Consider the following 115343-nt stretch of genomic DNA (forward strand, 5'->3'; position numbering starts at 1 on the left):
CATCCACCAGTGACAGCCAAAAGGCCGCCTTTCAACTCTCCCACTTGTGTGGGAAAGGATTATCCGGTATTAGCCACGGTTTCCCGTGGTTATCCCGGTCTGATGGGCAGGTTGCCTACGTGTTACTCACCCGTCCGCCACTCGCGTCACAGGAGCAAGCTCCTGATCCGCGCGTTCGACTTGCATGTATTAGGCACGCCGCCAGCGTTCATCCTGAGCCAGGATCAAACTCTCCATAATTGGAAGTTCTCTGACTCCGTTGCGGTTTTACTTGTCGCCCAAGTTGAATGCCGAAGCATTCGTTTTTTTCGGAATTAACGTTGACATATTGTCATTCAGTTTTCAATGTTCTTAATTGATATAAAAGTTAATGGAGCGGGTGATCGGAATCGAACCGACAACATCAGCTTGGAAGGCTGAGGTTATGCCATTTAACTACACCCGCAGGTTATAATTGATTTATTAAAAATAAGTAATGATGCGGCTGAGAGGACTTGAACCTCCACGGGATTTAACTCCCACTAGGCCCTCAACCTAGCGCGTCTGCCGATTCCGCCACAACCGCATGTTATGTTTTTAGCGACAAAATTCATTATACATTTTGCTGTATTGATTGTCAATAACTTTTTTTCGCTCTTTCATGTCTCGTTTGAGCGACAAAGACTATTATATACTCTGTAGTATTTCAAGTCAATACTTTCGCTAAAATTTTTAAAAGTGACCCGTACGGGATTCGAACCCGTGTTACCGCCGTGAAAGGGCGGTGTCTTAACCACTTGACCAACGGGCCATTGGAATAATGCAACGATATTTATAATAAAGGGTTACAGCTTTAAAGTCAATACGTTTTTAATATATTCTTTACAAAAAATTAATGTGATCTGATTTCTCCTGATTCTGAACGAGTTTCTTCATATATAGGCAGATGCAATGCTCCTCCACTTTCCTGTTCCTTACATTAAGTCCAGGCATCCTCTTGTGCAGAACGCTTTGTATTTTGTAACCTCATACACCTTTTTTTCAAATTATTCTAGGGGTTTTCTATTGTTTTCTGAGTTTATTGTGTTAATATTTATTTATAATCATTCTAAACAAGGATTATAAATAACTTCTTGGAGGGAATTATCAATGGATTTCGAAAACAAGAACAATATGCCTGGAGACGCCCGTACTGGCGGCGGTACACATCCTAGGGAGCAAGGTGAAAATCAGCCGAGCGATCGTCTGACCACTCTATTTGGTGCACCAGTAGGTGACCGTGAAAATTCAATGACAGCTGGACCGCGTGGACCGATGGTCATGCAGGATCCCTACTTCCTTGAACAGATGGGGCATTTCGACCGTGAGGTCATCCCGGAAAGACGTATGCACGCAAAAGGTTCAGGTGCTTACGGTACATTCACTGTAACAAATGATATCACTAAATATACGAAAGCCAAAATCTTCAGCGAAGTTGGAAAACAGACTGAAATGTTCGCGCGCTTCTCTACTGTAGCTGGTGAGCGTGGGGCGGCGGATGCTGAACGTGATATCCGTGGTTTCGCCCTCAAGTTCTATACTGAAGAAGGCAACTGGGATCTCGTCGGTAATAATACGCCTGTATTCTTCTTCCGTGACCCTAAGCTCTTCGCAAGCTTGAACCACGTCGTCAAACGTGACCCTAGAACAAACATGCACAATGCTGAAAGCAACTGGGATTTCTGGACACTGCTTCCTGAAGCACTGCACCAGGTGACGATCCTCATGACTGACCGGGGTATTCCAAAAGGCTACAGGAACATGCACGGTTTCGGTTCACACACATACAGCATGGTCAATGCAGACAATGAACGTGTATGGGTCAAATTCCACTTCAGAACTCAGCAGGGCATCGAGAACCTGACAGCTGATGAAGCTGAAGAAGTGATTGCGAAAGACCGCGAGTCTTCCCAAAGGGACCTATACAACGCAATTGAAGAAGGCAACTTCCCTAAATGGAAGCTATACATCCAGGTGATGACTGAAGAACAGGCGAAGAACCACTACCACAACCCGTTCGATCTGACGAAAGTATGGTACAAAGACGAATTCCCACTCATTCCTGTTGGTGAGTTCGAACTCAACCGCAACCCTGAAAACTACTTCGCTGAAGTTGAACAGGCTGCATTTGCTCCGACAAACATCGTTCCAGGTATCGGCTTCTCACCTGACAAGATGCTTCAGGGTCGTCTGTTCTCCTATGGAGATACTCAACGCTACCGTCTGGGTGCAAACCACCATCAGATTCCGGTAAACTCTCCGAAAGCGGCATCCAACGTATGTCCATTCAGCCGTGACGGTGCAATGAGAGTCGACGGCAACCTTGGCGGCCATACGAACTACTATCCAAACAGCTTTGATCATTACAAAGATGATGCCAACGCTAAACAGCCGGCGCTGGAAATGGAGGGTCTCGTCTACGAGCACAACTTCCGTGATGATGACGACCAGTACTATGAGCAGCCAGGAAAACTCTTTAACCTCCAGTCAGACGAAATGAAACAGCGCATCTTCGAAAATACAGCAAATGAAATGCAAGGTGTTTCAGATCGCGTAAAACACCGTCATATCAGAAACTGCTACAAAGCAGATCCTGCATACGGCAGAGGTGTTGCCAATGCAATGGGCATCAACATCGACGATGTTGATATGGAATCAAACGAGTAATCAATAAATAAAATCCCTACCGGTTATGAACCGGTAGGGATTTTTCTATTTCATGCTCAATGATATCCTGCCTTTACTTTTGTCCACATCCAATACAGTCACATCTACAATATCGCCGACATTGACGACCTCCATCGGATGCTTGATGAACTTGTTGGTCATTTTTGAAATATGGACCAAGCCATCCTGCTTTACGCCGATATCGACAAATGCGCCGAAATCCGTCACGTTGCGGACAGTTCCGGAAAGCTTCATGCCTTCCTTCAGATCTTCGAGTTTAAGGACATCGGATTTCAGCATAGGCACTTCATAATCATCCCGGATATCCCGTGTCGGCGCCTTCAGGCTGTCTATGATGTCGGACAATGTCGGCACACCTATGCCAAGACTTTCCGCTGTCCGTTCCAGATCCAGTTTCCGCACCGCTTCCGCGAGCTCCGGTGTGCCGATATCGGTCTGATTCATTCCAATAAGACCGAGCAACCGGTATGTCTCTTCATACCGCTCCGGATGTATCGGTGTCCGGTCAAGCGGCTCCTTCCCTTCCGGAAGGCGCAGGAAGCCGACACATTGCTCATATGTCTTTTCACCAAGACGCGGTACCTTCTTTATTTCCTCACGTGTTTTGAACCCCTTGTTTTCCTCCCGGTATTTCACGATATTTCTGCTTATCGTTGATGACAGGCCTGCCACATGCTGAAGCAGGATATGGGAAGCAGTATTCACATTGACCCCCACCTGGTTCACCGATGTCTCAACAACGAAATCCAGGGATTCATTGAGAAACTTCTGATTCACGTCATGCTGGTACTGTCCGATGCCGATTGCTTTCGGATCGATTTTGACAAGTTCACTCAGGGGATCCTGAACCCTTCTCGCAATGGAGACCGCACTGCGTTCCTCCACATTGAAGTCAGGGAATTCCTCCCTTGCCACATCCGATGCGGAATAGACACTGGCGCCCGCTTCATTGACAATAATGAATTGGACATCAAGATTCTTGTCTTTGACAACCTCACTGATGAACAGTTCCGTCTCGCGTGAGGCGGTGCCATTTCCAATCGCAAGGAGTGTGACCCCATAGTTTTTTATGATGTCCATGATCTTTTTCTGTGCCTGATCCTTTTTGGCCTGCGGTGGGTGGGGATAGATGACCCCCTTGTCCAGGAACTGTCCCGCTTCATCGATTACGGCAAGTTTGCAGCCCGTTCTGAATGCCGGATCGACACCCAGGATAACGTGTCCTTTCAGGGGCGGCTGCAGAAGCAGTCTCTTCAGGTTCTCCTCGAATATATGCACCGCATGCTTCTCGCTTTCTTGCGTCAGGTTCTGGCGTACTTCCCTCTCTATGGACGGCACAATGAGCCTTTTCAGCCCATCTTCTATCGCCGCCTCAATATAGTTCCGGGTAGTTGAGCCTTTTTTGAGCACCTGGTTGATGATATACCTTTTGAACCTGTCGTTGTCGTAGTCGAATTTGACGGCGAGTACACCGAGGCTCTCCCCGCGATTGATTGCGAGGACCCTGTGCGGGACGATTCTATCGATAGGTTCACTGTAGGAATAGTACATCTCAAAGACACCGTTCGGGTCGTCCGCCCTCTTCTTTTTAGTTGTGGTAAGGTCTGCCGTCTCCCTGAACACCTTCAGTATATATATCCGGTATTTTGGGTTGTCTGAAACCTCTTCTGCAATGATATCCTGGGCACCGCTGAGGGCTTCTTCAACCGTCTTCACCTCATCGGTAATGTAGTTTTTCGCGAGAACTTCGATTTCATCCACTTGTTGTTCAAGGATTCTCTCTGCCAACCCTTCGAGCCCTTTCCTTTTCGCCTCGGTCGCCCGTGTCTTCTTCTTCTGCTTGAATGGCCTGTACAGGTCCTCCACCCTATTGAGCACCGTCTGCTTCTGGATGTCCCGCCGGAGTTCCTCAGTCATCAGCCCCTGTTCCTCGATCCGCCGGATCACTTCAATCTTCCTTTTTTCAAGGCTTTGCAGATAGGAAAATTGGTCGTATATGGACTTTATTTCCAACTCGTCCATTCCACCCGTCATCTCTTTTCTATAGCGTGCAATAAAAGGGACCGTATTTCCCTCTTCAAGGAGGCCCAATACACTCCTGATGTATTTTTCCGGCTTGGCTACCGTATTCCCAAGCTCTTTAATCAGCACTTCGTTCATCTAATCTCTCCTAGTTGCTTTGTTGTAAGATAAATTTGGCATATCCATTATAACATTAAAGACCCCACCCTTAGGGTGAGGTCCGGTTTGGCTATTCTTTTTCACTTACTGCCTGGCGCAGTTTGTTAATGGCGGTCCGTTGCAGCCTGGAGACATGCATCTGACTCAATCCGACACGTTCCCCCGTTTCTTTCTGGCTTAGGCCTTCCATGAAAGTGAACTGGATGATTTCCCTTTCCCTTTCGGAAAGGATTGGAAGGACCTTTTCAAGAATGAGGCGCTTTTCTGATAGATCATAGTTGTCATCCGACTGTCCCATCACATCAAGAAGAGTGACTGTGGACCCGTCTTTATCCGCTTCGATGGAATGGTCTACACTGAGCGCATTATAACTCTGTCCCATCTCCATCGCCTCGAGCACATCCTCTTCGGAAACATTGAGATGCTCGGCGATTTCACTGATCTGTGGCGAACGTTCCAGCCGGTTGGTCAATTCGTCATTGGCATTTTTGATCTTCGGGCCAATCTCCTTGATCCGTCTCGGCACATGGACGCTCCATGTCTTGTCCCTCAGATACCGCTTGATTTCACCTACAACAGTCGGTACGAGAAATGCCTCGAACCTTCTGTCAAAGGACGGATCGAAACGTTTGATTGCACCGAGCAGTCCGACCATGCCCACCTGCACAAGATCCTCATGGTGGCTCTGGCCTTTTGAATATCTGTATGCAAGTGATTCGATCAGCTTCTGATAATGTTCGACGAGCCGCGCCTGTGCGTTCGGGTCTTCCTCTTCCTGATGACTGCGGATCAGTGCATTGATATCTTCAGCTGTAAGTCCTCTATCGATTGACGATTGTCTCTCCATTCAAATGCACCTGACTTTCATTAATAAACTTCGTCATACTGATCGTGACACCAGGGTCTTTTTTAAGATAGACTTCATCCATTAATGTTTCAATCAAGAATAGGCCCAAACCTCCTTCTCTCAAGTAGTTCACATTATCATCTTCTGAATAGGGGCCGAGCTCTTCCTTGACTTCTTCATAGTTGAAACTTTGACCATGATCTGCCACGATGATTTCAACTTTATTGCTGTAGATTGCAAAGCCGATCAGCACTTCTCCTGTTTCGTCGTCCCCGTATGCGTGCTTGACGGCGTTTGTGACCGCTTCCGATACAGCAATCTTCGAGTCTTCTATCTGATCGTAACTCGCGCCCGCTCTCGATAGAACGCCAGAAAGGGTCAATCTTATCAATCCAACGTATTCTGCACTGGATGGAAACTTCATTTCAATATAATCATACTGCTGTGGCATTCTATTCAACCTCCGAAGCTTCATTGATATGCATCAGGTCTCTGAGTCCCGTGATTTCGAACAGTCTGAGAATCCTTTTGGACACTCCTGTCACATACATCTCCCTATCATGCTGATTGAGGTCTTTCAATGTACCGACAAAGATCCCCAAGCCCGTAGAATCCATATAGCTCACATCTGTCAGATCTATTCTTATGTCATGACTCCCTGATTGGCGGATCGGTTCCAGGACCTTCTGCAGTTCAGGCGCCGTATAGACATCAAGTTCTCCTTCAAGTACTACTACGAATTCCTGTTCCTTCTCCGTTGTATCGATATTAATGTTCATAACAGACTACACTCCCATTCAACTTGTATACATAAATCCTTTGGATTTTACCCGTTCATGTTTGGAATAAACATGATTTCTTCAATTTTTATTGTTTTTTAATATGAAAAGGGTCAAATCATCCTTCTTATGCGGGTTTTGAATGCGCATCAGTGATTCGTAAATGTACTGGACGATATCCTGTGGATGATAGTCCTTCACCTGACGGATCATATCTTTGACATCTTCGAAGTCAATGAACGTATCATCGTGTTTCCTGAGTTCGGTCACACCATCAGTGAAGACGATGATCATATCCTTCGGCCCCATTTTGGTTTCCTTCTGCTCATAGCGGGCATGTTCCTTTACACCCAGGACGACACCCTTGGCATCTATCTCTTCGAACTCATCCTCTTCGTAGCGATAGATGAGTGCCGGCTCGTGGCCAGCCGACGAATAGTAGAGAAGATCCGTATTATGGTCGTACAGGCCATAGAACATCGTGACGAACATATTCTGGTTCACGTTTTTCTCGACCACCCTGTTCAGCTTTCTCAAGCTGTCGCTCGGCAGCTGGGAATAGCCGTAGGAATCCATGCCGAACTTGATCATGCTCATCGCAATTGCTGCCGGTATCCCTTTGCCGATGACATCCGCCACAGCAAAACTGAGCATGCCGTCCTTATGGTCTATGATGTTGAAGTAGTCTCCGCTCACCTTTCTTGCCGGTACACTGATGGCGCCGAGTTCCATCGTTTCGAAGGTGGGGATTTCAGTTTTGAGCATCGTTTCCTGCAGACTGGATGCAACATCCATCTCCTTGTCATGGATTTCAAGCTTGTTCATCATGGATTTATAGTCCCTGTATGTAAAGCCGAAAGAAATGATCACTTCCTGCAGTATATCCAATGACTTCTTCATGAGTGCTGCATCATCGATGCCCATGTCATCGAGCAGTTCGATATGGAGTGACACGATCTCCTCCGGAGAAGCATCCATTTCGATGACTTCTTCACTGAAGGTCTGGCACTGGTCTATTGCGTCACCCTGTTCTTCTCCATACAGGTACAGTTCGATGATATCCCTGTAGTTGCTAACAATATTATCAATATATGTCATGTTCGTCACCTCATACTGAAAAAAGACTTTTGCGTACAAAAGTCCATCAGGATTTAGATTGCGATTTCTTGGATTTGGACGGCATGAGATCCAGGCTGATCATCAGTGCCTTATCCACTTCCTTCATCTTATCTTCGTTCAAATATGTAAGCTTTTCCCTTAGTCTTTTCTTGTCCACTGTGCGTATCTGCTCCAGAAGAATGACCGAGTCCTTGTCCAGATTGTATGTATCCTTCGAAATTTCCACGTGCGTCGGTATCTTCGCCTTATTGATCCTGCCGGTGATGGCGGCAACGATCACTGTTGGACTGTGATAGTTGCCGACATTGTTCTGTATAATGACTACCGGCCGCTTGCCTCCCTGCTCTGAACCTTGCACTGGTGATAGGTCCGCAAGATATACTTCTCCTCTTTTCATCTATTCACCATCTTTACTATAAACGAGGAAATCTTCGTTGCACTGCCACGCTTCACACTCTAGGTCGTGATTTTCGGACGCGATCGAAAGATTAATCTCACTCATTTCTGTATATCCGTGTTCAAGAGAAAGCTCCATGCTGCTAAATAATGTCATATTCGTCATTACCAGACCACTCCCCAGTCACATCGTTAAACTTATGATAATGATAACATTTATAAATTATCATTACTAGTTTATTTTAAAACTTCATTATTAACGGGCGCGGCATCTTCTCCTTCATATATGCGCGGAAGCCGCCTCGAGAGCATGCAGAGGGATTCATACGGAATGGTGTCGGCATAGCTGCTGTAGGCCTCCATCGATTGCTCCGATGACCTGTCGCGGATGATGACATGCACCTTCTCCCCCGCCTGTACCCCATCCGGCACTTTGGTCATGATGTAGTCCATGCACACCTTGCCGATCACCGGACAGGAAGTTCCGTCAGCGAGCGCCACCCTGTAGCCTGTGCGTGCACGCAGGAAACCATCCGCATAGCCGATGGGCAGTGTGGCGACCCTGTCGCCCGCTTCAGCATCGTACTCAAGCCCGTAGCTCACACCTTCCCCTGATTCCAGCACATGGACATCCACCACCTTGGTCGTGAGCGCGACCGATGGCCTGAGATCGACGGATGAGATCTCACGGATGTAATCCGAAGGATAATAGCCGTAGAGGGAGATGCCGACACGGATGGCGTTGCAGTAGCCGTCATCGAGACGGAGTGCGCCTGCAGAGTTCTGTATATGGACAAACCTCGGCTTCCGCACTTTTGAAGTGATCGCTTTGAACCTGTCATACTCCCTGGCGTTCTGCCCGGAATCGATGTCCGCAGAACTGAAGTGGCTGTAGATGCCTTCATATACGAGATGATCAGAACCTTCGATCACATCGATCATCTGAGCGATCTCTTCCGGATCGGAAGTCCCGAGCCTATTCATGCCGCTGTTCACCTTGATATGGATCCACACTTCCTTGTCGTCCATATCCATGACATTCGACTGGGCCTCCCTGAGCCAGGCGAGATTCGGCGCCGTGATGGCCACGCGGTGCTGGATGGCCTTGTTGATATCTTCGGGATTGATCGGCCCGAGTACCAGTATCTTCTCCTTGATGCCGTGCATCCTCAGTTCGATTGCCTCATCCAATGTTGCGACTGCAAAGAACTCGGCGCCACGCGCCGAAAGATATTCGGCTACTGCTGTACTGCCGAGCCCATAGGCATTCGCCTTTATTACTGCAATGAACATCTTATCGGGATGCAGTTCTCTGATGGCCTGATAATTATGGTGTACCGCCTCCAGGTCGACTTCTACTATGGAATCTCTATAATATTTTTCTGACATATCCGTGCTCCTTATCTCTCAATTATGACTGTGGCCACAACGTATGCTCTGGAATGCGAAATGGATACGTGGGCATGATGGTCATTCAATATATACGGCCTTCCATTCGTGTCATTGAGGCAGACGATATCCCTGAAGGCGGCTGCGCCCCCGATGCCTGTACCCATAGCCTTGCTGTAGGCCTCCTTGACTGCAAAGCGTCCTGCGAGGTATTCCATCCTTCTTCCTTCATTGGAGAACTGTTCGTACCGCTCCATCTCTTCGGGTGAAAGGATCCGCTTCGAAAGTCTGTTTCCATTGTCCTCCACACGCCTGATGCGCTCAATTTCAATTATATCCGTTCCCAGCCCTGTAATCATAATGTCCGCCTCGTATTCTCATTGATCAGTTTTCTTATCTCATTGCGTATCGCATCCGCTTCGTCCGACTCCAATTCCGGGATATGGATGCGCTCCGCCGAAGTCTTCAAAGTGACGCCCTTAAGCCCATACCGCTTCATCAGCGGACCGACCGTCGTATCGATGTTCTGCACCCGGAACAGGGGCACTGCATGCCTCTCCTTGAAGAAGATTCCCTGGTGGATCCTGATTTCATCTTCCGATACCCGGAAGCGGAAGTACTTATACTTCAGCATGGGCAGCAGCCACACATGGACCAGGACGATGTAGATGAAGATGATGAAAAGGGCGAGGGAAATCCACCATGGAAACCAGTCCCATACGTAGAGTGACAGGATAAGGGCCGCCACCGCAATCAGCAGATCGACTGCCGCTACAATGCCTTCGCGGATCCGCCATACTTTAATCGCCTTCGGTGATATCTTCTGCATCCGGATGCCCCCTTTCTGCCCATTGCCATATTTCCTCGATGTCCTTCCTGTCGATGAACTTGATGGTCGCACGTGAGCCGAGCATGCCGGCGGCGGTCACCAGTGTGATGATGCCAAGCTTCGCCCGGTGAAGGAAGGGATTGAACACCCACTCCGCTTCAATCAGCTTTTCATGCTTGATGACATAGTGCGAACGTTTGAAGAAACCGGCCGTCATCAGGTTGATTTCATCATCCCTTATCGCATAGCCGCTGTTGTATGCACTATATATACCTGAAGCCACAAACACGAGCATCAGCACCAGACCGGCAATCCATGCATAGTCGAACCAGAAATACTGGACCAGCGAAGTGATGACGAGCAGCAGGAATGTGACGATCTGGAAATACCTTCTGTATCCACGGAACGGCACCTTTTTCCCAGGAACCTCCACATGATAGTTCGGGAAGATGTGGTCGACAATTCCGTACAGGCGATCCTTTTTGATGAAGGGCAGCAGTTCCACTGTACCATCGATGTCCTCACTATCCAGCGAGTCGCTTGTAATAGTGACGGAAAGGGAGTAGTAGCCGATCATCCTCCTGATGATCGAATCCTTGATGATGATGTTCTGGACCCTGTTGATATTGACACTCTGATGCTTCTTTTCAAGCAGGCCGTATTCGACGACCAGATCGTCATGCTTCATCTTCAGGGTGTATCCATAGTATTTCACCGTCAGAATGAGTATGCCTATGGCATAGCCGACAATAATGAAGGATCCTATCGCCAGACCCATCGCCAGTGCCAGATTCCTGATGGCGCCTTCAAAGTATTCGAAATAGCGTTCGATCAGGAAATTCGCTCCGATCAGATTGAGGAAGCCGAAGATTAGGGCGAGAAAAGTCCCCAGGGCGCCGCTTGTCATGCTCATCAGCAGCAGCGACTTGCCGTCCATATGGTAGAGGGTGTCGAAGCCTGTATCCTCCCTGCTGTCCGTTTCCGCCTCTGCCCGCGGCCATTCGCTGTAGGCCCCGATTTCGACGGTATCCTCCAGGTAGGATTTTTCATCGTAGAGTATATCCTGCAGGGACTTCGCCTGGGACTTTTTCATCGTGTCGATCTTTATGCCCTCCCCGGGCGTGATGACTTCAAGCTTCACTGCCCCGAAAAGCCTATGGAAAATCGGCTCGCTGAAGTCGATTGACTGGATCCTCCCGATGTCGAGTTCCTTCTCGTGGTTCGTGATGACACCATCCTTGTAGATGAACTTGCCATCTTCAATCCAAAACCTTGTACGATATTTGTTCAAAAAGTCCATGCCGCCGAAAAGGACAATGGCAAGGATGAATATTCCACCTACGATTAGTATATACTTCATTGAAATGTCTCCGGAGAGCAGAGTCTCCCTTGAATTGAAGAGGACGATGATCAAGGGGATCCAAAGATTCTTGATGCCATTCACCACACTGCCGAGATATGCGATCGGATGGAGTTTCTGTGGACTATACATCTGTATGCTCCCCTTTCACAAGTTCAATGACTTCCTCTTTCAAGATGGCCGCTTCTTCGCTTTTGAGGGGCGGCATAGCGAGGCGTGAACTTGCAGTGCTGACTTCCAGCAGGGCGAGGTCATACTTCCTTGAAACAGGTCCTGTCGAAAGTTTGGCCCCCTGTATGCGCCTCACCGGCACCATTTTCGTCGACACCCTGAAAAACCCTTTTCTGACGATGATATGATCCTCCTTCAGCCTGTAGCGGGTCACCCGGCAGTAGACCAGCGGCCGGATGATTATACCAATGGTGAACAGTATGGCCAGCCACAGGGTGGCAATCCAATATATCCAATGGGAAAGCTCGAAATAGAAGGCGGCGGCACTTGCCAGGATAGCGGCAAATGCCCAGATGAGAAATGCCCAGAAGAACCGCACCCTCATATAGTGGACGACATCATCATGTACTCTTTTCATATTTGCCCCCTGTTTGATTTCATATGTATTACTTATACTTTAAATTATATATGCATAATGTTCAATTATACCAACGTAACATTTTAACAATAAAAAAGCACCCTCTGCCCCTGGGGGGTGAGGATGCTGGACAATTACTTGATATGATCTTTGAAGGTACGGCCGCCCTGGCTGCGTTTCTGGCCGCCCTGAGGCTGACGGTTGCCGCCACCCTGACGCTTGTTGTTGCGTCCACCTTGGCTGCCCTGGCTGCGTCCTTTGCGGAATGGCTTCTTGCCACCGCCGCCTTGACTTTTGCCGCGGCGTTGTCCGCCCTTGCGTGTCAGAGGTTTTTCGAATGACAGCTGGATGCTGTCTTCATTTCTGCTGAACAGGAATTCGTTGAGGATAGCCGCTACGACTTCCTTCGCTTCACCCTGTTCGAGCAGACGTTCTGCCGTCTCAAGTGTATGCGTATTTTTATTTTCGGATTTCCATTGCTCGATCTTGTTGAATATTTCCTTCTCGCGGGATTTCTGTACTTCTTTCTTGAGAGGTGGTCTGAGAGCAGAAATTGTCTTCTTCTTCTCATTCTCGATCATTCTCAAGTAGTCCATCTCTACAGGATTGACGAATGTGAGTGCCATGCCTTCTTTGCCTGCACGGCCTGTACGTCCGATTCTGTGTGTATAGCTTTCGGCATCCTGTGGAATGTCGAAGTTGTATACATGGGAAACGCCGGAGATGTCGAGACCCCTTGCTGCAACATCAGTTGCGACGAGGATATCCAGCGCATCGTTCCTGAACTTCTTCAGAACTTCCAGACGCTTCGATTGCGTAATATCACCATGGAGCCCTTCAGCCCGGTAGCCTTTGGCAACAAGTGCGCCCGTCAGTTCATCAACACGGCGCTTTGTGCGTCCGAAGACGATTGCGAGTTCCGGCTGGTGGACATCCAGGAAGTCGGTGAAGACTTCGAGCTTCTCAAGCTCTTTTACAATAGTATAGTGTTCTTCGATCTGAGGATCGCTTGCGCCACCCTGGTCCATCGTCTTGACGATGCTTGGGCTCTTCATGAAGCGTGTGACGAGCTCCTGGATTGCCTTCGGCATCGTTGCGGAGAACAGCAGCGTCTGTCTGTTTTCCTCAGGAATTTCCGACATGATGAATTTCACATCATCGATGAATCCCATGTTCATCATTTCATCAGCTTCGTCCAAAACAAGCGTATTGATGCTGTCGAGCTTCAATGTTCTGCGCTTGATATGGTCGATTACACGTCCTGGTGTACCGACGATGATTTCCGGTTTCTTTTTAAGATCCTTGATCTGGCGGTCGATGCTCATGCCGCCGAATATGACGGATACGCCGAGCTTTTTGTACTTGGCGAATTTTTTGAGCTGCTCACTCACCTGAACCGCCAATTCCCTTGTCGGTGTGAGGATCAATACTTGTGTTCCTGCCTGCTTCTCTGTGTTTTCTATAATAGGAATACCAAATGCACCCGTTTTACCAGTACCTGTTTTGGCCTGTCCAAGAATATCTTTTCTTTCCAGAGCAAGTGGAATGCTCTCTTCCTGGATCGGGGTTGGTGTTTCAAATCCTATATCTTCCAGTGATTTTAAGGTTTCATCACTGACACCTAATTGTTTAAAAAACTTCAAATTAGAGTCTCCTTTGACTATTCGTTCTCATTTTCGTTACGCATAACTTCTCAATATTAACATTTCCAGACTAAAAATACAAGCCTACTTCTCATCATTGAATAAAAAGCGTTCTGCAGTGATGTTCAGCTCCAGCTGGTTCCGGTCTGTAAAGGCGAACAGATGCGGGGCATCTTCGATGAGTTCGAGCGTGGCATTTGGTATTTTTTCCGCCAAGTCCACACTGGCTTCATAGGGAACGAGCAGGTCCAGTGTGCCGTGGATGATCAGCGTCTGCGACTGGATGTTCTCGACCCCATCCTTCTTCGTTTCCACAATGGTCTTGAATTCCTGATAGGCCCGGAACGGAATATCCTTGAGGCGTTTCTTGATCTTCTGATACAGCTTCATCTTCATGTGCTCACTGAAATGGCGCGGAGTAAGGTTCAGCCGGTTCAGTTGGGAAAGCTTTATATGCTCGAATGCCGGAGCGATGAGCACAAGCTTGTCGACCGGTTCATGCTGTGCGATGTGGCTGGCGAATACCCCTCCCATCGAAAAACCGATGATGTGGACCCGGTCGACGCGCTGCTTCAGTTGCCTATAGGCATTGAGGGCTTCTTCATACCATTCGTCCCCGGTCGCCGACTTCAAGTCCAGTATGGTCCCATGTCCCGGGTATACCGGAAACTCATACTCGAACTCGTAGCGTGATTTCAGGTAGTCGAATAATGGTTCCAGCTCGTATCTTCCTCCCGTATACCCATGCAGAAAAAGTATTCCGGTCGATTTAGATATAGTCGTTCACCCTCTCCAAAGCCATGCCTCTGGACCCCTTCAGCAGAACCACGCTGTCTTCGGACAAGACCTGCTGCAGGTGTTGTGCCAGATCCCCAATTTCCGCGTAATGATGTTTCCCTTCCACCTCTGCATTTTCATGGATGGTTTTCGCCGCTTCTCCATAGGTGAGCAGATAATCGAAGAAATATGGCGCATCATTGATGTGCTGCGCCACTGATCTGTGCAGTTCCTCGGAATATGAACCGAGCTCCAGAATATCCCCGAGCACGAGTATTCTTCTGCCCGCCTCCATCCGTCCTACTGTATCGATCGCACTCTTCATGCTGGACGGGCTGGCATTATAGGCATCGTTTATTATGGTCCCACCACCCGAATGGCGTGTCTGCTCCATCCGCATATCCGTTACAACCAGATCATCAAAATGGGCTTTCACTTCACTGATGTTGAGACCTGCCGCTTCTGCAGCGAGAAGTGCAAGCGTGGCGTTGGCCGCATTATGCAGCCCAAGCTGGGGAATGCGCACTTCGATATCGAGCGGATGGAGTCTGAAATGCGTACCCTGCTCCGTCTGACGAACATCTGCTATCTGCAGATCATTCTTTTTGCTCTCGCCTGCGGAGCGCACATTGTAGGATGCATTCCGGTCTACAATATTCTCAAGGAGCGGATAATCCCTGGAGTAGATGAAGGTGCCTGCTTCCTTCAATCCATCCACTATTTCATACTTGGCTTCGGCAATGTTCTCTCTCGACCCCAATTTTTCGATATGGGATTCGCCGACATTCGTGAGTATGGCGATATCCGGCTTTGTCATTCTGCTCAGGAATCGGATATCCCCTTTGGCATCCATACCCATTTCGAGGATCGAAATTTCAGTGTCCTTATCCAATTGAAGGATGGTGAGCGGCAGACCGATTTCATTGTTGTAGTTTCCAATCGTTTTCTTCACCCTGAAGTGTGGAGCGAGCAGGCACTCCACCATATCCTTGGTGGTTGTCTTCCCATTGGACCCTGTGATGGCGATCACCTTTGGTGACACTTCCTGAAGGTAGCCGCGTGCAATATCCTGCAGAGCCACCAGTCCGTCCTCAACATGGATGAGTGGCAGTTCTGGATCGGCAGCCTCCGGATTCTGTTCCGTCAGGCTCAGCGCCGCCCCGGCACGAAAAGCCTGCTCTATGAAACGGTGCCCATCGACATGTGCCCCCCGGAAGGGAACGAAAAGGTTTTTTTCCTCGAGTGTCCGTGTGTCGATCGATACACCTTTGATGCTTTCGCCCTTCATGGCTTCTGCACGCATGTTCATTCTGCCATCACACAGTTCAGCAATTTTCTCAATTGTCATTTCAATCATAAGACTCGTCCAACTCCATCAATTTTTGTATTGGAAATTATTTTTAATCCGGCTGTATTACTATTGGATAAACACACTGACTTTATTATAAAATAGTGTATACTAAATGTCATGATTTCTATATGGGTTAGGTGAATTTTTTGGACAACAACCAAAGCTACAAAAGACAAAACAGCAATATATTTTCAAGGATCGACTGGATCCTCATCCTGCTGGTCCTGCTTCTTGGGGCCATCAGCGTCCTCATGATCCGTTCAGCGATGACCAGTGGCCAATACAGCACTGATTTCAGCATACGCCAGATCATATTCTATGGGCTGGGCTTCATAATGGTCTTCATCCTGAACTTCATTCCAGTCAAGTGGATCAAGCAATACGTCTGGATCATCTATACGCTTGGCGTATTGTCGCTGGTCATACTGTTCGTTGCTCCGGTATCACCGGTCACACCGATCATCAATGGAGCGAAAAGCTGGTACCAGTTCGGATTCTTCAGCATACAGCCGTCAGAAATCGTCAAGATCATCTACATACTCACCCTGGCCTATCTGATCAGCCAGCACAATAAATATAAATTGACAAGTGACCTGAGTGTGGATATCAAACTGCTCTTCAAGATTCTGGCAGTATCCGTTCTGCCCATGCTGTTCATACTGCTGCAGAATGACCTTGGAACAACACTTGTCATGATGGCGATACTATTCGGTATGATCGTCGTTTCCGGCATCAGCTGGTGGCTGATCATCCCGGCATTGGCAGTCGCCCTCACTGTGGGCATCGCCCTGATTCTCGGCATCATCTATCGACCGGACATCCTGGAACGCTACCTCGGCATCCATCCCTATCAGTTCGAGCGGATATATTCCTGGCTGCGTCCGGAAGAATATGTCACAGAAGGCGGCTTCCAGCTCAGCAACTCATTGAAGGCAATCGGTTCAGGCGGAATAGACGGCAAGGGTTTCAAGGATGGCATCGTCTATATTCCTGAAAACCATACCGATTTCATATTCACCATTGTCGGAGAGGAATTCGGTTTCATCGGTGCAACCGCAATCATCGTCCTACTCTTCATGCTGATGCTTCACCTTTTCCGCATCGCAACCGTCGTACCGGACAGTTTTTCATCCTATTTCATCATCGGATACCTGTCCATGCTGATATTCCATGTGTTCCAGAACATTGGCATGACGATACAACTCGTGCCCATTACGGGACTTCCGCTTCCCTTCATCAGCTATGGAGGCAGCGGCCTGTGGGCGAATATGCTGGCCGTCGGCATCATAATGAGCATCTACTTCTACCAGTACCGCCAAAGGGCGTAAAAAAGCCGCAACCTGAGAGACTCGGGTTGCGGTTATTTTTAGATATTCTGTTCTTTCAGTCGCAATTTCTCTTTATGGGCAATGCGATTCATAATCTCGAATCTTGATCTCGACACCTTGACTTTGACCCCGAGCTCACTCAGCATCGTGACAACTTGCTTGACTTTGGAATGGTCGTTGCTATGCATAATGACACTCCTTCAATTACAGCTTATCTTCATTTTACCCTTATCTCAAGTAATTATCCATATTATTTGGAAAATAAATATTACAGAATTTCAAATATTCATGGTTTATAATAGAATGGAGATGAGGTGACTTCCATGGAATGGTTCATATTCGATTACTTGCTTAATACGGGGATACTTGGAATTGCAACATTGATCACCTTCGGCATCAATTTCCTGTTTGCCATCGGTCTGATATTCCTCGAAAGAAGGAGTGCCCAGAGTGTCTGGGCATGGCTTTTCGTCCTGTTCTTCCTTCCCATCATCGGCTTCATCATATATATATTCTTCGGTCGCAAGATTTACAACCAGCAAATATTCAAAGTGAGTGAAGAGGACAAGGTCGGGCTTGAGCACCTGGTGGACGACCAGCTCCACGAACTGCGCGATAACAGCATTTCATTCTCCAACAGGGTGATGGATAAACACAGAAAAATCATCCATATGCTGCTCTACAACAATCAGTCTTTCCTGACCATCAACAATTCAATCCGCACTTTTACCGACGGTAATGAAAAGTTCGAGCACCTTCTGGAAGATATACGCAATGCACGGGACCATATCCATTTCCAGTATTATATCTTCAAACTGGATGGTATTGGACAGAGGCTGTATGAAGCATTGCTCGAAAAACAGCAGGAAGGTGTATCCGTCAGGATTCTTTATGATGATATGGGATCCCGGGCTCTGAGTCTGCGTAATTTCAAGAAACTCAAGGATGCCGGCGGCCTGGTCGAAGCCTTCTTTCCGAGCAAACTGCCGTTGATCAACCCCAGGATAAACAACAGGAACCACCGCAAGATTGTGGTCATCGACGGCTCTGTTGGTTATGTCGGGGGGTTCAATGTTGGTGATGAGTATATCGGTTTAAACAAAAAGTTCGGCTATTGGCGGGACACGCACCTCAGATTGGAAGGTAATGCAGTAAAGTCACTGCAGCTGCGCTTCATGCTAGACTGGAATTCCCACAATAAGCGTAACAACATGGTGAGGGAAGACCGATATTTTCCTGAAATGGACTACTTGGGAGACACACCGATTCAAATAGCGTCCAGTGGGCCGGATGAGAAATGGGAGCAGATCAAATATGGATATCTGAAGATGATCTATAGCGCCAAAAAGAGCATCTATATACAGACACCCTACTTCATCCCCGACCAGTCCTTCCTGGAAGCACTGCGTATCGCCTTACTGAGCGGCATTGAAGTACACCTGATGATACCAAATAAGCCCGACCATCCTTTCGTCTATTGGGGAACCTATTCCAATGCCGGAGCACTGCTCGATATGGGCGCACAGGTCCATATATATGAAAAAGGGTTCCTTCATCAGAAGACCATCATGATTGATGATGAAGTCCTGAGTATAGGGACGACGAACATCGATGTGAGGAGCTTCCTCCTGAATTTTGAAGTGAATGCCTTCATCTATGACGAAAAGGAAGCCATACAATACCGGCGCATATTCGAAGAGGATATCAAGGACTGTTCTCTTCTGACGAAGGAGAAATATGCAGCACGCAGCAAATGGATCCGGATCAAGGAAAGCATTGCCAACCTGATTTCACCCATACTATAAATACAATATGAGCGCACACATAAGAGGCCCGATATCATGAAGATATCGGGCCTCTTTTTATATCAATGGATTAAGATTTGTTTTTCTTCTTGCGCTTCTTCTTCGGCATCACTTTAGCATTCTTGATGCGCTGTTCCTTTTCTGCTTTTTCCCGCTCATGTGCTTCAATGATCGGTGCCATTTCTTCAGCAACCTTATTTTTATAGAAGGTATTCCCTGCCCAAGTCTGGAAGATCAGGAATACACCACCGACTGCCCAGTATAATGGGAGTGCGGAAGGGGAAATCAATGAAATCCAGATGATCATTATTGGGGAAATGTACATGAACAGCTGCATCTGCTTGCGCTGTTCTGCAGGCACGAACTGCATGGATACATAGGCCTGTCCAGCATAGACGATACCAGCGATAGCCACCATGAAGAAGTCGACTTCCGTCAGATTCATCCATAGGAAGTGCGGGTATTCTGTAATACCGCCTTCGGAAGGGAACTTGAGTGCGAAGTAGAGTGCCATGACGACCGGCATCTGTATAAGGATTGGCAGACAGCCCATGTTGAGCGGATTGATGCCGTGCTTCTTGTACAGGGCCATCATTTCCTGCTGTGCTTCCATCTTCTCTTCTTGTGTAGTCGCAACTTTAGTCTTCTTCTGAATCTCTTCCATTTCAGGTTTGACTATCTTCATCTTTTCACGCATCATCATCTGATTCTTGTATGTACGCATCATGAACGGAAAGATTGCCAGACGGACGATAAGGGTAACTATGATGATTGCCAGCCCGTAGTTGTTGTTCAGATTGTCTCCGAGCCAATGCAGCAGTGAATCCATCGGTTGAACGAATGTATTAAAGAAAAATCCGTTTCTATTTTCTTCCTGAGAATAATCGCACCCGGAAAGTACCAGGACCAGGCCGATCATTATCGGAAAGAGCCATTTTTTACTCATTTCTTCACCTCAATAATTTGTCTCACATAAGAGAAATTGTAACATAAATGAATGTCTAAAAAAATCATTTTCTGTACCCAGTCAGATAATAATAAAAACATACCCGAAATCACTCACAGAATAGTCACTATTTCATCCCTGTTTTTCAGAATATGGAATGCTTACTTTCAAATAAAAAGACCCAGCTTTTGCTGGGTCTTTGAAATTAATGATTGAAATTTATAGTCTTGAACCACATACAGGCCAAGGCTGTGCTCCTCTTTGATCGAAAAGGATCTGGGCTCTCTTAGTCTGTTCAGCTGCAGATGCCTGGGAAGGCAGACCGCTTCCGCCTACAGACTGCCAAGTTTGAACATCAAACTGGTAGAGGCCATGGTAGAGGCCGTTGGAGCTTACAACACTTGCGTTTCCGCTGGATTCACACTGTGCAAGCGCGCCCCAGTTCTGACCGCTGGCATTGCTTGAAGTGGATGTAGATTGGTTCTGGGCTTGGGCCTGGTTGCGCTGCTCACGTTCCTGGGCAGCCTGCTCTGCTGCACGTTCTTCAGCTGCTCTTTGCTCTGCTGCACGTTCTTCAGCTGCTCTTTGCTCTGCTGCCGCCTGTTCTGCTGCTCTTTGTTCAGCCGCACGCTGTTCTGCAGCCTGATCCTGTGCAGATGGCTGTGCAGGAGCCTGATTCACTTGTTGAGTTCTTTCAACTTCCTGAGTTTCCTGCACTTCTGGTGTTTCTTCAACTTGTGGTGTTTCCACTACAGGGGCCTGTTCCACACTATTGCCTGATACCGCAAGTGTCTTGCCTGCAAAGATGAGATCTGAAGAAAGGTTATTCCATGCCTTAAGGTCGGAAACTGTTACATCAAACTTCTGAGCGATTTCAAATAGAGTATCGCCGGATTGGATTTTATATACACCCTCTTCTGTCGGAACTTCAGTATTCTCTTCATTATTCACTTGGAGAACCTGACCTGGCAGAATAAGGTTGGATGACAGATTGTTTTCTGATTTGATTGCTTCTACTGTTGTATTGTTTTCATGGGCGATTTCGGAAAGTGTGTCGCCTTTATCCACTGTGTGGCTTGCTGCTTCTGCGCTGTATGCCAAAGTTCCTGATACCGCAATTGCTGCACCGACTGATAGTACTTTTTTCATAGTTAAAATTTCCTCCCGTTAATCCCTTACAAATTGGATGTTTGTTTTATCAACTGTTTAGTACTATATCAGATATAAACATTTCACAGGTTACAGGAATATAAAAAGTGAACCGCTCTTTTACAGGCATGTTACAGGGATATTTCTCTCCTTAAAATAATATGTCAATAAAAGTGTAAACTTATATTTTCGGCGAAATGAATAGAGACCTGTTTTTTATCAGGCTTTAAAATGCCCATATGACGGGCTTCTTAATACCCTCCATAAATCCATCAAGAATCTTAATAGTCCGTATTATCTGACAGCCGTAATACTCCCTATATATTATGTAATAAAGAAATTTGAAGCCATATCTTCATAAAAGCTCTGTATCAGGCTTGACCGCAGCGTTCGGCCTGATACAGAGCTTGGTGAGTAGTGTGAGTGTAGAATATAAATTGAGTGGTGTGCATATGTTCAGGCGAGGGCTTTCGTTTTTCTATCATGATTATCCTTGTTCAGACCGGCATGTGATCTGTCGGCTTCCGGTCCTGACTTGTCACTATGTTCGTTCAGTATTTTCTCCAATGGTTCCAGATGGGTATCTTTCAATCCTGTCATTCGGCTGCTTTCAGTATTTTTTTCCAAAGTATGGACAGATCTTTCTCCAATGTAGTCCCATTGACCGTAATGCCTTACAGCATCACTTATCATCTTGGAAGGATTGGACATATCCTTCTGGTCCTTCATCTTGTCCGGCAGACCCTTCACATTCTCTGCCCATATTTCCATCCTGTACTCCTTTTCTCCTTCATTCGTAGTGTAGACGGTTGTAGCCACCTGACCACTCACGCAGAGTATGTCTCCCTCTTTTGATGCAGATAGTACTTCAGGTATCGCTTTACCAAAAGCCTTGCAGTAGATGAAATGTACTTCCTTTGGTTTTCTTTCATCTTTGGGAATCCTGACTGTTGCTATTATGAATGAATTGACGCTCCCGTTCGCCGTTTTCTCCAGAGTGACATTCCGTACAAGTTCTCCTACAAGCAGCACTTTATTCATCATGTCTCCACCCCCTTCCTGACTTAAAGATATAGGGGCCGTAAATTTTTTGCAAAACACGGAAATTTGATTTTATGACCATTTTCTTTACAATTGGAATATATACGATTCCGATTAACGTTATAATGGTAGTAACGAATTTACATTTATGCGTTTTTTGATGGTTTGCATGCATTTAGGAAGGGGGAATTCAGATGAAGTCTTTTAAAGTTGTGGAATTGAAACTTGAACACGAAAACAATTTCATTATACTGGATCTGATCGACGGCATCATCATTAATAAGGAAAAGCAGGAGGATCCATGGTTGATAGAGATTTCAACATCAACCGATTTTAAAGATATACTCGAAGAACTGGTCGGTACTGAGGTGGAACTGCTTGTGACCATTACACGGCATTCAAACGAACCAGCCAGATTCAAGGGCACCTTCAATGAAATGAATGAAATAGATAATGCATTATCCCTGATCTTTAATGGCAAGATTATCGTCCAGGGGCCCCATTATGCCGAAGACCTGTTGTCCCATCTTCTTGATGAAGGCTATGAGCAGGAAAAGCTGCTTAACGAGTTCAAAGCGATGATGGAATCTAAAGCTGAAATAAAAACATCCGATGACTAGTTAGTCATCGGATGTTTTATTATCCTGTATTGCAAAAGTAATTTCACATTTGCACGCGATTTCACCATCCACAGTTGCGATGGCATCACCCTTGCCGATCGGGCCCCTCAGTTTTGTGATTTCCACTGTGAGTTCCAATGTATCTCCCGGCGTCACCTGTCTTTTGAACTTGCATTTGTCGATGCCGGCAAAGAATGCAAGTTTACCTTTGAAACGCTCTTCCTGCAACAAAGCTACAGCCCCAGTCTGTGCAAGGGCTTCGACGATAAGTACTCCTGGCATTACAGCATATTCTGGGAAATGGCCCTGGAAAAATGGTTCATTGCCCGAGACCTGCTTGATGCCCGTACATCTAACACCCGGTTCTATCTCTGTTACCCTGTCAATCAGGAGAAACGGGGGGCGGTGCGGAATTACCGCCTTTATCTGGTCATACGTCAGCATATTATCATTCCTTGGTCATATTTATGATGTGTTCCCATGTTTCTATACGGAATACTTCCATAGGATTGTCCAGAATTCCATATCCTATCATCAGTCCCCCGAAGAAGACTATGATGGCGATATAGACGAAGAGAAGGATTCTGATGATCAGCGGGAATCTGCGGTGGACTAGCTTTTTTGATTGCTCGGCCATAAAACTACCTCTTTATTTCGAAGATGTCACACTATCCTGTGTGGAACGTTCACCTGTTCGTTCGATGTCAGCGCCAAGCTGTTTGAGCTTCTTATGAAAATCGACATATCCACGATCAAGGTGCTTTAATTCAGTAACTATAGTATACCCTTCTGCAACCAAACCTGCAAGAATCAGGGCAGCAGCGGCCCTCAAGTCCGTCGCCTTCACACGGCCTCCGGATAATTTCCTGCCGCCTTTGATGAACGCATGGTTCTCTTCCACTGAGATGTCAGCATCCATATTCCGGAACTCGTTGACATGCATGAACCTGTTTTCAAAAATGGTCTCTGTGATTACACTTGTGCCATTCACTGTAGCAAGCAGTGCCATCATCTGGCTCTGCATGTCAGTCGGGAATCCGGGATGCGGCAATGTTTTGACTCTGATGGGTTTAAGGTTTCTCTCCGGAATGACACGGACACTGTTGCCTTCTTCTTCGATGCGCACCCCCATCTCTTCAAGTTTGGAGATGAGTGCTGTAAGATGATCGGTGATGACGTTGTCAAGGACAATTTCACTTCTGGTGATGGCACCGGCTATCATGAATGTTCCCGCCTCAATCCTGTCAGGGATGACGGTATGATCCACACCCTTCAGAACCTCTACGCCTTCAATCGTGATATGGCCAGTACCTGCACCTGAAACACGGCCGCCCATGGCATTGATGTAATCGGCCAGGTCTTCGATTTCCGGTTCCCTTGCCGCATTCTCCAACTCTGTCACGCCCTCGGCCAGGCTTGCAGCCATTATAAGGTTTTGCGTCGCCCCTACGCTCGGAAAGTCGAGATAGATCTTCGCACCTTTCAGACGGCCGTCCACTCTTCCTTCGAAACTGCCGTCAACCGTGCGGAAGGCGGCTCCCATCTTCTCCAGTCCTTTGATGTGCTGTTCCACTGGTCTGGAACCTATGGCACAGCCTCCAGGCATGGCAACATTGCAATAACCATAGCGCCCGAGCAGAGGCCCCATGACAAGCATGCTTGCACGCATTTTGCTTACCAGATTGAATGGAGCATCACAACTGAGTTTCCCAGTCGCGTCGATGGTGACCATCTTGTCCTCCACTTCCACTGAAGCGCCCAGATGATTCAGCAATGCACTCAAAGTGCCTACATCTGAAAGATTGGGTACATTATGTAGCCTTGATACCCCTTCGCTTGCAAGCAGTGATGCAGTCAAGACCGGTAATACAGCATTTTTGGAACCTTCTATTTCAACAGAACCCGAGAGTTCATTCCCACCTTTAACAATTATAGAATCCATTTCACTCACTCCATACTTTTACTTACGATACACTATTCACTATTTTAAAGATGTATAAACATGTTTGTAAAGCAGAATTAAAATAGAAGGGATGCTTCCTGTACGAGTCGGAAGAAATCCATGATGAAATTGCTGAGCGCGCTTCCCAGAAGGACCGCAGCAAGTATAAGGAACATTCTGATCCTTCCTGTTTCACCTTTTTTGAACCAGCTGTCGATATTCAATGCGCCGAGCACCCAGAAGGTGAAAATGACACACATCATATGCAGCACGATGTGCATGAAGGCCAATTGGGAAAACAACATCTTATTCACCTACTAAAAAACCCGGGCAGAAGCCCGGGTAGATTTATTATGCGTGTTTCGATACATCCAGTCGATTGATTGCACGACGCAATGCCAATTCAGCACGATACCTGTCGACTTTTTCGTCGCGCTCCTGCTGAAGCAGAGCTTCAGCACGCGCTTTCGCTTCCTTGGCACGCTCTGTATCGATATCCTCTGCGAACTCGCCAGCCTGTACCAATACTGAAACCTTTTCAGGACGTATTTCTACAAAGCCATCTGTCACTGCAAAGTATTCGAACTGGCCGTCTACCTTTGCTCGCAGACTGCCAATCTTCAGTGCAGCAACCGTCGGGACGTGGCCGGCCATGACACCGATCTCACCCTGTTTGGTCTGGAGTATAATAATTTCACAGTCCTCTTCAGTGAATACGGAACCGTTTGGTGTAACTACATCCAGTGCAATTGTACTCATTTGCTAACCCTCCCGATTTTAGACTTCTACGCCCATCTCACGTGCTTTATCAAGCACATCGGAAATGCCGCCGACGAGACGGAATGCATCTTCCGGGATATGATCGTATTTGCCGTCAAGTATCTCCCTGAAGTCGCTGACAGTCTGTTCAACTGGAACATAGGAGCCTTTTTGGCCTGTGAACTGCTCAGCAACGTGGAAGTTCTGGGAAAGGAAGAACTGTATGCGGCGCGCACGTGATACTGTTCTCTTATCATCTTCGGACAGCTCATCCATACCGAGGATCGCAATGATATCCTGAAGTTCACGATACTTCTGGATTGTCGCTTGGACGCCACGTGCGACCTCATAGTGCTCTTCGCCGACAACTGCTGGTGTCAGGGCACGGGATGTGGAAGCCAGAGGGTCCACCGCCGGATAGATACCCATTTCGGAAAGCTTACGCTCAAGGTTTGTTGTTGCATCAAGGTGAGCGAAAGTCTGTGCCGGCGCCGGGTCAGTATAGTCATCCGCTGGTACGAATACTGCCTGGATGGATGTTACTGAACCAACACTCGTTGATGTAATACGCTCCTGAAGCTGCCCCATCTCTGTAGCGAGTGTCGGCTGGTAACCAACTGCCGAAGGCATGCGTCCCAGCAGGGCTGAAACTTCTGAACCCGCCTGGGTGAAGCGGAAGATGTTGTCGATGAAGAGCAGTACATCCTGTCCTTCTTCGTCACGGAAGTATTCTGCCATTGTAAGGCCTGACAGTGCAACACGCATACGTGCGCCTGGCGGCTCATTCATCTGGCCGAATACCATTGCTGTTTTGGCGATAACACCGGAATCGCTCATTTCATAATAGAGGTCGTTACCTTCACGTGTACGTTCCCCTACACCGGCGAATACGGATATACCACCGTGTTCCTGTGCAACGTTGTTGATCAGTTCCTGGATGAGAACCGTCTTGCCTACTCCGGCACCGCCGAAGAGGCCGATCTTACCACCTTTTGTATAAGGTGCCAGAAGATCTACTACTTTGATGCCTGTCTCAAGGATTTCAACATTTGTTGTCAGGTCTTCGAACTTCGGTGCCTGACGGTGAATCGGATCTCTTCTTTCAGATTCAGGGATCGCTTCTCCAAGATCGATATGCTCACCAAGTACGTTGAATACCCTGCCGAGTGTCGCCTGGCCGACAGGTACAGTAATTGGGCTGCCTGTATTTGTAACTTCAGTGCCACGTTTCAATCCGTCTGTCGAACTCATCGCAATTGTTCTCACGACGTTGTCTCCGAGGTGGAGCGCGACTTCAAGAGCGAGGGCTTCTTTTTCTTTTCCTTCATCAAAGTTGATATAGAGTGCATTGTTCAGTTCCGGCAATTTGCCTTCTTCGAAACGCACGTCAACTACAGGTCCCATGACTTGAACCACTTGACCTAAAGCCATTCGATTTCCTCCTAGTCATTCTTTATTCAAGTGCAGATGCACCGCCGACGATTTCAGTTATTTCTTGAGTAATCGCAGCCTGTCTTGCACGGTTATATTCTAATGATAGATCGTCTACCAATTCTTTCGCATTATCAGTCGCAGCCTTCATCGCTGTCATACGGGCAGCGTGCTCGCTTGCTTTCGCATCCAATAGCGAACCATACACCAGACTCTCCGCATACTGTGGAAGGATGGTTTCAAGGATTGATTCCTTGTCCGGTTCGAACTCGTATGTGGCCAGGTTAGATACCTGTGTCTGATTCGTCGTATCCTCTTCGGATAACGGCAACAGTTTTCTTGTGGACACCTTCTGCTCAAGGACCGATACGAACTCGTTATATACGATATACAGTTCATCGATATCCTCGTTCGAGAACTGTGCCACCGACTGCTGCGCGATTTCCTTGACGCTGCTGAAGCTTGGCTGATCTTCAAGCCCAATACGATGGTTCGTAATGTTATACCCGCGGTTCTCCAGGAATTCGTATCCCATCCTTCCAATGACGAAGAGGTCATAGGAATCCGGATTGTCATTATGGTGTTCTCTGATCCTGCCGGTTATTTCCTTAATGATGTTCGCATTATAGGGGCCAGCAAGACCACTATCCGATGTGATGATGACATACCCGGTCCGTTTTACTGGACGCTCTCTCAGCATGGGATGGGAACTCGTGTTATCCCCGGAAGCTATCGCTTGGACAGCTTCCTGGATTTTATCCATATAGGGTTGGAACTTCTTGGCATTCTCTTCCGCCCGCCTGAGCTTGGAGTTCGAAACCATGTGCATGGCGCTAGTGATCTGGCTCATCTTTTTGGTTGATCCGATGCGACCTTTAATTTCTCTTAATGAAGCCATGAATTCACCACCTTATTCTATATTCATCATCCCTGATCTGAAGGATTGAATAGCTTTTTGAAGCTGTTTACTGCATTTACATATGCTTCATCGTCCGGAAGCTGTTTTGTTTCACGAATACCTTTAAGGAGTTCAGGTTCGTTGGAATCAAGCCAGCTGAGGAATTCATCTTCGAATCGCGTAACATCTTCAACTGGAATGTCATCCAAATGACCATTTACAAGAGCGTAGAGGATTGCGACCTGCCGTTCCACCGCAAGCGGCTTGTTCTCACCTTGTTTAAGCACTTCAACAGTACGCTTACCACGCTCAAGCTTGGCAGCTGTCGCTTCATCAAGGTCGGAACCAAACTGTGCGAAAGCTTCCAGCTCACGATAAGCTGCAAGGTCAAGCCTCAGAGTACCGGCAACCTTCTTCATCGCCTTGATCTGTGCTGATCCACCGACACGGGACACTGAAAGTCCGGCGTTGATTGCAGGTCTTACGCCTGAGAAGAACAGGTCGGACTGCAGGAAGATCTGTCCATCGGTGATGGAGATTACGTTTGTCGGTACGAAGGCACTGATGTCCCCCGCCTGTGTTTCTATGAATGGCAGCGCGGTGATTGATCCGCCACCGAGTTCGTCGTTCAGTTTGGCTGCCCGTTCGAGCAGACGGCTGTGCAGATAGAATACGTCACCTGGGTAGGCTTCACGGCCTGGTGGACGCTTGAGAAGAAGTGACAGTTCACGATAGGCTGCTGCCTGTTTAGTCAGGTCATCATATACGATAAGTACATGCTTACCGTTGAACATGAACTCTTCTGCCATGGATACACCCGCATATGGTGCGATGTAGAGCAGTGGCGCAGGCATTGAAGCACCTGCGGAAACCACAATTGTATAATCCATTGCACCATTCTGACGCAATGTTTCAACTGTGGAACGCACTGTGGACTCCTTCTGTCCAATGGCAACATAAACACAGATCATATCCTGGTCCTTCTGATTAAGGATCGTATCGATCGCTACTGTCGTCTTACCTGTCTGACGGTCCCCAATGATGAGCTCACGCTGACCACGGCCGATTGGAACAAGTGCGTCGATCGCCTTGATGCCAGTCTGAAGTGGTTCATCGACTGATTTACGGGCCATTACGCCAGTTGCGGGACTTTCAATCGGTCTTGTCTTCGTCGCTCCCATCGGTCCCTTGCCATCGATCGGCTGTCCCAGTGGATTGACTACACGGCCGATGAGTTCTTCCCCTACAGGCACTTCCATGATACGGCCTGTACGTTTGACTTCATCGCCTTCTTTAATATCATCATATGGACCGAGGATTACGATACCAATATTGTTTTCTTCGAGGTTCTGGGCAAGACCCAGAACGCCGCTAGGAAATTCGAGCAGTTCTCCAGCCATAGCATCATTCAAACCATGAGCAAGTGCGATACCGTCACCAACCTGGATGACTGTTCCCACATCAGATACTTTCATATCAGCTTCATAGTTCTCGATCTGGCTTTTCAAGAGAGCGCTTATTTCGTCAGCTTTAATTGCCATCAAATGTCACTCCTTAATTAGCTATTAGTACTTTCTCTGAACCGATTTTTCAAATCAGACAACTGTGTATTCAATGAGCCATCATAGACTTTTGTGCCAATGAATACGCGGATGCCGCCGATCAGTTCCTCGTTGACCCTGTTCTCTATAAGCAGTTTTGAAAGTCCCGTCTTTTTGATGAAGACTTTGCCGATACCTTCAATCTCCTCTTCAGAGAGTGGATAAACCGATTCTATCACTACATTTTCCTGGTTATAGTGTGCATTGTAATTCTGTATGAAATAATCATGGATTGCTTCAATCTCAGAAAATCTATTGCGATCCGAAAGGATGAGGAGCATGTTTCGGAGCGGCTCGGAAGCATTGTCAAAAGTCTTTGCTACCGCCTCCCGACGACTGTCCCTAGGAACCCTCGGGTTATTCATGAAAGTCAGGAAATCAGGAGTGTCCTGAACTGCTTTGACCACTTCGTCAAAATCTGCCCTGACTTCATCAAGCTGTCCGGCTTCCTTCACGGTGCTGAACAAAGCCTGGGAATATTTTTGAGCTGAGTTAGCCATTATTTACCCCCTGCTTCCTGTAGGTATCTTGCAACCAGATCTTTTTGATCTTTCTGATTGATTTCTTTTGAAATCATCTTCTCTGCAATCAGGACGGAGATATCTGCCACCTGATCGTTGATATCACGGATTGCTTTTTCTTTTTCCCGTTCGATATCCGCCTTGGCAGTTTCCATCATCTGGTTTGCACGCGTGTTTGCATCATGAATGATTGCTTCCTGCTCTTTTTTCGCCTGCTGTTTTGCATTATCCATCATTTCGGATATTTCAGCCTGCGTTTCCCTGAGCACTGCTTCGTTTTCTTCCTTAAGCTTTACAGCTTCCATCCTGCGCTGCTCTGCATCATCTATTTCCGAGTGGATCAGCTGTTCACGCTCATCCATGACTTTCTTGAGCGGTTTCCATACGAAGTATGAAAGTGCTCCGAGAAGTATGAGGAAAGTGAGCAGCTGTATCAGACTGTTACCAATTGCCGCCGGAACTGTGTCCGTAGCTCCTAAAATAAGAAATTCCACCTATGTACACTCCTTTCGCGAGAGTTTCATTCTGATTTCATAGTCGACATAATAAGAGGGCGAAATCTTGATAGAAGACTTCGCCAGATGTAACGATTCTTAGAACATGAACATAAGCATGAATGAAATAACAATCGCGATGATCGGAACGGCCTCAACAACACCGATACCAATGAACATGATTGTCATGAGTGGACCACGAGCTTCCGGTTGACGGGAAACCCCTTCAACTGTTTTGGATACGATAAGACCGATACCGATACTTGCGCCGAGTGCTGCAAGACCAGCAGCGATACCTACTGCGAGTAGATTCATCATAAGATATAGTTCCTCCTAAATATTTTTGAAAGATTGATTTGAATTATATATTAATGGTCATCGCTCACCTTATGGGATAGATAGACCATTGATAACATAACGAATATGAACGCCTGGATTGCCCCAATATATATTGAGAACCCTTGCCAGATCATCATCGGAATGAATCCTCCGATAAAGCCGATTGCTCCGGATGCCATTACCATTATCAGCAGGGCAAGCAGAATCTCACCAGCGTAGATGTTACCGTAAAGACGCAAGCCGAGCGTAAGGTTGTATGTGAATTCTTCGATGAATTTGAACGGTGCCATGAACCACACCGGCTGTACGTACGATTTAAGATACGCTTTCGTGCCACGCATCTTGATGCCATAATAGTGGGTCAGCACAATCATCAGGCTGGCCAGCGTCAGAGTGACTGAAGGGTCGGCCGTTGGTGACTTCCACCAGAGATCATGGTCATCATTAGGTGCTACAAAAGCGAAAGGCAGCCCAAGCATATTTGAAACAAATATGTAAAGAATCAATGTCAGGGCCAGGAAGTGGAATCTTCCTCCTTGTTTCCAGGCCATGTTGCCTGAAATAATACCTTTAACGAAGTTCATCAGTACTTCCATGAGTACTTGACTTTTCCCTGTCGGCTTTACTGCCAGGTTTCTTGTCATAAAGAAAGCTATCAGGAATACAATCAGCGATGATACAACGATCATCAGTGCTGTAGACAGGTTGAATGTAATGGGAAGACCAAAAACATCTATTGTCCACATCGGATTTCCGTGCTCCATTTTCTCACCTCTTTCACTTCGTTAATTCTTTAATCGCACGAAACAGAATCATGACATAGCTGAGCATAAGCCCGAGCGCTATGCCGAAAATACTGAAAACCTCCGGGAATCTCACCCAGAACAAACATGTAACTATCACAATCACAAGCCTTGCAATGGTGCCGGTCTTAATTTTTCCTTCCTCTGAATCGTAAGCCTTCTCGAGATTATAATACCAGTTCGACAGCAACAGAATGGACGCAAAGGTGCCTAGAGCAAATCCTGCCGCAAAAGCTGATGAAGTAAATAGATAGATGAGTAGGCTGATGATTAGAGGGAAAAGTAAAAACTTCAGGAAATGATGGGAAAATCGTCTTAAGAATGGCACTTTAAACACTGTCTCCTAGTGTATTCTACGGCTTTGATTGTAAACCGTTACATTACTCTTGTAATGATATCTGTTTGTATTTTTTATGTCAATATTACGGATGGATTTATTTATTTCGATACCAGTCCCGACATATTATCGACATAATTTCATACACCAAAACTCTCGGGCTTATCTTTCCTGATTCCATAATAGTATTTTATATTTTCACATATCCTCAAGGAGGCTTTTCCATCGCCATATGGATTGGCAGCTTCAGCCATCTTCCTATAGAGGTCATCATTCGTCAGGAGCTCCTTGGTCAACCCATATATGTTCTCCTTCTGGATGCCGGCGAGTTTGAGCGTTCCCGCTTCTACACCTTCCGGTCTCTCTGTCGTATCACGAAGGACGAGCACGGGTTTTTGGAGGGAAGGCGCCTCTTCCTGGACACCGCCTGAATCGGTCAGGATGATATGACTTTTTGCCGCAAAATTATGGAAGTCGAATACATCAAGCGGCTCTATAATCTCTATACGTTCATGATCAGACAGATACTTGTCCGCAATTTCCCTGACTTTCGGGTTTTTATGGATTGGATAGACCACCGTGACATCTTCGAACTCTTCGACGATTTCCCGTACGGCACTGAAGATGTTCTCCATCGGCATGCCGATGTTTTCCCTTCTGTGGGCAGTCAGGAGAATCACCTTATTGTCCTTGTGCTTTTCGATGATTTCACTTTCATAGTCCGCATTCACCGTCGTTTTCAAAGCATCGATTGCAGTATTGCCGGTGATGGAGATGCCATCCTCCTTCTTATTTTCCTTGAGCAGATTCTCCTTGGAGTTTTCTGTCGGTGCAAAATGAAGGTCGGCAAGTACACCCGTCATCTGACGATTCATTTCTTCAGGGAACGGCGAGTACTTGTTGTTGGTCCGGAGACCCGCTTCCACATGGCCGATGTCCACTTCGTTATAGAACGCGGCAAGGCTGCCTGCAAATGTTGTCGTAGTGTCGCCATGGACAAGAATCATATCCGGCCCTGCCTCTTTGATGATGGATTCCAGTCCGGCAATCACCCTGCCAGTCACTTCAGACAGTGTCTGACCCTGCTGCATGATGTCAAGGTCGTAGTCCGGAGTGATTCCAAAAATATCAAGCACCTGATCGAGCATTTCACGGTGCTGTGCAGTGACCACTACAATCGGCTCGAGTTCCGGGTCATTTTTAAGTGCCAGCACAAGCGGTGCCATCTTGATCGCTTCAGGACGCGTTCCAAATATCGTCATGATTTTCTTCATTGCTTCTTCTCCTTGTTATATCTATTTCGTTCCGAAAAGCCTGTCTCCAGCATCGCCAAGACCTGGAACAATATAGCTTTTTTCATTCAGTTTCTCATCCAGTGCAGCAATATAGATATCTACATCCGGGTGTGCCTCTTTCAGTACCTCTACACCTTCCGGTGCAGCAATCAGACAAATGAACCTGATCTTTGTCGCCCCACGCTTCTTGACTGCAGAAATGGCTTCGACAGCAGACGCACCGGTCGCCAGCATAGGATCGATGACGAATATGTCCCTCTCCTCTATATCACCCGGGAATTTGGCATAGTATTCTATTGCCTGCAGTGTTTCGGGATCGCGGTAGAGGCCGATATGTCCCACTCTGGCGGAAGGAATCAGCTTGAGTATACCTTCCTGCATGCCAAGCCCAGCCCGCAGTATTGGAACGATTCCAAGCTTCTTGCCGCTCAGCCTCTTGGCTGTAGTCCGTGTCACCGGCGTATCCACCTCGACATCTTCCAGAGATAGATCCCGCGTCACTTCATATGCCATAAGCATGCCGACTTCATCGACGAGCTCCCTGAATTCTTTTGTTGATGTCTTTTCATCACGGATGTAACTCATTTTATGCTGGATCAATGGATGATCCATTACTTGTACTTTGGCCATGTTTTTTCCTCCAGTTCTCTCAATTGTGCCGAAATAGGGGTACCCCTATTCCGGCATGGTCAATTTTATCTATATAGTGGGAATTTGGATGTCAATGCAGTCACTCTGTCTTTCAAAGTTTCATACTTTGTGCCTTCTTTGACAGCAGAAAGCGTTTCGGCGATCAGATCCGCCACTTCCTGCATTTCTTCCTCTTTGAACCCACGGGTTGTCATCGCTGGAGTGCCGAGACGGATTCCGCTTGTTACGAATGGGGATTCCTCATCGAAAGGAATGGTGTTCTTGTTGCAGGTGATGCCAATCTGGTCCAATGCCTCTTCCGCCTGTTTGCCTGTCAGACCGAAACTTTTCACATCGACAAGGACGATATGGTTCTCGGTACCTCCGCCTACGATGCGCAGTCCCTTCTCTGAGAGCCTGTTTGCAAGCGTCTTCGCATTTTTGACGACCTGCTCCTGGTATTCCTTGAATTCCGGATTCAATGCTTCTCCAAAAGCTACCGCTTTGGCTGCCAGAATATGCATAAGTGGTCCGCCCTGGATTCCCGGGAAGATATTCTTATCCACTTTTTTGGCATGCTCCTCCTTCGTCAGGATGAGTCCGCCGCGCGGCCCCCTCAATGTCTTATGCGTTGTCGATGTGACAAAGTCGGCATAAGGAATCGGATCCGGATGCAGGCCTGCAGCAACGAGTCCCGCAATGTGTGCCATGTCCACCATCAGGTAGGCACCGATTTCATCTGCGATTTCACGGAATTTCTTGAAATCGATCTTCTGTGTATAGGCACTTCCGCCAGCGACGATCATTTTCGGCTTGTGTTCTTTGGCAATATTAAGGAGCTCATCATAATCGATCACTTCGTCTTCTTTTCTCACACCATAATCTACAAAGTTGAAAAGTTTACCACTGAAGTTGACTGGGCTGCCGTGCGTTAGATGTCCGCCATGGTTGAGGTTCATGCCGAGGACGGTATCCCCCGGTTCCAAAACTGAGAAATAGACGGCCATATTCGCCTGGGAGCCGGAGTGAGGCTGAACATTGGCATGCTCTGCGCCAAACAGGGATTTCACACGCTCACGTGCGAGATCTTCCACAACATCCACATTCTCACATCCGCCATAATAGCGTTTATGAGGATAGCCTTCAGCATATTTGTTGGTAAGTATTGAACCTTGGGCTTCCATGACCGCTTCCGACACAAAGTTCTCTGAGGCGATCAGTTCAATATTGTTGTTTTGACGATCAAGCTCTGCTTCAATTGTTTCAAAAATTTTCGGGTCTTGTGATTCGATAAATGACATGTCTTCTCTCCTTAAATGTGTGTTAGTAGTGTGCGCGAGGACCTCCGATGAGTTTTGGTCTGGAATATGCAATGGTGACATTCGCTTTGCCGACTGTTCTCTGTTCCACCCTGAACGGCACAGCCACATGATGGATGTGCATGCCGATCAGCGTCTGACCGATATCAATTCCCCGGTCTGCAGCAGCATGTTCGACCACCACCGGCCGGACCAGATGATGATAGGCGTATTCACTCAGGCTGCCTCCGGCGGACCGGTGCGGTACGACACTGACCAACGGATAGTTCCGTGACCGTGCCACATCGTATTCCATGGTGATTGCGCGATTGATATGCTCACAGCCCTGGAACATGACATTCAGCTTGTGGCGGTCTCCCGCCTGTTGGAAGGCTTCGAATATGATCTCTGCCACTTCCATGGAGCTTTCCTTGCCGATATGGTGTCCCATGACTTCCGACGTGGAACAGCCTATCAGAAGGTCCTCCCCTTCTCTGAAGAATTCCGCATCCTCCAGCTGCTCGATCAGAACGTCCAGATCATTCTTCAATTTTGCAAACTCTTCGTTCATGTCTACCCCCCTCATACTCCGTATCCAGCCAGATATCCACGATATCATTCGCAAGTCCCGGGCCGATGACCCGTTCTCCCATGGCCAGCATATTGGAGTCGTTATGTGCGCGTGTGGCTTTTGCGGAAAAAGTATCATGTACGAGGGCGCAACGGATGTTCCTGACTTTGTTTGCCGTTATGCTCATTCCAATACCGGTGCCGCAGATCAGGATGCCCCGGTCATATTCTCCGGAAGCGACCTTTTCCGCCACAGGACGGGCAAAATCAGGATAGTCCACAGATGCATCGGAATCCGGACCGAAATCCGTAATGTCCACTCCTGCATCCTGAAGATTTTGGACAATGGAATTCTTGAGGTTGAACCCTCCATGGTCGGAAGCGATAATCACTTTCATATTCTTCACCTCACCTTCATTATATATTAAAAGCTTACATAGAAAAGTGGTCATCGGCAAATTACAGTCTGAATTTATCAATAAATCGCTTCATCTGCCGAAAAGCCCGTTCATAGTCCCCCGCGTCTCCACCGTAGGGGTCGATGACATCTTCTACGGTTCCTTCGGAGAACTCGCTGAGCATGTGCACATCCGCTTCAGGGAACCGGTCCTTCACTGCCATCTTGTGCGATTCGGTCATGACCAGCAGCAGGGCATCTTCCGCATCCTCTTCGGCCAGCTGCTTCGGAGCGGAAGGCGCTTCAAGATTCTCCCGATCGATTATCCTCTTTGAGATGGAACTGATGCCATCCGAGAAAACCATCAGGCCCCTCGATTCGAATTCTGTGCCTGCCGTACCGAACTTTGTTTTGGCGTAGCTTTCAGCCAGAGGGCTTCGACAGGTATTCCCTGTACAGACGAAAATGATCTTCATTTCAGATCTTCCCTTATTATTTCATTCCCGGTGGCCTTATAGATGCGGTTCATCAATGCTTCCGTCTCTTCATTTTTGGGGAACCCATGGATATAGATCAGATCCACTTCAGATTTATCCATTCTTCTGAGGGCTGCATACAGATTGCGCCCCGCTTCGCGGTAGTCATTCTCCCCTGTACACAGACTGATGAAGTAGGCATGTTCCGGTACATGATCCCGTGCAGCTTCCGGCGCAATCACGCCAATCTTCTGTCCCTCTTCAACCTTCAGGTGCGTGTTGCTCTTCACGCCGCCCTCGATTACAACCAGTGGCTGGCGCGGCGCATAATGCTTATACTTCATTCCCGGGGCGATCGGCTTCTCTGCCGAGCCTTCGTGTTTGCTGACGGTCTCCTTCAGTACATTCTCAAGTGCCCCTTTGGTGATGCTGCCGGGCCTCGCAATACGGTAGGGGAATTGGGTGCAGTCGAGCACAGTGCTCTCCAGCCCATAGGTCGCCGGATCGCTCGCTACCACCCCGTACACCTTGCCGTTCAGATCGTCGATGACATGACTGTAATCTGTAGGCGAAGGCTTGCCGCTCAGATTCGCACTCGGGGCGGCAAGTGGGAAGCCGACATTCTCGAGTATCGCGTGTCCCACAGGATGACTCGGCATCCTGACCGCCACTGAATCAAGTTCGGCCACGGTGTTGCCGGCAAGCATATTCCCCTTCAGAGGCAGGATGAATGAAATCGGTCCGGGCCAGAAATGCTTCATCAGCGTCCGCACCTTCATGTCCAGCGGCTCGGTGAAGTCCTCAAGCTGGTCCATGCTGTGTATATGTACAATGAGCGGATTATCGCCCGGACGATTTTTGGCTGCGAATATTTTCTGTATCGCCTCCGGATTCCTGGCATCGCCGGCCAGGCCATAAACTGTTTCCGTCGGTATGCCGACGACTTCCCCGTATTCCAGAGCCGTTTTGATTTCCTTCAATTTCTCATCTGTAGTCCTATCCTTCAACTGTTCCGTCCTGATCTCCCAGATTTTTGTATCCATGCTAGACCTCCCACCTGAAGTAGAGTATTCTGTCATTCCCGTTCATATCCTTCTTCACCTGCGGCATTACTTTCGGCCATCGGGCAGTGGCATAGTCGGCCAGTGCCGCCCCCTGCTTCCAGCCAATTTCAAAATAGACCATTCCTCCTGGATGCAGCACATGCTCCAGTTGATCTATCATGCTTTTATACAGGCCGAGCCCCTCATCTTCCGCAAAAAGCGCCAGTGCGGGTTCATGGTTGATGACAGAGTCCCCCATGTCATCCATTTCATTATAGCCAATATAGGGTGGATTTGAAATCACACAGTCCACTTTCATACTTTTCGCCATCAATGGCTCAAACAGACTTCCCTGCATGATTTTGGGGACCACCCCCAGAGTACGTGCATTTTCCTTTGTGATTTCGAGTGCCGCCCCGGAGACATCGGTAAGTATGACTTCATTATCATGCCATGCAGCCGCGAGCGTCAATCCGATGACTCCGGTGCCACACCCGATGTCCACAACCTTCCTTCCGTCATCCTGTTCCAGCTCCAGCACAAGCTCTACGAGCTCCTCCGTCTCATTACGGGGAATCAGCGTTTCTTTTGACACTTTGAACTTCTCGCCATAGAACCATGCAGAACCCACGACATACTGGTATGGTTCCCCGTTTATGATGCGTGCCAGCGCCCGTTTGTAACGGTCTTGCTCTGATGGCGGCACCTCACGGTCGCCATCCAGCAGAAAATCCGCCGTCCCCATGCCGAAGAGGTCTTCCAGCAGCAGCATCGCCGGACGTGTTTCTCCTCCGGATACGTTCAAAGAGGCTTTCGCCTCTTTGACCATCTCCCTATAGCTATAGGGAGGCATTATTCAATTCTTCCAGCTTGCTCGTCTGTTCTTCGATCGTCAGGGAATCGATGATTTCATCCAATTTCCCCTCGATGATCTGGTCGAGCTTCTGGATCGTCAGGCCGATCCTGTGGTCTGTCACACGATTCTGCGGGTAATTGTATGTCCGGATCCTTTCAGAACGGTCACCCGTACCCACAGCACTTTTCCGCTTCTCGGCATATTCAGCCTCGGCTTCCTGCAGCATCATGTCGTAGACGCGTGCCTTCAGCACTTTCATTGCACGCTCACGGTTCTTGATCTGCGACTTTTCATCCTGCGAAGTCACCACTGTACCTGTCGGCAGATGGGTGATCCGCACTGCAGAATCCGTAGTATTGACGTGCTGTCCACCGGCACCGCTTGAACGGTAGGTGTCGATTTTGAGGTCTTCGTTGCGGATTTCCACTTCCACATCCTCCACTTCGGGCAGTACCGCCACTGTCGCAGTGGATGTATGGATCCTGCCCCCGGATTCCGTTTCCGGCACACGCTGTACGCGGTGCGCCCCATTTTCGAACTTGAGCTTGGAATAGGCCCCATTGCCCTGGATCAGGAAGCTGATTTCCTTATAGCCTCCATGGTCATTGGCGTTCGCTTCGACGATCTCCGTCTTCCATCCGTTCTCTTCAGCATAGCGTGAGTACATCCTGAACAGGTTACCTGCAAAAATCTGGGCTTCATCGCCTCCTGCAGCTCCGCGGATCTCCATTATGACGTTCTTGTCATCATTTGGGTCTTTCGGTATGAGGAGGAGCTTCAATTGGTTTTCAAGCTCCGGAATCGCCTTTTCGGATTCGGAAATCTCCTCTTTGAGCATCTCGAGCATTTCCTTATCATCCGTTTCACCCATCATCATGCGTGATTCTTCAATCGTTTCCTTCTTCTGCTTATATTCCCTGTAGACTTCCACTGTCTTCTGGAGGTCGCTTTGCTCCTTGGAGTATTCCCTCAGCCTGTCAGAATCACTGACTACATCGGGGTCACTCAGCAGCTCGTTCAGCTGTTCGTACCGGTTTTCAATTATTTCGAGTTGATCAAACATGTAATTTTCACCTTTTCGTCTCTTTAATCTCGTCAATTATATCATATTTGGACACAAAAAAACTGCACTGGAGTGTAACTCCAGTACAGTTGTATACTCTTATTCGTTTGCGCTTTTGAAACCGAATTTTTTGTTGAATTTCTCAATACGGCCATCTGCAGACGCGAATTTCTGACGTCCAGTGTAGAATGGATGACATTCAGAGCAGACCTCTACTTTGATGTCTTCATTGTTTACTGAACCTGTTTCGAATTCGTTGCCGCATGAGCACACAACGTTGACTTTGTTGTATTCCGGATGAATTGCCTGTTTCATTATTTCCAGCTCCTTTGCCCTGAACCATCTGGCACAGAGTTTATTAGTGGTTTCCCACTTCAATACTTATACATTATACATGTTTTCCTGCAAAAAATCAAGGGGTGCGACTCAATCAGATGACGGGCCGGCCCGTGGACTGGGAGGACAGCATCCGTTGCCTCAATACGTCAAAGAACTCCTCGTTCGTACTGGTCTGCTTGAGTATCTTCAGGAAGCGTTCTGTAAAGTCCGGTGCATCGGTGAAGAGGTTCCGGAGCTGCCAGAGCACATCCAGTTCCCTCTTTTCGAGAAGGAGCTCCTCTTTCCTTGTGCTCGACCTTCTGATGTCCATCGCCGGATAGATCCGGCGCTCGCTCAGGCTGCGGTCGAGGTGCAGTTCCATATTGCCGGTTCCCTTGAACTCCTCATAGATGACATCATCCATGCGGCTACCCGTCTCCACAAGTGCGGTGGAGAGGATCGTCAGGCTGCCGCCCGCCTCTATATTCCTCGCTGCACCAAAGAAGTGCTTCGGCCTGTGGAGGCTTGCCGGATCCAGACCACCTGAAAGTGTCCTGCCACTCGGCGGGATGACGAGGTTGTACGCCCGGGCCAGTCTGGTGATCGAATCCATCAGTACGATGACATCCTCGCCCATCTCGACGAGGCGCTTCGTCCGCTCAAGCAGCAGCTCGGCGACCTTGACATGGTGTTCCGGCGGTTCGTCGAAAGTCGAATGCACGACTTCCGCATCTTCCACGGAACGTTCGAGATCCGTCACCTCTTCCGGACGTTCGCCGATCAGAAGAATGAAGAGCTTTGTGCCCGGGTGGTTCTCGGTGATTGCATTTGCGATTTCCTTGAGCAGGGAGGTCTTGCCCGCCTTGGGTGGCGCGACGATCATCCCCCGCTGTCCGAAGCCTATCGGTGTAACAAGGTCCATGATGCGTGTGGAGAGGTCCGTCGGTTTGTTCTCCAGTCTGATGCGCTCCTCGGGGTAGAGGGGGGTCAATGCCTGGAAGTGGGGCCTCTTTTTGATGTGCTCGGCATTGTGGTCATTGATGAAGTCCACCTGCAGCAGGCCGTAGTACTTTTCATTCTCTTTGGGACGCCGCACTTTTCCGGTGACCTTGTCCCCTTTCTTCAATTCGAACCTTCTTATCTGGGAAGCAGAGATGTAGATGTCCTTCTCCCCTTTTGAAAAGTTGACGGTCCGGAGGAATCCGTAGCCATCAGGCTGGATGTCATCCAGGATCCCTTCCATATAATAGTTCCCGTCCTTTTCCATTTCGGCCTCCATTATGGCAAGGACGAGTTCCTTTTTATTCAGGCGGCTGTAGTTGGACAGACCCAGCTCTTTCGCCCGTACAGTCAATTCCTTGGTATTGTTCTTCTTATAGAGTGCATCAAAGGACTCATACTTCAATCCTGTGGATTCTCTTTCAGCCATATATTCACTTCACTTTCATGTATTGGGGTTTGTGCTCTTTCAGAAGAGGATTTGGAGGGGGGAGATTTTAACCATTCCATATTCTACACCATTGTTTTACAAAAGGAAAGATGGAGACGGGCCGGCAGCCCGTCTCCTGAAAACAGCAGGCTCGGACTGCCTGGGCAGTCCGAGCCGATGTTCGTTATCAGTCCTCTTCCACTTCCTCGCGCCAGATTTCTGCGCCCAGATGGTCGAGTTTTTTGACGATGTCCGTATAGCCGCGGTCGATATGATTGACATTATGGATGGTTGTCACACCTTCAGCCGTCAGGCCGGAGATCAGGAGGCAGGCCCCCGCCCTCAAATCGCTCGCATATACATGCGTGCCTTTGAGTTCGGAAGGGAAGATGAGGGCCGAGCCGCTATTCTGCTCGATTTTGGCATCCATCCTCACCAGCTCATCCACATGCCTGAACCGTGCAGGGTAGATCGTTTCGGTGATTTTGCTCACACCGTCGGCCATGAACAGCAGAGGGGTCAGCGGCTGCTGGAGATCCGTTGCAAACCCGGGATAAACCTGGGTTTTCACAGAAATCGGCTTATATTTCTCAGGCTTTGTGATCGTTGCAAAGTCATCGCCGATTTCTATTTCCACACCCAGTTCCTCAAGCTTGGCAGTCAGTGATTCCATATGGGTCGGGATGATGTTGCGGACCGTGAATTTGTCGCCCACGGCCGCCCCGGTAATCATGTAGGTACCCGCTTCAATGCGGTCGGGAATGATGTTGTGTGTAGTGCCATGCAGCTTTTCGACACCATTGATCTTTATGGTATCGGTGCCGGCACCACGGATGTCGGCACCCATATTGTTCAGCAGGGAGGCCACATCCACCACTTCAGGCTCTTTTGCCACATTCTCAAGTATGGTCTTCCCCTCGGCACAGCTCGCTGCAATCATCAGGTTGATGGTCGCTCCAACGGAAACGACATCAAAGAAGATCTTTGCACCTTTCAGTCTGTCTGCAACCAGGTACATGGCCCCGTGTTCATTGGTCACCTTCGCTCCCAGGGACTCGAAGCCTTTGATATGCTGGTCAATTGGACGGGGACCAAGCGGGCATCCTCCAGGCAGGCCGATGACACATTTTTTGAAGCGTGCCAGCATGGCGCCCATCATATAGTAGGATGCACGGAGTGACTGTACTTTGGTGTTGGGAAGCGGCATGTTCTCCGCATCTTCGGCATTGATTTCGAGCGTCGTCCCGTCGAGCGCCGTCCCTATATTCAAATCATTCAGAAGGCTCATCAATGTTTTGACATCGGAAATTTCCGGAAGGCCTTCCAATACGACCTTCCCCTCTGAAGCCATCAATGATGCCGGGATCAGTGCCACTGCACTGTTCTTGGCACCGCTGATCTCCACTTCACCAGAGAGCGTCCTGCCGCCCCTGACTTTAATTACTTCTTTACCCATAATTCTTCTCCTTATATGGCAGACCGACTATTGGTCCTTTATACTGTTCCAATCTTCCAGGAACTTGTCGATTCCTTTATCCGTCAAAGGATGCTGTGTCAGTTTCTTCAGAACTTTATACGGAACCGTCGCAATGTGCGCGCCCGCAATTGCCGAGCCATGGATATGGGACTCGTTTCTGATGGAAGCGGCAATGATTTCCGTATCGATGTCATGCACAGTGAAGATATGCTTGATGTCCGCTATCAGGTCCAAGCCTGTGAGTCCGATATCATCGAGCCTTCCGATGAATGGGGATACGTATGTGGCGCCGGCCCGCGCAGCAGTGAGCGCCTGGACAGTATTGAATACCAGGGTGACATTTGTTTTGATGCCTTCATCGGACAATACTTTGACAGCCTTCATGCCCTCTTCCGTCATGGGAATCTTGACGATGATATGCTCATGAAGCTTGGCAAGTTCCCGGCCTTCTTCAACCATGCCGTCGGCATCAAGGGAAATGACTTCCCCGCTTACCGGTCCGCCTACAAGTTCGCATATTTCCACAAGCCGGTCATGGAATGAAATGCCTTTTTCCTTCGCAACAAGGGAAGGGTTGGTCGTCACACCCGCCAGCACACCCCATTCATTTATTTCTCTTATTTCGTCCATGTTCGCTGTATCAATAAAATATTTCATAAATCGATCGCACCTCCGTCTAGGTTATTGTTTCATTATAGAATAACCACCGTATAATCGGCAATGGATAATATATATTACCAAACTGTATACATCTTTCCCTTATAAATCAAATAAAAGCCATCCCGATCGGGACGGCCTCATCGCCTTAGGCTTTGTTGGAAGTACCAAATTCCTTGATTTTTCCCTGCACCGTTTCTTTGATTGCTTCCCTCGCAGGTCCGAGGTATTTGCGTGGGTCATAAACATCGGCATCATTGGCAAGGACTTCCCTTACACGTTTCGCAGACGCGATCTGACTTTCGGTGTTTACATTGATTTTTGCTGTTCCGAGGGATATCGCCTTTTGGATGTCCTTCGTCGGGATGCCCGTACCCCCGTGCAGTACCAGCGGAATATCGGATTGGTTGCCGATCTCCTCCATTTCCTCAAAACCAAGGTTCGGCTCGCCCTTATATGGGCCGTGCACGGAACCAAGTGCCGGCGCCAGACAGTCGATGCCTGTCCGCTCAACCAGTTCACGGCACTCTTCAGGGTCGGCATAGATGACGCCATCTGCAATGACGTCGTCTTCCTGGCCACCGACTACACCGAGTTCCGCCTCGACAGAAACGCCTCTTTCATGTGCATATTCCACAACTCTCCTGGTTGTTGCAATGTTGTCTTCAAAAGGACCATGGGACGCGTCAATCATGACGGATGTGAAGCCTGCACCGATTGCTTCGATGCACTTTTCGTAGCTTGAACCATGATCGAGATGGATTGCCACAGGCACTGTAATGTTCATGTCGGACATGAGACCTTCAATCATCTTGACCACCGTCTTCATGCCGCTCATGTACCTCGCAGCACCTTCTGAAACACCCAGGATGACTGGTGCATTCTCTTCTTCTGATGCCATGAGGATTGCCTGGGCGAATTCCATGTTGTTCACATTGTATTGGCCGACCGCATATCCTTCTTTTCTTGCTTTATTGAGCATTTCTGTCATTGATACTAAAGGCATTATTAGTTTCCTCCTAAAAGTTCGTTCCATTACGTGATTATACCAAAAATATTTAATTCCAGGCAATGTTTTGGTAACATTGCATTACCATCAAGCCGAATGGAGAGATCACATGGATAAAATATTGCAGACGCAATTGACAAATATATACAATCATATCAACGCCCAGGAAGAGGAAATAGAAATGGCTGCACGCCTCCTGGCCCAGGCAGTGGGCAGCGAGGGGGAAATTCACCTGCAGACCTTCCATGACTTCAAGGGGATTGAGCCCTTCCTGCTGAGCGGCTCCCTGGCCCTCCCTAAAACAAGGCCTTTCGATTCCCGGGATGCCGTTGACGCGCCCGACCGTGTGCTTGTCATCGCCAATCAGTTCGATGATGATGTCAAGTCATTCATTACAGGACTTCAGGATGCCGGGAAGGAATTTGTACTTGTCTCCAACTACAACAAGCATGAAGCTGAAATGATGGATCAACTTCACCATTATATCGATTTGTCATCTCCGCGTCCCCTCATACCGACGCCAAATTTCGACAAAATTGTTAACCCTTATATTTCTGCATTCCTATACTTCTATGATCATCTGTACGTTCTTGTAGATGAAATGACGAATGAGGCATATTGAATTCCCTGTTGACGAGCAGCCTCAGTCCATTCAGTATGACAAGGATTGTACTGCCTTCATGTCCGATGACACCGAGCGGCAGGTTGATCGCCTGAAAGAAGTTTGAGGTTATCAGCAGTAGGATGACTGCGACTGAGAAGATCAGGTTCTGCTTGATGACGCCATCGAGCCGTGCAGAAAGGCTCATCATTTCCGGCAGCCTTGAGAGCTGCTCCTTCATCAGCACGATATCTGCCGTCTCCAGCGCTATCCCCGTACCTTTTCCCATAGCTACGCCAATGTCCGCCTGTTTGATGCCAGGGGCATCATTTACACCATCCCCCACCATCATGACGATCCCCTTCTCCTTATAGGCATTGATATGCCTCACCTTGTCTTCCGGACTCTGGTTGCCGATCGCTTTTTTGAGCCCGATCGACTTGGCGATTGATTCGGCCGCCTTCGGGTTGTCTCCGGATACCATGACAGTCTCCTTGCCCATCCTGTTGAGCCTCTCTATGACATCCGCGGCTTCCGGACGCTCGATATCCTTCAGGGCAATGAGCGCCTTTTTGACCCCATCTTCAATATAGATGGTGACCGTATGTCCCGTATCCAGCAGTTCGGACTTGAAAGGCTCCATGAAATCGTCTGCCTCTGCCTTGAATACTTGGACGGTATGCCCATCGACATGGGCCTCAACCCCCCGTCCGACGACATCATGGACGTTCTCGGCCTCAAACCCCTCCTGCTTTGAATCTTCAAAATGATCACTTATCCTGACAGCCAGCGGGTGGTTGCTCTCCCGTTCCAACGCATATACACTGGCAGCGATCCTGTCACGATCCTCACCTTCTGCCACCTCAAAATGTGTGATGACAGGCTCCCCTTTGGTCAATGTTCCCGTCTTATCGAACAGGACATAATCGACATCAGCCAGCTGCTCCATGAATTTGCCACCTTTGACCAGCACACCACTCTTGGCACTGGTGGAGATGGCGGACAGTGTCGCTGGAGTGATGGATGCCACCACTGCACATGGCGAAGCGACAACAAGCAGTACCATTGCCCGGTAGAATGTCTCATTCCAGCTCCATCCGAAGATATAGTGTGGGAGAAACATCATGAAGCCTGTCGTTATAAGGACAATCCATACATATTTGTTTTCGAAACGGTCGATGAACTGGGCACGCTTTGAAGGCACACTTTCACTCTCACGGACCATTTCAACCATCCTGTTGAAGATCGTCTCTTCATTATCCACCGTCATCCTGACCAGAACGACCCCACCTTCATTGATGGAACCCGTCAGTACAGTATCACCTGAGTTTTTGATGACAAGGGCAGATTCCCCGGTCAGGGATGCCTCATTCACCTCCGTCCCACCCTCGGTGATGACACCATCAATCGGAAATACATCTCCCCTGCGCACCATGATGATATCGCCGATATCGAGTTCTTCGACATCGACCACCTCGTACTCACCATCAGGCCGTTCCCTTCTGGCGACATTCGGCTTCATCTTGATGAGCGCCTGCACAGCATCGCGCGTCCTGCCTCCTGCATAAGCTTCAAGGGTCCCGCTCAGACTGAAGATGAAGATGAGTATGGCACCTTCGAACCAGTAGCCGATTATGGATGCTCCGATTGCTGCAATGATCATGAGCAGCTCAACATTCAGTTTCTTTTCCTCTACAGTCGTTGTGACGCCTTCCCTTGCCTGGAACCACCCGCCGATGAGAAAAGCCAGCATGAAGACGAGTGGATACCATGGAATGCCGGTAAACCGTTCCATGTAGAATCCGACCGCAATAAGAAGGCCGGAGATGACTGTAAAGTATAGCTGCAACCTCCTCATCTCCCATCCCCCCAAGTATTCATCTTTACTTATATTATACTTCATCCACCATTGGCTCAGAGGTAAAATTACATAATTATTATGAAACTTATATGTATGATGACAATGATTATCATTATTGCAGCTATAAATAAAAACCATCCCGACACTTATCGTCGGGACGGTTTTTGAAACTTTATTTTATACATGCATTGATCAGACCCTGGAATAACGGATGCGGCCGTGTCGGTCTGGATTGGAATTCAGGGTGGAACTGCACAGCAACGAAGTAGGGGTGGTCGCGGAGTTCAATCATCTCCACCAGTCGTCCATCCGGTGATGTGCCGGAGAATACCATGCCTTCTGCTTCCAGCTGCTCCTTATAACGGTTGTTGAATTCATAGCGGTGGCGGTGGCGTTCATCTATATGCGCCTTCCCATACATTTCCCTGGCAATCGTATCTTCTTGGATTTCACATGGGAAACTGCCCAGACGGAGTGTGCCTCCGAGATCGACTACATCTTTCTGGTCCGGCATCAGGTCGATGACCGGGTGCGGCGTATTTTCATCGAGCTCACTGGAATGGGCACCTTCAAGCCCAGCCACATTACGGGCAAACTCGACAGTGGCGAGCTGCATGCCAAGACAGATGCCGAGAAGTGGCACATTATTCTGGCGGGCATATTGAAGGGCATAGATTTTGCCTTCCACTCCACGCTCCCCGAATCCACCCGGTACAAGGATGCCGTCCACTTCAGCGAGTTCCGCTTCGTAGTTCTCCTCTGTGAGGTGTTCGGAGTTTATCCATTTGATGTCGATATCGGCCTGGCGCTCATATCCTGCGTGCCTCAGGGATTCTGCAACCGACAGATACGCATCCTGCAGGGTGACGTATTTGCCGACGAGACCGATCGTAATCTTTCTTTCTATGCTGTTCAGGTTCTGCAGCAGATGTTTCCAATCTTTGAGTTCCGCTTCCTTATCAGCCGTCATGTTGAGACGATCGATGACAAGGGAGTCCATCCGCTGTTCCTGCAGCCGGATGACAATGTTATAGATCGTCTCCTCATCTCTTGCCTCGATGACGCTTTTCTTGTCGATATCACAGAACAGTGCAATCTTGTCCCTCAGGTCTTCACCCATCGGATGCTCTGAACGCACGACGATCATATCCGGTTGGATACCCAAGCCCCGCAGTTCCTTTACGCTGTGCTGCGTCGGTTTTGTCTTCATTTCGCCTGCGGCTTTGATGTATGGCAGAAGTGTGCAGTGTATATACATGACATTTTCGCGACCGAGATCGCTTCGCAGCTGACGGATGGATTCCAGGAACGGCAGTGATTCTATATCGCCTGTCGTGCCACCGATTTCAGTGATCACAATATCTGCATTGGACTCTTCCCCCGCCTGGATCAGACGGGATTTGATTTCATTGGTGATGTGCGGGATTACCTGGACCGTACCACCCAGATAGTCGCCACGGCGTTCTTTCCGGATGACTTCGGAGTATACCTTTCCGGCTGTTACATTGGAATATTTGTGAAGATTGATATCGATGAAACGTTCATAGTGTCCAAGGTCAAGGTCCGTCTCTGCACCGTCTTCGGTGACGAATACCTCTCCATGCTGATATGGGCTCATCGTACCCGGGTCCACGTTCAAGTATGGATCGAATTTCTGTATTGTAATCGAGAACCCACGATCCTTCAGCAGTCTTCCGAGTGACGCAGCTGTAATGCCTTTGCCAAGAGAGGAAACAACCCCGCCAGTCACAAAAATATATTTAGTCATTGCACTTCCTCCTGTGATTATAGAACTTGGTCGCCACCAGGTCATTGGTGGCTGATTAGTGCGGTCATGCAGCAGGAAAGTCAGACCCTTTCCCGCCAGCAAATAAAAATGGCCCCCTTCCACACTTGGTGAAAAGGAGCCGTTCTTTACAATCCCTTTTTCAGGGAGCCCAATAAAAATAATATCACTTTTCTAATGAATGTCAACTGGAAGTTGCAGTCCTAGAGATCCGGTTTGTCCTCGTAGCTGTCCTCAAGTTCGTCTGTATCATCATACTCGATATCTTCCCCGATGGTTTCGTCCGGGGAGTCATTCAGGTCGTCCTCGGCTTCCACTTCAGTTCCGTTGATTGGGGAATCGAGATTCTCCACATCGGATTCCACAAGATCCTTGTCCTGATCGAAAGCATCGCTCACACTGTCATCTTCGTCCTCGGCAATCTGCGGCTCCTCATCTTCCACAGCCAGCTCGATCTTATGGATTGTCGGGGCGATCTTATCGGAAATGTCATCTATGGAATACCAGTCCCTGAGGCCCCACACGCCATCTCCGGTACTCAGGAACCTGCCATCTGTATTGAGGTCGGTATAAAACTGCAGTATGCGGTTTTCGATTTCCTCATCGGAGTACCCTCCGATTTCCTTGAATTTATCGATGATGTCATACAGGTTCGCCTCTTTGCCGGCATCCTGCAGATACATATATGACATATCGATGAAGGAATTCTCGTCCATCATCTCTTTGGAATAGTCGTCCAGTCTCATTTCATTCATCCTTTCCAGTCTGGAATATCAAGGGATATCATACAGGGAAACGCTGTATGAATCAAGCACTATTTCAATAGTTTATATACTTCATCAGTCTTTTCTTTCCACCCTCATCCTCAAGCCTGACAAACCCAACCCTTTCAAACAGCCGTACCCTGTCCCTGGCGTCGTCCGTATAGACGACCAGCTGCTTCACATCCGGAAGCACCCGCCTCAGAAACGTCCCGAGCTGTCTCAAAGCGCTGGATGCCACGCCGCGATTGCGCTCTGCCTCTGCGACATACAGATGGGAAATATGCAGTACCTCCCCGTTGATTACGCCATCGATGTGGCCGATCGACTTCCTCTGATTGAGGATGATGTCCACTTTGATGTCCGGGGATGCGACCGATTCATCCTTCTTCAGCTTGATGTTATGCACATACTTCTGGTCAAGATCAAGATAGTAGAGGCGCTCTTTGCCGATCGGCCCATCCTCCTTGGTTGCTGTATGTGCAAAACCTGCCCGTTCATACAGGTTCCATGCCCCCTGGTTTTCTGCATCGACAACCAGGTACAGATGATCGAAATTGGAGAAATGCTCCTGTACGAACAGGGGCAGCGACATTGCCACCTTCGTGCCGTAGCCCCGGCCCTGGAACGCTTCGTTGATCGAAAGGGAACGGATGTATACCACTTCATGGGGGGTAGCGTATCCTTCGTGCTGATAATGTTTGTGAAGTACAAAAAATCCGATGATTCCATCTTTTCCGTTCAGCACGACACAAGGTGTGCGGTCGGGGTCTTCAATCGCATCATCCAGCACATCCACAGGAAGGCTCGAATATATCTGCTGCTGCTCACTCAATTTGAAGGCGGCAAGACTGGGTCTATCTTTTTCCATAAATGGCCGGATATGTATTTCACTCATTTACCTGTACCCCCTTTTGACATGTATTGTCGTTTTGTTATGATACATACTATACCCTTTCAAGTATAAAATAGTCAGCGTGATATTCAACACCTTTGAAGTGTTTAATTTAATAAAGTTGGGGTAGATTAAATTACCAATTAATTCTAGGGGGAGAAAATTTGGACAACGACAATTTGGATAAGTCATCCAAGTACAAAGGGGAGGCCAGACAGAAGTCCAAACTTGGTCTTGTATTCTGGGTTTCAGCTACTGTCATCATCATTGCGGCACTCGTTGCCACCATCATTCCCGATCGGTTCCTGGTAGCTTCCGAATCGGTGTACGGATGGATTTCTAACTACTTCAGCTGGTTCTTCATGCTTGCTGTATTCGGTTTTGCTTTATTCCTGATCTTTCTTGCACTATCACCATACGGGCGAATCAAGCTCGGCGGAGACCAATCAAAACCCGAGTTCTCATTCCGGTCATGGATCGGCATGCTCTTTTCTGCAGGCCTTGGTGTAGGTCTCGTATTCTTCGGTGTGGCCGAACCGATGAGCCACTTCATGGTATCGCCATTCCCAGGCGGGGAGACGGAGACGGTCGAGGCAGCCCGCATGGCCATGGGATATTCATTCTTCCACTGGGGCATTTCCCAATGGTCGATATTCGGTGTCGCCGGACTGGCCATCGGATACAACCAATATCGGAGGCAGAAGGACGGCCTGGTTTCGACCTCGCTCGAGCCCCTGCTTGGTGCAGACTATAACCAGAAGGCGAGGAAATCCATCGATATTCTTGCGGTCATTGCAACCGTAACCGGTATGGCGACATCTGTAGGTCTTGGCATCATGCAGATGGACGGTGGCCTCAACATTGCTTTTGGCATCCCTTCCGGCGCACTTACGCAAATCATACTTACAGCACTGATGACCGGACTCTTCATACTTTCCACTACAACAGGACTGAAGCGCGGCATCAAATGGCTGAGCAACCTGAACATGCTGCTTGCTGCAGTCATCACCATCTTCGTCATGGCTGTGGGACCATTTACCTTCATCATGGAAAGCATCATCGTCGGTCTCGGGGATTATCTTTCAAACTATGTCGGCTATTCCCTGCGTATGCAGCCATATACCGGAGAAGTCTGGGTTCAGGAGTGGACAGTATTCTACTGGGCATGGGTCATCGCATGGAGTCCATTCATCGGCTCATTTGTAGCCCGTGTATCCAAAGGACGTTCCATCCGTGAATATGTCCTCGGCATACTGATCATTCCACCGATGCTCTCATTCCTATGGATCGGGGCTCTTGGGGGCACGGCAATCTATTCCGACCTCTTCAATGGCACCAACATCGGCGAACTCGTACTTGAGGATAATACAGCTGCCCTATTTGCCCTGTTCGACCAGCTGCCGATGACGCAGATCTTCTCAGCACTCTCTATTCTGCTCATCTTTACATTCCTGGTCACCTCAGCAGACTCGGCAACCTTCATCGTGGCCGGTATGACATCAGGCAACACGGACTCGCCAAGTACAAGGCTCAAAATCATCTGGGGCGTTCTTCTTGGAACCCTCACTGTTACGCTGATCATTGCCGGTGGACTGACGAGTCTCCAGGCTGCGTCACTGCTTGCCGGGCTGCCGTTCGGCGTCGTTCTCATAGCGATGATCATCTCCGTTTCAAAGTCATTGAGACGCGAACCGAATGAGTCCATGAAGCGCCGCCAGCGCAAAGATCGTAAAAAGGCTTAAAATAAAATATTACTAAGAAAGAATGTCATTGGTATAATAGACCCAATGACATTCTTTTTACGTGGAGGCAGTTTATGAAAATTGGAATTGACGCGGGCGGTACGCTCATAAAAGTGGCATATGTGGAAGGTGGCTCCAGAAGATTCGAAAAGTGGGCATCTTCGGAAATTGACCATCTGATTGAAATACTTAATGAAGGACACGCCGAGGATCAGATTTTCCTTACTGGCGGCAAAGCCGAGTATATGGCAGAGAAGCTGAACCGCAATGATGGCATCTCCATAGAGTTCGACGCCACATATCGGGGACTTAAGACATTGATGGCCGAACAGGGAATCGAACTCGACCACTTCGTCTACCTGAATGTCGGCACAGGGACGAGTTTCCATCACGCTTCTCCCCAGGGTCAGGAACGTGTCGGCGGCTCAGGCGTTGGAGGCGGCACACTGATTGGACTGTCCAAGCTCCTGGTCGATATAGACGACTATGAGGAGATTATACGACTGGCCGAAAAGGGCAACAGGGATGAAATCGACCTCAAAGTCCATCATATCTATGCCGGCAGGCCGACGCCGATCCCGGGCGACCTCACAGCAAGCAACTTCGGCAACGTCCTCTCAGGCAATGTCTCAGCCATGCATCCTGAAGATAAGCTGCAGGCTGTCATCGGCCTTGTTGCCGAAACGGTGACTGCGGTCGGCATCAGTCTGGCTGAAGGTTTTGAAACCAATGATATGGTGTTCATCGGTTCCACTCTTCTGGACAACACCGTCATGAAGGATATCATTAACCGTTATGCCGGCTTGAAAGGCGCGACAGCACATATCATCCATAACGGTGAGTATTCCGGGGCCCTGGGCGCCATTCTATAGACGATTGTGGTAGACGAGCACCACGCCTTCCTGCCGTCTTACTGTCAACGGCAGCCCATAGCACTCCGACAGCATGTCAGCTGTGACTGCTTCGGGCGGCAGGGGTCCTTCGGCCCTTCCGCCTTTTATTAGCGTGATCGTATCTGCATAAGTCATGGCAAGTGAAGCATCATGCATGCTTGCCATGACCACTTTGTCCTTCCCCTCGCTGCACAGCCACTTCATCATTCCGTGCTGGTAGTTCATGTCAAGTCCCTGCTCCATCTCATCGACCATGATGACCGGCTTTCCCTCCAGAGCAACCTGGGCACATTGGACCCTCTTGAATTCCCCACCGGATAAATTTTCAATCGACTGGCCAAGCATTGGCTCCAGATCAAAATATCGGACAGCTTCATCGAGCCTCTCCTCCGGCACGCTGCCGCTTGTCATGGTGAGATATTCCCTGACACGTATCCTGAACCTTGGGTTCTCCTGGGGCAGGTAGCTGATGATGCTTTCCACCTTTTCCAAATGGTGGCCTCCGAACTGTATCTCCCTCCTGTCGAGGTTTTCATGACCATACCCGATGATCCCTTTCATGAGCGAGCTCTTCCCTCCCCCATTCGGCCCCAGAATGACATTCATTCCTTGAGGGAAGCCGATCCCCTCAACCTTCAAACTGAAGTTTCCAAATGAGATTTGCAACTGTTCAATTTTTAACATAAAAGTACCTCTACTAGTATTTTCTAAATGAGTCACTTATAATTATATACATAAATGTTAAAGGAAAAGGAGGTTTTTGATGGATGTCCACATAGACTATCCTGTTCTATTAATTGCCATCCTCCTGGTTTTGGGTGTCGTCATGACCCGCTTCTCCTCGAGGCTTGGTGTACCATCCCTGGTGCTGTTCATCATCATCGGGATACTGCTCAACCAGATCATCTACTACGATAATGTGGAGCTGACCCAGCTCATTGGTATGATGGCACTCGTTGTCATATTGTTTGAAGGTGGACTTCAGACGAATATCATGGCAATCAGGAAAGTTGCCGGCTCGGCAGTCCTGCTTGCCACCGTAGGTGTATTACTTACCAGCTTTATACTGGGCATATTCGCCTACTTCGTAATTGGGATGGATTTGATGACTTCGATGCTGCTGGGTGCCATAGTCGGTTCGACCGATGCCGCTGCTGTATTTGCTGTATTCGGCAGCAAGAACATCAAGGAAAAACTGTCCTCGACAATCGAGGCCGAATCCGGCACCAACGACCCGATGGCCGTATTCCTGACCGTCACCATCATTTCCATCATAGAAATGCCGGGAGATAATAATGTATTCCTTATGATTCTTTCCTTCTTCTGGCAGATGGGCGTAGGTCTTCTTGCCGGCATCATCATCGGCCGCCTCGCTGTATTCGTTATCAACCGCATCGACTTGGAGGCTTCCGGTCTGTACCCGGTCCTCTCTTTAGGGTTTGCAATGCTTGCATTCGGTGTGACCGAAGTGATTGGAGCAAGCGGTCTGCTTGCAGTCTACATTATGGCTGTACTCATGGGCAACCGGCCGCTCACCTACAAGCATTCCATTCTGCGTTTCAACGAAGGGCTGGCATGGATGATGCAGATTGTCATGTTCATCATGCTCGGACTCCTCGCATTTCCGGAGGAGCTTCTCAACTATACATTCCAGGGCATATTGATGGCGCTCATACTCATGTTCATCGCCCGACCAATCGGTGTATTCCTTACACTCATTGCAAGCAATTATGACTTCAAGGAGAAAATCTTCATTTCATGGGCGGGATTGCGCGGTTCGGTCCCCATCGTACTTGCGACATACCCACTTGTCAGTGATATTGAACACGGATATCTCGTATTCAATGTCGTATTCTTCATTGTCCTGTTCTCCGCCCTGCTCCAGGGAAGTACAATCACCCCCGTGGCACGCTGGCTTGGGTTTGACGAAGGGGAAACAGATACTCCAGCCTATTCTGTAGAACTGCTCGCACTTGGTCAGACCCAGAACGATATTTATGGAATTGAACTGCCTTCACAGTCCGCCCATGAAAATGTGAAGATCAAGGACCTGGATCTTCCGACTGATGTGCTGGTGATCGCCATCATAAGGGATGATGAGCTCATCACACCGAATGGCGACACCGTCATGCATTCCGAAGATTTCATATATGTCATGATGCCGAGGAAATTGCGTGAACGGACAGAAGCCTACTTCAGTAAACCAAAGGAAATTCCCAAACCCAGAAAAGGACGTGCAAAACCCCCGGCTGCAAAAGAGGAAAAATAGGAGGTTTCGGACAATGAAACGATTCATCATTCTACTATTCATCCCTATGTTCATCACGGCATGCACGAATCCTGATGATGAAACAGCAGAAAGCGAACCTTCTGAAGAGGAGGCTGAAGAAGAGACGGAGGAAATCACCGAAGAGGAAACTGAAGAGGAGGCACCTCCAGAGGTCACACCGATCGATGTGACGAGGGATGCCTTCATCTCCAACTTCTTTTCCGGCAACTATGAATACCGGACGATCTCCGTCCATTCGAGCTATGACTATATGGTCGATAGACTCGGAGAGCCTGCAGGTTCCGGCAGCACCGTAGATGGTACCTACTACCATTATGACCATATCGGCTTCAACTTCCCGGAGGCTGTCGGCAGCGCTGAAGACACTGCCGAACTCAGGGTGGATGGCATCATCGTTTTTCCTGAGGAATTCTACAAACAGGATGCCGTAGAGCATTTTGGCTGGCCGAGCAGTGATGAAGTCTCCGACTTCAGAATGTTCTACGACAGCGATGATTCAAACGGCCAATATGTCATGCTGAAATACAATCAGGAAGACCGCATCACCGAAATCATCCTGCAATATAAAGACCTTTCCGACACGGAATTCTACGATTGACGACAGAACGGCGAATGCTCATTTGAGCATTCGCCGTTCTTTTTCCTCATGCACTTATTTCAGTTCGCCGTTCAGTTCAAGCCGCGTCGTTACGGTGGCATTCAGAGAGTTGATGGCCGAACAATACTTTTTGGCCGACAGGTCGACTGCACGCTGGGCCACCTTTTCAGCTACATCCCCTTTTATCTTGACGACGATGTCCACATTGGTGAAGCGCTTCGGTTCCGTTTCCGCACGTTCCCCATAAATTTCAATGTCGATCGACTCCACTTTGTCCATGCTGTGGCGCATGATGACATTCAGATCGATGCCCATGCAGCCTGCTACACCATGCAGGACCATTTCCATCGGCCGTGGACCGCTGTCATTGCCTCCGACAGCACTGCTCGCATCCATCGTCACTTCATAGCCTGAGCTGTCTCCTGTAGAACTGTAGGCCATGCCGCCGTTCCATTGTGCTTTAACTATCATTTTCTCATCCTTTCAATCGCGTTTGATTCCATTATAATCGACATATTCATCCACCGGTAAAAATCGGCTTAGAATAACGAAGAAATGGCATCCACCAGACTGTAGATTCCAAGGAATGACACGACTGCAGTCACCAGCCAGCCGACAATGTTCAGCCACAGCGGATTGACATGCTTTTCCATCAGGTTCTTCTTATTTATGATGATCATGATCAGTATGGCTATGATCGGCAGTATCAGTCCATTCAGCGCCTGGGCGAAAAGCAGTACTTCAAGCGGTTCGAATCCGATTGCCGAAGTGATGATGCCAAGGCCGATGACGATGCCAAAGACAGTTTTATACTTCTTGTTATCGAAGCCACCCTTCCAGCGCATGAAGCTGCTGACGGTTACAGCTGCCCCCATCGGGGAGGCGATTGCTGAAGAGAAGCCTGCCGAGAAGAGTCCGATGCTGATGAACAACGGTGCGAGATCTCCCATCAAAGGCTCGAGCGGAGCAGCAAGTTCCACAACACTCGTAACTTCCGTTCCATGGATCAGGGCCCCCGCGGTGATGAGGATGGCGGCAGTAATGATACCCCCGACTGTAATGGTGATGATCGTATCCATCCTGGACTCCCTCAAACCGTCCACACTGTCCCATTTCTCACTGACGGTGGATGCATGGATGAAGAAGTTGTACGGGACGACCGTCGTGCCGATCAGGGCAATGACCATCAGAATCGAACCATTCGGAATGCCCGGGATGAATGCCCCCTTCAATATTGCCCCCAAATCGGATGCTGATACAATCATCGTTGTAATAAAGGTGATGCTCATGATGACGATGAGGGCAATCATGACCTTTTCAATGATCTTGTACCCCCCACTCAGTCCTAAAATCAGAATGATGATACCGATGATCGGCGCCACAAAGTTTTCAGGTATGCCGAATAGATAGGACACACCGAGCGACGTGCCAAGGAGGTCCCCGCTTATGTATGCTGCACAGCCTACAACTACAGCAATCATCACCAGCCATATGGACGCGAATTTCAGTATGACATTATCGAACAGCTCACGGATATTCTCCCCCAGGCCTTCACCTGTGACCATGCCGATCCTCGCCACCATCTCCTGAAGGACGATGGTGGCAATAATTGCGAACACCACTGCCCACAGCAATGCAAAACCGAAACCTGCACCCGCCCTAGTTGCTGTAGTGACCGTTCCCGGTCCAATAAATGATGCGGTAACGATTGCTCCCGGTCCGATCACTTTCAATTTGTCTAAAAATTTGTTTCTTGTCATATTTTCCCACCCCAATTTTAAAAATAAGAGGGAGGTCCCCCTCCCCCCTATTCATTTATTTCGCATGACCACCATGGACATGTCCTGCGAGCACATAAAGTACTGCTGTAGAAACGAAGTGTGCCGAGTTCTGATTGGCATCCTGCTGCGGGTAGACTTCCACAAAGTCCATGCCGCATACGCCCCGCTTGCCGAATTCATAGATCATCGTCACCAGTTCATGGGAAGTGATACCGTTGCCGTCAACGGGACCGCCCGGATTGAACGCGAAATCGAGCACATCGCTGCATATCGTCAGATAGACCACATCGACATCTTTGGAAGCCATGTCGTATATTTCATTGGCAAAGGCCCTGAGGTCCTTGGCTTCCTTGATATCATTGATCGTCAGCGTCACAGCACCCGCTTCCTGTGCATACTTTCCTGTTTCCGGCTTGTTCCTCGGTCCTTTGATGCCGGTATGGATCAGGCTCTCATTTCTGACTCCTTCCGTTTCATACAGGCGCATGAATGGTGTGCTTCTTGCGAATTCATCCCCTTCATGGTGCGGCATGTTGTCATAGTGGGAATCCAAATGGATGATGCCGACCTTTTTGCCCGTATTCGTCAGTGCTTTGACGACCGGGTAGGTAATGCCATGATCGCCGCCCAGTCCGACAAGGAACTTTCCGGAATTCCACAAGTTTTCTGCAAAGGATTCAATTCTATCCATTGTTCCCGGTACATCATGCGGAATGACGCTTACATCCCCTACATCGCCAAGGCTCAGGTGGTCTTCAACATTGATATGGTCGAGCTCGGGAAGATACGTACTGTACCTGGCCGAAGACAGTCTGATCTGTTTCGGTCCGAGTTCGGATCCTGTATAGTCCCCCCAAGTGCATGCCCCTTCCCAAGGGACGCCGTACACCAGTACATCCGTGTCATAGTCGTCTGTTTTCGTCAGGTTTTTCGCACCCAGCATTGGGGGTGTATTGCCATAAATATTCGAAACCATTCCTATTCCTCCATTAAAGCTCATATTTTCCCTCCATTATATCAACATAAGTACATAATTGCATTTCAATTATTGAAATATTTACTATATTTGAAAAGTATCGCCGACCCGTTGACCATATAATCAAACTCTTATATAATTCATCGTGTTACATAATAGAATGCTTATAAGATTGAGGTGTATTATGGAAAAGACAAAAATGGATATCGGAGAAGCTGCCGATCTATTCAAAATTATGGGCGACCGCTCAAGGCTGTCGATGGTCGCCATGATGAACAGACGCGAATGCTGTGTCTGTGATTTTACAGAATGCTTCGAGATGAGCCAGCCGGCTGTGAGCCAGCATCTTAAAAAATTACGGGGCATGGGGCTCATCAAGGAGCGGCGGGAAGGCTACTGGACATATCTTTCCCTAAATGAAGAAAGTCCGTTCTATGACATGATTCCAGAACTCATTGCTGCGATACCCGGCATTGAGGACCATATCTCATCGATGACTGCATCCTGCAGCCGGGGAGACTGCTGCTGATGGAAAGTTCAACTGCCATCATTGCCGTCATCATTTTCCTCGTCACCCTGTTCCTCGTCATCCGCCAGCCGAAAGGACTCGGCATCGGATGGTCGGCAATCGCCGGCGCTCTGGTCGCACTGCTCTTCGGTGTCGTCAGCTTTGGGGATGTCGCCACTGTTTGGGGCATCGTATGGAATGCCACACTGACATTCGTTGCGGTCATCCTCATTTCCCTTGTGCTCGATGAAATTGGATTCTTCGAATGGTCGGCCCTACATATGGCACGATTCGCCAAAGGCAATGGATTGAGGCTTTTTGTCTATATCATCCTGCTCGGTGCCATCGTCGCTGCGCTCTTTGCCAATGATGGCGCGGCACTTATACTGACACCGATCGTCCTGGCGATGGTCAGGAACCTGAACTTCACGGAGAAGATGATCATGCCGTTCATCATGGCCAGCGGATTCATTGCGGACACCGCTTCCCTCCCGTTTATCGTCAGCAACCTCGTCAACATCGTCTCCGCCGATTTCTTCGGCATCGGATTCATCGAATATGCTTCGCGCATGATTGTGCCGAACCTGTTCTCGATACTGGCGAGCATCATCGTCCTTTATCTGTTCTTCAGGAAGATTCTGCCGACAGACTATGACCTGTCCGAACTGAAGACGCCCCATGAAGCGATCAGGGACCAGCGTATGTTCTCATGGTCCTGGGTCGTCCTTGCCCTGCTGCTCGTCGGATATTTCCTCAGCGAGCCGCTCGACATACCAGTATCCATCATTGCCGGCATCATCGCCCTGTTCTTTGTGATGATGGGCAGGAAAAGTGAAGCAGTACCCGTCACACAGGTCATCAAGGGGGCGCCATGGGATATCGTCTTCTTCTCCCTCGGGATGTATGTCGTCGTCTACGGATTGCAGAATGCCGGCCTGACGAACCTGCTCGGCCAGTTCATCGGTGCAGCCGCCGACCAGGGGCTGTTCGTCGGGACGATGGTGATGGGCTTTACCGCTGCCATACTGTCCTCCGTAATGAACAATATGCCAACGGTCATGATCGATGCCCTCGCAATTGCCGAATCCGGCGCCCAGGGACTTGTAAAAGAAGGGCTCGTCTACGCCAACGTCATCGGTTCGGACCTCGGACCCAAAATCACGCCAATCGGTTCACTGGCTACGCTGCTGTGGCTGCATGTGCTTAAGAAGAAAGGCATCCATATATCCTGGGGGTACTACTTCAAGATCGGGATCATCCTGACCATCCCCGTGCTGTTCATCACCCTGTGCGGCCTCTATATCTGGCTGCTCATCATTTCATAAATAAAGGAGCGTTTCAAATATGTCAAAACCAATCGTCTATTTCCTATGTACCGGCAACTCGTGCAGAAGCCAAATCGCCGAAGGCTTTGGGCACAAGTACCTGGATGACCAGTACGAGGTGCACTCTGCCGGCATCGAAGCCCACGGCATGAACCCGAAAGCGGTTCAAATCATGAAAGAGGCCGGTGTGGATATCACAGACCAGCAGTCCAATATCATCGACAGTGACCTGCTCAATCGTTCCGACTATGTCATCACCCTGTGCGGCGATGCCAACGACAACTGTCCGATGACCCCGCCGCACGTCACCCGCATGCACTGGGGATTTGAAGACCCGGCACGTGTCACCGGGACACAAGAGGAAGTCCATGCTGTCTTTGAACGTGTCCGGAACGCCATCGAAGAACGGATCATCCAATTCAAAAATGAAGGCAAGTAAAAAGGAGGCCCATTCGGGCCTCCTTTTTTGGTGGCTGCTACGCCACCTGTTCCGTCCGTTTCCATTTTACATAGTTCATCGCAAGTATCAGGATGGCAACCCCGATTCCGATGATGTCGGTATACGTTTCAGGCACAATGAGCAGCAGGGCCGTGATGATCAGCAGTACCCTGAAAATGACATTGATGTGTGTTTTAAAGAACCCTTCAAGTCCTGCCGACAACGCCAGCAGACCGATCAGTGTAGTGACGACGACAATCGCAACATCCATGAATCCGGCGAGTGGATACTCCCTCGCATTTGTCATCAGTCCTTCCGTATCCACAAGCAGCAATGCCGGCTCATAGATGAACAGGAAAGGAATGAGGAAGCCGGCAATCGAAAGCTTCAATGCTTGGAATCCCGTCGTCATCGGATCCCCACCGGAGACCCCGGCTCCCGCAAATGCAGCAAGTGCCACAGGAGGTGTCACATTGGCAAATATGCCGAAGTAGAATACGAACATGTGCGCAAGCAGGATTGGAATGCCGAATTCCGCAAGTGCCGGCGCTGCCATCGTCGCCGTGATGATATATGCAGGAATGGATGGCAGCCCCATGCCGAGCACCATTGAGGCAATCATTGTAAAGAAGAGCGTGAGGAACAATGAACCTGCTCCAAGGCCCGCAATGGCAGAAGTCATCACTGCACCGAAGCTTGTAAGGGAAACGACACCAATGATGATGCCGACCACCGCACAGGCGATCATGACGGACAGTGCCTGCTGGGCACCGACTGCCAGCGCTTCGAAGATTTCCTTCACTGACATGCGTGTCGTCTTCCTCAGCGTTGCGATGACGACTGTCAGCAGAAGTGTATATATTGCAGCTCTTGGAATCGGCAAGTTCATATACAGCATCACAATCAGTCCGACGATCGGAATGAGCAGGTGCCCCCGCTCAAGCATGACCGCCTTGATCTTCGGCAGGTCTGCACGGGGAATGCCCTGCAGGTTGCGTTTGCCCGCACGATAGTGCACCTGCATGATTACGGCAAAGTAGTACAGCACAGCAGGGATGAGTGCAGCAAGAGCGATTGTGCCGTAGTTGATGCCGGTCGTCTCCGCCATGATGAAGGCACTCGCCCCCATGATCGGCGGCAGGATCTGTCCGCCGACAGAAGCACTGGCTTCGACGGCCCCGGCAAAGTTCTTGTTGTAGCCGACTTTTTTCATCAAAGGAATGGTGAAAGCCCCTGTACTCACCACGTTCGCAACAGCCGCGCCATTGATGCTTCCCATGAAACCGCTGGAGACAACGGCCACTTTGGCCGGCCCGCCCTTGTTGGCGCCAGCCAGTGCCATCGCCAGATCATTGAAGAACTGGCCCATGCCGGATTTCTGGAGGAACGCACCGAACAGGATGAAGAGGAAGATGAAGTTGACGGACGCGCCGATCGCTGTCGAGTAGAGTCCCTCCGTCTTCAAGTACAGTTGACCGAAGATGTCCCCAAGGTCAAACGGCCGTGTCATCATCATATTCGGCATGAAGCCAAGGTGGCTGATGAATGGATACAGCAAAAAGACGAGTGACAGTATCGGCAGGATGATGCCGGTGACACGCCTTGCCGCCTCGAGTATCAGCAGGACGGTCAGTATCGCCATGATGATATCAAGTGTATTCGGTATGCCTCCGCGTTCGACTACGATCGCCTGGTATTCGATGATGATGTAGCCTGCCGTCGCCAGGCTCAGTGCAGCAAGAATCCAGTCATAGACCGGCAGTTTCCCCCGGTCCTGCTTCTTGAATACAGGATAGAGCATGTAGACGAGCGCCAGACCGACCGCTACGTGTACAGACCTCTGCTGCAGGGCGGGCATCGGATTGAACACCATATAAACATGGAACAGGGAGTAGAGTATGGATACGAGCGTAACGATCCATACGACCGACTTTTTATCAAACTTCCGCGTCGCGGAATCCTTGTCGTACTTCTCCAGAATTTCTTTTGTGTCGGGTGCAGCTTGTGGTTCCTTGGTCATATTAACCTCCTGTTATCCGCTGTATCAGCGTTGTATTCACAATCTTCATTTCAAGGGCGGTATTCGTTTCATAAAACTCATATAATGGATACTCCTTCTGGTTCTGGATGATTGTCGTCTCCACATTTTTTGAGACATTGAGATAGAGCGCATCATATGTATCGTTGACCGTAAACTTTACCAATCCCTCTTCCGTCAGCTCGGGGGCACCTTCCGAATCATGGGGTACCCCTGCCCCAAAGGTCTCAAAATATGTATTCGTCAGCAGGAAGGCATCCTCATTGACCTCATAGACCTCGTACCATTCCGAATTTTCGATGGAGTGGATCCAGTGCAGTTCAAATGTCTCATCGGGCAGATACCTCGCCTCGTACCCTTCCGCTTCAAGTTTTATCGTGCGCTCCGGAAAAAAGAATAGAAAGAGGAGCACCATTAGAATGCTCCCCGTCAGTATTGCCTTGATCCTATTGTTCATCGTAGTAGCGCTGGGCTCCCGGATGGATGTCGATGACTGCACGTTCCTGGGCAGTATCCAGGCTGATGTCCTCGGCTGCCTGATGGGAGTTTGCGAGGCTGTCCAGGTTTTCAAACATGTACTTCGTCAGTTCGTAGACGTCATCTTCACTCAGGTCCTCCCTGACTACAAGTGCATTCATTATTGCGGCCGTTGGTACGGCTTCTTCATTGCCATATGTGTCTGCCGGGATTTCGAGGGCCTCGAAGTACTCTGCATCTTCTGAGAGCGTGTCCACCGCTTCCCCTTCAATCGGTACGACCTTCAAGTCTACTGAATTCTGGAGCTCCATCACGGAGGCATTCGGCAGTCCGCTTGTCAGGAAGGCTGCATCAATCTGGCCGCCCCGCATCGCTTCTGCCGCTTCTGCATAACCCAGATAATCGACTTCCATATCATCGTATGTCATATCATGTGCATCAAGGATGGACCGTGTCGCAATTTCGACACCTGAGTTCTGGTCACCGACCGCCACACGCTTGCCTGCAAGATCATCAATGCTTTCGATGCCCGCACCTTCCGTAGTGATGACCTGAACAAAGTTCGGGTAGAGCGCTGCGACCTGCTGCACATTTTCAATCGGTTCGCTGAATGTCTCCTCGCCATTGACGGCCTGGGTGAGTGCATCACTCATTACAAATGCCATCTCGACTTTTTCCTCGGCCAGAAGGTTCAGGTTCTCGGCGGAAGCCCCCGTCGTCTGTGTACGGGAATTTACATCAAATTCACTGCTGTACCCCTCTGCCAGCGTTGTTGCAATAATATTATAAGGACCGGATGATCCGCCTGTCGCAATCGTTACGATGTTCGTATCCAGGCTTGCGGATCCACCTTCAGATGACTCCCCTTCCGAAGCTTCACCCTCTTCAGCTGTCTCCGTCTCACCTTCATCCTCTCCGCCGCCGTCTCCACAGGCGGAAAGTATGAGTCCGCAGCCCAGGATGGCTGCCAGATATTTCTTGAATTCCATTTCTCGACCCCTCCTTCTTCATTTAATAAAAGTATATCAGAACGCCATGTTGATGAAAACGGTTTATTTACAATTGCCTTAGTATTTGGCAATTGTTTCCGGCCTGTTTATTTTATCTTTCCCGGGGCTTTATCTTTGAATTTTCACTTTATTTGAATAACAATGGACTTAACTAGAAAGGGAGGATTCTGATGATATCACTATTTGAACCGTATGCATTAAAAGGATTGGAATTGCGCAACAAGGTTGTCATGGCACCGATGTGCCAGTACAGTGCGGTGGACGGCATTCCGGATGAATGGCATTTCACCCATTACACTTCCCGTGCCGTCGGAGGCACCGGATTGATCATGATGGAGATGACGAACGTAGAAGCGCGGGGCCGCATTACTGACCATTGTCTCGGCATATGGTCCGATGGGCACGTCCCCCACTACAAGCGCATCGTCGATGCCTGCCACCGCCACGGTGCCAAGGTCGGCATCCAGCTGGCCCATGCGGGAAGGAAGGCGAGGGATACGGAGACACCGGTTTCCAGCTCCCCGATTGCCTTCAATGATGACTTCAAGACACCCCATGAACTGTCCACCGAAGAAGTCGATGAAATCATCGATGCCTTCAGGTGGGGAGCCGCACGGGCGGTTGAAGCCGGTTTCGATACGATTGAACTGCATGCAGCACACGGCTACCTGATCCATCAGTTCCAGTCTCCCCTGACAAACAGACGGACGGATGAGTATGGAGAGGACCTGAGCCTATTCGGACGCAGGGTCATCGAAGCGGTGAAATCCGTCATGCCTGAAGAGATGCCGCTCATCCTGCGGATTTCCGCTGTGGAATTTGCAGACGGCGGATATGATCTGGACCATGGCCTCTGGCTGTCGGAACAGTATGGCTCAGCAGGTGTGGACATGATCGACGTCTCTGCCGGCGGTGAAGGTAAGCCATCGGAAGAACGGTTCCCGGGTGCTTATCCGGGATACCTGGTCCCGTACGCAAGAGCTGTACAGGAGTCTTCCGGCCTGCCGGTCATGGCAGTCGGCCTGCTGGAGGATGTGAACCTGGCGGAACATGTCATCGCTTCCGGCGAAGCGGACCTTATCGCAATCGGCCGCGGACTGCTCCGCGATCCCTATTGGGTGCTGAATGCTGCACGGGAAAGGAATCCTGAGGACAAGTCATTCATCCCCGAGCAGTACGGAAGAGCCTATTAGAATGATGGAGGAATATTAATGAAGCACTCATTGGATAAATCACATTTCTATTACGCAATGTCGAAGGATAATGAAGCCGCACTGGAGGTGGGACTGGGCGATACGGTTGAAATAGGAACACATGACTGCTTCCAGGGACAGATCACTTCTTCGGATGCTGTGCTCGATACAGTCGACTGGGACCGCATCAATCCTGCCACGGGACCAATTTACATTGAAGGCATCAGGAGAGGCGATGTACTCAAAGTGACGATCGAGGATATTTCCCTGGATGAACGGGGCGTCATGCTGACCGGGCCCGGGCTCGGCGTCATGGGAGAGCAGATGGAAGGGATGGAGGCGAAGCTGTTCGATGTCGATTCTGCAGGCGGCAATGTCTCCTTCAACGGCCTGGAACTGCCGCTGAACCCGATGATTGGTGTCATCGGCGTTGCACCGGAGGGCGACCCCGTCAACAATGGTACACCCGACCGGCATGGCGGCAATATGGACAGTAAAAAGATCACTGCAGGCGCCGAGCTCTACCTTCCCGTATTCCATGATGGGGCACTGTTTGGACTCGGTGATGTCCACGCCAAAATGGGGGATGGGGAAATCAGTGTCAGCGGGCTGGAAATCGGCGCAAATATAACGGTGACACTGGATAAGGCGCATAATATGGTCACCCGGCATCCGGTCGTCATCGATGCAGATGGCATCTATATGATGGTTTCCCATGAGAGTCTCGATGTGGCAGTTGAGGAATCCGTCAGGCAGATGATCGCACTGCTCCACCCCCACACTGACCTGAACCTTTCTGAAATCACCATGCTGATGAGCCTTGCCGGTGAAACACAGATCAACCAGGTTGTGGATCCGCTCAAGACCGCACGGTTCTTCGTACCAAAATCCATTCTGGATCACTATAAAATTTCTTTCGGATAGGGTGAATTTATGAAGATAGTGGTGGCACCAGATTCATATAAAGGCACACTTGACCAGTACGAAGCGGCAAGGATAATGACAGAAGGACTGGAGGAACAGGGACACGCCTGTGTCATGAAGCCCATGAGTGACGGTGGAGACGGTCTGCTCCACTGTTTCCGGAGTGAAGGATACGACAGGATCATCACCAATGTGACGGGGCCTGAAGGCAACACTGTCGAAGCTGTATATTACATGAAGAAAGGCACTGCCGTCATAGAAACAGCGGAAGCATGCGGCCTTCATCTCATCAACGGCTCCCACCCGATCGACAGGACGACATTCGGCGTGGGGGAATTGCTCATGCATGCTGTGGACCAGGGCGCGGATCATATCATATTGGGGCTCGGCGGTTCGGCTACAAGCGATGGTGGGTACGGAATGTTCATGGCACTCGGGGGCGCTGCCACCGATGAAGCGCACCTCCCTCTCGGGGTCTTCAACAGGGATATCCCAAAGATTACGGAGCTGAATGTCCAATCAATCCGCAGGTTTGACGGAATCCGTCTGACCATCGCCTCCGATGTCACCCACCCGCTTCTCGGTTCCAATGGAGCCGTCCGTACTTTCGGTCCTCAAAAAGGCATAGACGGATCGGACCTTGACCGCTTTGAAGGCATGCTTGATCATCTTTCAGAAAAAGCATCCGATGTGTTTCCGGCTAACCATGCAGACAGTCCAGGCGCCGGAGCCGCCGGTGGGCTTGGATGGATGCTGCTCAATATCGGTGCAGAAATGCAGGCCGGGGGTGAACTGGTCGCTGAGATGGTCCACCTTGAAGCGGAGATCAGACAGGCCGATGCCGTCATCACTGGAGAAGGAAAAAGCGACCGGCAGACCCTTGGAGGCAAAGCACCCTCCATCGTGGCAGATCTCTCTAAAAAGCACGGCAAACCATGCCATCTGATATCCGGCCAAGTCACGGAAGACCTTTCGGACTATTTTGACGGTATACATGCCCTCGTGGAGGGGGAGGATGATGTAAAAAAAGTGATGGCCGATACTCCTTTTTATTTGAAGAAGAAGATGCAGGAGATATTTCCAGCATGAAGTTGAAAACACTGCCCGGAAAACCGGGCAGTGTTTTATTCGTCAAAGCTGAAGTTGTCGGGATCCTTGCCCATCCGCTGATTGGAATCGAGACTGTCGATCTTCTTCATGTCCGCATCACTGAGTTCGAAATCGAAAATATCGATATTCTCCCGGATGCGTGAAGGCGTTATGGATTTCGGGATTGTCGATACACCATTCTGTATATCCCACCTTAGGATAATCTGTGCCGGTGTTTTGCCATGCTTCTCCACGAGCTCCTGGATGACCGGCTCTTCGAACAGTCCCCCGCGTTTCAGAGGCGCCCATGCTTCCAGCTGAATATCATGTGCCCTGCAGAAGGCGTGCATTTCCTTCTGGGCCAGATGCGGGTGGTATTCCAGCTGATTGAGCATCGGTTTGATACGGCACATTGCAAATATGTCCTCAAGGTGCTGCTGATGGAAATTACTCACCCCGATCGCCTTCACCCTGCCTTCGTCATAAAGTTTTTCTAGCGCCTTCCACGCCTCCGTATATCTTCCCTCAATCGGCCAGTGGATCAGATAAAGATCCAGATAGTCGAGGCCGAGATTATCCATGCTGACCTCAAACGCCCTCAGAGTCTCCTCATACCCCAGATCGTCATTCCATACTTTCGTCGTTATGAAAAGGGAATCCCTCGGCACCTCAGAAACTCTGACTGCTTCGCCTACGCCCTTTTCATTGCCATAGAAAGAAGCCGTGTCGATATGCCGGTAACCCGCTTCGATTGCAGTCAGCACGGCATCCCTCACCTGGCTGCCATTCTCTGCCTTATATACACCAAGGCCGATACGGGGCATCTCCACCCCGTTGTTTAAAATGTATGTACTGTTTCCGGAAACTGTCATCATTGCTCAATCCTTTCGTCATCTGTCATACTTTGCTTCCACCATCATATTACTTTTCCACTCAACATATCAAACAGATTACAAATACCATGTTTGCGTTCATAAGGCCCTTCATATCTGTTAAAATATATGATAAGTCAATCTAATCATATCTAAAAATTACGAGAACGTGCACTTAAGGAGATTTTTAATGAGTACAATAAATGTATTGGTGACCGGCATAGGCGGTCCCATAGCCCAGGGTCTGATCCAGGGTTTGAAGAAAAGACAGGATGTCACGGTGATTGGTGTCGACCGGCGTAGGGTGACAGCCGGCCACCAGTTCTGCGACCGCACATATCAGGTGCCGCGCTATTCCAATGTGGAAGCCTATCTGGGCAGGCTGAAGGAAATCATTGAAAAAGAGGGAATCGAAATCATCTTCCCTTCCCTGCATGAAGAGGTCAACATATTCCATAAGAACCGCGATGCGCTCAAACCGCTCATCGCCCTGCCTACAAGCAGCGACTTTGATGTACTGATGCACAAGGAACATGTATACCAGAAGCTCGAATTGATGGGGCATGGCAAGTACATACCGAAGTACAAAGGCTTCAACACGGAAGAAGAGCTGAGGGAGATAAACGCTTCCCTGTTCAGGGAGGACTCCCACTTAGTGGTCAAGACAGTAGACAGCTATGCCTCTTTGGGCTTCGCGATTCTGACCGACAAGGAAAATTATCTGGCGGCGCTGAAAAGCGGAAAAAAGCACACCGTCGACTTTGAGGACTACTGCAGGATCATCGATCCGTCCGAACGCAAGCTGGCGATGGAACTCATCAATGGCCAGGAGTACAGTGTCGACGTCTATCTCCATAAGGGGAAAGTCGTCGTTGCTGTCCCTCGGGAGCGCACGGGCGTCTCCAACAATATCGTCCTCGACGGCAAGGTCGTCAATCACGCGGATCTGATCCGTGCCTCCAAAGAGATTACAGAGAGCCTCGTGGAGGACGGTTTCATCAATATACAGTTCATGGAAAGCGACACGGGCTATAAACTTACCGATATCAACCCACGCTTCTGCGGCAGTCAGATCATGAGCCTCGGTGCCAACGTCAACTTCCCTTCTCTGTTCATCGAATATCTCCATCTTGGAAATGAGATTCCCGTAGAACCCATATGGAATACACGCATGCTCAGGTTCAGGGACCAGATATTCGTACATGAAGAATGAAATAGTGTGATGATATGAAAAAAGCAGTCATTCTACTGATGGTTCTGACCATCGTCTCCAAAATCTCGGGATTCCTGAGGGACCTGACACTGGCATACTTCTATGGCGCCTCGGAAATCAGTGACGTTTTCCTGCTCGCCATCAGCATCCCGACCATCGTCTTCGGGGTGATTGCCGCAGGCATCTCCACGGGATATATCCCGCTCTACTCCCGCATAGAAAATAAGCTCGGGGAACGGGCGGGGATAGAGTACACGAACAACCTGATCAATGTACTGATGGTCTTCACGACCGTCCTCGTTGCGCTTGCCCTGATCTTCACCGAATACCTGGTGAAGATATTCGCCATCGGATTCGAAGGGGAGACGCTTGCACTCGCAGTGATGTTCACCCGATTCAGCATTTTTGGCGTCTACTTTACAATCATCATCCGCATCCTGAGCGCATACCTGAACTATAAGAAGATATTTGCCGTCCCTTCGCTGATCGGCATTCCAATGAACCTGGTGCTGATCGCCGCCATCGCCATCAGCAGCAGGACGGAGTGGATCTATGTACTTGCCATGGCAAACGTCATCGCACTGTTCATACAGTTCCTCATCATCGTCATCGTCGCATACAGATATGCCTTCAGGTTCCAGGCTGTATTCCAGCCAAAAGACAGGCACATCAAGGAGATGGCCGCCCTCGCCTTCCCGGTCATACTGGGGTCGAGCGTTTCCCAGATCAACCGGCTGGTGGACCGTTCATTGGCTTCCTGGATATCAGTGGGGGGCATCTCCTCCCTCAACTACGCCAATACGATGAACACCGCCTTTCTCGGCATATTCGTCTCCTCGTTCGTGACGGTCTTCTATCCGGACATCTCCAGAAAAGCCGCGAAAGGCGATATGGACGGCCTGAAGTATACGATGAACCAGACGATCATCGGCGTATTGCTGCTGATCATCCCCGTGACGGCGGGTGCCCTGGCATTCGCCGAACCGATCGTCCGCTTCCTGTTCGGCCGGGGTGCATTTGATGAGACGGCAGTTGCACTCACGACTTCCGCCTTCTTCTTCTATTCTATCGGGCTGATCGGAACCGGGGTCAATCTGATTCTGACCCGCGTATTCTATGCCCTGCAGGACACGAAGTCCCCAATGATCAACAGTGCAATCGGCATGGGCATCAATGTCAGCCTGAACTTTGCGCTCGCCCCCCTGCTCGGCATCGGGGGGCTCGCCCTGGCCACAAGCATTTCCGCCCTGATTACTGTCGTCCTGCTCACACAGGGGCTCCGCAGGAAGCTCGGTCGTCTGAACCTGACGATGCTGGCGCCTTCGGTTCTGAAGATCATTATGGCAGCAGGTGGCTCAACGCTCATCGGCCTGGTGCTGTATAATGCATTTGAAGCACCACTCGGACTGAACATCAGCCTGATCCTTGCAGTGGCTGTGACGGTTCTGCTGTATTTCGCTGTAGTGTATCTATTGAAGATTGAGGGTGCCGACATATTCATCAAAGGCATCATAAACCGCTTCAGAAGAAAAAGGAATTAGGATCCTCCGGATCCCAATTCCTTTTTTTCTATACCAATATTCAATTCACCTACAGGAACAATGCACCATAGACCAGCCCGAAAATGATGACCAGTGCAGGATGGACATTGAACTTCGTCAGCATGAAGAAGCTTGCCACAATCAGTATGATGGTGTGGAGACTGCCTGAATCCGTGAAGGCATTGCTGAAGAAGTCGTATGCGATGATGCCGAGCAGGATCGCGATGACCGGACGGATCAGCGTCGTCAGCGTTTCGAACTTCTTCGTCCCCTTTAATCTGTACAGAAGCCCTGCAAGAAAGACCATGAGCATCAGGGAAGGCATCACCGTTGCAGTGACCGCCACCACCGAACCGAGGACGCCCCCGACTTCAAATCCAATGAAACCGGCCATCTTCGTCGCTATCGGTCCCGGCAGTGCATTGCCCAGTGCCAGCACTTCCGCAAACTCCTGGGAATCCATCCATTCGTAATTCTGCACCACTTCCTGCTCCACAAGCGGTATTGAAGCCGGCCCCCCGCCGTAACCGAGGATTCCAGGTATGAAGAAGGCGAGAAATATCTGCAGATAGATCATATGCGTCCCTCCTTCCTGAAGAGACTGAATACCACGATGATGAGGATGATGATGGCCGGGTGGACTTCAAGCACTGCCAGGAGGACGAAGGCAATGAGCGTGAACAGTATGATGAACTGCCACGTCGTCCGTGCCTTTGCCTTGGCGAGGAATTCATAGGTCAATATCGCCAGCATGACCCCGACCACCGGCATGACACCATGGCTCATCCCCTGAACCCATTCGAGATCCTTGAATTCGGTGAAGAGCTTCAGCAGGATGATCATCAGTATGATGGTCGGCAGAATCGTTGCGAACACCGCATTGGCAAGGCCAAGCCACCCTTTCTGAAGATATCCGATATAGCCGCCGAGCTTTGTCGCTATCGGACCCGGCAGTACGTTCCCTATTGCGAGTGCGTCCTGGAACGCTTCATCCGTCATCCACTTGTGCGTATCGACGACTTCCTTATGTACGAGGGGTATGGAGGACGGTCCCCCACCATACCCGAGCATGCCTACTTTGAAAAACACCCAAAAAATTTTAAAATGCATTGTTTTCTCCTAGTATATGGATATTGAGCCATCCGTCCGGGATTCGGTGCCGCCGATCAGGGCGCCATCCTCCCCCCGTATGATGACCTGCCCCCGCCCGAAACTATTCGGCTCGAGGTTCACGCTGATCTTATGCCCGCGCCGTGCGAGTGCCCGGGCGATATCCGGATCGAACCGGTCCTCGACCTCGACGTCCATGCCGGACTTGAACTGCCACCTCGGAGCATCGAGTGCACTCTGTGGATTCATATTGTAGTCGATCAGGTTCATTGCCACCTGCAGATGACCCTGCGGCTGCATGAACGCGCCCATCACGCCGAACGGGCCGACCGGCCTGCCACCTTTCGTAATGAATCCCGGGATGATCGTATGGAAGGGCTTCTTGCCGCCTCCGACAAAATTGGCGTGATTCTCGTCCATCGAAAAGTTGTGCCCCCGGTTGTGTAGGGCAAGACCGGTTTCCGGAATGACGACGCCGGAGCCGAATCCCATGTAGTTGCTCTGGATGTAGGAGACCATGTTCCCTTCTTTATCCGCCGTCGCCAGGTAGACGGTGCCGCCCTCGGGCAGGTCCCCATGATGCCTCAATTCTGCTTCTTCCTTGATCTCATCGCGGCGCGCCTTCAGATATGCTGCGTCAAGCAGTTGGGAGACGCCCACCTTCATATGTTCGGGGTCAGCAACGTATGTCGTCGTATCCGCAAATGCCTGCTTGATGGCCTCAATCTGATGATGGTATGTACGCGCATCGAGTGCACCGAACGCATCATCCTTCAGCATGCCGAGCGCCATCAGTGCAGTGATTCCCTGGCCGTTTGGTGGAATCTCATGGATTTCATGTCCCTTATAGCCAATGCTGATTGGCTCCACGTAATCCACTTCGAAACCTTCGAGATCCTCATGGGAGAGAAGTCCGCCCGTTTCATTGCTGTAACGGATGATCCGTTCTGCAAGCGCCCCTTCATATACACTTTTCCCGTCAGTTTCTGCAATGTCCCGAAGTGTTTCTGCATGATGCGGCAATGTCTTTATCTCACCCGCCGATACGGTGCCGAAGACATCGAGCCATGGTTTGATTTCCTCGAAATTATCTGCCTCCCTGCTGTAGTTGTCATATGCGGCCTGCCAATATTTCGCTGTAACGGGCGTAATTGCAAATCCTTCACTTGCTGCCCGGATGGCCGGTGCAAGCACTTCCTTCAGCGTCAGGTTGCCGAAGTCACTGATGAGTGTCGCCCATGCTTTCGGCACTCCCGGCACATTGACTGGCAGCCAGCCGAATTTCGGCATCTCGCTGAAGCCGCGTTTCTGGATTTCCTCCATGCTCAGCCTGCGTGGTGAACGTCCACTGGCATTCATTCCATGCAGCCTGCCGTTCATCCAGGCGATCATGAAGGCATCTCCGCCGATGCCGTTGCTCGTCGGTTCGACGACTGTCAGCATCGCGGCCGTGGCGATGGCTGCATCCATGGCATTTCCACCCTGCTTCATCACTTCGATGCCTGCTTCTGTAGCGAGTGGATGTGTCGTTGCGACCATGCCATTTTTGGCGTATGTACTGAAGCGTCGGTTCATATATGGATAACTGTAATGATTCATATCCGATCCCCTTTTTTCGAAATTTCAATCATTTTTGGATATAAACAAGTCCTGCTCTGTTCACAGGACTTGGTCTTATTCATCTGCCGCAGCATTTTTTATATTTCTTCCCGCTTCCGCATGGACATGGGTCGTTCCGGCCGACCTTGACCTCCTTCACTACGGTCTGGGTCTCCAGTTCCGACTCCTTGTGCCCCCGGTATTTGAAGTGCCGCGTATTTTCCACAATGCCGGCGATCATATCGAAGAAGCCGCGCTGTGCCTCCACGTTGCCGAACTCCACATTCAATGACATCAGATACTGGAGGATTTCATCGCGTTTCGACCCCTGCATGATGAGCTGGAGCAGGGAGATGTAGACGCTGTGGTGCTTATCTTTAGGCACGTCCACATACTTCTTCACCCATTCCTTCAGTTGTCTGTGGTGCTTAGACTCATCAATATAGTTCGGATCGCTGAATTTGATGAATTTGGCGAACTCAGGCTCATAGTATGGTCTGTCCCCCTGCAGTTTCCGGACCATTTCATACTGGGCATAGTTCATGTCGTCGATGACGATCTGCCTCTTGTCCTGGTCGATGGAGATGTCGTACGGAGAGGCCTCGAGGAATTCCACGATTTCTTCTGCTGTCATGGCCATGTTGTAGTATTTACTGAAGAGATGGATGAGCTGGTCGAAGCTGACGATGCCGTACAGGTGCAGGGCTGCCCGGACGAGATTGAGCTTTCGCTGGATCTCCAGGCGTGCTTCACGGTTTTCCTCGTTGTCCGCTTCCCCGAAAAGCTTGGGCACCCCTTCTGCAATAAAGAAATTGTCCTCATGTTCAGGGTCTTCAAATGCATACCCCATGATGTACAGGCCAAAGATGTCCTCCAAGTTGTAGTACGCCTCTGGGCGGTCGGTGGAATCCTGCCATGTCCTGAAGGAGCGTTCATCTATATATTTATAGGCATATGTCGCCGTCTCGGCAGTATGCTGCTGCTCAATGATCGCATCGATCAGCTCGTCCTTTTTATACTTGGAGAAATTTTTGACTGAAATTGTGCGGGCCAGACGCTTCAGGTCATTCATATTATAATCTTTCAAATAGGTTTTTGCATTTTCCATATTAGAAAAACTCCTCGCTCCTGATTCTTTATCCTATTTTACCATACCGTCCCCGTGATTGATAAATAATCAGAATATGGCCAGAGCGATATAGATGACGCTGGAAACCGTCACCGCACTCAGCAGGGTGCTCATCATGACGATTTCAGCCGCATATTCCGGATCATCACTGTATTCCTGGGCAATAATGGAACTGTTTACGGCAGCCGGCATGGCTGCAGTGATCAGGATGGCCTGCGCCACCACGCCTTCCACATTGAAGAGCAGCAGCAGCCCGAGCGCCAGTGCCGGACCGATAAGGAGCCGGCTCAATGCACCGACCAGGGCACTCCATCTGAGGCGCCTGAATTTTATGCCTGCAATCTGCGCCCCCAGGATGAAGAGGACAAGACCGATCATCGCACTTCTCATATAGTCCAGTGATGTTTCGACGGGCGCCGGCACTGAAACGCCGAAGTAGTTGAACGCGAGCCCCAGCACCAGCCCGTAGAATATCGGCATCCTGAAATAGCCGAGCAGGGCCTTCGCCCGGCCGACATTCTTCGCACTCAATGAGAATATGCCATAGGAGAAGGCGAACATGTTCTGGAAGACCACGATCATCACCTGGATGCTCATCGCGTAGGGGTCGCTCCTGAAAACGAGGTCATTCACCGGCACACCATAATTGCCGGCGTTATAGAACAGGTTGGAGTTTGTGAACAGTATGGTCCTGTCCCTGCTGAGGCCGAGCAGCTGCGCGATCAATTTCGCGATGATGAAGGAGGCGGCTGCATAGACGATCAGGAGAAGCATCACATTGATGAGCAGTGCAAAGTCGATGGAAGACTCGTACAGGCTCATGAAAATGAAGGCCGGCATCACATAATGGATGCTCAGCTTCGCCAGTGTAGATCGGTCGAGACTGAATTTGAGCTGTATGACATAGCCTGTTGCCACAATCAGTCCGATGGGCAATATGATGTTTATGAAGATAAAGATGAATTCATTCATTTTAACGGCGTCCTTCTATAGCATGATGATGTATACGAATATGATGCTCCCCAGCACGATGAAGAAGAGCGGCACCCGGAGCACCGCCAGTATGACTGCGAATATGCCCCCGAACACTCCGTATACCGGCTGCTCCACGGCTGTAAGGATTCCCGGAAAAATCAGTACCCCGAGGGCGGCATAGGGTATATAATTCAAATATGTAATAATCCATTCCGGCAGTGAGAACTTGCCCACGATAAATGCCGGAAGTATACGTGTTATGATGGTGACAGCACAAAGGGCGGCGATGAGCAGGATCAATTGAATACCTCCAGTCGTTCAAGAATGACACCAAGGAGTGCAGCGAGCAGAATGGCCGCGACGATGGCGATGCCTGAAGGCACAAAAGGGATGATGTTAAGGACATAGTGCATCAGCATCCCGAGAACTGCAACGATGCCGTACTTGTAATGGACCCTGACGGCCGGTATAAGCAGCGCGATGAATAACGCATAGAGGGCGATGCCGCTCGCCAGGATCACCCCTTCGCTCATCCATTCCCCAGCCAGATAGCCGACTGCGGAAAAGGCCACCCAGAAGGTGTAGGCAATGAAGAATGTGACAAAGTAGTTTGTGAATGTGTGCTGGTCTTCATCATTGTTCGCAGTGACCGCGAACGATTCGTCCGTCACGTAGGATGACAGGATCAGCCGTTTCAGGAACGACTCGTGCTTGAGATCGTAGTTGACCTTGAAGGCCATGACGAAGTGCCTTGAGTTGAGTATGAAGACTGCAATGATTATAGCCAATGCCCCGCTTGAGGTGAGCATCTGGAGTGCCAGGAACTGGCTGGCGCCCCCATACACCATGAAGCTCATCAGCACCGTTTCGAAAAATGAAAGCAGCGGTTTTGCAGTGATTCCAAATGCGACCGCAACGGGAAGATATCCCATGCCGATCGTCATCCCATCCATGATGGATCTCTTGAAAGCTGTTTGTGTCACAATATCACCACATTTATAATAATAAGACAATACGAATATTTTAACATATCTAAAAAACGAATAGCAGACCAATTAAAAATAATGGAGTGAAAGAAGATGAAAGCATTAGCGCTCGACATGGACGGCACCATACTGGATCACAGCGGACGGTTCTCCCTCAACCTGGTGGAGACACTGGCCGAAATCAAAAAAAGGGGCATGCATATCTTTTTTGCAACAGGCAGGACCAGCCATGAAATCATCAGCATCACACCCGAACAATGCCCGCTTGATGGCTATGTTGCCGCGAGCGGCATGGGCATCTATGTCGGCGGTGAGCTCGTCGATGCCGCTTCCTTTAAACCGGACTTCGTCCAGCAGATGATCGAAGCCGCACGGGAGCGGGAGATATACTATGAAGTGCATACGCTTGAAAACTCAAGCCGGACGCTCCTTCAGGACCAGGAATATTCATTTGCCGACATCAGCCGGGATCAGCCCGGGACGATGAAGGATTTCGAATACCGGTTTGCCCAGGATACGATGAACAGCGAAACACAGTGGGTTGAAGAGCTGCCGCTCGACCATGTCGTCAAACTGTTCTTCTTCAGTACCGATCTCGAAAAGATAAAGAAGTGGTACGACTACCTGGAAGCACGCCAGGATGATTCCGCCTACGCACTGTATACGACAAGTGTGCACAATGCCGAAATCATGCTGAAGGGCCGGGATAAGGCGACCGGGACGGCCACGCTGCTCGAACACTTCGGCATCGGCTTCGATGATGTCCACGTGATCGGCGACTCGATGAACGACCTGCCCCTGTTTGAGAAGGCCGGGCGCAGGACCGCCATGAAAAATGCGACTGAAGCCGTCAAGGCGGCGGCTGATGACATCACCGAATTCACATGTGATGAAGACGGGCTCAAGCACTATCTGGAGGAGACGTACTTGAAGTGAGGCCATCCTCACTTCACACCCAGATACCAGACATGCCCTTCCATCAGCTCTTCCGAAACGATTTCATGCCCGCCATCCGTGAGTTTCACATCCACCGATGCCCCCCTCAGTTCCAGACGCTGCTTCAGCTGATACGCTTCTCCGGCTGTAGCAACCATATCCCTGGCCCCGGCTGTCATCAGCACCTTTTTTCCGAGCAGGTCCACGTTGCCCATCTGTCCGCTTTTGTATGCCCCGTGCATCAGCATCGCCCCGGCAACCGGGATGGCATGGTTGAGCAGCATATGGGCCGCCATGTTCGCGCCATTCGAGTAGCCGATATAGACCGCCTTGGAGAGGTCCAGATCATATTCCCCGGCGAGTTCACGCAATGTCGCGGCCACCTTCTCCCCTTCGGCCTTCAGGCTTTCTTCATCATGCCCCTTTCCATCCCGTTTGAAGAAACGGACCTGCCCACTGTCCTCGACATCTCCGCGCAAAGACAGGATGTTTGCAGATCCGTCCACCATTGCAGCGACCTCGAGCAGATCCGTCTCCCGGCCGCCACTGCCATGAAAAAGTATCAGCGTATTTTCCTTGTTGTTCTTCGCTTTTATAAATAGATGCTTCACTTTGATGCCCTCCTTTATTAGAGTTTACCCTATTACTATTATATAATAATAACAAAAGACTCAGGAGGAGCGATATCCATGACAGTACTCGGCATCCATCATGTTTCATCCATCACAAGGGAGATCCTCGACAATCACGACTTCTATACAAATATCCTCGGTCTCCGCCTCGTCAAAAAGACGGTGAACCAGGATGATACGAGCATGTACCATCTATTCTATGCAGATCATGAGGGGACGCCCGGCTCCGACATCACGTTCTTTGAAATCGTGAACGCACCCAAATTCCAGGCGGGCACCAACAGCATTTCCAGAACCTATTTCCGTGTACCCTCAAAAGAGGCACTCGAGTTCTTCAGGGACCGCTTCGAGGCATACGGCGTCTATCATGAAGGCATCATCGAACAGTTCGGCAGGACCATCATGAAATTCGAAGACCATGAAAAGCAGCGCCTTGCACTGATGGTCGACCAGAGCGATGAACACGCCACACCGAATGTACATCCGGATATACCCCGGGCGCATGCCATCACATCCATCGGGGCCGTCGAGATGACCGTCCAGTACGTGAAGCCGATGGTGCAGTTCCTGGAGCTTCTCGGCGGGGCCGTGCATGGGGATTTCAATGATGATGCGACGGAAGCGGAACTCAAAGTCGGCGAAGACAGCATCTATGTCATCGAACAGCGCAGCAGCCAGCTCGAAAAGGAGGGGTACGGCAGCGTCCACCACTTTTCACTCCGTGTCGAGGATGAAGCCGAGCTGATGGAGATTGAAGAGCGCATCGATGAGGAGAACTGGAAGAATTCCGGTATCATCGACCGCTACTATTTCAAGGCGCTCTACATCACGACTGTCGGCGGCATTACGGTGGAAGTCTCCACAGACGGTCCCGGCTTCCATGTCGACGAACCGGTCGAATCACTCGGGGAGGCCCTCTCCCTGCCTCCCGAGCTGGAGGAGAACCGCGACCTGATCGAAGCCTATCTGACCCCGCTCAGATGAACCGTCCCCAGGTTTTCAGGACATCCATCCAAAAGGAAGGTGAATCCCATGAAATATGACGAAAAAGAGATTACAGCATTTTTCCATGCACTCGACCGGAGCAGGTTCATGGACCGGCATAAGGAGGAAGCCGAGATGGATGTGCCCTTCCCCATCGGGCACGGGCAGACGATATCCCAGCCCTCCCTCGTGCTGGAGATGACCCTCCGCCTTGATCTGGAATCCGGCAGCAAAGTGCTGGAGGTCGGCACCGGTTCCGGCTTCCAGACGGCACTTTTGGCGAAATTTGCTGAAAGCGTGTATACGGTCGAAAGAATCAGGGCACTTCATGAGAGTGCCCAGAAAAAACTGGCTGCAGAAGGGTTCTCCAATATCCACTTCCATTATGGCGACGGCAACCTCGGCTGGGAGGCACATGCGCCATATGACAGAATCATGGTGACTGCCGCCGCAGGGGATATCCCACCTGCCCTCGTCCGCCAACTGGCACCCGGCGGAAAAATGGTCATTCCCGTCGGTGACACGTTCAATCAGGAGCTCCGGCTCGTCGAAAAGGACGAGGATGGGGGCGTTCACACTTCCTTCATCGAACACGTGAGGTTCGTCAGGCTCAAAAAAGATAAAGAGTAGCCCGTCCTGCTTCCCTTGATGTATTTATTGCTATACTATATAGTGTATAACAATACATACTAGGAGGATATGAAATGACGACAGACGTACTTTACAAACAGTCCTACAAGAACCGCCTCGGTGAAATCAACAAGCTTGCCCCGGAAGCCGCGAAGGCATTCGGACAGTTCGACCAGAAAGCGATGGCGGAAGGTGTACTCCCCGGCAAACTGAAGGAGCTCATCGCCGTGGCAGTGGCCCATGTGACCGGCTGCCCGTACTGCATCGATATCCACGTGAAAAATTTGAAGAAGCTCGACGGCTCCAAAGCGGAGATGGCGGAATCCATCATGGTCGCCACTGCCCTCAAGGCAGGATCAGCATATGCCCACAGCATCAATGCGCTGAACGCCTATGATGGAAACGAAGACGACAACCTCTACGCCAAAGGGGATCTTAAGAATCTCGCACAGCTCAACAAGGTCACACCTGAAATCAACAAGGCATTCCAGCAGTTCGATGCCGCCGCCATGCAGGAAGGCGCACTCACAGCAAAGGAGAAAGAGATCATCGCTGTCGCCATCGCCCATGTGACCGGCTGCCCGTACTGCATCGAAATCCATACGGGAAATGCCAAAAAGATGAACGTCACGAAAGAGGAGATCGCGGAATCCATCTTCGTCGCAACAACATTGAAGGCCGGTTCGGCATACGCCCATGGCATCAATGCACTGAACGCCTATGATGAATAGATGAAAAGAGCCTCATCCATATAATATGGATGAGGCATTTTTATTGCCTGCCGATCATTTCGGTGCAGCAGCTGTTTCGTCCCTTTCAATGACGACACCATTTGATACCAGATTGACCGGGTTTTGAAGGGTGTCCCCTACCGGACAATTCGCTTCGACAAACTGTATGAACTTCTCAACTTCTGCTTCAGGCGCATCTGTTCTGATATGGAATTTATAGCGTATATCCGAAAAGCCAGGGCGGATGGCACCATTGCTCATGAAGCCATCACTATCTATGTCCCCTTCCAGTTCCACCTTCAACGATTCGATGTCGATGCCGAACTGTTTCGCCGACATCCGCGCTATGATCGCCTGGCAGGCGCCAAGGGATGATAGCAGGAGTTCGACAGGATTCTCGGCAGTATCTTCTCCGCCCAGACTTGCTGGTTCATCCACCATCACCTTGTGCTGTCGTGCCTGCGTTTCAACTTTGACATTTTCCTTCAGATCCGCTGTTGCCCTGTATGTTTTGATCGGCATAATGATTCTCCTCAATTTTTATTTTCCGGTCAGCCGTATCAGCTGCCCACTTCCTCTTTCCGGACCGTTTCGAGCTCACGGCCGAGGAACTTCGCCAGTTCAAGCATGCCGTACTGGCCGGCTTCGGCTTCTGCATCACTGTTGTAGTTTGTATTCGTATTGATGTCATAAGTGTAGAGGTTTCCATCTTCATCCTGGATGAATTCGATGCCTGCAACATTGATGCTGTTGTTTGCGAGCACCTTCTTATAATTTTCAAGGATTGGATGGTGGAAATCCTTGATGATCCTGAATTTCGGGGTCTCCGCTTCCTCCTGCTCCTCCGCCGGGCAGAACAGGTCCTCTATGGAACACGCGTCCGCCGGGCACAGTTCGAACCCTTCGGACGTATCGACACGGACGGCATAGACGAATTCACCGCCGACGAATTCGCAGCGTGTAATGGAGGCATCCGGTGATTTGATGTAGTCCTGGAGCAGGGTCACGCCATCCACCGGCTCCTCGAATGCCTCACTTCCGACATATGCTTCGAGTGCTTCGATGGAATCGAACAGCTGGACGCCGAGGCCTTTGCCGGCACGATTATGCTTCGTAATGAAGGATTTTCCCTCAAACCGTTTCGCTGCTTCCAGAATCTGGTCCTTGCCGACGGCGGCCACCGTATTCGGCGTCTTTACGCCGTGTTTTTCAAGCTCCAGGTATTGGGACACCTTGCTCACTTCCAGCTGCAGGGCCCGGCTGCCGTTGATTACCGTACGTCCATGGTACTCCAGCCACGCAAGGACAGCATTTGTAAGCTCCGGAGAATAACGGTTGCCCCGCGTATGTGAAGACGCACTGATCCTGTTGTAGAAGACGCCTTCCGGCGGTTCTGCAGTCAAGTCGACCGTACCCTCCGACAGAAGCCAGTCCTCATAGGGCAGCCCCAGTTCATCCAGCCGCTTGAAAAGATGGTCGGTCCATTCCGGGTTTTCGTGCAGTACATATATTTTGGCCATGCTGTATCACTCCTTCAGTATTTATAAGATACTTTTTGTCTGCGTTATGCTGCACCTATAAAAATATAAGCCCTTTCCGGGTGGGAAAAGAGCTTCAGACAATCCATATCTCTTCTCATCTTCCAGGCACAGACCTGATGGAATTGGCACAGTATTCATGAAGAACCCGCTGCCGAAGCGTCATCGGGCCATCTCCCTCTGCTTCTCTGGATAAGAATCAATTCATATTAAGTTGATAGGTTAATAGATATTCTATGCCATAATCCATGGATAGTCAATATGCAGAGCCTAAATTTCCAAACTGTTCCATTCTTTCTATTCATTCTGGACACCGACCTACAACAAACAGTGAGAGTAAACCACCTATCCTTTTATTAGTACAAGGGCTGGATTATACAACCTTCAATTAAATGCTTTCACTTTCTGAAAATTGACCAGACTAAAATGTACGTTATGTACATTATGTACGCATGGTGTTATAATAATATTTAGAGGAGTGAAAAATATGCAAAAGACTTTAAAAGCTACTGAAGTTAGAAAACAATGGAGCCGGTTTAATGATGAAGTCATACGTTCAGGCCCCCGCTTTGTCAGGAGGAATAGAGATGAGTGGGCCGCTCTCAACATCGGCCATTTGGAAACTATTCTAGAGAATTTCATATTGGAAGTTGAATTGTTCATTGAAGAGGATAATTCTGTAACAGCCTCATTTGCAGATTTTGACTTGGTGGAGAACGGCGGGACAGAAGAAGAAGCCCTGGATTTTTTGACTGATGAATTGATTGAGTATGCTGAAGAATACCAGAATAATTTCAATATGTACTTTAATTCTCCCAACAGACGTCCCCATTTTCCATATGTTTTGAAAGTCCTTTCACAAGATACTAAAGAAGAAGTAAAATCACTTATACGATGCCGAGCTGGAAAGAGATAGAACGATTCTGTCGTAGAGATGGCTGGGAAGAATTCAAAACTAAAGGACACCATATATACTTTAGAAAACATATGGATGATGGAACAATCAAAAGAACAAAAGTCTCCAGAGGCACCGGAGAAGTCAGAGGACATTTGTGGAAAGAGATCTTGAAAAAGCAACTACAAGTAACTGAGGAATACTTCAATAGGAACAAGTAACGGTTCTTTATTGAGGTATTCCTCTTAATTATGCAAATATGTCTAAAATTTTATGGCTTTGATATAGGTAATGTATGTGATGGCTATAATTTCTAAGGAGATCATTGCACATATTTCAAGTTAACTAAGTTTATTTTTGATAACTCTACATATATTTTATCAATTTCTCTTTTTCCGTTTAACTCGATAGATTCGTAAGATTGTGAACTTTTTTTAAAACCTTTTTTATTAACCTTTGTAATATGTGGGATGTCGGGAGAATCATAAATCTTGTCTAGTTCCTTTTTTAATTCTTTTAGCCTTTCGTTATTAGCTGACAAATATATCTCATTAGCACTTATATAGAGCTTTACTATTGAATCGTAAAACCCTTGTATTAAATTTTTTACATCTATATCTTCTGTAAGACTTTCCAACTCTTTCAATATATTTTTTTTCCACTTATAGCCCGAATTGATCATTGCGTTTATGTCAATATAAATGTCATAGGTTGCCTTTTTATTTGGATTGCCACCGTCTATATTAAGATCCATTTTTGTTATTGCAAACCCTTTGTGCTGAGTAAAGTTCCTTAAATGATAGCAGAATCTGTATGAAAAACTATTGTCGTATACTTCATGAGTTTTATTTTTCCAATCTCTAAAGTATTTTGATCCTTCACTCCATCTTTCTTTAAACTGATTTTCAATATAAGTAATAAATAGTTTTGCAGATGAAAGTAGATGGATAAAATAATAATTAACGAGATATTCCTCACCTTCTCTCCCGTCTTTTTCTATTTTTTGAGTATAATTGATAATATTTGCTACGTCTTCCAAGAAGATATCATACATTTGATTTATCTTTTTAAAATCTGAGTAATATCTAGAAGTTTCGTAAAACAATTCTTTTTCTTCTTCGGACAAATTATAATTCTGAATCTCCAATTGCTTTTCTCCATTTTTAAGTTTAAGCAAAGCAAATCTCTCTATAACATTGTCATTTTTTAAGTATCCATTTATTTCTTGATTTCTTCTTTCATTAGCCATACCTACGACCTCCATTACTTGTAATACATCTCCATCTTTAAAAATATACAAAAGATTTTATATCGTTGTTAGGTTACTTCAATTGTAAAAAGAGCCTCTACTCTTCCAATAGAGACCCTTCTCCTCCTAAGCTGTATTCGGCCAACCCTTGTACTGCTCTTCTGCCTGTTCCATAATCGCCTCTCTGATTTTTATCAGTTTCTCGCCTTTGATGCCATTCCTTATCAGGACGACTTTAACGGCATTGCTGACTTTGGCATGGATGTTCTTTCTATGGTCACTCAACCAGTCCTGGCTCAGGTTCTTTTTCAGCTCCTTGACGACTTCATGAACGAGGTCTGCAAGGAATTTATTATCGAAAGCATCTGATTCCATTGCGGTGATCGCTTTGTAGAATTCTGCTTCTTCATCTGAAAGACCAAGTGCTTTGCGGAATTTCACTTCTTCATCCGTCTCTTTTCTCATATCTATCATGATGCGGACGACATCAGCTGCCTGGATGATGCGATTGTGATAGTCCATCAAAGTTTTCTCGAGCAGTTGCCGCATCTTTTTTTCTTTTGGACTGTTCGGCTTGAAGTTCACTTTGATATGGTCCTCAAGCAACTTTTTCAACAGCTTCAGTCTCAGGTCTTCATGGACTTGCTTGTCTTCGACATCCTTCAGAAATGCATCGTCCAGTATGCTGATATCCGGTTTTTCTATACCAGCCACCTGATATATATCGATTGGTTCTTTCGACTCCAGATGCGCATCCAGCATCTCAGTGAGACGCTCTTCAATGGTACTGTTTTTCTTGTCCTGCCCACCTGCCGCCGTCAAATGCTTTTTGAGCTGAATCCGCACCATCTGATAGAGTGCTACTTCATCAGCATATGGCAGAATCGCTTCGAGATGCTGGATGAGCTTATAGGCCTTTTCCAGCTTTACACAGGTTTCGACATAATGCTCCGGATCGCCATTCAGCTGTCCATTCACAATATCGGCAATGTAATTTTCACGTTCCACCTTCGATAGTTTCCGCCAGTCTTCCGTATGCTCTCGATGGTCCACCATCTGCCGGACATTTTGAAGTTTTTCATGGAATATATCCACCGCCTTGGACAGGTCAATATCCATATCGTTGGTTGTGCCGTCTCCGGTATACTGGTTTGTCGCTTCCTTAAGGGAAGTGGCAATGCCGATGAAATCGATGATCAGACCACCTTCCTTTCCAGGGAAGACACGGTTGACGCGGGCAATCGCCTGTATCAGCGTATGCCCTCTCATCGGCTTGTCCACGTAGAGGAATGAAAGGTTGGGTGCATCAAAGCCGGTCAGCCACATGGAGACCACAATGACAAACTTCAGTGGATCTTTCGGATCTTTCAGACGCCTTTTCACTTCCTCCTGCTCATCCTTCGTCTTTATGTGTGCATATCTACTGCCTGGGTTCCGTCGCCGCCATGCTTCCGGATCTTTCGAGACATTGCCCGTCATCACAACCTCGATTTCCGGACAGTCCTCATGCCGCTTCATATCCTCATGAAGACGGACAGCGATGTTTCGGCTCATGCAGACGATCATGCCCTTTTGGAATGGATCGGCTGCTTCATGGAAATGGTCCAGGATGCTCCGAGACAGCTGGTTCAACCGCTTCTGTGTGCCGACCACTTTCTCCAGAGCGGCCCATTTCAATTTATAACTGTCCGACGCCTCATCCTCCAACCCGACTTCCTCTACAAGATCCGAGAATTCCTGGTCTATATCCGCGCCGTCATAATCCAGTGGAATCAGACGGGATTCATAATAGAGGGGGACGACCGCCTTGTCCCTCACTGCCTGGGCCATATCGTAGCGGTGGATCACATGGCCAAATATTTCTTCTGTGTTGTTGCCCAGCAATTTTACAGGTGTACCTGTAAAGCCGACAAAAGAGGCATTCGGCAAGGCATGACGCAATTGTGCCGCATAGCCGCCATCAAAACCGCTTTGCGTCCGATGCGCTTCATCGCTGATCACTATGATATTACTGCGTTCCGAGAGAACAGGATGCTTCGCCTCCTCTTCTTTGAGACGGAATTTCTCAATGGTGGAGAAGACGATCTGTCCCCCTTCTCCCCTTAAATTCTGCCTTAATTCATCTGCAGTCTTTGCATGATGGATATGGCCGATCAGACTGTATCCTTCAGAGAAAGTGTCATGCAGCTGCTCATCCAGATCATTGCGATCCACCTGAACGACGATAGTTGGGTTGTCCAGTGAGCCATGCCGGGCGAGAATGGCGGCATAGAACAACATGCTGATGGACTTGCCTGAGCCTGTCGTATGATACATCACACCGATTCTCCGGTCACCTTCCGGTCGCGTGGCACGCACCGTTTCCTCAATGGCAAAATTCACACCGAAGAACTGGTGATACTTCGCACCAATTTTTGCATGTTGGCCGCCTTTATCCATGAACACGATGAAGTTGCGGATATAGTTCAACAGACGCGCCTTGTCGAACAAGCCATTCACCAGTGTGCGCATCGTATTGGCGAGATTATCATCCACTCTCACCCCATCGATCGATTTCCACGAAGAGAAGAAGTCATAATCCGCGCCCGGCATGCCATGCTTCGTCTCCACCCCATCAGAAACTACAGTAAATGCGTTGTACTCGAAAAGCCGGGAAATATCGAACGTGTAGTTCCGAATCTGAGTGTATGCATCGAGTACTGTTGCATTTTCACTATTCGGATTCTTCAACTCAAAAACAATCAGCGGCAGACCATTGATAAAAACCACAAGATCAGGAATCCTCGTCATTCGGCCTTCTACCGAAAATTGGTTTACGACTAAAAAATCATTATTCTCGGGATGCGCCCAGTCAATCGCATAGACATGCTGGACCTTCTCCTCGTCATTCTCATCGTAAACAAACTCCGTCCCCTTCGTCAGCCTCTGATGAAAATCGAAATTCCGTTCCTGCCAGCCAAACCCGTCACTAAGCAAAAAAGAATCCGCCAGTCTGCCAATCTCATCAAAAGGGATCATTGGGTAGGTCCTTCCAAGAAAAGCTTCAAGCCGATTTTTCAGCACCACTTCCTGGAACCTTTCACGTTCACCCCTCTGGAACAATTCCTGGCTATGGAGATATTCGTAGCCCATCCGTCCCAGACGTTCAATCGTTGTTTCCTCAAAATCAGTTTCCGCCAGTTTCCCCATACATATCCCTCCTCTACTTCGTCGCTTCCTCCACCCGCTGCTCAGCATCCGATAAATCAATCTCTCCTGATAGGAGTTTAGGAAGGAGGTAATCTCTTGTTTCAGCAAGTTTATCGATTTCTCTTTGATTTGCTTCAATTAAAGCGAAAATATTTTCTATCCTTTTTAATAAATCTGAAAGACTATTTTTATTTATTGGAACAGCAACCTTTAAGCCCTTAACCATTTGCTGATTAATATTTTGTTGAGCTCCTCCATTGGCAAGGCTTTTAATCCATGTTCTGTTATATTTTAAATATAAATATGCTAGAGAATTCGTTAGTTCTCCTTTAGAATCTAACGCACAGCATGCTTGGTTCGTAGTGGAGTCTGAACCCAATATCCCTAGTTGACTTACTGTTGCGCCATACATGGCAAGGAGAACCGTTCCTTTGGGCAATAACTTTGCAGAAGAATTTTCTATCGCCTCTTCTGTAATCTTTTCCTCCGTTTTAAAAATGAAAGAATCCTTTAGTTCTTTTGTTTTCACCCAATTGAAAGAACCTTCTTTATAATACTCTTCTTTTTTTCTACTGGGAGTGCCACCTGATGAGAAATTATATAGTTCTTTTAACGACTTTATTTCCCAACCTTCAGGAATTAATCCAATTTCCGAATCAACAAATTCTTCATCTTGGAACGAGCCAAAATCAACAAACCAATGCTTATAAAGTAGCATTGCTGTTTCTTCCAACGTTTTGTTCATTTTATTATTAATTTCCAGTTTACTGTTAATGTTATCTAAAATTTTCACAACTAAACCTTGTATGTTAAGCGAAGGAAGAGAGACTTGCATTTCTTTTATAGAACTAATAGTCAAAGCCTTTTGGGTCGAGCCTATGATTTGTTGATTTATTTCTTTTTTTCCTTCAGGTGACTGTAACCAATAATATATATATTTGCTAGTAGTGGTTTCTTTAAAGTTTCTAAACCAAGTTAAATTCCCATCTTTGAAATAAAATTTCTCTCCTCTTTTTATAAAATAAGGGACCCCAATCGTTCCTACAGAAGTAAGAAGGATATCCTCAGGCTCTGGAGAACCAAATTTCTGTTCTATTTCACTAAATTTTTCTTCAGAAATATACAGCGGGCTAGTTACCGTTTTATGCTTAAATTTTTCAATGATTTCTTTGGAACGGTAAAACGGTATACCCTCTTTTACATAGTCTCTCATATAAATACGTTTGCTTGACGTAATTTCACAGAGTTCACCAAGCTTCACCTTCTTTATTTCGTTCGTCAAATCATCCCCTCCAAATCCTTCTTGATTTTCTTCTGGAGACGGTTGGATTCTTCGAACTGTTCCAACAGTATTGTTCTTAGTTCTTCCATCTTTTCTTCGAATGGGATGCCGTCGTCTTCCACTGCTTCTGTGCCTACATAGACACCGGGAGTGAGTTTATAGTCGTTTTCTTTCACCTCATCCAATGTTGCTACCTTGCAGAACCCTGGGGTTCCTTCCACTTCTTCTTCATTGAATTTGAAGTTATGGTACGCATCTGCGATTTCCTTTATCTCTTCTTCAGAGAGTGCTTTTTGTCGTCGGCTGACGAGGGATCCTTTCTGACGTGCGTCGATGAAAAGGATTTCTTCTTGTCGTTCTCTGTATTTTCCTTTGCCACTCCTATTTCTGCTCAAGAAGAACAGGCATACTGGAATGCCTGTGGATAGGAAGAGTTTTTCCGGTAGGGCGACGATGCAGTCGATATAGCCATTATCCACAAACCATTCTCGGACGGGCTTTTCTCCTTTTTGATTGGTTGTCATGGCACCATTGGCCATGACGAAACCGGCGGATCCTTCGTCATTCAGGTGGTGGAAGAAGTGCTGCATCCACATGTAGTTGGCGTTTGAATCGGTAATGGGCCCAACGAGTCGTGAATCGTCACTGGAGATCCGGTCGGCGCCCCATTCACTCTGATTAAATGGTGGATTGGCGATGACATAGTCCGCTTTGAGTGCCTTGAACTGATCGTCCAGCAGAGAATTGCCGAGCCTGATTTCAGCGTTCAATCCATGGAGAAGTACGTTCATCTTGCCAAGGCGTGCTGTGGTGGTGACGTTCTCCTGTCCATAGAAGGACAGTTCGTGACGATACGGTGAGTATTCTTCCGATTGGATGAACATCCCGCCGGATCCACTTGCGGGATCGAACACTGTGCCCTTGATGGGTTCAAGCATCCTGACAAGCAAGGAAACGACGGAGTAGGGGGTGTAGAATTCTCCGCCCCGCTGCCCTTCTGTAGAAGCGAATTCGGAAATGAAATATTCGTACACCCGACCAAGCACGTCTACACTTCGTTCATTGTCGGCACTGAAAATGTCCCGTGAAAATATTTCGATCAAGCTAGATACATTTTCCGATGGCAGATTGCTGCCCTGGAAAGTGCGCGGAAGCATGCCCTCGAGTCCCGGATTTTCTTCTTCCAGGTATTTCATCGCGTTATCCAGAATTTCTTTTATATTCGACTGTTTCGCATTTTTAAGTATATACGGCCAGCTTGCTTTCTCCGGCACGACGTACACATTCTCCGCCATGTACATCTCTCTATCTTCGAGAATGATTTCCCTTGTTTCCCTGTCTTCCATATACAAATCACTCTTTGGCTCTCTGACCAATTGACCGAGTTCCTGCCTGCGCAATTCATAGCGATTGGATAGATAGCGCAGGAATATGAGAGGCAGGACATAATGCTTATAATCCGCCGGTGCAACGGACCCTCTCATTTTTGTTGCTGCATCGAATAGGTCTTTCTGAAAATTTATATCTGCTTTTGCGGCCACTTGAATTCCTCCTGGATACTGCTTTATGTATATTCGTTATTTTTAATTGTTGCTTCAACTGGATTTTAACATATATTGAGTGAAAGGATACGGTGTCCATTGCTTACCTTCCGACTTCGACGGGTAGAGGCAATAGTAGAGACATATAATTTCCAATGGGGTGAAATGATGGATATCAAAGCATATGTTGCTGAAGACGAGAACGTTGAACTGAAGGATGTACAGCTGAAGGATGTCGGTCCGGATGAGCTGCTGATCCGCATTGTGGGAAGCGGGCTCTGCCATACGGACCTTGGTGTGCTGCACCAGGACACACCGACACCGACGCCGATCGTCCTTGGTCATGAAGGGGCCGGAATCGTGGAGCAGACAGGTTCTGCAGTCACTGATTTTGAGGAAGGCGATCATGTGGTCGTATCCTTCAACTACTGCGGCAAATGTGAGAATTGCCTGAACGGCATACCGAGTGCATGCGAGAATTTCTTTGCTGCGAATTTCGGCGTCTCAATGGAGGCATCCGACTCAAAAATAGCCGATGGAGATGAGAAGGTGGCACGCCTTTTCGGGCAATCGTCCCTTGCGACACACTGCATCTCCAATATCAGGAATACCGTAAAGATTGAAGACAAGGATGTCGACCTCGCACTTCTCGGTCCCCTGGCGTGCGGCATCCAGACCGGTGCAGGCACGGTATTAAACAAACTGAAGCCGGGGATTGGCGATGCCATCGTCATATTCGGCTGCGGTTCTGTAGGCCTGAGTGCAGTCATGGGTGCGAAACTTGCCAACTGCAGGACGATCATTGCAGCCGACGTCCATGAAAACCGCCTGGAGATGGCGAAGGCGTTCGGTGCCACGCACGTCATCAACAGCAGGGAAGAGGATCCGGTCGAATCCATCAAGTCCATCACCAATGGCGGTGCACACTACGCCATAGAGGCTTCCGGCGTCTCCCCTGTCGTCCTTCAGGCCATCCGTTCCGTCCGGCCGCTTGGTACGATCGCCCTCGTCGGTGTGGCAGGAAACCTGGATTTCCATATCCACGACGAACTGATTCCGACAAACAAGACAATGGTCGGGGTCGTCGAAGGACAGGCAGTACCGAAACTCTTCATACCCGAGCTCATCTCCCAGTACAAGGCAGGAAAGTTCCCATTCGACAAGCTCATCAAAAAGTATGAAATGCACGAACTCGACAAAGCCATCGAAGATATGGAGTCGGGTGAGACACTCAAACCCGTCATCGAGTTCTCCTGACAGAAAACATCCTCCGGGACCCGTGGTCCCGGAGGATGTTCTTCATTACTGTACCGCTTCCGGCAATTCGATTTCACCAACATCATTGAAGGACGTGAATTCCACATCGCCCGACAATTCATACTCGCCTTCGGCATCTTCACCTTCGGCATCGTAGTCGATGGACTGGATGAGCGCATCCTCCTTCCCCACAACAATTTCTACATCGTTGTGTATGGCAGAAGTATCAATAGCTCCGAAATCCACAGCAAAGAGCTCCTCGAACGTCCTGAACACTTCTTCACTCTCCCCATCAGCCGTATAGATGACCTGGTCGCCCTCCTCAACGGACTCCAGTTCATCCTTGATGTCTGCAAATGAATGGACTGCATTCTCATATGTCACATGATAGAGCTGCTCGGCACCGACGGAATCAGAAATGTCGATCCAATCCGTGCCGTTGTTGTAGTACGTCCTTCCATCCTTGGAAATCGTGCGGTCCTCGCCTTCAGACTTCAGATGAAGGGACGGCGGGTCACCGTCCTTGAACCGAACATCGGCTTCAAGCATCTCCGGCGCGCCGCCATCGACAACCGCCTCAAGATCAAGGACAGCCTGATAGCTCTCGATTTCCACGGCCTTCTCCACGACTGCGGAAAGTGATTCATCGTCCGTCTCTATATCGGACAGTGAACGCTCCGTCTCGCGCGATTCCTGTGTCGCCTCTTCTGACGTTTCATCTATATTATCCTCCGTCTCCTCCTGGCAGCCGGCCATAATGGCGGTTGCAGTAAGGGTCGCGAACAGATACTTTGAAACCTTCATATTCCTTACTCCTTAGAACACTGATTTTTCATAAATCATATCATGGATCATTTCAATTCACTAACAATATGCTAGTGGCTGACGCGCCGCCTCGCCTTCTTTTCCGATTGCCTGCGCATCTCCTGGAGGCGGCTGAAGGTATAGATGGCAAGACCGCTCCATATCAGGATATAGGCCACCGTATGGATGTCCGTGAATGCTTCATCATACATGAAGACACCGATCAGGAGCATAATCGTCGGCGCGAAGTACTGAAGGATGCCGATCAGGGACAGTCGGATGCGCTGGGCTCCGAGGGAGAACAGCAGAAGCGGAACCGCTGTAATCACACCTGTCCCCATCATGACCAGGCTGTCTGCATTGATTCCGAAGTTCCCCCCGCCGCTGCCTTCAAGGAACAGTATGTAGACGAGGGCGAATGGCGCCAGGACGAATGTTTCGACGGCCAGCGCGAATACCGCGTCCATATTGATGACCTTCTTGATCAGGCCATAGATGCTGAACGACAGCGCCAGGGAAAGGGAGATCCATGGCGCGGACCCGAGACCCACAGCCAGGTATGTAACACCGAGGAAGACGATGATGATTGCCACCCATTGCAATTTTGAGAACCGCTCCCCCAGGATGACGAAACCGATCAATATGCTGATCAATGGATTGATGTAGTAGCCGAGGCTCGCATCCAGGATATGTCCGTTATTCACAGCGACGATGTAAAGCAGCCAGTTGGTGGTTATGACGGCTGAAGCGGCAAACAGTGCAACAATCTTCTTCCCGTCCCGGAAGATGAATTTCAAGTCCTTGTAGAATAGATGCATCCTGTTGGTGACGAGGATGAATACAATCATGAATACGAAGGCCCACAGGACCCTGTGGGCGATCAGTTCATAGGAAGAGATGTGTTCAACCTGCTTCCAGTAGATGGGCAGGAAGCCCCATATCAGATATGCCCCGAGGGCAAAAATTATGCCTTTGCTGTTTTCACTCATGTCTTCACCTCTTTTTAAGCATTACAGCAATTTTACTCCTCTCAAATATAATTTCAAGACAAAAAATAAGATTGAAACAGCTGTTTCAATCTTCGTCCGGGATTCACGCTTGGTGTACCCGGCGGTATTCACGGTCGAGTGTATCACGGCCCTTGAAATAGTATGCGGTAATGCTGCCGATCATGAAGTACATCACCACGGCATATACTGCAACCATCAGGAGCGCCCCTGCCACCATGAGTATGGGGAAGGCGAATTCATTTACGAAAATGCCGAGCATTATCGCTGCCATGATGAATATGAGGTAGATGGCGAGCGGGATCAGCCAGAGCAGGACATTGCTGAAGAGCAGCTTCCAAATGCGCTCCCCACTGCGGAACATGACATCCCATGCCACTTTGAATTTATCGGTTGTGGGAATGAGCGGCTGGTCGACATAGGCCATATAGACAAGGAACATGTAGATGGCGATCAGTATATAAGGGATGTATGAAAGCATCACCACCAGGAAATTGAGCAGGACCACTCCGATGACCAGACCAATCTGGGTGCCCGACAATCCACTCCCCTGCTCCAATGTCTCCGCCAGCGTGATCAGCGGCGTGTTGATCGCCATCAGTATGATCTGCATGAGGAGGCCGAGTAGAAAGGAAATTACGAAATAGGCGACCAGTACGAGCAGCCCCAGCTTGATCACTTTGCTGTATCTGCCCTTTGTGAACACTTTGAATGCTTCCTTAAATCCGAAGTCGCGGCCCAGGTATGTACATGCATAATAGCGTATGATGCCCACCCCGAATGGATAGAACAGGAAGACGCCGGCAAGAAGGAACAGGAAGCCCACTGCAAATACCCACAGCACCACCACTCCACTGTCGATGAATGAAAATGGCGCTGCCATCACCAGAATGAACAGGCCGGCGGCCGCATACATCAGTATGAACGCCAGTACCGTCAGCCAGAACGTTTTCATATGAGCGCCTTCGCCGTTCCTCTTATATGCTGCCTGATAATCGAACATGAAATGCCCTCCTTTTTCTTCCAGTATAACACTTGGCTGCCTGTCTTTTAATCCATAACATGTGTTTTGTCACACATTGCGTGACAAACCCGCTTTTTGTTTATATTGTAAGCGCTCACTTTTAGGATTATTATTAAATTACACTAAATATTTACAAGGGGTGACAATTATGTCCGAAGAAAAGAAAGGATTCTCCCGCAAGGTCCAGGCATTCGGCTCTTTCCTGAGCAGCATGATCATGCCGAACATCGCCGCCTTCATCGCCTGGGGTCTGATTACCGCACTATTCATTGAAGCCGGATGGCTGCCGAATGAAGAGCTTGCCGGCATGGTCGGCCCGATGATCACGTACCTCCTGCCGCTGCTCATCGCCTACACCGGCGGTAAGCTCGTCCACGACGTCCGCGGCGGGGTCGTCGGCTCCACTGCGACGATGGGGATCATTACAGCATTCCCCGACTCCCCGATGCTCCTCGGCGCCATGATCATGGGGCCGCTCGGCGGCTACCTGATCAAACAGGTCGACCGTGTGCTTGTACCACGCATCCGCCAGGGGCTTGAGATGCTTGTCAATAACTTCTCTGCCGGCATCCTTGCCTTCCTGCTCGCGCTGTTTGGCTTCTACGGTCTCGGCCCCGTCGTATCCTGGCTGACGAACATGCTCGGAAAGCTCGTCGACATCGTCGTCGAAGCCGGCCTCCTGCCACTGGCGAGCATATTCATCGAGCCCGCAAAAGTCGTCTTCCTGAACAATGCCATCAACCATGGTGTTCTGACACCACTGGCCACAGAAGAAGTTCAGGAAGCGGGACGCTCCATACTATTCACGCTCGAATCCAACCCCGGTCCCGGTCTCGGCATCCTTGTCGCCTACATGGTGTTCGGCAAGGGGACTGCACGTGCAACTGCACCGGGTGCTGCCATCATCCAGTTCGTCGGTGGTATCCATGAGATCTACTTCCCGTACATTCTCATGAAACCGCTGCTCGTCGTCGCCGCAATACTCGGTGGTGCAACAGGCATCTTCACTTTCAGCCTGTTCGGTTTCGGACTTTCCGGTCCTCCGGCACCAGGCAGCATCATCGCGTACTTCGCCATGACGCCAAGGGGCGAGCATCTGATCATGTTCCTCGGCGTATTCGCAGCCGCACTCGTCTCCTTCATCGTAGCTTCACTCATACTGAAGTTCACCCGCCAGCCTGACGATGACATTGTCGGCGCGACGGAGAAGATGGAAGCGACCAAAGGCAGGAAATCTTCCGTTGCAGGCTCCCTGACACAGGCTGAGGCTGCCGAGACGGAAACTGCAGAAGCTGCGACCTTCGACTATGGCAAAGTGGACAAGATCGTCTTCGCCTGTGACGCCGGCATGGGTTCAAGTGCCATGGGCGCCGGCATGCTGAAGAATAAGTTCAAAAAAGAAGGACTCGACATCGAAGTCACGAATTCGGCCATCAACCAGCTGAAGGGTGATGAAGACATCATCATCACACAGAAGACGCTGACTGAAAGGGCCGAAAGCAAAGTGCCTACTGCCAAGCATATTTCGGTCGACAACTTCCTCAACAGTCCGAAATATGATGAACTGACGGAAGAACTGAAGCGGGAGCAGAAAGGCTCAACAACAGACGGCCAGGAAGCAGCGGACGCGCCATTCGACTACAGTCAAGTCGACAAAATCGTCTTCGCCTGCGATGCCGGCATGGGTTCAAGTGCCATGGGCGCGGGTATGTTGAAGAATAAGTTCAAAAAAGAAGGGCTCGACATCGATGTCACGAATTCGGCCATCAACCAGCTGAAGGGTGATGAAGACATCATCATCACACAGAAGACGCTGACTGAAAGGGCCGAAAGCAAAGTGCCTACTGCCAAGCATATTTCGGTCGACAACTTCCTCAACAGTCCGAAGTATGATGAACTGACGGAAGAACTCAAGAAACACCAGAAATAGAGATGAATACAAGGAGGTGCCATTATGATCAGTTCTCGGGAGAAAAAAATCATCAACGAGCTCATCTATCATAATGGCACCTTTCTGCTCATCAAGGAACTCGCAGACACCCTGGGGGTGTCCTCAAGGACCATCCACCGGGAACTGAAGAACGTCACCGATACGCTTGGTCAGCTCGGCATAGAGCTGATCAGGGAGTACAGAAAAGGCGTAAAGCTAGAACTTGGCCCGGGTGACATCGATAAACTCACCACCTTCATCAATACGCACGCGGGCAAGGATTTGAGCAACGAAGAGAAGAAGGTCGCACTCATCTATAATCTGATGCTGAATCCGGAAGGCCTCAAGAAGAGCGCCCTCGCCGTCGAACTCGGGGTCAGCGAGCACAAGGTCGATGAGCTGATCGAACAGATGGCTGCGCCCCTTGAGGCTTCGGGCCTTGAAATCAGAAAGACGCGCGCCATCGGTATACAGCTTGTCGGAGATGGACTGAATAAGCAGAATTTCCTGGCCGACATGATGGTCAATGAGCTCAATTCGAACAGCATCTACTCGGTCATCGAGAACAACTTCGTCTTCAGCTCCCTCGTCAACAGCAATATCATGGGGCTGCTTGAAGCCGACACCATCTTCAAAGTGGAACGGCTGCTCATGGATGAACTCGAGGTGCTGCCCTATCAGCTGACTGAAAATGCATACTTGAATCTGACACTGCATATCGTGCTCGCAATCGACCGCACCGAACATTCACAAAGCATCTCGGTCAAGCAGTCCCTCAAGGATGAACTGCGGAATACACAGGAATTCGAAGTGTCCTTGGCGCTCACCCTAAAGCTCGAAGATGAATTTTCCATCACATTCCCTGAAGAAGAGGTATATTTCATCTGCATGCACCTCCGGGGGAGTAGAAGAAAGTCGCGGGAGGCTGATGAAGCGGACTCCATCGAACTGCTTACCAGTGCATTCATTGATGCAGTGAGCCACAGGATGAACTATCCCTTCTATGCCTATCCGGAACTCAAGGAGGGGCTGATACTTCATATCGAACCGACGCTGCACCGGATGGCCTCCGGCATCATCACAGCCAATCCCCTGCTTGATTCGATAAAGGAAAGTTATCCGGCCCTGTTCGAAATCGTCGGTGAATGCTTCCGTCAGCACTTCAAGGTGGAGAAGCTCACCGAATCGGAGATCGGCTTCCTCACCATACACTTTGGCGGTATACTGCATGCCAACCCAAGGATTGAAGTGACGACGGTCTGCTCCAGCGGCATCGGCACAAGCCGAATTCTCGCGAATCAGCTAAAGAGCAGATTCAACAATATATTCATCCGGCAGGAACTCTCGATATCCGAAATTGCAGATAAGGAGATCCATGACGGGGAACTGGTGCTGAGCACAGTGCCGCTCGACCTTGAGAACTATATACTCGTCAGCCCCCTGCTTGATGCAAATGACGAAAAGAAGATCACAGAGGCGATGGCCCACATGGATGCCGCCCCGCTTCCAAAAGCGGCGGGGACCACCACAATGTCGGAAGTCAATCCAGACCGCGTAATCCAGGTTTCGGAACTCTATCTCAACCGCTCCTCCATCACCAGGGAGGAGCAAACCGATGCCCTCTCCTCAATCCGTGACGCACTGGACTCGGAAGCTGACATGCCGGAAGAAGACATCGACCGGGTCGTCCTGCAATTGAAGGACCGTTTCGAAGCAACTGGCTTCATCATCGGGGAGGATGGATTTTCCTATCCCCACATCAGGTCTCCGCTCATCAAGCACCACAGAATTGTTTTCATCCATAACTGTGGAGGTATAGAAGATAGGAACTACCTTGGGGAAGAAGTGACGGTCAACCACCAGATCATACTCCTTGTCCCGGAAGATACGCTTGCCGCTGAAGCGATCAGTGAGCTGAGTGTTCTGTTCGGGGAGCATCACATGAATATCCATGAACTTTATGAAAACCCGCAAAAAATAGAAGAAGCAATCAAGAACCACTTACGGACAATCTATAAATAGAAAGGAAATGATCACTATGTTGAAGAAGGAAAACATTCTAATGGACCAGACAGTGAGTTCGAAGGAGGAGGCAATTGAAATGGCGGGCAGGCTGCTCGTGCAGCAGGGCGCCGTCGAGGAGGCCTACATCGACTCCATGCTGGAGCGGGAAAAGGTCGTCTCCACCTTCATGGGGAATGGGCTGGCAATCCCCCACGGCACAGACGAAGGGAAAACCTCCGTCATAGAGAGCGGCCTCTCCCTGGTACAGGTGCCGGCCGGTGTTGATTTTGACGGGAATGAAGCCAAAGTCGTACTCGGTATTGCCGGCAAGGATAATGAGCACCTTGACATGCTTCAAAAAATAGCAGTGCTCTTCTCTGAAGAGGAAAATGCCGAGCAGGTCATCAATGCATCTTCTGCCGACGAAATCATCGCACTCTTTGAAAATGAGGAGATATGATATGAAAGCCGTTCATTTTGGTGCCGGAAACATCGGTCGTGGGTTCATCGGCAAAGTACTGCATGATAACGGATATGAAATCACATTCGCAGACGTCAATGATGAAATCATAGACGCGCTGAACAGGGACCAGAAATATACTGTGCATATCGCCGAAGAGAATGGCGACGCCTATGAAATCAGCGGAGTGAAAGGTGTCCATACCGCACAGGACAAAGAAGATTTGGCCCAGGCTATAGCGGAGGCCGATATCATCACGACAGCAGTCGGCGCCAATATTCTGCCGATCATCGCTAAAACCATTGCCCCCCACCTGGAACAGCGCGGGGAAGGCAGGCCGCTCAACATTATCGCCTGTGAAAATGCCGTCCTTGCTACAGATACGCTGAAGACGGCCATCGCTTCAGAAGTCGGTACGCATGCATTCACCAACATCGGCTTCCCGAACTCTGCAGTGGACCGCATCGTACCGATTCAGAAGAACGAAAATATCCTTGATGTGAAGGTCGAGCCTTTCTACGAATGGGTCATCGAAGCCGACAGCTGGATGGGTGATGACAAGCTCGATGGCGTGAACTATGTTCCCGACCTCATGCCCTATATCGAAAGGAAGCTGTTCACTGTAAACACAGGACACGCCGCCATCGCCTATTACGGAAAGACGCTCGGCTACAGAAGCGTTTCGGAAGCGATGCAGGACGATGAAGTCGTCGTCTTCCTGAAGAATGTGCTCAATGAGACGACCCTCTACCTCACAGAAAACTACGACTTTACGCAGGCAGAACAGTCCCAGTATATCGACAAGATCATCGGCAGGTTCAAAAACCCATATCTCTCCGATGACCTCAACCGTGTCGGCCGGGGCGTGCTCAGGAAACTCGGTCCGAATGACCGCATCATCAAACCGCTCGTGTACCTGCATGAAAACGGCCACGACCACGATGCATTGTCGGAACTGGTTGTGCATGCCCTGAAGTTCGACAACCAGGATGATCCTGAACAGGTCGAGATGAATCAGACCATCTCTGAGAAGGGCATCACGCATTTCCTCTCCACACACAGCGGTCTGGGTCAGGGATTGTTGGAAGAGATTGAAGCAAAAATCTGATATGAATGCCCCGGCTCAATGAGCCGGGGCATTTTCACGTTGGATATATATATATATATGATTCAAGCAAAAACACACTGAACTTTTCGACATCTATGTTAATTCTAGAAGAAAGCCGGGTAAAGTTCCTATAGAGTCTAAAATATTCAGGAGGTATTTTAATGTCCAGGAAAAAAGATGAACTGAATCAAAGGGACACGATTGACAATACGAAGGAAGCGCCACTGACCACGAACCAGGGACTGCCGATGAGCGAAGATGAATTCTCACTCAAGGCGGGTGAACGCGGACCCACCTTGATGGAGGACTTCCACTTCCGTGAAAAGATGACCCACTTCGACCATGAACGGATTCCGGAGCGTATCGTCCATGCCCGCGGATTCGCAGTACATGGTGAATTTGAAGTATATGAATCGCTGGAAAAATATACGCGGGCCAAATTCCTTACCGAGCCCGGCAAGAAGACGCCGGTATTCACCCGCTTCTCCACAGTGGCCGGCAACCGCGGATCGATGGACATCCCGCGTGACGTGCGCGGTTTTGCGACGAAGTTCTATACTGAAGAAGGTAACTTCGATCTTGTGGCCAACAACATGCCGGTATTCTTCATGCAGGATGCAATCAAATTCCCCGATTTCGTCCATGCCGTAAAACCTGAACCACACAATGAAATCCCACAGGCCGCTTCCGCCCACAATACATTCTGGGACTGGGTATCGGAAAACACCGAAAGCGCCCATATGGTCATGTGGCTGATGAGTGACCGTGCCATTCCGAGAAGCCTCACGATGATGGAAGGCTTCGGCGTCCATACGTTCAGGCTGGTCAATGCAGAGGGCAAAAGCCACTTCGTCAAATTCCACTGGAAACCGAAATTTGGTACCCATCAGGTACTCTGGGATGAGGCACAGATGATCAACGGCAAAAACATAGACTTCAACCGCATGGAACTGTGGCAGAACATCGAGAAAGGCATTCCTGCGGAATTCGAGTTGGGACTGCAGGTCATCCCTGAAGAAGACGAATTTGAAATGGAATTCGACATCCTGGACCCCACCAAGATATGGCCGGAAGAGGAAGTGCCTGTGCAGATCGTCGGGAAGCTGACATTGAACCAGAACGTGGACAACTACTTTGCAGAGACCGAGCAGGTTGCGTTCCACCCTGGACACGTCGTTCCCGGCATCGACTTCACCAATGATCCATTGCTTCAGGGCCGACTGTTCTCCTATACGGATACCCAGCTGATCCGTCTCGGCGGACCGAACTTCCATCAGATTCCAATCAACCGTCCAATCTGTCCATTCGCCAACAACCAGCGTGACGGCTACAACCAGATGTACATCCATAAGGGGAAAACCTCATATCACAAAAACGCCATGAACAATAATCAGCCTGAACCGTTGGCTGCTGAAAAAGGAGGATACGAGCATTACAGCGAGAAGGTCGAAGGCAGGAAAGTCCGTGCCAGGAGTGAAAGCTTCACGGACCACTTCAGTCAGGCCAAACTCTTCCTGAATTCCATGTCGGAAACAGAAAGGCAGCATATATATGATGCCTTGAGCTTTGAACTGGGCAAATGTGATATGGAAATTCGGGAGAATGCCATCTACAAGCTGTTGAACAAAATAGACCGTGACATGACTGAATATGTCGCTGACAGGGTCGGTGTGGAAGCTCCACCGGAAGTGGAGGAATCCACCTACTCCAAACGCTCCCCAGCCCTCAGCATGGAAAATACCAACTTCTCCCTCGAAACACGCACAGTCGGTGTCATGCTCACACCGGATGTCGCTGAACAGACGTTGAAGGAGACGAAGTCCAAGCTTGAAGAGAAAGGACTCCAGGTTACGTTCATAGCCGATAAGATATACAGGATTGGGGACATCACTGTCGATGAAACATTCGATACCGTCCACTGTGTCCTCTTCGATTCAATGATCCTATTGAAAGGTGAGGAACAACCGCCTGCACCGGTCATCGAAAACCTGGAAATTGCGTATAAGCATAAGAAGGCAATCGGATACGGCATCGATTCCGGTGATATATTCGATATGCTCTCCTTCACCAAGGAAGACAAAGGTGTCGCAGACATTGAACAGGACCTCGACGGCTTCCTCGAAGCGGTCAAAGGCCACAGGGTCTGGGACAGATAGTTTCCATTATTTTCTCCCTCCTATTCAGGAGGGAGTTTTTTATGTCCATGCGGATCGTCATCCTCTGCGCCTCTTCGAAAAGTGTCACATATTATCTTTTGACCACCCCTCCCCAGCGTGATAGAATATGAAATGTTTCAATTAGTTGAGCATACTCAACAATCAAGCGGGGTCTGGTATTATGAAAAGGAAAAATGACATCGTACATAACCTGAGAGACATATACGGATACGGCTACACGAAAGTTTTCAGCGATGTGACGGATTCCGTCGCGCGCATGCATATTTCGAAGACCCAGATGGACATCATCAAGTATATCTACCTCAAAGGCCATGCTACACCCTCTGCACTTGCTTCGGAGCTGAATGTGCAAAGGAGTGCGATTACGCATACCGTCAAAAAGCTCGAACGCAAGAACCTGGTGACGGTCAAGCAGAACGAGCTGACGAATGACAGGCGTTCCAAGCTCATCTACATGACCCATGATGCAGAGGAACTGCTGGAGGAATTCATGGACAATATCCTTGAAAAGATCAGGGAAGATGTCGGTGAACTGTCCCAGGAGGAAGAACGCACACTGCACGATGCCACACTGACAATATTGAAATACATACCTGGAGGTATACACGATGAAACACATTCTTAAGTTCAAATGGCCGATTACGGCACTGATGCTCATTTTTGCCGTAACAACCTATATCCTTGCTCCCAACCTCACCCAATTGGCCGCAGAGAAGGGAGATGTCCAGCTGTCCGACGATTCTCCAAGTGAACAGGCACGCCAGTTCCTTGAAGAATATGACCAGGATAAGGAAATGATGTCACTCGTCCTCGAATTCGATGGGGAAGTCATGCCAAATGAATCAGACATCCTTTCATACATTGAAGAAATTGAGTCGGTTGAAGGCGTGGAAAATGTCATCAATCCTTTTGAGTTTGAAGACGATGTGCAGGAAAACTTCATCAATGATGAAAATGGGGTCATCATGATACCGATGGATTATGTCGGCCCCGTCAATGACATCAGCAGTGTCGCCGATTCCATCGAAGAGATGAACCCAACCGAAGCCGACACATCGATGACTTCCAATGAACTGATCCAGAAGACGGTCGAGCAGGATGCCATGGAAGGCATCCAGTCCACTGAAATGTTTACCGTGATCATCGTCGTAGCAGTACTGCTGCTCATGTTCCGCTCCATCGTCACACCATTCATACCTGTAGCGGTGGTCGGTGTTGCCTACCTGATCGGGCAGTCATTCGTTGCCTGGTTCGTGGAATGGTTCGGGTTCCCGATCTCGCCACAGACCCAGAGTTTCCTGATCGTTATCCTGTTCGGTATCGGAACCGACTACTGTATCCTTCTGCTCAATCGCTTCAAGGAGGAGCTCGAGCACCATGACAAGTATGATGCCATCATCCGCACCTTCTCCACAGGGGGCAAGACGGTCTTCATCAGCGGACTTTCCGGTGCAATCGTGTTCGGTGTCCTATATTTTGCAAACTTTGAGATATACCGTTCTGCAGTCGGCGTGGCACTTGGTGTCGTCTTCCTGCTGCTGTCGATCTTCACCCTGCTTCCCGCCCTCATGCATCTGCTCGGCAAGTACATATTCTGGCCGAACATCAAGAAGACGGAGTTCAAAGAAAGCAGACTATGGACGCCACTCGGCATATTCTCGCTGAAGTATCCGACCCGCATCATCTTCTCCATCTTCGCCATACTGATTGCGGTGGCCCTCTTCTATGATGACGAAGTGAACTTCGACTCCATAGAGGAACTGGATAATGAATACTCTGCAGTACATGCGACAAATGTCGTCAGCGAGAATTTCGATGAGGGGCAGCTGTTCCCGGTTCAAGTCATCGTATCCAACGGGGACGACCTGTTGACCCAGGAGAGCCTTTCAAGGCTCGATGCCGTAGCCTCCACAGTCTCAAGCCTTGAAGGCGTCCAGGAAGTCCAGACCATCACACGGCCGGCCGGCGAAGAGATTGAGGACCTTGGTGTCCGCAATCAGCTTGAGCAGGCCAATGAAGGCATTGCCGATATGCAGGAAGGATTGACCGAGATATCGGAGGGACTGACCGAAGCCAGTGACAGCCTTGCCAACAATGATATGGGCGGCGGGGACCTTTCCGAGCTTGAATCCGGCATAGATGAAATCAACAGCAATATCGGCCAGATCACCGGGTACATGGCACAGACCGGTGATGTAGAAGGTGCGGCCCAGCAGCTGTCCCAGGTACAGGAAGGATTGACCACCCTCTCCGGGGAGGTCTCTGCTGCCAATACCCAGATGAATGAACAGCAGGCAGCCGCAAATGAGCAGCTGACGGAGCTCTCCAACGGATTGAGCGATTCCGCCGAAGGGATAGATGAGATTCAGGATGGACTCGAGGAAGCGTCCACCCTCCTTGGTGAAATCAGTGAAAATGAAGCCGTCGACCAGACGGGCATCCATGTTCCCCAGTCATTCATCGACAACGATGACATTCAGGACGCTGTAGACCAATATGCATTCGGAGATAATGAAGCGCTGATCATGAACGTCATTCTGGCCGATGATCCATACAGCCATGAAGCCATGGCGACACTGAATGAGGTCGAGGAGACCGTGGATGGTGAACTCCAGCGTCTCGACCGAGAATCCACAGAATCCTATTTCTCCGGTGTAACAAGCATGAACCGGGATTTGAATCAGATTTCGAATGACGACTACAATCGTGTCGTAACGATATTCATACTGACATTGTTTGTCATTCTGGCCATCATCTTCAGGTCCCTGATCCTGCCGATTTCAATGATCAGCTCCATATTCATCACCTATTTCGCATCTGTAACCATTACGCAATGGCTGCTCGGATTCTTCGGCTATGGTGAATTGAACTGGGCCGTGCCGTTCTTCAGTCTGATCATATTCGCAGCACTCGGCATCGACTACTCCATATTCATCATCGACCGGTTCAGGGAGGAACTGACGGGACGCAGCATACGTGATGCCATTGAACAGTCCATCAGACGCATGGGTGGCGTCGTCATAACGGCGGTCATCATCCTGTCCGGTACATTTGCCGCCCTGCTGCCATCCGGCATGATCATCCTGATCCAGGTTGCAAGCATCATCATATTCGCCCTGCTCTTCTATGCCTTCATCGTACTGCCGCTTCTCGTGCCGGCATTCGTGATCACATTCGGCCGCGGCAACTGGTGGCCGTTCAGAATGCCAGGCGGCAGAGAGCGTGAAAATAAGTTTAGGGACAAGGAATAACGGGTAAATATTAAAAGTTAAGAAGAATCGAGGAGTGAATATATGCCTTCACAAAAAAGTTCAGGTGTTGCAGCAGTCCTGAGTGCCCTGATCAACGGGCTGGGACAGATCTATAACGGTCAGATTCTGAAAGGAATCATCATCATTCTCCTGCAAGTCATCAATGGTGCCCTGACAATCGTACTGATCGGCTACATTTTCCTGCCAATCGTATGGCTGTATGCTGTCATTGACGCGTACCGCAGTGCAGAAAAGATAAATGCAAGAAACTTCCGCAGATATGGCAGATAAATAAAGCAGGCCCATGGCCTGCTTTTCTTTTATCACAATATATGGATATGGTATAATTTCACTGAAGGGTGTGATAACGTATGGAAATTTTTGGTCTTTTTGCAGGCCTTGCCATCATCGGCATATTGCTGGCCATCTTCTTTTTCCTTCTTGGAATCGTCAAGTGGCTGCTGCAGGGCTACTTCCTTTTCCGCGTCGCGGAGAAGAAGAACCTGGATATGCCATTGCTCGGCTTCGTGCCATTCGGCACGTTCTATCTGGGCGGCCAGATGTACGACGGCCATATAACAGAACGCGGCCAGTTCAATCCCAAGACCATCGGTCTCGTATTCGCGATCGTCGGCATCGTCATCTATATCATGGGGCTTTCCATCGGTGATATTGCGATCAGCTATGTGCTCATGGAATCCATTGTCTTCCTGGGCATCTTCAAGGCGTATACGAAGAATCTCGGCGTCGCTGCACTGCTTGCCCTCTTGAACTTTGTGACCGCCGGCATTGCAGCCATCGTCATCCTCTTCCTCTACAACCGTAAGCTGGAAGAAGATGCATTTGGTGTCGTGGATGAAACAGGCGAACAGTATAAGAGCATTTAAGCATAAAACGGTCCTGACGAATTCGTCAGGACTGTTTTTTCATATTCTCCATCATTCCATTTCCAGTTCAAGCAGCCGGTCATCACCTTCTGATGGATCTCCCCGGCCATCGGTATTATTCGTGATGGTATAGAGCCGGTTTTCTTCCACCCGCACGTCCCGCATCCTGCTGCCTTCGTCATAAAAAGTCGAAGGGGCATTCGATGACAGATCGAAAGCGACCACTTCATTGCCCCTCAACGCTGCGATATAGAGGGTGCCGTCATCATGGGCGATGCCTGAAGGGGCCCAGGTGTCCGAACCGGTGTGGTAGAACGGCGTCTCCATCCCCGCCTCTTCCTCATCTCCTTCGATCAGCGGCCATCCATAGTTGGCACCGGATACGATGACATTGACTTCATCATGGCCGCTCGCCCCATGTTCAGTGGCGTAAAGCGTACCCTCTTCATCCCATGCCAGACCCTGCGGGTTTCGATGTCCGTAGCTGTACACTTCCGTACCGAACGGATTATCTTCCGGGATGGAGCCATCGAGTGCGACCCTCAATATCTTGCCCGCCAAACTGTTCCTGTCCTGACTGTATTCTCCATTTCCGGCGTCTCCCGTTGTGATATAGAGGTGGCCGTCCGGCCCGATGTCCATCCTTCCGCCGTTATGGATATTCGCCCCGGGGATATCCTCAACAACGACATCGGACTCAAACCAGGACGAGCCGTCCCGTGTCATCTCAACGACCCGGTTCTTCTCCCCGCCATCCGAATACGTGTGATAGAGGAAGGCGGTGTCAGGGTCATCGGGGTGCAGGATGAATCCGAGCAGTCCCCCTTCTCCCGATGCATGGGTCTCCTGTTCGAGTTCAAGGGACTGGGCAGTGGTTTCACCGTCAGTCACCAGCTTCAGGACGCCTCCCCTTTCGGAAATATAGAAGCCCTCCTCCGCTTTCTCGATCATCCAGGGCGTCTCAAGGTCTTCCGCCAGGATTTCTGCCTCATCCGGACCATTGCTCGCCGCTTCATTGCTGCACGCTCCAATCATGAGAATCACCAACAGAACAATTCCCCTCTTCATTGCATCCCCCCTTCCCCGGATTATTTTACGTTCAGTATCGCCTGGTACAATATCTCCGCCCCATTTGCCAGTGCCGAGTGTTCGAACGTCATATTCGGATGATGGAGCCCCGGCTTCAGATCGCAGCCGAGCCCGAGCATGGCCCCCTTCAATTCAGGCATCTTGACCGTATAGTAGTGGAAATCATCGCCGCCGCTCGTCACGATCGGCTCGAGGCACTTTTCCTCTCCAAGCACATCCACAATCGATGTGCGCAGTACATCAATCGCATCCTGGTGGCTCTCGCTTGCCACAATGCCCGAGAACTCCATATCTTCAATCTTCACATCATAGATTTCCTCGATGTTCCTGAGGATATTGAAGACGCGCTCTTTCAGTTTCTCCATCTGTTCGTTGGTCTGGGCACGCATATCAATGCCGCACTCCGCACTTCCCGGTATGATGTTCAGCGACTTGCCGCCGGACAGGAACCGTGTCATCTTGACCGAGGAGGGTACAATCGGATTGATGTGTATTTTGGAGAGCATGTTGACGATGTCCGTACCGACTTCGATGGCATTATGGTTCAGGTGCGGCCTCGCACCATGTGCATCCTCACCGACGATCCTGAATTGGAGTGATCCGGCAGCACCATGCTCGATGCTCGGTGCGGCGTATCCATTGACCGCCTCCTCTATCGGCCTCAGGTGAATGCCGAAAAAGTAGTCCAGATTATCCACGACGCCTTCGTCCACAACGGACAGTGCGCCCGTCCCGACTTCTTCGGCAGGCTGGAAAATGAACCGCACGCCTCTCGATTCAAGCGCCGTGTCATCCTTTATTTTCAGCATCGTGCCAATGACCATTGAGGTATGTGCATCATGTCCGCAGGAGTGGTTCGCCCGCTTGACGCCATCCACCTCCTGAAACAGTGCGTCTATATCCGCCCGGATGCCGATGATCGGATTGCCGTCATCAAAATTCCCCACATCACAGTATAGTCCCGTCGTATTGCTGAACTTCACAGGACTGAACCCCGCTTCTTTGAGATAATTGTATATGTACTCCGTGGTCTCGACCTCCTCATAGCTCAGTTCAGGGTGTGCATGCATATGATCAAAAACTTCCTTCATCTTTTCATCTATCATATTTTAATCTCCTTCCATACAAATTATTGAATATTCATTCACTCTTCATTATAATACATTATTAATTACTTGAAAATTCAAACAAGGGGGCTTTGATCGTGAAAGGAAATGATTCAACCGAAGAAAACGACAGAAAGCGCGAAAAGAGGGGGTTCCGCCTGCCGGATGCCTACGCCATACTTTTTTTCTTCCTCGTCCTCGCAGCAGCAGCGACATACATAATTCCAGCGGGAACCTTTGAAACCGAGCAGTCGGCAGAAGGCATCGATGTCATCATACCCGGCACCTACAGCATCATCGATTCGAACCCGGCCGGATTCCTCGATATCTTCAGCGCAATCGTCGAGGGGCTCGTCAGTACAGCCAACCTGATCTTCCTCGTCCTGATCATCGGCGGTGTATTTGCCGTCATCGAGCGGACCGGCGCCATCGATGCACTGGTCACGAAGATCATCCGCATCACCCGGAATAAGGAATGGCTGCTCATCGCTCTCGTCATGATCGTATTCTCCATATTCGGCACACTCGGCATCATCGTCAATGCGGTCATCGCCTTCATTCCGCTCGGCATCATCCTTGCCCGATCGATGAAGATGGACGCCATCATCGGGGTCTCGATCATCTATCTCGGTGCCTATGTCGGTTTCGGGGTGGCGATTCTCGACCCGCTCACAATCGGGTTCGCCCAAGAGATTGCTGAAATTCCGCTCTTCTCCGGCGCACCTGAGCGCGTCGTCATGTACATCATCACGCTTGTCGCGACCATGGCCTACGTCATCTGGTATGCGAACCGCATCAAGAAGGATCCGGAACGCAGCATATTGAAGGGCAATCCATTCCCCAAAAGTCCAACGGAGGCGGAAGGTCTCGGCCAGCAGGACATGAAGCTGAAGCACATCCTCGTGCTGCTCGCGCTCGCGGGCGGCATCGGCGCCTATGTCACTGGGGTGTTCGTGGCTGAATGGAGCCTTGGTGAGATGTCCGCCGTATTCCTTGTCATCATGGTGGCCACAGCGATCATCGGCAGAATCCATGTGAATGAGATGATTTCCACTTTCATCGAAGGGGCAAATACAGTACTCTACGGTGCCCTAATCATCGGGATGGCCCGTTCCATTGTCGTGCTGCTCGAACAGGGCATGATCCTGGACAGCATCGTCAACTTCATGGCGATCATCATGGATCCCTTCTCAAGCACGATGGGGGCGATCATGATGTTCATCGCCAACGGCCTGTTCAACCTGATCGTCACTTCCGGCAGTGGCCAGGCGGCCATCGTCATGCCGATCATGGCACCGCTTGCCGACATCATGGACTTCCCGCGTCAGATCGCCGTGCAGGCATACACGATGGGTGACGGCTTCACCAACATCATCACCCCATTGTCCGGCGTGCTGATGGCAAACCTTGCCATCGCAGGCGTCCCGTACACCAAATGGTTCAGGTTCGCCCTGCCGCTTGTACTTATGTGGTATGTCCTCGGCATTATCTATATAATTGTACTTGTAGCAATAAACTGGGGTCCAGTATAGGAGGAAGAACAATGAATATTAAAGAAATCAAACTGCACCAGCTCCTGATGAAGATGAAGACGCCATTCACGACGAGCTTCGGTACACAGCAGGATCGACACATCACAATCGTTGAAGCGATAGATGACACCGGCCGTTCCGGCTTCGGGGAATGCGTCTCCGGGGAAGACCCGCTCTATTCCGAGGAGTTCATGGATGCATCCATCATCGCGATGAAGAAATATTTCGCACCGATCGTCATCCATGAGGAAATCAATCATCCGGATGACGTATGGGAAAAGTTCAAGCCGTTCAAAAGGAACAACATGGCCAAATCGGCAATTGAAGGGGCCGTCTGGGACCTCTACGCCAAGCAGAATGACATGACGCTTGCTGAAGCCATCGGAGGCAAAAAGGAGAAGGTCGACGTCGGTGTTTCCTTGGGTCTCGAGGATACGGATGAACTGCTCCTCGAGAAAGTGAAAGAGAAGGTCGATGAAGGGTACAAGCGGATCAAGGTGAAGATCAAACCCGGACGCGATGTGGAAATGATCCGCAGGATCAGGGACCGCTTCGGCGACATCCCGCTCATGGTGGATGCGAACTCCGCCTATACGCTCGATGATATGGAGACGCTGAAGGCACTTGATGAATTCAACCTGATGATGATCGAACAGCCACTCGCTGCCGGCGACCTCATCGACCACGCCAAACTGCAGAGGGAAATCAAGACGCCGGTATGCCTCGATGAAAGTATCGATTCCTATGAAGCCGCACGCGGCGCCATCGAACTCGGCAGCTGCCGGATCATCAACGTAAAGGTCGGCCGGGTCGGCGGCATCACCCAATCCAAAAAGATCCACGACCTGGCAGCCGAGCATGACATCCCGCTATGGTGTGGCGGCATGCTCGAAGCAGGCGTCGGTCGCCTGCACAACATCGCCATCACAACGCTCGGCAACTTCATCCTGCCGGGTGATACCGCTTCATCCAGCCGGTACTGGTATGAAGACATCATCACACCGGAAGTCGTCGCCGAAGACGGCATCGTCGAAGTGAGCAGGGAGCCGGGCATCGGTTCTACAGTCGACTTCCGCAAAATGGAGCAGTACCTGCAGAAGACGGAGTCCATTACAGAAGCAGACACCGTCGATATGATCTTCTATGATTGATTGGAACAGGAAAAGAACACGGACGGCGCATGCGCCGTCCGTGTTCTTTTTTTGTGGCGGGTGATTGGGGAGTGGAGATTCAACTTGCAGTCGTGCCCTGCTTCTGTGGCAGGTTGCCGGCTCTCCTACGCCTCAAGCGCTGTCCTGATTCCAAAGAGTATCAGGACCACGCCGGCGCCTTTAGCGAGCCAGTTCTGGAACGTTCTGCTCTTGAGCCATCTCTTCATTATGTTTACAAGTTCGACAACCACGAGGAACCACACTGTAGAAATCCCGATCAGTATGCCGGCGAGTATGATCAGCTGCTGGTTCTCTCCGATGCTGCCGCCGACTGTCATGAACTGCGGCATGATGGTGATGTAGAGCAGGAGGACTTTCGGATTGAAGATGTTGCTGATGAGCCCCTGCCTGAAGGATGCCTTCACATGTCCCCTCACCTTGCCGCTCCCCTCCTTCAGGTTGTCCATTGAGACAAGCTGTCCTGCTGTGAAGCTCTTGATTCCTATGTAGACGAGGTAGGCTGCACCGATGTACTTTATTGTACTGAATAAAAGGATTGAATTTGCGATGACGACCGCCAGGCCGATGACCGCGATGAATGTCCAGAACAGGTGGCCGAGAATGATGCCGAGAATCGTCACCCTTCCCGCGCTGCTGTTGTAGTTCAGCGTATTCTTCATGATGATCATCATGTCCGCACCCGGCAACATGGCCAGTATGAGCACGACTGTACTGTATGCGAGCAGGTTATCCATTGCATCGTCTCCTATTTTCTTTTCAGTTCCATCACGACAATTTCAGGATGGTTGAATACGCGGAATGGAAACCGGCTGTTTCCGAGCCCCCGGCTGACGACCATGCGCGTGCCGTTCCTCTCATGGATGCCCTCACTGTATTTCGGCAGGACGCCCTGATGCGGTGCATAAAGCCCTTTGACAACCGGCAGCCGTATCTGTCCGCCATGAGCGTGCCCGGTGAACACAAGGTCTACCGGATATCTGCCGTATACATGAAGCAGTTCGGGGCGGTGGGAGAGCACGATGGTGAAGCGGTCATCCCTTCCTTCGAGCCGATGTTCGAGATCCCGCTCAAAGTCTTCCACCACCTGATGATCCCCGTCCTCTCCATAGAACCACAGATCCTCCATGCCGATCAGACGGATATACTCATTGCCGATATAGAGCCGGTCGTTGCGCCTGCTGATATTTTTCATGCCTGAAACTTCAATCGCCCGCTCCAGCCTGCCGAACCTTTTGTAGTGGGCTTCATGGTTCCCCGTCACATAATAGGTCGGCAGGATTTCCACCAGCTGTCTGACCAGATTCATGGACCGCCTGAAGTTGGGTGTACGCCGGTCGATGATGTCCCCGGTGACGAATATCACATCCCCATCGATCTTTCTGATCTTCCTGATCAGCTTGGAAGAACGCCAGCCGAACCAGCCATTGTGGAAATCCGAGACTTGGATGATCTTATAGCCATCAAACGCATACGGTACATGCTCCGACTCGTGTGTGTAGTATGTAGTGACAATGTCCTTGTCCTCTTTATATAAAAAGCGTGCCAATGCTATAAAAAATCCTAACAGGATTTGGGAGATCCTCATATGATTACCTCGATTTTTTATTTCTATTATAGAGCATATTGGCACGCCTTGAAACATATATTCTATTTTTCGTCATCTACATATTTGCCGTGTGAAGGCAGCGCAATTTCATCGAAGTTTTCCACCAGTCTTTCGAGTCCTTCACGCAGTTCCTCATCCTGAAGTGACTTTCCGTGGCCGAAAACTGCCGTATTCGGCTTGATGGACTGAAGTTTTTCAACCGACGCGCGGGCCGCTTCCCAATCCGTCGTGAAATATACCGGCGGCCCCTGTATTTCCTTCTTCTGGGCCATCACCTTGTAGAGGGAGTCCTGCTGGACGGTCACAAATGCATCACCAACAATCAATGTGCCATCGGATGAACGGTAGAGGGAGACATGTCCGTCAGTATGCCCCGGCGTGTGGATCCATTCGAAACCGGGCATATGCGGCACAGTGCCATCTGCCGGCAATGCCTGCACATTATCGCCAAGGTCGATCGGCTCTTTCGGGAACATTGAGGCCGTCTTCGCCATCATACCCCCTTCAACGGTGGGATCCGGGTCCGGATAGGGCTCCTGCCCCATCAGATAAGGCAACTCTATCTTATGGGCATAGACGGGGGTGTCCCATTTCTCAATCAGTTCAATGATTGAACCGACATGGTCGAAGTGGCCATGCGTCAGGATGATCGCTTCCGGCCTTGCCCCTTCCCCAAAACGTGCTTCGACCGCTTTGATGATTTCATCCGCAGAATCCGGCAGTCCTGCATCCACCAGCACAAACCGGCTCTCGTCCGGATGTCCGACCATGTGTACATTCACTATCTTATTCGTGTAGGTGCAAAGGTCCGGGAGCACTTCCGTCGTTTTGCCACTTTCCATCGAATACGCGGGCACTTTCTTGTAGTCGCTGCCATACTGCATTCTACTCATAATCATCCTCCTTTTATTTTGAAGTATCCAGCATACATTTACCCGGTATCCGGCCATCTATTCCAAAAATGAAAGAATCTGAATTCAGACGGAGAAATATGCATATTTGACCATGCAGCGCATATGGTAGAATGTATTCGAGGTGATAGGAAATGGAAAAAATCAAACTCGGCGGCTCTTCGCTCGAAGCCTCCCGAATTATACTCGGCTGCATGCGCATCGCAGATATGGACGATCGGAAACTCGCCAGCCATGTCAACAGGGCAGTTGAACTCGGTATCAACCTGTTCGACCATGCAGACATTTATGGCGCCGGGGAATGCGAGCGCAAGTTCAGCAAAGTGCTCGCTACGGAAGTGGATCGCGAAAATATACTGATCCAGAGCAAGTGCGGCATCCGTTATGCCAACAGCACCAATAGAAAGGAAGACCAGTACTATGACCTGTCCAGGGACTATATTCTGGACTCAGTCGACGGCATTCTCGAACGGCTCGGTACAGATTACCTGGATCTCCTGATGCTGCATCGTCCGGATGCCCTGATGGAACCTGGAGAAATCGCGGAAGCCTTTGACCGGCTGCATGACAGCGGCAAAGTCAGGCATTTCGGACTGAGCAACTTCCATGCCGCACAGTTCGACTTCGTGCAAAAGCATACGGATCATCAGCTCATCACCAATCAGGTCCAGTTCGGGGTCGGCGCCCCGCATATGGTCAACAGCCGGATGCAGGCCAATACGCCATTCGATGGCGCTGGAGACCGGGATGGCGGCCTGCTCGACCATTCCCGCCTGAATGACATCACACTGCAGGCGTGGTCCCCCTTCCATTACGGCTACTTCGAAGGCATCATAATGGATGATCCGAAATACAGAACGCTCAATGATGTATTGGAAGACATCGGCCAGTCCCATGGACTGACAAAAAATGCGGTTGCGGTCGCCTGGATACTCAGACATCCGGCCAATATGCAGACCATCATCGGCACGACCGACACTACAAGGCTCGAGGACATCGCAAAAGCCGGGGATGTTGCATTGACCCGGGAAGAATGGTACCGCATCTATAAGGCCGCCGGCCATATATTGCCATAGGAAAAGAAATCTCCCGCCAGTTTTCTGGCGGGAGATTTTGTATGGGCTGGAGCAGTTATATGTTTTATTTGCTTTGTCCCACGTGCCGGGGACAGATGCATCATCGCTTCCACCGCGCTACTTCCGGTCGGCCGGATAGATGATGCCTGCACTTTCCCTTGCCTTTTCGAAGGTTTCCATCACTGCCACTGAGTGCGCAAGCCATTCGGATGCAGCCTTATGATC

General features: G+C 49.4%; 115 protein-coding genes, 3 tRNA genes, 1 rRNA gene and 1 riboswitch (1 of these 120 running past the window's edge). Of the genes, 35 read left to right on the forward strand and 84 right to left on the reverse strand.

Features of this window, described 5'->3' with window-relative positions:
* The 4 genes from BO53_RS0102700 to BO53_RS0102715 all read right to left on the reverse strand — a co-directional run.
* Positions 1-240: ribosomal RNA gene (locus BO53_RS0102700) — 16S ribosomal RNA — on the reverse strand; the annotation flags it as partial.
* Between the two features lie 131 nt (positions 241-371).
* Positions 372-445 (reverse strand) — tRNA-Gly (locus BO53_RS0102705).
* A gap of 34 nt (positions 446-479) precedes the next feature.
* Positions 480-565, reverse strand: a tRNA-Leu gene (locus BO53_RS0102710).
* A 153-nt stretch (positions 566-718) separates the two neighbouring features.
* Positions 719-790: transfer RNA gene (locus tag BO53_RS0102715), tRNA-Glu, on the reverse strand.
* Between the two features lie 338 nt (positions 791-1128).
* Here BO53_RS0102715 and BO53_RS0102720 point away from each other — a divergent pair.
* On the forward strand, positions 1129-2685 hold the full coding sequence (locus BO53_RS0102720; RefSeq protein WP_031545180.1) for a catalase: 1557 nt from the start codon (positions 1129-1131) through the stop codon (positions 2683-2685).
* 45 nt (positions 2686-2730) lie between these two features.
* Here BO53_RS0102720 and BO53_RS0102725 read toward each other — a convergent pair whose 3' ends face one another.
* The 14 genes from BO53_RS0102725 to BO53_RS0102795 all read right to left on the reverse strand — a co-directional run bounded on the left by BO53_RS0102725 (position 2731) and on the right by BO53_RS0102795 (position 15972).
* Positions 2731-4866, reverse strand: coding sequence for a Tex family protein (locus BO53_RS0102725; RefSeq protein WP_031545183.1), 2136 nt, complete (start codon positions 4864-4866; stop codon positions 2731-2733).
* Positions 4867-4957: 91 nt separating this feature from the next.
* Entirely contained in the window at positions 4958-5734 is a 777-nt protein-coding gene (sigB, locus tag BO53_RS0102730) for an RNA polymerase sigma factor SigB (RefSeq protein WP_031545185.1), read from the reverse strand.
* Complete coding sequence (gene rsbW / locus BO53_RS0102735; RefSeq protein ID WP_031545187.1) at positions 5709-6185, reverse strand: anti-sigma B factor RsbW; 477 nt, start codon at positions 6183-6185, stop codon at positions 5709-5711. Before rsbW ends, sigB begins: the two co-directional genes overlap by 26 nt.
* Before the next feature lies 1 nt (position 6186).
* Positions 6187-6513, reverse strand: coding sequence for an anti-sigma factor antagonist (locus BO53_RS0102740; RefSeq protein WP_031545189.1), 327 nt, complete (start codon positions 6511-6513; stop codon positions 6187-6189).
* Between the two features lie 81 nt (positions 6514-6594).
* The gene (locus BO53_RS0102745) at positions 6595-7602 is read right to left on the reverse strand and encodes a PP2C family protein-serine/threonine phosphatase (RefSeq protein WP_425414477.1); all 1008 of its coding nucleotides are present in this window, start codon (positions 7600-7602) and stop codon (positions 6595-6597) included.
* A 55-nt stretch (positions 7603-7657) separates the two neighbouring features.
* Positions 7658-8029, reverse strand: a complete 372-nt coding sequence (locus BO53_RS0102750) for a type II toxin-antitoxin system PemK/MazF family toxin (protein WP_031545193.1) — start codon at positions 8027-8029, stop codon at positions 7658-7660.
* A 236-nt stretch (positions 8030-8265) separates the two neighbouring features.
* Entirely contained in the window at positions 8266-9417 is a 1152-nt protein-coding gene (alr, locus tag BO53_RS0102760; protein ID WP_031545195.1) for an alanine racemase, read from the reverse strand.
* An 11-nt stretch (positions 9418-9428) separates the two neighbouring features.
* Positions 9429-9776, reverse strand: coding sequence for a holo-ACP synthase (acpS, locus tag BO53_RS0102765; protein WP_031545196.1), 348 nt, complete (start codon positions 9774-9776; stop codon positions 9429-9431).
* Positions 9773-10246, reverse strand: coding sequence for a PH domain-containing protein (locus tag BO53_RS0102770; RefSeq protein WP_051682981.1), 474 nt, complete (start codon positions 10244-10246; stop codon positions 9773-9775). Before BO53_RS0102770 ends, acpS begins: the two co-directional genes overlap by 4 nt.
* Complete coding sequence (locus BO53_RS0102775; RefSeq protein WP_031545201.1) at positions 10218-11738, reverse strand: PH domain-containing protein; 1521 nt, start codon at positions 11736-11738, stop codon at positions 10218-10220. The genes BO53_RS0102770 and BO53_RS0102775 overlap by 29 nt, the downstream gene beginning before the upstream one ends.
* On the reverse strand, positions 11731-12195 hold the full coding sequence (locus BO53_RS0102780) for a PH domain-containing protein (RefSeq protein ID WP_031545203.1): 465 nt from the start codon (positions 12193-12195) through the stop codon (positions 11731-11733). Before BO53_RS0102780 ends, BO53_RS0102775 begins: the two co-directional genes overlap by 8 nt.
* A 134-nt stretch (positions 12196-12329) precedes the next feature.
* The gene (locus BO53_RS0102785; protein WP_031545204.1) at positions 12330-13838 is read right to left on the reverse strand and encodes a DEAD/DEAH box helicase; all 1509 of its coding nucleotides are present in this window, start codon (positions 13836-13838) and stop codon (positions 12330-12332) included.
* A gap of 84 nt (positions 13839-13922) precedes the next feature.
* On the reverse strand, positions 13923-14615 hold the full coding sequence (locus tag BO53_RS0102790) for an alpha/beta hydrolase (RefSeq protein WP_342665361.1): 693 nt from the start codon (positions 14613-14615) through the stop codon (positions 13923-13925).
* On the reverse strand, positions 14608-15972 hold the full coding sequence (locus BO53_RS0102795) for a UDP-N-acetylmuramoyl-tripeptide--D-alanyl-D-alanine ligase (protein WP_031545209.1): 1365 nt from the start codon (positions 15970-15972) through the stop codon (positions 14608-14610). Before BO53_RS0102795 ends, BO53_RS0102790 begins: the two co-directional genes overlap by 8 nt.
* 140 nt (positions 15973-16112) lie before the next feature.
* On the opposite strand from BO53_RS0102795, the gene BO53_RS0102800 reads away from it, so the two are divergent.
* Positions 16113-17294 (forward strand): FtsW/RodA/SpoVE family cell cycle protein, encoded by a 1182-nt coding sequence (locus BO53_RS0102800; RefSeq protein ID WP_031545211.1) that lies wholly within the window; start codon positions 16113-16115, stop codon positions 17292-17294.
* A gap of 38 nt (positions 17295-17332) precedes the next feature.
* Here the strand turns inward: BO53_RS0102800 and BO53_RS13995 are convergent, their stop codons facing one another.
* Positions 17333-17482, reverse strand: coding sequence for an Lmo0850 family protein (locus BO53_RS13995; protein WP_169738721.1), 150 nt, complete (start codon positions 17480-17482; stop codon positions 17333-17335).
* A gap of 135 nt (positions 17483-17617) precedes the next feature.
* Between BO53_RS13995 and cls the strand changes: the two genes are divergently transcribed.
* The gene (gene cls, locus BO53_RS0102810) at positions 17618-19099 is read left to right on the forward strand and encodes a cardiolipin synthase (RefSeq protein ID WP_031545213.1); all 1482 of its coding nucleotides are present in this window, start codon (positions 17618-17620) and stop codon (positions 19097-19099) included.
* 70 nt (positions 19100-19169) lie between these two features.
* On the opposite strand, the gene yidC is transcribed toward cls, so the two are convergent.
* The 3 genes from yidC to BO53_RS0102825 form a co-directional block, all read right to left on the reverse strand.
* A complete protein-coding gene (gene yidC / locus BO53_RS0102815) occupies positions 19170-20045 on the reverse strand; it encodes a membrane protein insertase YidC (RefSeq protein WP_031545215.1) in 876 nt (291 codons plus the stop codon).
* A gap of 219 nt (positions 20046-20264) precedes the next feature.
* Positions 20265-21194, reverse strand: a complete 930-nt coding sequence (locus tag BO53_RS0102820; protein WP_031545217.1) for a transglycosylase family protein — start codon at positions 21192-21194, stop codon at positions 20265-20267.
* Between the two features lie 456 nt (positions 21195-21650).
* On the reverse strand, positions 21651-22238 hold the full coding sequence (locus BO53_RS0102825; RefSeq protein WP_031545219.1) for a single-stranded DNA-binding protein: 588 nt from the start codon (positions 22236-22238) through the stop codon (positions 21651-21653).
* A 191-nt stretch (positions 22239-22429) separates the two neighbouring features.
* Here BO53_RS0102825 and BO53_RS0102830 point away from each other — a divergent pair, with 191 nt between their 5' ends.
* Positions 22430-22855, forward strand: coding sequence for a YwpF family protein (locus tag BO53_RS0102830; RefSeq protein ID WP_031545221.1), 426 nt, complete (start codon positions 22430-22432; stop codon positions 22853-22855).
* Here the strand turns inward: BO53_RS0102830 and fabZ are convergent, their stop codons facing one another.
* From fabZ to BO53_RS0102965, 27 genes are all read right to left on the reverse strand, one after another.
* The gene (fabZ, locus tag BO53_RS0102835; RefSeq protein ID WP_031545223.1) at positions 22856-23299 is read right to left on the reverse strand and encodes a 3-hydroxyacyl-ACP dehydratase FabZ; all 444 of its coding nucleotides are present in this window, start codon (positions 23297-23299) and stop codon (positions 22856-22858) included. It abuts the gene before it with no gap.
* A 4-nt stretch (positions 23300-23303) separates the two neighbouring features.
* A complete protein-coding gene (locus BO53_RS0102840) occupies positions 23304-23492 on the reverse strand; it encodes a DNA-directed RNA polymerase subunit beta (protein ID WP_031545225.1) in 189 nt (62 codons plus the stop codon).
* A gap of 12 nt (positions 23493-23504) precedes the next feature.
* A complete protein-coding gene (murA, locus tag BO53_RS0102845) occupies positions 23505-24797 on the reverse strand; it encodes a UDP-N-acetylglucosamine 1-carboxyvinyltransferase (RefSeq protein WP_031545227.1) in 1293 nt (430 codons plus the stop codon).
* 77 nt (positions 24798-24874) lie between these two features.
* Complete coding sequence (locus BO53_RS0102850) at positions 24875-25102, reverse strand: DUF1146 family protein (protein WP_031545229.1); 228 nt, start codon at positions 25100-25102, stop codon at positions 24875-24877.
* 46 nt (positions 25103-25148) lie between these two features.
* Positions 25149-25556 (reverse strand): F0F1 ATP synthase subunit epsilon, encoded by a 408-nt coding sequence (locus BO53_RS0102855; protein ID WP_031545231.1) that lies wholly within the window; start codon positions 25554-25556, stop codon positions 25149-25151.
* 18 nt (positions 25557-25574) lie between these two features.
* The gene (gene atpD / locus BO53_RS0102860; protein ID WP_031545233.1) at positions 25575-26987 is read right to left on the reverse strand and encodes a F0F1 ATP synthase subunit beta; all 1413 of its coding nucleotides are present in this window, start codon (positions 26985-26987) and stop codon (positions 25575-25577) included.
* Positions 26988-27009: 22 nt separating this feature from the next.
* Positions 27010-27885, reverse strand: coding sequence for an ATP synthase F1 subunit gamma (atpG, locus tag BO53_RS0102865; RefSeq protein WP_031545235.1), 876 nt, complete (start codon positions 27883-27885; stop codon positions 27010-27012).
* Between the two features lie 26 nt (positions 27886-27911).
* Complete coding sequence (gene atpA / locus BO53_RS0102870) at positions 27912-29426, reverse strand: F0F1 ATP synthase subunit alpha (RefSeq protein ID WP_031545238.1); 1515 nt, start codon at positions 29424-29426, stop codon at positions 27912-27914.
* A 17-nt stretch (positions 29427-29443) separates the two neighbouring features.
* Positions 29444-29986, reverse strand: a complete 543-nt coding sequence (gene atpH, locus BO53_RS0102875) for an ATP synthase F1 subunit delta (protein WP_031545239.1) — start codon at positions 29984-29986, stop codon at positions 29444-29446.
* Positions 29986-30501, reverse strand: coding sequence for a F0F1 ATP synthase subunit B (locus BO53_RS0102880; protein WP_031545241.1), 516 nt, complete (start codon positions 30499-30501; stop codon positions 29986-29988). Before BO53_RS0102880 ends, atpH begins: the two co-directional genes overlap by 1 nt.
* Positions 30502-30600: 99 nt before the next feature.
* Entirely contained in the window at positions 30601-30816 is a 216-nt protein-coding gene (gene atpE, locus BO53_RS0102885; protein ID WP_031545243.1) for a F0F1 ATP synthase subunit C, read from the reverse strand.
* A gap of 53 nt (positions 30817-30869) precedes the next feature.
* A complete protein-coding gene (atpB, locus tag BO53_RS0102890) occupies positions 30870-31604 on the reverse strand; it encodes a F0F1 ATP synthase subunit A (protein WP_031545245.1) in 735 nt (244 codons plus the stop codon).
* Between the two features lie 13 nt (positions 31605-31617).
* Entirely contained in the window at positions 31618-31980 is a 363-nt protein-coding gene (locus BO53_RS0102895) for an ATP synthase subunit I (RefSeq protein ID WP_342665360.1), read from the reverse strand.
* A 140-nt stretch (positions 31981-32120) separates the two neighbouring features.
* Positions 32121-33254: a non-hydrolyzing UDP-N-acetylglucosamine 2-epimerase gene (gene wecB / locus BO53_RS0102900; RefSeq protein WP_031545249.1), complete on the reverse strand. Its 1134-nt coding sequence runs from the start codon at positions 33252-33254 to the stop codon at positions 32121-32123.
* A 21-nt stretch (positions 33255-33275) separates the two neighbouring features.
* On the reverse strand, positions 33276-33905 hold the full coding sequence (upp, locus tag BO53_RS0102905) for a uracil phosphoribosyltransferase (RefSeq protein ID WP_031545251.1): 630 nt from the start codon (positions 33903-33905) through the stop codon (positions 33276-33278).
* A gap of 65 nt (positions 33906-33970) precedes the next feature.
* Positions 33971-35206: a serine hydroxymethyltransferase gene (locus BO53_RS0102910; protein ID WP_031545253.1), complete on the reverse strand. Its 1236-nt coding sequence runs from the start codon at positions 35204-35206 to the stop codon at positions 33971-33973.
* A gap of 22 nt (positions 35207-35228) precedes the next feature.
* Positions 35229-35774 carry a TIGR01440 family protein gene (locus BO53_RS0102915; RefSeq protein WP_031545255.1) on the reverse strand — a complete coding sequence of 182 codons (546 nt, stop codon included), beginning with the start codon at positions 35772-35774 and terminating at the stop codon, positions 35229-35231.
* Positions 35743-36171: a ribose 5-phosphate isomerase B gene (gene rpiB / locus BO53_RS0102920; protein ID WP_031545257.1), complete on the reverse strand. Its 429-nt coding sequence runs from the start codon at positions 36169-36171 to the stop codon at positions 35743-35745. The genes BO53_RS0102915 and rpiB overlap by 32 nt, the downstream gene beginning before the upstream one ends.
* A 61-nt stretch (positions 36172-36232) precedes the next feature.
* Positions 36233-36646 (reverse strand): arsenate reductase/protein-tyrosine-phosphatase family protein, encoded by a 414-nt coding sequence (locus BO53_RS0102925; protein WP_031545258.1) that lies wholly within the window; start codon positions 36644-36646, stop codon positions 36233-36235.
* A complete protein-coding gene (locus tag BO53_RS0102930; RefSeq protein ID WP_031545260.1) occupies positions 36643-37689 on the reverse strand; it encodes an L-threonylcarbamoyladenylate synthase in 1047 nt (348 codons plus the stop codon). The genes BO53_RS0102925 and BO53_RS0102930 overlap by 4 nt, the downstream gene beginning before the upstream one ends.
* A gap of 1 nt (position 37690) precedes the next feature.
* On the reverse strand, positions 37691-38542 hold the full coding sequence (gene prmC / locus BO53_RS0102935) for a peptide chain release factor N(5)-glutamine methyltransferase (protein WP_031545262.1): 852 nt from the start codon (positions 38540-38542) through the stop codon (positions 37691-37693).
* Positions 38529-39608, reverse strand: coding sequence for a peptide chain release factor 1 (prfA, locus tag BO53_RS0102940; protein WP_031545264.1), 1080 nt, complete (start codon positions 39606-39608; stop codon positions 38529-38531). The genes prmC and prfA overlap by 14 nt, the downstream gene beginning before the upstream one ends.
* A gap of 99 nt (positions 39609-39707) precedes the next feature.
* Positions 39708-39923 carry a 50S ribosomal protein L31 gene (gene rpmE, locus BO53_RS0102945; RefSeq protein WP_031545266.1) on the reverse strand — a complete coding sequence of 72 codons (216 nt, stop codon included), beginning with the start codon at positions 39921-39923 and terminating at the stop codon, positions 39708-39710.
* A gap of 115 nt (positions 39924-40038) precedes the next feature.
* Positions 40039-41355: a transcription termination factor Rho gene (gene rho / locus BO53_RS0102950; protein WP_031545268.1), complete on the reverse strand. Its 1317-nt coding sequence runs from the start codon at positions 41353-41355 to the stop codon at positions 40039-40041.
* Positions 41356-41542: 187 nt separating this feature from the next.
* Positions 41543-42811 (reverse strand): UDP-N-acetylglucosamine 1-carboxyvinyltransferase, encoded by a 1269-nt coding sequence (locus BO53_RS0102955; protein WP_031545270.1) that lies wholly within the window; start codon positions 42809-42811, stop codon positions 41543-41545.
* Between the two features lie 27 nt (positions 42812-42838).
* Positions 42839-43489: a fructose-6-phosphate aldolase gene (gene fsa, locus BO53_RS0102960; RefSeq protein ID WP_031545272.1), complete on the reverse strand. Its 651-nt coding sequence runs from the start codon at positions 43487-43489 to the stop codon at positions 42839-42841.
* A 148-nt stretch (positions 43490-43637) separates the two neighbouring features.
* Positions 43638-44495 (reverse strand): class II fructose-bisphosphate aldolase, encoded by an 858-nt coding sequence (locus BO53_RS0102965; RefSeq protein ID WP_031545274.1) that lies wholly within the window; start codon positions 44493-44495, stop codon positions 43638-43640.
* A gap of 112 nt (positions 44496-44607) precedes the next feature.
* On the opposite strand from BO53_RS0102965, the gene BO53_RS0102970 reads away from it, so the two are divergent.
* On the forward strand, positions 44608-45120 hold the full coding sequence (locus tag BO53_RS0102970) for a DUF2529 family protein (protein WP_031545276.1): 513 nt from the start codon (positions 44608-44610) through the stop codon (positions 45118-45120).
* Here BO53_RS0102970 and BO53_RS0102975 read toward each other — a convergent pair.
* The 4 genes from BO53_RS0102975 to BO53_RS0102990 all read right to left on the reverse strand — a co-directional run bounded on the left by BO53_RS0102975 (position 45038) and on the right by BO53_RS0102990 (position 50405).
* Positions 45038-46957, reverse strand: coding sequence for a heavy metal translocating P-type ATPase (locus tag BO53_RS0102975; RefSeq protein ID WP_051682982.1), 1920 nt, complete (start codon positions 46955-46957; stop codon positions 45038-45040). The two genes, BO53_RS0102970 and BO53_RS0102975, sit on opposite strands and share 83 nt — an antisense overlap.
* A 175-nt stretch (positions 46958-47132) precedes the next feature.
* The gene (locus tag BO53_RS0102980) at positions 47133-48728 is read right to left on the reverse strand and encodes a CTP synthase (protein WP_031545280.1); all 1596 of its coding nucleotides are present in this window, start codon (positions 48726-48728) and stop codon (positions 47133-47135) included.
* Between the two features lie 221 nt (positions 48729-48949).
* Positions 48950-49492: a DNA-directed RNA polymerase subunit delta gene (gene rpoE / locus BO53_RS0102985; protein WP_031545282.1), complete on the reverse strand. Its 543-nt coding sequence runs from the start codon at positions 49490-49492 to the stop codon at positions 48950-48952.
* Between the two features lie 73 nt (positions 49493-49565).
* Positions 49566-50405 carry a GNAT family N-acetyltransferase gene (locus BO53_RS0102990; RefSeq protein WP_031545284.1) on the reverse strand — a complete coding sequence of 280 codons (840 nt, stop codon included), beginning with the start codon at positions 50403-50405 and terminating at the stop codon, positions 49566-49568.
* Between the two features lie 161 nt (positions 50406-50566).
* Between BO53_RS0102990 and BO53_RS0102995 the strand changes: the two genes are divergently transcribed.
* Both BO53_RS0102995 and coaW read left to right on the forward strand, forming a co-directional pair.
* The gene (locus BO53_RS0102995; RefSeq protein ID WP_051682983.1) at positions 50567-52144 is read left to right on the forward strand and encodes a BCCT family transporter; all 1578 of its coding nucleotides are present in this window, start codon (positions 50567-50569) and stop codon (positions 52142-52144) included.
* Positions 52145-52218: 74 nt separating this feature from the next.
* Complete coding sequence (coaW, locus tag BO53_RS0103000; protein WP_031545287.1) at positions 52219-53016, forward strand: type II pantothenate kinase; 798 nt, start codon at positions 52219-52221, stop codon at positions 53014-53016.
* Here coaW and BO53_RS0103005 read toward each other — a convergent pair.
* Positions 53011-53721 carry an ATP-binding cassette domain-containing protein gene (locus tag BO53_RS0103005; RefSeq protein ID WP_031545289.1) on the reverse strand — a complete coding sequence of 237 codons (711 nt, stop codon included), beginning with the start codon at positions 53719-53721 and terminating at the stop codon, positions 53011-53013. The two genes, coaW and BO53_RS0103005, sit on opposite strands and share 6 nt — an antisense overlap.
* A gap of 79 nt (positions 53722-53800) precedes the next feature.
* Here BO53_RS0103005 and BO53_RS0103010 point away from each other — a divergent pair, with 79 nt between their 5' ends.
* Together BO53_RS0103010 and BO53_RS0103015 are read left to right on the forward strand one after the other, a co-directional pair.
* Positions 53801-55306, forward strand: coding sequence for a potassium/proton antiporter (locus BO53_RS0103010; RefSeq protein WP_031545292.1), 1506 nt, complete (start codon positions 53801-53803; stop codon positions 55304-55306).
* A 13-nt stretch (positions 55307-55319) separates the two neighbouring features.
* Positions 55320-55925: a hypothetical protein gene (locus tag BO53_RS0103015; protein WP_031545294.1), complete on the forward strand. Its 606-nt coding sequence runs from the start codon at positions 55320-55322 to the stop codon at positions 55923-55925.
* Positions 55926-55979: 54 nt separating this feature from the next.
* Here BO53_RS0103015 and BO53_RS0103020 read toward each other — a convergent pair whose 3' ends face one another.
* From BO53_RS0103020 to BO53_RS0103030, 3 genes are all read right to left on the reverse strand, one after another.
* Complete coding sequence (locus BO53_RS0103020; protein WP_031545295.1) at positions 55980-56396, reverse strand: OsmC family protein; 417 nt, start codon at positions 56394-56396, stop codon at positions 55980-55982.
* 68 nt (positions 56397-56464) lie between these two features.
* A complete protein-coding gene (locus BO53_RS0103025) occupies positions 56465-57685 on the reverse strand; it encodes an Nramp family divalent metal transporter (RefSeq protein WP_031545297.1) in 1221 nt (406 codons plus the stop codon).
* Between the two features lie 55 nt (positions 57686-57740).
* Positions 57741-58682: an agmatinase family protein gene (locus BO53_RS0103030; RefSeq protein ID WP_031545299.1), complete on the reverse strand. Its 942-nt coding sequence runs from the start codon at positions 58680-58682 to the stop codon at positions 57741-57743.
* 184 nt (positions 58683-58866) lie between these two features.
* Between BO53_RS0103030 and BO53_RS0103035 the strand changes: the two genes are divergently transcribed.
* The 3 genes from BO53_RS0103035 to arsC are packed head-to-tail and all read left to right on the forward strand — an operon-like array spanning position 58867 to position 60954.
* Positions 58867-59211, forward strand: coding sequence for an ArsR/SmtB family transcription factor (locus BO53_RS0103035; RefSeq protein ID WP_031545301.1), 345 nt, complete (start codon positions 58867-58869; stop codon positions 59209-59211).
* Entirely contained in the window at positions 59211-60515 is a 1305-nt protein-coding gene (locus tag BO53_RS0103040; protein WP_031545303.1) for an arsenic transporter, read from the forward strand. The genes BO53_RS0103035 and BO53_RS0103040 overlap by 1 nt, the downstream gene beginning before the upstream one ends.
* A gap of 19 nt (positions 60516-60534) precedes the next feature.
* Positions 60535-60954 (forward strand): arsenate reductase (thioredoxin), encoded by a 420-nt coding sequence (gene arsC, locus BO53_RS0103045; RefSeq protein ID WP_031545305.1) that lies wholly within the window; start codon positions 60535-60537, stop codon positions 60952-60954.
* A 37-nt stretch (positions 60955-60991) separates the two neighbouring features.
* Here arsC and BO53_RS0103050 read toward each other — a convergent pair whose 3' ends face one another.
* From BO53_RS0103050 to BO53_RS0103060, 3 genes are read right to left on the reverse strand one after another with little or no spacing between them, the layout of a single operon-like run.
* Positions 60992-62974 carry a TRAP transporter permease gene (locus BO53_RS0103050; RefSeq protein WP_031545307.1) on the reverse strand — a complete coding sequence of 661 codons (1983 nt, stop codon included), beginning with the start codon at positions 62972-62974 and terminating at the stop codon, positions 60992-60994.
* Between the two features lies 1 nt (position 62975).
* A complete protein-coding gene (locus tag BO53_RS0103055; RefSeq protein WP_084184861.1) occupies positions 62976-63449 on the reverse strand; it encodes a DUF1850 domain-containing protein in 474 nt (157 codons plus the stop codon).
* A complete protein-coding gene (locus tag BO53_RS0103060; protein ID WP_031545311.1) occupies positions 63439-64458 on the reverse strand; it encodes a TAXI family TRAP transporter solute-binding subunit in 1020 nt (339 codons plus the stop codon). The genes BO53_RS0103055 and BO53_RS0103060 overlap by 11 nt, the downstream gene beginning before the upstream one ends.
* Before the next feature lie 191 nt (positions 64459-64649).
* On the opposite strand from BO53_RS0103060, the gene BO53_RS0103065 reads away from it, so the two are divergent.
* The 3 genes from BO53_RS0103065 to BO53_RS0103075 are packed head-to-tail and all read left to right on the forward strand — an operon-like array spanning position 64650 to position 67685.
* Positions 64650-65672, forward strand: a complete 1023-nt coding sequence (locus BO53_RS0103065; RefSeq protein ID WP_031545313.1) for an NADH:flavin oxidoreductase/NADH oxidase — start codon at positions 64650-64652, stop codon at positions 65670-65672.
* An 18-nt stretch (positions 65673-65690) separates the two neighbouring features.
* A complete protein-coding gene (locus BO53_RS0103070; RefSeq protein WP_031545315.1) occupies positions 65691-66596 on the forward strand; it encodes an acetamidase/formamidase family protein in 906 nt (301 codons plus the stop codon).
* Positions 66597-66605: 9 nt separating this feature from the next.
* A complete protein-coding gene (locus BO53_RS0103075; RefSeq protein WP_031545318.1) occupies positions 66606-67685 on the forward strand; it encodes a glycerate kinase in 1080 nt (359 codons plus the stop codon).
* A gap of 35 nt (positions 67686-67720) precedes the next feature.
* On the opposite strand, the gene BO53_RS0103080 is transcribed toward BO53_RS0103075, so the two are convergent.
* Entirely contained in the window at positions 67721-68560 is an 840-nt protein-coding gene (locus BO53_RS0103080; RefSeq protein WP_031545319.1) for an aldo/keto reductase, read from the reverse strand.
* Between the two features lie 187 nt (positions 68561-68747).
* Here BO53_RS0103080 and BO53_RS0103085 point away from each other — a divergent pair, with 187 nt between their 5' ends.
* Positions 68748-69770, forward strand: coding sequence for an ATP-grasp domain-containing protein (locus BO53_RS0103085; protein WP_031545321.1), 1023 nt, complete (start codon positions 68748-68750; stop codon positions 69768-69770).
* Positions 69771-69784: 14 nt separating this feature from the next.
* Positions 69785-71311, forward strand: coding sequence for a murein biosynthesis integral membrane protein MurJ (murJ, locus tag BO53_RS0103090; RefSeq protein WP_031545323.1), 1527 nt, complete (start codon positions 69785-69787; stop codon positions 71309-71311).
* Positions 71312-71360: 49 nt separating this feature from the next.
* Here murJ and BO53_RS0103095 read toward each other — a convergent pair whose 3' ends face one another.
* From BO53_RS0103095 to BO53_RS0103125, 7 genes are all read right to left on the reverse strand, one after another.
* Positions 71361-71888, reverse strand: a complete 528-nt coding sequence (locus tag BO53_RS0103095) for a chromate transporter (RefSeq protein ID WP_031545325.1) — start codon at positions 71886-71888, stop codon at positions 71361-71363.
* Positions 71885-72421 (reverse strand): chromate transporter, encoded by a 537-nt coding sequence (locus BO53_RS0103100; RefSeq protein ID WP_031545327.1) that lies wholly within the window; start codon positions 72419-72421, stop codon positions 71885-71887. The genes BO53_RS0103095 and BO53_RS0103100 overlap by 4 nt, the downstream gene beginning before the upstream one ends.
* A 9-nt stretch (positions 72422-72430) precedes the next feature.
* Entirely contained in the window at positions 72431-74020 is a 1590-nt protein-coding gene (locus tag BO53_RS0103105) for a gamma-glutamyltransferase family protein (protein WP_031545329.1), read from the reverse strand.
* 79 nt (positions 74021-74099) lie between these two features.
* Complete coding sequence (locus BO53_RS0103110; protein ID WP_031545332.1) at positions 74100-75128, reverse strand: Rho termination factor N-terminal domain-containing protein; 1029 nt, start codon at positions 75126-75128, stop codon at positions 74100-74102.
* Between the two features lie 69 nt (positions 75129-75197).
* A complete protein-coding gene (locus BO53_RS0103115; RefSeq protein WP_031545333.1) occupies positions 75198-76121 on the reverse strand; it encodes an AEC family transporter in 924 nt (307 codons plus the stop codon).
* Between the two features lie 15 nt (positions 76122-76136).
* Positions 76137-76424 carry an AzlD domain-containing protein gene (locus tag BO53_RS0103120; protein WP_051682985.1) on the reverse strand — a complete coding sequence of 96 codons (288 nt, stop codon included), beginning with the start codon at positions 76422-76424 and terminating at the stop codon, positions 76137-76139.
* Positions 76421-77107, reverse strand: coding sequence for an AzlC family ABC transporter permease (locus tag BO53_RS0103125; RefSeq protein WP_156956080.1), 687 nt, complete (start codon positions 77105-77107; stop codon positions 76421-76423). Before BO53_RS0103125 ends, BO53_RS0103120 begins: the two co-directional genes overlap by 4 nt.
* Positions 77108-77203: 96 nt before the next feature.
* Here BO53_RS0103125 and BO53_RS0103130 point away from each other — a divergent pair, with 96 nt between their 5' ends.
* A complete protein-coding gene (locus BO53_RS0103130) occupies positions 77204-78046 on the forward strand; it encodes an HAD-IIB family hydrolase (RefSeq protein WP_031545340.1) in 843 nt (280 codons plus the stop codon).
* Between the two features lie 8 nt (positions 78047-78054).
* Here the strand turns inward: BO53_RS0103130 and BO53_RS0103135 are convergent, their stop codons facing one another.
* Positions 78055-78657 (reverse strand): alpha/beta hydrolase, encoded by a 603-nt coding sequence (locus BO53_RS0103135; RefSeq protein ID WP_031545342.1) that lies wholly within the window; start codon positions 78655-78657, stop codon positions 78055-78057.
* A gap of 78 nt (positions 78658-78735) precedes the next feature.
* Between BO53_RS0103135 and BO53_RS0103140 the strand changes: the two genes are divergently transcribed.
* The 3 genes from BO53_RS0103140 (at position 78736) to BO53_RS0103150 (ending at position 81023) form a co-directional block, all read left to right on the forward strand.
* Positions 78736-79662 (forward strand): VOC family protein, encoded by a 927-nt coding sequence (locus BO53_RS0103140; RefSeq protein WP_031545344.1) that lies wholly within the window; start codon positions 78736-78738, stop codon positions 79660-79662.
* Between the two features lie 48 nt (positions 79663-79710).
* Positions 79711-80292: a protein-L-isoaspartate(D-aspartate) O-methyltransferase gene (locus BO53_RS0103145; RefSeq protein ID WP_031545346.1), complete on the forward strand. Its 582-nt coding sequence runs from the start codon at positions 79711-79713 to the stop codon at positions 80290-80292.
* Between the two features lie 74 nt (positions 80293-80366).
* The gene (locus BO53_RS0103150; protein ID WP_031545348.1) at positions 80367-81023 is read left to right on the forward strand and encodes a carboxymuconolactone decarboxylase family protein; all 657 of its coding nucleotides are present in this window, start codon (positions 80367-80369) and stop codon (positions 81021-81023) included.
* 54 nt (positions 81024-81077) lie between these two features.
* On the opposite strand, the gene BO53_RS0103155 is transcribed toward BO53_RS0103150, so the two are convergent.
* Positions 81078-81545: an OsmC family protein gene (locus BO53_RS0103155; RefSeq protein WP_031545350.1), complete on the reverse strand. Its 468-nt coding sequence runs from the start codon at positions 81543-81545 to the stop codon at positions 81078-81080.
* Positions 81546-81583: 38 nt separating this feature from the next.
* A complete protein-coding gene (locus tag BO53_RS0103160; RefSeq protein WP_031545352.1) occupies positions 81584-82543 on the reverse strand; it encodes an ATP-grasp domain-containing protein in 960 nt (319 codons plus the stop codon).
* Positions 82544-82655: 112 nt separating this feature from the next.
* A riboswitch (SAM riboswitch) is annotated at positions 82656-82760 on the reverse strand.
* A gap of 288 nt (positions 82761-83048) precedes the next feature.
* Between BO53_RS0103160 and BO53_RS0103165 the strand changes: the two genes are divergently transcribed.
* On the forward strand, positions 83049-83477 hold the full coding sequence (locus BO53_RS0103165; RefSeq protein ID WP_031545353.1) for a hypothetical protein: 429 nt from the start codon (positions 83049-83051) through the stop codon (positions 83475-83477).
* Between the two features lie 301 nt (positions 83478-83778).
* Here the strand turns inward: BO53_RS0103165 and BO53_RS0103170 are convergent, their stop codons facing one another.
* From BO53_RS0103170 to BO53_RS0103185, 4 genes are all read right to left on the reverse strand, one after another.
* Positions 83779-84705, reverse strand: coding sequence for a hypothetical protein (locus BO53_RS0103170; protein WP_031545355.1), 927 nt, complete (start codon positions 84703-84705; stop codon positions 83779-83781).
* Between the two features lie 126 nt (positions 84706-84831).
* Positions 84832-87894 carry a type I restriction endonuclease subunit R gene (locus BO53_RS0103175; RefSeq protein WP_031545357.1) on the reverse strand — a complete coding sequence of 1021 codons (3063 nt, stop codon included), beginning with the start codon at positions 87892-87894 and terminating at the stop codon, positions 84832-84834.
* A 13-nt stretch (positions 87895-87907) separates the two neighbouring features.
* On the reverse strand, positions 87908-89176 hold the full coding sequence (locus BO53_RS13675) for a restriction endonuclease subunit S (RefSeq protein ID WP_084184865.1): 1269 nt from the start codon (positions 89174-89176) through the stop codon (positions 87908-87910).
* A complete protein-coding gene (locus tag BO53_RS0103185) occupies positions 89173-90717 on the reverse strand; it encodes a type I restriction-modification system subunit M (protein WP_031545361.1) in 1545 nt (514 codons plus the stop codon). Before BO53_RS0103185 ends, BO53_RS13675 begins: the two co-directional genes overlap by 4 nt.
* A gap of 168 nt (positions 90718-90885) precedes the next feature.
* On the opposite strand from BO53_RS0103185, the gene BO53_RS0103190 reads away from it, so the two are divergent.
* On the forward strand, positions 90886-91974 hold the full coding sequence (locus BO53_RS0103190) for an NAD(P)-dependent alcohol dehydrogenase (protein WP_031545362.1): 1089 nt from the start codon (positions 90886-90888) through the stop codon (positions 91972-91974).
* A gap of 45 nt (positions 91975-92019) precedes the next feature.
* Here BO53_RS0103190 and BO53_RS0103195 read toward each other — a convergent pair whose 3' ends face one another.
* From BO53_RS0103195 to BO53_RS0103205, 3 genes are all read right to left on the reverse strand, one after another.
* Positions 92020-92778, reverse strand: a complete 759-nt coding sequence (locus BO53_RS0103195) for a hypothetical protein (RefSeq protein ID WP_031545364.1) — start codon at positions 92776-92778, stop codon at positions 92020-92022.
* A 71-nt stretch (positions 92779-92849) separates the two neighbouring features.
* A complete protein-coding gene (rarD, locus tag BO53_RS0103200) occupies positions 92850-93767 on the reverse strand; it encodes an EamA family transporter RarD (RefSeq protein ID WP_031545366.1) in 918 nt (305 codons plus the stop codon).
* Positions 93768-93870: 103 nt separating this feature from the next.
* Positions 93871-94788, reverse strand: coding sequence for a hypothetical protein (locus BO53_RS0103205; RefSeq protein WP_051682986.1), 918 nt, complete (start codon positions 94786-94788; stop codon positions 93871-93873).
* Between the two features lie 169 nt (positions 94789-94957).
* Between BO53_RS0103205 and BO53_RS0103210 the strand changes: the two genes are divergently transcribed.
* From BO53_RS0103210 to BO53_RS0103250, 9 genes are all read left to right on the forward strand, one after another.
* On the forward strand, positions 94958-96739 hold the full coding sequence (locus BO53_RS0103210; protein ID WP_031545370.1) for a PTS mannitol transporter subunit IIBC: 1782 nt from the start codon (positions 94958-94960) through the stop codon (positions 96737-96739).
* A gap of 24 nt (positions 96740-96763) precedes the next feature.
* On the forward strand, positions 96764-98761 hold the full coding sequence (locus BO53_RS0103215; RefSeq protein WP_031545372.1) for a BglG family transcription antiterminator: 1998 nt from the start codon (positions 96764-96766) through the stop codon (positions 98759-98761).
* Between the two features lie 7 nt (positions 98762-98768).
* Positions 98769-99203: a PTS mannitol transporter subunit IIA gene (locus tag BO53_RS0103220; protein ID WP_031545374.1), complete on the forward strand. Its 435-nt coding sequence runs from the start codon at positions 98769-98771 to the stop codon at positions 99201-99203.
* A gap of 1 nt (position 99204) precedes the next feature.
* The gene (locus BO53_RS0103225) at positions 99205-100311 is read left to right on the forward strand and encodes a mannitol-1-phosphate 5-dehydrogenase (RefSeq protein WP_031545377.1); all 1107 of its coding nucleotides are present in this window, start codon (positions 99205-99207) and stop codon (positions 100309-100311) included.
* Positions 100312-100472: 161 nt separating this feature from the next.
* The gene (locus BO53_RS0103230) at positions 100473-102467 is read left to right on the forward strand and encodes a catalase (protein WP_031545379.1); all 1995 of its coding nucleotides are present in this window, start codon (positions 100473-100475) and stop codon (positions 102465-102467) included.
* Between the two features lie 181 nt (positions 102468-102648).
* Entirely contained in the window at positions 102649-103113 is a 465-nt protein-coding gene (locus BO53_RS0103235) for a MarR family winged helix-turn-helix transcriptional regulator (RefSeq protein ID WP_031545381.1), read from the forward strand.
* On the forward strand, positions 103097-105739 hold the full coding sequence (locus BO53_RS0103240; protein WP_031545382.1) for an MMPL family transporter: 2643 nt from the start codon (positions 103097-103099) through the stop codon (positions 105737-105739). The genes BO53_RS0103235 and BO53_RS0103240 overlap by 17 nt, the downstream gene beginning before the upstream one ends.
* A gap of 42 nt (positions 105740-105781) precedes the next feature.
* Positions 105782-106030 (forward strand): hypothetical protein, encoded by a 249-nt coding sequence (locus BO53_RS0103245; RefSeq protein WP_031545384.1) that lies wholly within the window; start codon positions 105782-105784, stop codon positions 106028-106030.
* An 80-nt stretch (positions 106031-106110) separates the two neighbouring features.
* Positions 106111-106626 (forward strand): hypothetical protein, encoded by a 516-nt coding sequence (locus BO53_RS0103250; RefSeq protein ID WP_051682987.1) that lies wholly within the window; start codon positions 106111-106113, stop codon positions 106624-106626.
* Between the two features lie 51 nt (positions 106627-106677).
* Here BO53_RS0103250 and BO53_RS0103255 read toward each other — a convergent pair whose 3' ends face one another.
* Complete coding sequence (locus tag BO53_RS0103255; RefSeq protein ID WP_031545389.1) at positions 106678-107694, reverse strand: PQQ-dependent sugar dehydrogenase; 1017 nt, start codon at positions 107692-107694, stop codon at positions 106678-106680.
* 20 nt (positions 107695-107714) lie between these two features.
* On the reverse strand, positions 107715-108821 hold the full coding sequence (locus BO53_RS0103260) for an amidohydrolase (protein ID WP_031545391.1): 1107 nt from the start codon (positions 108819-108821) through the stop codon (positions 107715-107717).
* Between the two features lie 98 nt (positions 108822-108919).
* Here BO53_RS0103260 and BO53_RS0103265 point away from each other — a divergent pair, with 98 nt between their 5' ends.
* Positions 108920-110353, forward strand: a complete 1434-nt coding sequence (locus BO53_RS0103265; protein ID WP_031545393.1) for a YfcC family protein — start codon at positions 108920-108922, stop codon at positions 110351-110353.
* An 11-nt stretch (positions 110354-110364) separates the two neighbouring features.
* Positions 110365-111504: an o-succinylbenzoate synthase gene (menC, locus tag BO53_RS0103270; RefSeq protein ID WP_031545395.1), complete on the forward strand. Its 1140-nt coding sequence runs from the start codon at positions 110365-110367 to the stop codon at positions 111502-111504.
* A gap of 125 nt (positions 111505-111629) precedes the next feature.
* Here menC and BO53_RS0103275 read toward each other — a convergent pair whose 3' ends face one another.
* From BO53_RS0103275 to BO53_RS0103285, 3 genes are all read right to left on the reverse strand, one after another.
* A complete protein-coding gene (locus BO53_RS0103275; RefSeq protein ID WP_031545397.1) occupies positions 111630-112259 on the reverse strand; it encodes a LysE family translocator in 630 nt (209 codons plus the stop codon).
* Positions 112260-112270: 11 nt separating this feature from the next.
* Positions 112271-113071 (reverse strand): metallophosphoesterase, encoded by an 801-nt coding sequence (locus tag BO53_RS0103280; protein ID WP_245608180.1) that lies wholly within the window; start codon positions 113069-113071, stop codon positions 112271-112273.
* A gap of 101 nt (positions 113072-113172) precedes the next feature.
* The gene (locus BO53_RS0103285; RefSeq protein WP_245608192.1) at positions 113173-114027 is read right to left on the reverse strand and encodes an MBL fold metallo-hydrolase; all 855 of its coding nucleotides are present in this window, start codon (positions 114025-114027) and stop codon (positions 113173-113175) included.
* Between the two features lie 149 nt (positions 114028-114176).
* On the opposite strand from BO53_RS0103285, the gene BO53_RS0103290 reads away from it, so the two are divergent.
* The gene (locus tag BO53_RS0103290) at positions 114177-115118 is read left to right on the forward strand and encodes an aldo/keto reductase (RefSeq protein ID WP_031545403.1); all 942 of its coding nucleotides are present in this window, start codon (positions 114177-114179) and stop codon (positions 115116-115118) included.
* Between the two features lie 117 nt (positions 115119-115235).
* On the opposite strand, the gene BO53_RS0103295 is transcribed toward BO53_RS0103290, so the two are convergent.
* Positions 115236-115343, reverse strand: the end of a protein-coding gene (locus tag BO53_RS0103295; protein WP_031545404.1) for a Gfo/Idh/MocA family protein. The gene runs 876 nt beyond the window's last position; 108 of the gene's 984 nt are visible here — the last part of the coding sequence; its start codon lies beyond the right edge, outside the window; its stop codon occupies positions 115236-115238.

Origin of the sequence: Salinicoccus luteus DSM 17002 (assembly GCF_000712035.1) — a bacterium.
Lineage (GTDB): Bacteria > Bacillota > Bacilli > Staphylococcales > Salinicoccaceae > Salinicoccus > Salinicoccus luteus.

Bases quoted from the DNA above. Each gene is read 5' to 3' on its own strand.
- wecB (WP_031545249.1), bottom strand. From the start codon at position 33,254: ATGAAGAAAATCATGACGATATTTGGAACGCGTCCTGAAGCGATCAAG.
- prmC (WP_031545262.1), bottom strand. From the start codon at position 38,542: ATGCCTCCCTATAGCTATAGGGAGATGGTCAAAGAGGCGAAAGCCTCT.
- BO53_RS0102830 (WP_031545221.1), top strand. From the start codon at position 22,430: ATGAAGTCTTTTAAAGTTGTGGAATTGAAACTTGAACACGAAAACAAT.
- BO53_RS0103075 (WP_031545318.1), top strand. From the start codon at position 66,606: ATGAAGATAGTGGTGGCACCAGATTCATATAAAGGCACACTTGACCAG.
- rpmE (WP_031545266.1), bottom strand. From the start codon at position 39,923: ATGAAACAGGCAATTCATCCGGAATACAACAAAGTCAACGTTGTGTGC.
- BO53_RS0103105 (WP_031545329.1), bottom strand. From the start codon at position 74,020: ATGAATCATTACAGTTATCCATATATGAACCGACGCTTCAGTACATAC.
- BO53_RS0102850 (WP_031545229.1), bottom strand. From the start codon at position 25,102: ATGTTGTTTTCCCAATTGGCCTTCATGCACATCGTGCTGCATATGATG.
- rpoE (WP_031545282.1), bottom strand. From the start codon at position 49,492: ATGAGACTGGACGACTATTCCAAAGAGATGATGGACGAGAATTCCTTC.
- upp (WP_031545251.1), bottom strand. From the start codon at position 33,905: ATGGCCAAAGTACAAGTAATGGATCATCCATTGATCCAGCATAAAATG.
- BO53_RS0103030 (WP_031545299.1), bottom strand. From the start codon at position 58,682: ATGGTTTCGAATATTTATGGCAATACACCCCCAATGCTGGGTGCGAAA.
- BO53_RS0103070 (WP_031545315.1), top strand. From the start codon at position 65,691: ATGAAGCACTCATTGGATAAATCACATTTCTATTACGCAATGTCGAAG.
- atpA (WP_031545238.1), bottom strand. From the start codon at position 29,426: ATGGCAATTAAAGCTGACGAAATAAGCGCTCTCTTGAAAAGCCAGATC.
- BO53_RS0103040 (WP_031545303.1), top strand. From the start codon at position 59,211: ATGGAAAGTTCAACTGCCATCATTGCCGTCATCATTTTCCTCGTCACC.
- BO53_RS0102930 (WP_031545260.1), bottom strand. From the start codon at position 37,689: ATGGATACAAAAATCTGGGAGATCAGGACGGAACAGTTGAAGGATAGG.
- BO53_RS0102770 (WP_051682981.1), bottom strand. From the start codon at position 10,246: ATGCAGAAGATATCACCGAAGGCGATTAAAGTATGGCGGATCCGCGAA.
- BO53_RS0103115 (WP_031545333.1), bottom strand. From the start codon at position 76,121: ATGAATGAATTCATCTTTATCTTCATAAACATCATATTGCCCATCGGA.
- BO53_RS0103210 (WP_031545370.1), top strand. From the start codon at position 94,958: ATGTCCGAAGAAAAGAAAGGATTCTCCCGCAAGGTCCAGGCATTCGGC.
- BO53_RS0103245 (WP_031545384.1), top strand. From the start codon at position 105,782: ATGCCTTCACAAAAAAGTTCAGGTGTTGCAGCAGTCCTGAGTGCCCTG.
- BO53_RS0102795 (WP_031545209.1), bottom strand. From the start codon at position 15,972: ATGATTGAAATGACAATTGAGAAAATTGCTGAACTGTGTGATGGCAGA.
- BO53_RS0103035 (WP_031545301.1), top strand. From the start codon at position 58,867: ATGGAAAAGACAAAAATGGATATCGGAGAAGCTGCCGATCTATTCAAA.
- BO53_RS0102720 (WP_031545180.1), top strand. From the start codon at position 1,129: ATGGATTTCGAAAACAAGAACAATATGCCTGGAGACGCCCGTACTGGC.
- BO53_RS0103010 (WP_031545292.1), top strand. From the start codon at position 53,801: ATGGATGTCCACATAGACTATCCTGTTCTATTAATTGCCATCCTCCTG.
- menC (WP_031545395.1), top strand. From the start codon at position 110,365: ATGAATATTAAAGAAATCAAACTGCACCAGCTCCTGATGAAGATGAAG.
- BO53_RS0103275 (WP_031545397.1), bottom strand. From the start codon at position 112,259: ATGGATAACCTGCTCGCATACAGTACAGTCGTGCTCATACTGGCCATG.
- BO53_RS0103025 (WP_031545297.1), bottom strand. From the start codon at position 57,685: ATGACAAGAAACAAATTTTTAGACAAATTGAAAGTGATCGGACCGGGA.
- BO53_RS0103150 (WP_031545348.1), top strand. From the start codon at position 80,367: ATGACGACAGACGTACTTTACAAACAGTCCTACAAGAACCGCCTCGGT.
- BO53_RS0103250 (WP_051682987.1), top strand. From the start codon at position 106,111: ATGGAAATTTTTGGTCTTTTTGCAGGCCTTGCCATCATCGGCATATTG.
- BO53_RS0102740 (WP_031545189.1), bottom strand. From the start codon at position 6,513: ATGAACATTAATATCGATACAACGGAGAAGGAACAGGAATTCGTAGTA.
- BO53_RS0103140 (WP_031545344.1), top strand. From the start codon at position 78,736: ATGACAGTACTCGGCATCCATCATGTTTCATCCATCACAAGGGAGATC.
- BO53_RS0102970 (WP_031545276.1), top strand. From the start codon at position 44,608: ATGGATAAAATATTGCAGACGCAATTGACAAATATATACAATCATATC.
- BO53_RS0102980 (WP_031545280.1), bottom strand. From the start codon at position 48,728: ATGACTAAATATATTTTTGTGACTGGCGGGGTTGTTTCCTCTCTTGGC.
- BO53_RS0102915 (WP_031545255.1), bottom strand. From the start codon at position 35,774: ATGAACGAAGAGTTTGCAAAATTGAAGAATGATCTGGACGTTCTGATC.
- atpH (WP_031545239.1), bottom strand. From the start codon at position 29,986: ATGGCTAACTCAGCTCAAAAATATTCCCAGGCTTTGTTCAGCACCGTG.
- BO53_RS0103110 (WP_031545332.1), bottom strand. From the start codon at position 75,128: ATGGAAAATGCAAAAACCTATTTGAAAGATTATAATATGAATGACCTG.
- BO53_RS0103065 (WP_031545313.1), top strand. From the start codon at position 64,650: ATGATATCACTATTTGAACCGTATGCATTAAAAGGATTGGAATTGCGC.
- BO53_RS0103220 (WP_031545374.1), top strand. From the start codon at position 98,769: ATGATCACTATGTTGAAGAAGGAAAACATTCTAATGGACCAGACAGTG.
- BO53_RS0103290 (WP_031545403.1), top strand. From the start codon at position 114,177: ATGGAAAAAATCAAACTCGGCGGCTCTTCGCTCGAAGCCTCCCGAATT.
- BO53_RS0103190 (WP_031545362.1), top strand. From the start codon at position 90,886: ATGGATATCAAAGCATATGTTGCTGAAGACGAGAACGTTGAACTGAAG.
- BO53_RS0103215 (WP_031545372.1), top strand. From the start codon at position 96,764: ATGATCAGTTCTCGGGAGAAAAAAATCATCAACGAGCTCATCTATCAT.
- BO53_RS0102840 (WP_031545225.1), bottom strand. From the start codon at position 23,492: ATGGCCGAGCAATCAAAAAAGCTAGTCCACCGCAGATTCCCGCTGATC.
- rsbW (WP_031545187.1), bottom strand. From the start codon at position 6,185: ATGCCACAGCAGTATGATTATATTGAAATGAAGTTTCCATCCAGTGCA.
- BO53_RS0102725 (WP_031545183.1), bottom strand. From the start codon at position 4,866: ATGAACGAAGTGCTGATTAAAGAGCTTGGGAATACGGTAGCCAAGCCG.
- BO53_RS0103225 (WP_031545377.1), top strand. From the start codon at position 99,205: ATGAAAGCCGTTCATTTTGGTGCCGGAAACATCGGTCGTGGGTTCATC.
- BO53_RS0103085 (WP_031545321.1), top strand. From the start codon at position 68,748: ATGAGTACAATAAATGTATTGGTGACCGGCATAGGCGGTCCCATAGCC.
- rarD (WP_031545366.1), bottom strand. From the start codon at position 93,767: ATGAGTGAAAACAGCAAAGGCATAATTTTTGCCCTCGGGGCATATCTG.
- fabZ (WP_031545223.1), bottom strand. From the start codon at position 23,299: ATGCTGACGTATGACCAGATAAAGGCGGTAATTCCGCACCGCCCCCCG.
- fsa (WP_031545272.1), bottom strand. From the start codon at position 43,489: ATGAAATATTTTATTGATACAGCGAACATGGACGAAATAAGAGAAATA.
- BO53_RS0103230 (WP_031545379.1), top strand. From the start codon at position 100,473: ATGTCCAGGAAAAAAGATGAACTGAATCAAAGGGACACGATTGACAAT.
- coaW (WP_031545287.1), top strand. From the start codon at position 52,219: ATGAAAATTGGAATTGACGCGGGCGGTACGCTCATAAAAGTGGCATAT.
- BO53_RS0102775 (WP_031545201.1), bottom strand. From the start codon at position 11,738: ATGTATAGTCCACAGAAACTCCATCCGATCGCATATCTCGGCAGTGTG.
- BO53_RS0102750 (WP_031545193.1), bottom strand. From the start codon at position 8,029: ATGAAAAGAGGAGAAGTATATCTTGCGGACCTATCACCAGTGCAAGGT.
- murJ (WP_031545323.1), top strand. From the start codon at position 69,785: ATGAAAAAAGCAGTCATTCTACTGATGGTTCTGACCATCGTCTCCAAA.
- prfA (WP_031545264.1), bottom strand. From the start codon at position 39,608: ATGTTTGATCAACTCGAAATAATTGAAAACCGGTACGAACAGCTGAAC.
- BO53_RS0103080 (WP_031545319.1), bottom strand. From the start codon at position 68,560: ATGATGACAGTTTCCGGAAACAGTACATACATTTTAAACAACGGGGTG.
- BO53_RS0103235 (WP_031545381.1), top strand. From the start codon at position 102,649: ATGAAAAGGAAAAATGACATCGTACATAACCTGAGAGACATATACGGA.
- BO53_RS0102855 (WP_031545231.1), bottom strand. From the start codon at position 25,556: ATGAGTACAATTGCACTGGATGTAGTTACACCAAACGGTTCCGTATTC.
- BO53_RS0103175 (WP_031545357.1), bottom strand. From the start codon at position 87,894: ATGGGGAAACTGGCGGAAACTGATTTTGAGGAAACAACGATTGAACGT.
- BO53_RS0103145 (WP_031545346.1), top strand. From the start codon at position 79,711: ATGAAATATGACGAAAAAGAGATTACAGCATTTTTCCATGCACTCGAC.
- BO53_RS0103195 (WP_031545364.1), bottom strand. From the start codon at position 92,778: ATGAAGGTTTCAAAGTATCTGTTCGCGACCCTTACTGCAACCGCCATT.
- BO53_RS0103155 (WP_031545350.1), bottom strand. From the start codon at position 81,545: ATGCCGATCAAAACATACAGGGCAACAGCGGATCTGAAGGAAAATGTC.
- alr (WP_031545195.1), bottom strand. From the start codon at position 9,417: ATGTCAGAAAAATATTATAGAGATTCCATAGTAGAAGTCGACCTGGAG.
- BO53_RS0103130 (WP_031545340.1), top strand. From the start codon at position 77,204: ATGAAAGCATTAGCGCTCGACATGGACGGCACCATACTGGATCACAGC.
- BO53_RS0102910 (WP_031545253.1), bottom strand. From the start codon at position 35,206: ATGTCATTTATCGAATCACAAGACCCGAAAATTTTTGAAACAATTGAA.
- BO53_RS0102955 (WP_031545270.1), bottom strand. From the start codon at position 42,811: ATGGGTAAAGAAGTAATTAAAGTCAGGGGCGGCAGGACGCTCTCTGGT.
- atpE (WP_031545243.1), bottom strand. From the start codon at position 30,816: ATGAATCTACTCGCAGTAGGTATCGCTGCTGGTCTTGCAGCACTCGGC.
- BO53_RS0102925 (WP_031545258.1), bottom strand. From the start codon at position 36,646: ATGAAGATCATTTTCGTCTGTACAGGGAATACCTGTCGAAGCCCTCTG.
- rpiB (WP_031545257.1), bottom strand. From the start codon at position 36,171: ATGAAAGTGATTATCGCTTCCGACCATGGAGGGTTCAACCTCAAGAAT.
- murA (WP_031545227.1), bottom strand. From the start codon at position 24,797: ATGGATTCTATAATTGTTAAAGGTGGGAATGAACTCTCGGGTTCTGTT.
- BO53_RS0102780 (WP_031545203.1), bottom strand. From the start codon at position 12,195: ATGAAAAGAGTACATGATGATGTCGTCCACTATATGAGGGTGCGGTTC.
- BO53_RS0103015 (WP_031545294.1), top strand. From the start codon at position 55,320: ATGAAACGATTCATCATTCTACTATTCATCCCTATGTTCATCACGGCA.
- BO53_RS0103095 (WP_031545325.1), bottom strand. From the start codon at position 71,888: ATGATCTATCTGCAGATATTTCTCGCCTTCTTCATACCTGGAATCCTC.
- BO53_RS0103260 (WP_031545391.1), bottom strand. From the start codon at position 108,821: ATGATAGATGAAAAGATGAAGGAAGTTTTTGATCATATGCATGCACAC.
- atpB (WP_031545245.1), bottom strand. From the start codon at position 31,604: ATGGAGCACGGAAATCCGATGTGGACAATAGATGTTTTTGGTCTTCCC.
- BO53_RS0103050 (WP_031545307.1), bottom strand. From the start codon at position 62,974: ATGACCAAGGAACCACAAGCTGCACCCGACACAAAAGAAATTCTGGAG.
- yidC (WP_031545215.1), bottom strand. From the start codon at position 20,045: ATGAGTAAAAAATGGCTCTTTCCGATAATGATCGGCCTGGTCCTGGTA.
- rho (WP_031545268.1), bottom strand. From the start codon at position 41,355: ATGGCTGAAAGAGAATCCACAGGATTGAAGTATGAGTCCTTTGATGCA.
- BO53_RS13995 (WP_169738721.1), bottom strand. From the start codon at position 17,482: ATGCATAGCAACGACCATTCCAAAGTCAAGCAAGTTGTCACGATGCTG.
- BO53_RS0103055 (WP_084184861.1), bottom strand. From the start codon at position 63,449: ATGAACAATAGGATCAAGGCAATACTGACGGGGAGCATTCTAATGGTG.
- BO53_RS0103160 (WP_031545352.1), bottom strand. From the start codon at position 82,543: ATGGCCAAAATATATGTACTGCACGAAAACCCGGAATGGACCGACCAT.
- BO53_RS0102825 (WP_031545219.1), bottom strand. From the start codon at position 22,238: ATGATGAATAAAGTGCTGCTTGTAGGAGAACTTGTACGGAATGTCACT.
- cls (WP_031545213.1), top strand. From the start codon at position 17,618: ATGGAATGGTTCATATTCGATTACTTGCTTAATACGGGGATACTTGGA.
- arsC (WP_031545305.1), top strand. From the start codon at position 60,535: ATGTCAAAACCAATCGTCTATTTCCTATGTACCGGCAACTCGTGCAGA.
- BO53_RS0103005 (WP_031545289.1), bottom strand. From the start codon at position 53,721: ATGTTAAAAATTGAACAGTTGCAAATCTCATTTGGAAACTTCAGTTTG.
- BO53_RS0103165 (WP_031545353.1), top strand. From the start codon at position 83,049: ATGCAAAAGACTTTAAAAGCTACTGAAGTTAGAAAACAATGGAGCCGG.
- BO53_RS0103205 (WP_051682986.1), bottom strand. From the start codon at position 94,788: ATGTTCGATTATCAGGCAGCATATAAGAGGAACGGCGAAGGCGCTCAT.
- BO53_RS0102990 (WP_031545284.1), bottom strand. From the start codon at position 50,405: ATGAGTGAAATACATATCCGGCCATTTATGGAAAAAGATAGACCCAGT.
- atpD (WP_031545233.1), bottom strand. From the start codon at position 26,987: ATGGCTTTAGGTCAAGTGGTTCAAGTCATGGGACCTGTAGTTGACGTG.
- BO53_RS0103060 (WP_031545311.1), bottom strand. From the start codon at position 64,458: ATGGAATTCAAGAAATATCTGGCAGCCATCCTGGGCTGCGGACTCATA.
- BO53_RS0102975 (WP_051682982.1), bottom strand. From the start codon at position 46,957: ATGAGGAGGTTGCAGCTATACTTTACAGTCATCTCCGGCCTTCTTATT.
- BO53_RS0102965 (WP_031545274.1), bottom strand. From the start codon at position 44,495: ATGCCTTTAGTATCAATGACAGAAATGCTCAATAAAGCAAGAAAAGAA.
- BO53_RS0103255 (WP_031545389.1), bottom strand. From the start codon at position 107,694: ATGAAGAGGGGAATTGTTCTGTTGGTGATTCTCATGATTGGAGCGTGC.
- BO53_RS0103170 (WP_031545355.1), bottom strand. From the start codon at position 84,705: ATGGCTAATGAAAGAAGAAATCAAGAAATAAATGGATACTTAAAAAAT.
- BO53_RS0103240 (WP_031545382.1), top strand. From the start codon at position 103,097: ATGAAACACATTCTTAAGTTCAAATGGCCGATTACGGCACTGATGCTC.
- BO53_RS0103100 (WP_031545327.1), bottom strand. From the start codon at position 72,421: ATGCATTTTAAAATTTTTTGGGTGTTTTTCAAAGTAGGCATGCTCGGG.
- acpS (WP_031545196.1), bottom strand. From the start codon at position 9,776: ATGATTACAGGGCTGGGAACGGATATAATTGAAATTGAGCGCATCAGG.
- BO53_RS0103020 (WP_031545295.1), bottom strand. From the start codon at position 56,396: ATGATAGTTAAAGCACAATGGAACGGCGGCATGGCCTACAGTTCTACA.
- sigB (WP_031545185.1), bottom strand. From the start codon at position 5,734: ATGGAGAGACAATCGTCAATCGATAGAGGACTTACAGCTGAAGATATC.
- atpG (WP_031545235.1), bottom strand. From the start codon at position 27,885: ATGGCTTCATTAAGAGAAATTAAAGGTCGCATCGGATCAACCAAAAAG.
- BO53_RS0102820 (WP_031545217.1), bottom strand. From the start codon at position 21,194: ATGAAAAAAGTACTATCAGTCGGTGCAGCAATTGCGGTATCAGGAACT.